71 protein-coding genes and 1 tRNA gene (1 of these 72 cut by a window edge) are annotated in these 92,570 nt (G+C 39.6%); 37 read left to right on the top strand and 35 right to left on the bottom strand.

Annotated elements, in window-relative coordinates:
• The first annotated feature begins 107 nt into the window (after window positions 1-107).
• The gene (locus H148_RS17925; RefSeq protein ID WP_156877258.1) at window positions 108-5,978 is read left to right on the top strand and encodes a LamG-like jellyroll fold domain-containing protein; all 5,871 of its coding nucleotides are present in this window, start codon (window positions 108-110) and stop codon (window positions 5,976-5,978) included.
• A gap of 278 nt (window positions 5,979-6,256) precedes the next feature.
• Window positions 6,257-14,014: a LamG-like jellyroll fold domain-containing protein gene (locus tag H148_RS0113190; RefSeq protein WP_029035220.1), complete on the top strand. Its 7,758-nt coding sequence runs from the start codon at window positions 6,257-6,259 to the stop codon at window positions 14,012-14,014.
• 54 nt (window positions 14,015-14,068) lie between these two features.
• On the opposite strand, the gene rsmG is transcribed toward H148_RS0113190, so the two are convergent.
• The gene (gene rsmG, locus H148_RS0113185; protein WP_029035219.1) at window positions 14,069-14,698 is read right to left on the bottom strand and encodes a 16S rRNA (guanine(527)-N(7))-methyltransferase RsmG; all 630 of its coding nucleotides are present in this window, start codon (window positions 14,696-14,698) and stop codon (window positions 14,069-14,071) included.
• A gap of 109 nt (window positions 14,699-14,807) precedes the next feature.
• On the opposite strand from rsmG, the gene H148_RS0113180 reads away from it, so the two are divergent.
• Together H148_RS0113180 and H148_RS0113175 are read left to right on the top strand one after the other, a co-directional pair.
• Window positions 14,808-15,908 (top strand): fatty acid desaturase family protein, encoded by a 1,101-nt coding sequence (locus tag H148_RS0113180; RefSeq protein ID WP_029035218.1) that lies wholly within the window; start codon window positions 14,808-14,810, stop codon window positions 15,906-15,908.
• Between the two features lie 20 nt (window positions 15,909-15,928).
• Window positions 15,929-17,119 carry a pyridoxal phosphate-dependent aminotransferase gene (locus tag H148_RS0113175; RefSeq protein WP_029035217.1) on the top strand — a complete coding sequence of 397 codons (1,191 nt, stop codon included), beginning with the start codon at window positions 15,929-15,931 and terminating at the stop codon, window positions 17,117-17,119.
• 174 nt (window positions 17,120-17,293) lie between these two features.
• On the opposite strand, the gene H148_RS0113170 is transcribed toward H148_RS0113175, so the two are convergent.
• Together H148_RS0113170 and trkA are read right to left on the bottom strand one after the other, a co-directional pair.
• Window positions 17,294-18,790 carry a TrkH family potassium uptake protein gene (locus H148_RS0113170; protein ID WP_029035216.1) on the bottom strand — a complete coding sequence of 499 codons (1,497 nt, stop codon included), beginning with the start codon at window positions 18,788-18,790 and terminating at the stop codon, window positions 17,294-17,296.
• A complete protein-coding gene (gene trkA, locus H148_RS0113165) occupies window positions 18,790-20,139 on the bottom strand; it encodes a Trk system potassium transporter TrkA (RefSeq protein ID WP_029035215.1) in 1,350 nt (449 codons plus the stop codon). Before trkA ends, H148_RS0113170 begins: the two co-directional genes overlap by 1 nt.
• A 132-nt stretch (window positions 20,140-20,271) precedes the next feature.
• On the opposite strand from trkA, the gene ubiE reads away from it, so the two are divergent.
• Together ubiE and porT are read left to right on the top strand one after the other, a co-directional pair.
• The gene (gene ubiE, locus H148_RS0113160; RefSeq protein WP_029035214.1) at window positions 20,272-21,000 is read left to right on the top strand and encodes a bifunctional demethylmenaquinone methyltransferase/2-methoxy-6-polyprenyl-1,4-benzoquinol methylase UbiE; all 729 of its coding nucleotides are present in this window, start codon (window positions 20,272-20,274) and stop codon (window positions 20,998-21,000) included.
• A 4-nt stretch (window positions 21,001-21,004) separates the two neighbouring features.
• Window positions 21,005-21,712, top strand: a complete 708-nt coding sequence (porT, locus tag H148_RS0113155; RefSeq protein ID WP_029035213.1) for a type IX secretion/gliding motility protein PorT/SprT — start codon at window positions 21,005-21,007, stop codon at window positions 21,710-21,712.
• Here porT and H148_RS0113150 read toward each other — a convergent pair.
• Window positions 21,699-22,442: a TrmH family RNA methyltransferase gene (locus H148_RS0113150; RefSeq protein ID WP_029035212.1), complete on the bottom strand. Its 744-nt coding sequence runs from the start codon at window positions 22,440-22,442 to the stop codon at window positions 21,699-21,701. The two genes, porT and H148_RS0113150, sit on opposite strands and share 14 nt — an antisense overlap.
• A gap of 37 nt (window positions 22,443-22,479) precedes the next feature.
• Between H148_RS0113150 and tamL the strand changes: the two genes are divergently transcribed.
• From tamL to H148_RS0113110, 8 genes are all read left to right on the top strand, one after another.
• Window positions 22,480-25,044 (top strand): translocation and assembly module lipoprotein TamL, encoded by a 2,565-nt coding sequence (gene tamL, locus H148_RS0113145; protein ID WP_029035211.1) that lies wholly within the window; start codon window positions 22,480-22,482, stop codon window positions 25,042-25,044.
• 42 nt (window positions 25,045-25,086) lie between these two features.
• The gene (gene fbaA / locus H148_RS0113140) at window positions 25,087-26,154 is read left to right on the top strand and encodes a class II fructose-bisphosphate aldolase (protein WP_029035210.1); all 1,068 of its coding nucleotides are present in this window, start codon (window positions 25,087-25,089) and stop codon (window positions 26,152-26,154) included.
• Between the two features lie 63 nt (window positions 26,155-26,217).
• Window positions 26,218-27,075, top strand: coding sequence for an acetyl-CoA carboxylase, carboxyltransferase subunit beta (accD, locus tag H148_RS0113135; RefSeq protein WP_029035209.1), 858 nt, complete (start codon window positions 26,218-26,220; stop codon window positions 27,073-27,075).
• 126 nt (window positions 27,076-27,201) lie between these two features.
• Window positions 27,202-27,471 carry a 30S ribosomal protein S15 gene (rpsO, locus tag H148_RS0113130; RefSeq protein WP_029035208.1) on the top strand — a complete coding sequence of 90 codons (270 nt, stop codon included), beginning with the start codon at window positions 27,202-27,204 and terminating at the stop codon, window positions 27,469-27,471.
• Between the two features lie 309 nt (window positions 27,472-27,780).
• A complete protein-coding gene (locus H148_RS0113125) occupies window positions 27,781-30,030 on the top strand; it encodes a polyribonucleotide nucleotidyltransferase (protein ID WP_029035207.1) in 2,250 nt (749 codons plus the stop codon).
• A 169-nt stretch (window positions 30,031-30,199) separates the two neighbouring features.
• A complete protein-coding gene (locus tag H148_RS0113120; protein WP_029035206.1) occupies window positions 30,200-32,542 on the top strand; it encodes a TonB-dependent receptor in 2,343 nt (780 codons plus the stop codon).
• A gap of 48 nt (window positions 32,543-32,590) precedes the next feature.
• Window positions 32,591-33,661, top strand: a complete 1,071-nt coding sequence (locus H148_RS0113115) for a PepSY-associated TM helix domain-containing protein (RefSeq protein ID WP_029035205.1) — start codon at window positions 32,591-32,593, stop codon at window positions 33,659-33,661.
• Between the two features lie 78 nt (window positions 33,662-33,739).
• Window positions 33,740-34,603 (top strand): sigma-70 family RNA polymerase sigma factor, encoded by an 864-nt coding sequence (locus H148_RS0113110; protein WP_029035204.1) that lies wholly within the window; start codon window positions 33,740-33,742, stop codon window positions 34,601-34,603.
• A gap of 137 nt (window positions 34,604-34,740) precedes the next feature.
• Here H148_RS0113110 and H148_RS18965 read toward each other — a convergent pair whose 3' ends face one another.
• On the bottom strand, window positions 34,741-34,872 hold the full coding sequence (locus H148_RS18965; RefSeq protein ID WP_281169123.1) for a hypothetical protein: 132 nt from the start codon (window positions 34,870-34,872) through the stop codon (window positions 34,741-34,743).
• A gap of 124 nt (window positions 34,873-34,996) precedes the next feature.
• Between H148_RS18965 and rpe the strand changes: the two genes are divergently transcribed.
• The 3 genes from rpe (at window position 34,997) to H148_RS0113090 (ending at window position 37,332) form a co-directional block, all read left to right on the top strand.
• On the top strand, window positions 34,997-35,659 hold the full coding sequence (gene rpe, locus H148_RS0113100) for a ribulose-phosphate 3-epimerase (RefSeq protein WP_029035203.1): 663 nt from the start codon (window positions 34,997-34,999) through the stop codon (window positions 35,657-35,659).
• Window positions 35,646-36,623 carry a YpdA family putative bacillithiol disulfide reductase gene (locus H148_RS0113095; RefSeq protein ID WP_029035202.1) on the top strand — a complete coding sequence of 326 codons (978 nt, stop codon included), beginning with the start codon at window positions 35,646-35,648 and terminating at the stop codon, window positions 36,621-36,623. The genes rpe and H148_RS0113095 overlap by 14 nt, the downstream gene beginning before the upstream one ends.
• 184 nt (window positions 36,624-36,807) lie before the next feature.
• Window positions 36,808-37,332, top strand: coding sequence for a DUF488 domain-containing protein (locus tag H148_RS0113090; protein ID WP_029035201.1), 525 nt, complete (start codon window positions 36,808-36,810; stop codon window positions 37,330-37,332).
• A 43-nt stretch (window positions 37,333-37,375) separates the two neighbouring features.
• On the opposite strand, the gene H148_RS0113085 is transcribed toward H148_RS0113090, so the two are convergent.
• Window positions 37,376-39,505 carry a Tex family protein gene (locus tag H148_RS0113085; RefSeq protein ID WP_029035200.1) on the bottom strand — a complete coding sequence of 710 codons (2,130 nt, stop codon included), beginning with the start codon at window positions 39,503-39,505 and terminating at the stop codon, window positions 37,376-37,378.
• Between the two features lie 107 nt (window positions 39,506-39,612).
• Window positions 39,613-39,975 (bottom strand): hypothetical protein, encoded by a 363-nt coding sequence (locus tag H148_RS17920; protein ID WP_051286460.1) that lies wholly within the window; start codon window positions 39,973-39,975, stop codon window positions 39,613-39,615.
• 224 nt (window positions 39,976-40,199) lie between these two features.
• On the opposite strand from H148_RS17920, the gene H148_RS0113075 reads away from it, so the two are divergent.
• From H148_RS0113075 to H148_RS0113050, 7 genes are all read left to right on the top strand, one after another.
• The gene (locus tag H148_RS0113075; protein WP_029035199.1) at window positions 40,200-41,756 is read left to right on the top strand and encodes a protein adenylyltransferase SelO; all 1,557 of its coding nucleotides are present in this window, start codon (window positions 40,200-40,202) and stop codon (window positions 41,754-41,756) included.
• A gap of 168 nt (window positions 41,757-41,924) precedes the next feature.
• Window positions 41,925-42,059: a hypothetical protein gene (locus H148_RS18960; RefSeq protein WP_281169122.1), complete on the top strand. Its 135-nt coding sequence runs from the start codon at window positions 41,925-41,927 to the stop codon at window positions 42,057-42,059.
• An 84-nt stretch (window positions 42,060-42,143) separates the two neighbouring features.
• Window positions 42,144-43,220, top strand: a complete 1,077-nt coding sequence (locus tag H148_RS0113065) for a sensor histidine kinase (RefSeq protein WP_083961686.1) — start codon at window positions 42,144-42,146, stop codon at window positions 43,218-43,220.
• Window positions 43,213-43,890 carry a response regulator gene (locus tag H148_RS0113060; protein WP_029035197.1) on the top strand — a complete coding sequence of 226 codons (678 nt, stop codon included), beginning with the start codon at window positions 43,213-43,215 and terminating at the stop codon, window positions 43,888-43,890. The genes H148_RS0113065 and H148_RS0113060 overlap by 8 nt, the downstream gene beginning before the upstream one ends.
• A gap of 229 nt (window positions 43,891-44,119) precedes the next feature.
• Window positions 44,120-45,238, top strand: a complete 1,119-nt coding sequence (locus H148_RS18900) for a potassium transporter TrkG (protein ID WP_245583427.1) — start codon at window positions 44,120-44,122, stop codon at window positions 45,236-45,238.
• A 123-nt stretch (window positions 45,239-45,361) separates the two neighbouring features.
• Window positions 45,362-45,889: a potassium transporter TrkG gene (locus H148_RS18895; RefSeq protein ID WP_245583435.1), complete on the top strand. Its 528-nt coding sequence runs from the start codon at window positions 45,362-45,364 to the stop codon at window positions 45,887-45,889.
• 4 nt (window positions 45,890-45,893) lie between these two features.
• Window positions 45,894-46,589 (top strand): potassium channel family protein, encoded by a 696-nt coding sequence (locus tag H148_RS0113050; protein ID WP_029035196.1) that lies wholly within the window; start codon window positions 45,894-45,896, stop codon window positions 46,587-46,589.
• A gap of 187 nt (window positions 46,590-46,776) precedes the next feature.
• Here the strand turns inward: H148_RS0113050 and H148_RS0113045 are convergent, their stop codons facing one another.
• From H148_RS0113045 to H148_RS0113015, 7 genes are all read right to left on the bottom strand, one after another.
• Complete coding sequence (locus H148_RS0113045; RefSeq protein ID WP_029035195.1) at window positions 46,777-48,279, bottom strand: carboxypeptidase regulatory-like domain-containing protein; 1,503 nt, start codon at window positions 48,277-48,279, stop codon at window positions 46,777-46,779.
• Between the two features lie 4 nt (window positions 48,280-48,283).
• The gene (locus H148_RS0113040; RefSeq protein ID WP_029035194.1) at window positions 48,284-49,675 is read right to left on the bottom strand and encodes a CsgG/HfaB family protein; all 1,392 of its coding nucleotides are present in this window, start codon (window positions 49,673-49,675) and stop codon (window positions 48,284-48,286) included.
• Window positions 49,676-49,689: 14 nt separating this feature from the next.
• Window positions 49,690-50,091: a curli production assembly/transport component CsgF gene (locus tag H148_RS0113035; RefSeq protein WP_029035193.1), complete on the bottom strand. Its 402-nt coding sequence runs from the start codon at window positions 50,089-50,091 to the stop codon at window positions 49,690-49,692.
• Between the two features lie 14 nt (window positions 50,092-50,105).
• On the bottom strand, window positions 50,106-50,876 hold the full coding sequence (csgH, locus tag H148_RS0113030; RefSeq protein ID WP_029035192.1) for a curli-like amyloid fiber formation chaperone CsgH: 771 nt from the start codon (window positions 50,874-50,876) through the stop codon (window positions 50,106-50,108).
• A complete protein-coding gene (locus H148_RS0113025) occupies window positions 50,873-51,379 on the bottom strand; it encodes a hypothetical protein (RefSeq protein ID WP_029035191.1) in 507 nt (168 codons plus the stop codon). The genes csgH and H148_RS0113025 overlap by 4 nt, the downstream gene beginning before the upstream one ends.
• A gap of 85 nt (window positions 51,380-51,464) precedes the next feature.
• Window positions 51,465-51,713: a hypothetical protein gene (locus tag H148_RS0113020; RefSeq protein WP_029035190.1), complete on the bottom strand. Its 249-nt coding sequence runs from the start codon at window positions 51,711-51,713 to the stop codon at window positions 51,465-51,467.
• A gap of 82 nt (window positions 51,714-51,795) precedes the next feature.
• On the bottom strand, window positions 51,796-52,638 hold the full coding sequence (locus H148_RS0113015; RefSeq protein ID WP_029035189.1) for a hypothetical protein: 843 nt from the start codon (window positions 52,636-52,638) through the stop codon (window positions 51,796-51,798).
• Between the two features lie 806 nt (window positions 52,639-53,444).
• On the opposite strand from H148_RS0113015, the gene H148_RS18385 reads away from it, so the two are divergent.
• A complete protein-coding gene (locus tag H148_RS18385) occupies window positions 53,445-54,710 on the top strand; it encodes a site-specific integrase (protein WP_051286458.1) in 1,266 nt (421 codons plus the stop codon).
• Between the two features lie 281 nt (window positions 54,711-54,991).
• On the opposite strand, the gene H148_RS17905 is transcribed toward H148_RS18385, so the two are convergent.
• The 8 genes from H148_RS17905 to H148_RS0112960 form a co-directional block, all read right to left on the bottom strand.
• A complete protein-coding gene (locus tag H148_RS17905) occupies window positions 54,992-56,551 on the bottom strand; it encodes an FMN-binding glutamate synthase family protein (protein ID WP_037325223.1) in 1,560 nt (519 codons plus the stop codon).
• A 26-nt stretch (window positions 56,552-56,577) separates the two neighbouring features.
• Window positions 56,578-57,261, bottom strand: coding sequence for a DUF2231 domain-containing protein (locus H148_RS17900; RefSeq protein ID WP_211222991.1), 684 nt, complete (start codon window positions 57,259-57,261; stop codon window positions 56,578-56,580).
• A 459-nt stretch (window positions 57,262-57,720) separates the two neighbouring features.
• Entirely contained in the window at window positions 57,721-58,215 is a 495-nt protein-coding gene (locus H148_RS0112990; protein ID WP_029035188.1) for a hypothetical protein, read from the bottom strand.
• A gap of 343 nt (window positions 58,216-58,558) precedes the next feature.
• Window positions 58,559-59,095 carry an EF-hand domain-containing protein gene (locus H148_RS0112980; RefSeq protein WP_029035186.1) on the bottom strand — a complete coding sequence of 179 codons (537 nt, stop codon included), beginning with the start codon at window positions 59,093-59,095 and terminating at the stop codon, window positions 58,559-58,561.
• Between the two features lie 285 nt (window positions 59,096-59,380).
• The gene (locus H148_RS0112975) at window positions 59,381-60,304 is read right to left on the bottom strand and encodes a DUF7282 domain-containing protein (protein WP_029035185.1); all 924 of its coding nucleotides are present in this window, start codon (window positions 60,302-60,304) and stop codon (window positions 59,381-59,383) included.
• A gap of 296 nt (window positions 60,305-60,600) precedes the next feature.
• Window positions 60,601-61,206, bottom strand: a complete 606-nt coding sequence (locus tag H148_RS17895; protein WP_037325222.1) for a hypothetical protein — start codon at window positions 61,204-61,206, stop codon at window positions 60,601-60,603.
• A 298-nt stretch (window positions 61,207-61,504) separates the two neighbouring features.
• Window positions 61,505-62,038, bottom strand: a complete 534-nt coding sequence (locus H148_RS17890; RefSeq protein WP_051286454.1) for an EF-hand domain-containing protein — start codon at window positions 62,036-62,038, stop codon at window positions 61,505-61,507.
• Between the two features lie 168 nt (window positions 62,039-62,206).
• Complete coding sequence (locus H148_RS0112960; protein WP_156877257.1) at window positions 62,207-62,551, bottom strand: hypothetical protein; 345 nt, start codon at window positions 62,549-62,551, stop codon at window positions 62,207-62,209.
• A 171-nt stretch (window positions 62,552-62,722) separates the two neighbouring features.
• Between H148_RS0112960 and H148_RS18955 the strand changes: the two genes are divergently transcribed.
• Window positions 62,723-62,851 (top strand): hypothetical protein, encoded by a 129-nt coding sequence (locus H148_RS18955; RefSeq protein WP_281169121.1) that lies wholly within the window; start codon window positions 62,723-62,725, stop codon window positions 62,849-62,851.
• A 273-nt stretch (window positions 62,852-63,124) separates the two neighbouring features.
• On the opposite strand, the gene H148_RS0112950 is transcribed toward H148_RS18955, so the two are convergent.
• On the bottom strand, window positions 63,125-64,063 hold the full coding sequence (locus tag H148_RS0112950; protein WP_029035183.1) for a sterol desaturase family protein: 939 nt from the start codon (window positions 64,061-64,063) through the stop codon (window positions 63,125-63,127).
• A gap of 180 nt (window positions 64,064-64,243) precedes the next feature.
• Window positions 64,244-64,582, bottom strand: a complete 339-nt coding sequence (locus tag H148_RS0112945) for a four-helix bundle copper-binding protein (protein ID WP_211222990.1) — start codon at window positions 64,580-64,582, stop codon at window positions 64,244-64,246.
• A 1,099-nt stretch (window positions 64,583-65,681) separates the two neighbouring features.
• On the opposite strand from H148_RS0112945, the gene H148_RS0112935 reads away from it, so the two are divergent.
• Window positions 65,682-66,164 carry a hypothetical protein gene (locus tag H148_RS0112935; protein WP_029035180.1) on the top strand — a complete coding sequence of 161 codons (483 nt, stop codon included), beginning with the start codon at window positions 65,682-65,684 and terminating at the stop codon, window positions 66,162-66,164.
• Window positions 66,165-67,598: 1,434 nt separating this feature from the next.
• Here H148_RS0112935 and H148_RS0112925 read toward each other — a convergent pair.
• Window positions 67,599-68,750 (bottom strand): sensor histidine kinase, encoded by a 1,152-nt coding sequence (locus H148_RS0112925; RefSeq protein ID WP_029035179.1) that lies wholly within the window; start codon window positions 68,748-68,750, stop codon window positions 67,599-67,601.
• Between the two features lie 1,156 nt (window positions 68,751-69,906).
• Here H148_RS0112925 and H148_RS0112915 point away from each other — a divergent pair.
• The 9 genes from H148_RS0112915 (at window position 69,907) to H148_RS0112875 (ending at window position 81,710) form a co-directional block, all read left to right on the top strand.
• Entirely contained in the window at window positions 69,907-71,487 is a 1,581-nt protein-coding gene (locus H148_RS0112915) for a type I restriction-modification system subunit M (RefSeq protein ID WP_029035178.1), read from the top strand.
• A gap of 28 nt (window positions 71,488-71,515) precedes the next feature.
• Window positions 71,516-72,694, top strand: coding sequence for a putative phage abortive infection protein (locus tag H148_RS0112910; protein WP_029035177.1), 1,179 nt, complete (start codon window positions 71,516-71,518; stop codon window positions 72,692-72,694).
• A gap of 154 nt (window positions 72,695-72,848) precedes the next feature.
• Complete coding sequence (locus H148_RS0112905) at window positions 72,849-74,150, top strand: toll/interleukin-1 receptor domain-containing protein (protein ID WP_029035176.1); 1,302 nt, start codon at window positions 72,849-72,851, stop codon at window positions 74,148-74,150.
• Window positions 74,151-74,302: 152 nt separating this feature from the next.
• Window positions 74,303-75,481, top strand: coding sequence for an ImmA/IrrE family metallo-endopeptidase (locus H148_RS0112900; RefSeq protein WP_029035175.1), 1,179 nt, complete (start codon window positions 74,303-74,305; stop codon window positions 75,479-75,481).
• Between the two features lie 9 nt (window positions 75,482-75,490).
• The gene (locus H148_RS17885) at window positions 75,491-75,973 is read left to right on the top strand and encodes a hypothetical protein (RefSeq protein WP_037325221.1); all 483 of its coding nucleotides are present in this window, start codon (window positions 75,491-75,493) and stop codon (window positions 75,971-75,973) included.
• Between the two features lie 80 nt (window positions 75,974-76,053).
• Entirely contained in the window at window positions 76,054-76,773 is a 720-nt protein-coding gene (locus H148_RS0112890; protein WP_029035174.1) for a toll/interleukin-1 receptor domain-containing protein, read from the top strand.
• Between the two features lie 17 nt (window positions 76,774-76,790).
• On the top strand, window positions 76,791-78,074 hold the full coding sequence (locus tag H148_RS18520; protein ID WP_083961667.1) for a restriction endonuclease subunit S: 1,284 nt from the start codon (window positions 76,791-76,793) through the stop codon (window positions 78,072-78,074).
• Window positions 78,071-81,073, top strand: a complete 3,003-nt coding sequence (locus H148_RS0112880) for a type I restriction endonuclease subunit R (RefSeq protein WP_029035173.1) — start codon at window positions 78,071-78,073, stop codon at window positions 81,071-81,073. Before H148_RS18520 ends, H148_RS0112880 begins: the two co-directional genes overlap by 4 nt.
• Window positions 81,074-81,401: 328 nt before the next feature.
• Entirely contained in the window at window positions 81,402-81,710 is a 309-nt protein-coding gene (locus H148_RS0112875) for a helix-turn-helix domain-containing protein (RefSeq protein WP_029035172.1), read from the top strand.
• Window positions 81,711-82,154: 444 nt separating this feature from the next.
• On the opposite strand, the gene H148_RS0112870 is transcribed toward H148_RS0112875, so the two are convergent.
• On the bottom strand, window positions 82,155-82,901 hold the full coding sequence (locus H148_RS0112870) for an NADPH-dependent F420 reductase (protein WP_029035171.1): 747 nt from the start codon (window positions 82,899-82,901) through the stop codon (window positions 82,155-82,157).
• 115 nt (window positions 82,902-83,016) lie between these two features.
• Here H148_RS0112870 and H148_RS0112865 point away from each other — a divergent pair, with 115 nt between their 5' ends.
• A complete protein-coding gene (locus H148_RS0112865) occupies window positions 83,017-83,367 on the top strand; it encodes a winged helix-turn-helix transcriptional regulator (protein ID WP_029035170.1) in 351 nt (116 codons plus the stop codon).
• A 244-nt stretch (window positions 83,368-83,611) separates the two neighbouring features.
• Here the strand turns inward: H148_RS0112865 and H148_RS0112860 are convergent.
• The 9 genes from H148_RS0112860 to murG form a co-directional block, all read right to left on the bottom strand.
• Window positions 83,612-83,685 (bottom strand) — tRNA-Arg (locus tag H148_RS0112860).
• Window positions 83,686-83,952: 267 nt separating this feature from the next.
• A complete protein-coding gene (locus tag H148_RS18380; protein ID WP_051286452.1) occupies window positions 83,953-84,381 on the bottom strand; it encodes a hypothetical protein in 429 nt (142 codons plus the stop codon).
• A gap of 172 nt (window positions 84,382-84,553) precedes the next feature.
• The gene (locus H148_RS0112850) at window positions 84,554-85,003 is read right to left on the bottom strand and encodes a GatB/YqeY domain-containing protein (protein ID WP_029035169.1); all 450 of its coding nucleotides are present in this window, start codon (window positions 85,001-85,003) and stop codon (window positions 84,554-84,556) included.
• A gap of 294 nt (window positions 85,004-85,297) precedes the next feature.
• A complete protein-coding gene (locus H148_RS17870) occupies window positions 85,298-86,770 on the bottom strand; it encodes a vanadium-dependent haloperoxidase (protein ID WP_245583426.1) in 1,473 nt (490 codons plus the stop codon).
• A gap of 242 nt (window positions 86,771-87,012) precedes the next feature.
• Complete coding sequence (gene ftsZ / locus H148_RS0112840) at window positions 87,013-88,995, bottom strand: cell division protein FtsZ (RefSeq protein WP_029035168.1); 1,983 nt, start codon at window positions 88,993-88,995, stop codon at window positions 87,013-87,015.
• A gap of 63 nt (window positions 88,996-89,058) precedes the next feature.
• On the bottom strand, window positions 89,059-90,405 hold the full coding sequence (gene ftsA, locus H148_RS0112835) for a cell division protein FtsA (RefSeq protein WP_029035167.1): 1,347 nt from the start codon (window positions 90,403-90,405) through the stop codon (window positions 89,059-89,061).
• Between the two features lie 3 nt (window positions 90,406-90,408).
• The gene (locus H148_RS0112830) at window positions 90,409-91,125 is read right to left on the bottom strand and encodes a cell division protein FtsQ/DivIB (RefSeq protein WP_029035166.1); all 717 of its coding nucleotides are present in this window, start codon (window positions 91,123-91,125) and stop codon (window positions 90,409-90,411) included.
• The gene (gene murC / locus H148_RS0112825) at window positions 91,115-92,470 is read right to left on the bottom strand and encodes a UDP-N-acetylmuramate--L-alanine ligase (protein ID WP_029035165.1); all 1,356 of its coding nucleotides are present in this window, start codon (window positions 92,468-92,470) and stop codon (window positions 91,115-91,117) included. The genes H148_RS0112830 and murC overlap by 11 nt, the downstream gene beginning before the upstream one ends.
• Window positions 92,471-92,570 carry the final stretch of an undecaprenyldiphospho-muramoylpentapeptide beta-N-acetylglucosaminyltransferase gene (gene murG, locus H148_RS0112820; protein WP_029035164.1) on the bottom strand. 1,004 nt of this gene lie beyond the right edge of the window, so only the last 100 of its 1,104 coding nucleotides appear in the window; its start codon lies off the right edge, out of view — the gene reads right to left on this strand; it ends in the stop codon at window positions 92,471-92,473. It lies immediately after the preceding gene.

Raw genomic sequence — 92,570 nt, 5'->3', positions numbered from 1 at the left:
AAATTACCCTCGGAAATGACATCTCTGAAACCACAGATGCAGGACAATGTACGGCCTCTATAGCTGTTCCAAATGCTGTTTTTAGCGACAATTGTACAGGGAAAATTTTGAGCTGGACCATGACGGGAGCTACGACCGGTGGTGCAAACGGACAGGTAGGCACAAAAATCTTTAATATCGGGACAACAACCATCAACTACAAAGTAATCGATGCAGCAAATAGAACTATTTCAGGAGCTATTGAGATAACTGTTACAGATGAAGAGGACCCAAAAATCACTTTAGGAAATGACATTTTTGACTCCACAGGTGCAGGACAATGTACAGCCTCTATCGCTGTTCCAAATGTCATTTTTAGTGACAATTGTTCAGGAGAAACTTTAAGCTGGACCATGACGGGAGCAACGTCGGGAAGTGCAAACGGACAAGTGGGCACCAAAACTTTCAATATCGGAACAACAACAATCAACTATACAGTTACCGATGCCGCAAATAGAACAATTACAGGAGCTGTTGAGGTAACTGTTACAGATGAAGAGGACCCAAAAATCACTTTAGGAAATGACATTTTTGACACCACAGATCCGGGGCAGTGTACTGCTTCTATTGTTGTACCAGATGTCAGCTTTAGCGACAACTGTTCTGGAGAAACCTTAAGCTGGAATTTTTCGGGTGTTACAACAGGGAACGGTAGCGGACAGGTAGGCCCCAAAACTTTTAATATCGGAACAACAACAATTAACTATAATGTTACCGATGCCGCGAATAGAACGATTACAGGAACTGTTGAGGTAACTGTTACAGATGAAGAGGACCCAAAAATCACTCTGGGAAATGATATTTTTGACACCACAGATCCCGGTCAGTGTACCGCTTCTATTGCCATACCAGATGCGGTTTTCAGCGACAACTGTTCAGGGGAAGTATTGAGTTGGAGTTTATCAGGTGTCACTACAGGAAGCGGAAGCGGACAAGTGGGAACAAAAACTTTCAACCGTGGAATTACAACGATCACCTACACAGTAACCGATGAGACAGGGAACTTTATGGAGGCTATACAGAAAGTTACTGTAAATGATAATGAAGCTCCAGTCATTACAGACCTGCCTGATATAACCGGCGAGTGTCCCATAACAGTTATTCCGCCAACAACTGTCGATAATTGTGATGGAACGATTACAGGAACGACAGGTATAAATGATCTAACCTTTTATTCGTCAGGATCAATTTTTTGGATATTTACTGATGCCTCAGGAAATCCCACAGGGCCAATTGAACAAAAAATTATAATTTCTGATACTACTGCACCCGTTCCAGATCATAATGGAAATCTACCCATTATAAGTATTACAGGGTGTCAGGTTTCAAGTATTTCAGAATTAACAATTCCAACAGCCACAGATGGGTGTGAAGGTGTAATTCAAGGATCTTTGGGTGAGGGTTTTCAATTCCCATATTCTTTTTATGGAAGCAATACAATTGAATGGGAATTCATTGACAGTCATGGCAACAAATCAGCACAAGTTCAAGAAATAGAACTTATTCAGGTAAACATCAACGGAGGAAATTTAAGTGGCATTTATGAGTCGGTAGTATTTGATGAGCAAATCGACATAACTTCATGTGGAGAAGAAATTTCTGTAGAACTGCAACTGGCGGGGAAAACAGGAAATATTGTTCATTGGGAGAAATTCGCCGTTAATGAAGGCGTCTGGGAAGTAATACCGGTCAATGATAATAAGCATACAGCAGTATTTCCGGTAGGTGCATTGGAATCAACATATTACAGAGTTTTAGTTCAGGCAGGAACATGTACAGAATATTCTAATAGCATTTATATAAGAGCACTACCTCCCGGAGCTGCTCCAACTGTGACTAACGAAGATCTTGATAATGAATATTGTCTCGGAGATACAGTAAACCTGAAGGCCACCAGTAATTATTTAGGCACGCAAGATGCAATTCCCGATTCTCCAGGGGATTTTAATGAAGGACAATTAAATACCAAAGACTATGATTCATGGCTTGTTGATGGCAAAATACGCAATTTTACAGCCGGCGGAAATGCTACCAAACCCAAGAACTGGTCGGGTACTAACAATCATGAGTTTGGAGGTATAGAATATGATAGTCAAGACGGAAAATTTACAATAGCCCAAGGCAACTTTTATGGAGTAGATAAAAATGGGAAATCGGTGTACGATGGAAATATACCTACGACCTTGGAAAGTCCCATTACAGATTTTTCAAATTCTGTATCAGCAAGTATAGATTTTGATCAGGCCTTTTACTTTGCAGATGATGATGTTGCCACTATTGAAATATCATTTGATGGGGGCCAAAATTATGAGACACTTCAGGTAATGCATGCCACGGGGAGCGGAGTTAAAAAATGGCTTACAGCAGGTACTGCTGAATCCATAGATGGTTCAGACGCTACCAACTACAATTTTAACACAGATAATACCTCTATTTCTCTTGCAGCTTATTTCGACGGAAGAGATATGAGTAATGTTAGAATCAGATGGTCATTTACCGGTACCAGCGATCAAAGTGTTTGGGCAATGGACAACATCTTTTTAAATAAAAAAATTCCTATTGAAACTGATGTAGAGTGGACAGAAGGTATTGGAGATCCCGATGAAGAGCCTATTGCAATTGGTAAAACTGAACAAAAATTGTCATTTCAACCTGATATTCCAGGTGTCCATTCTTATGGGGGAACGGCATTAATTAATGGTTGTAGAACCTATAGTGAGGAGGGTACAGGTTTAATTGAAATTCTTGTATCTTACCCATACGCTGGTAACGACATTATAATGTCTAGTGAAGAATGCGGAAAAAATACAGTGCAATTAAATGCATATGATAATACAATAACGGCTAATGAAAACAATGCTAAAGGAGCATTCTCTATACCCGATTCAGGTTGCAGAACATGTGACGCTCGGGGAACTCAGGTAAAAGGCAGCTGGTCTTCGGTCAGGGAGGGTGGAGAACCCTCTTGTTTAGCGGGATCTTTTTCAGATCCAAACGATCCTAATTCCACCTTTACAGCAGGAGCTGGAACCTACACCTTAACATGGACCCTCGAAAATGGTTGTTCAGATGAGACAACAGTGACAATTTTGGAGTGTGATCAGGTGAACTTCGATGGGGTGGATGATCATATAGATTTTAATAACAATTATAATTTCGACGGTGCTTTCAGCCTGGAAGTTTGGGTGAAGCCAGAATCTATAAATGGGACTCATACCATATTTTCCAAAAGAGATGCTAATCTATCTGGTAGTGCACTAGGCTATGACTTAAAAATTGTAGACGGAATAGTATCTTTTAATTGGAATAAATCTGGAACTGTAGCTTCACCTTTTGTCATCAACCAGAACCGATGGTATCATTTAGCCTTAATTCACACAGAAGCAGGAGAATACAAGCTATACATTGATGGTCTTCTTATTAAAGTGGTCGGAGGTGGTTCACCGGGCACCAATAATTTCAGGGCCATTCTGGGAGCCATGGATAGCAGTGGATCTGATGGGCCAAAATACAATTTTAATGGTTGGATCGATGAATTAAGAATTTGGAAAGCTGCACTCACAAAGGATCAGTTGCACAGGATGATGAATCAACGCATAAAAGAAGATGGAACTGAAGTAATAGGAGAAGTCATACCAATACATATACCAGATGTAAACTGGAGTGATTTGGTCGGCTATTATAGAATGGACAATATAATTATTGGATGTGGCGAGATCGATCCCGATGTCGGTTTTAATGGAAGGTTGGTTAACATTACTTCTGCTCAGGAAAACACGGCTCCTCTTCCTTATACCCTTTTTACAGATAACGGAAACTGGTATGACACAACTACATGGCAGCTTCCAGTCCCTTATAATGGTATCAATATTTCTCAAAGAAATGTTTGGAATGCACCCAATAGTTTAGGAATAAATGGAGATAGGATCAACTGGAACATTGTCGAATTAAATGGAAGAAAAGTAGTGAACCCGGCATCTTCAGGCAATATCATTTTATTGGGCTTACTTGATGATTCAGGAACCCTGGATCTTGAAGGAGCAAACAATTCATCGGGCACCAGTCTAACTGTTACCCATTACCTGGAACTTAATGGCATACTTGATCTTAACGGGGAATCACAACTGCTACAACCGGAAGGCAGCATTATAGAGGGTTCGGGATATCTTGAGCGTGACCAACAGGGTACAGCCAGCAGTTATAATTATAATTACTGGAGTTCACCGGTTAGCACTCAATATTTGGCTCCCAATTCAGGTTTCAAAATTGGAGAGAAAAAAGGTGACGAATACCTGGGAGTATTATTCGATGGCACAGATCCGGCAACACCAAAAGAAATCCAATTTAATTACCAATATCATTTTGCCGACGGGGCTCCCTCTAACCCTATAAAAATTAGTACTTATTGGCTCAATAAATTTTTCGGGAAAGCCGGGGAATACAGTAGCTGGAAACACGTAACTCCAGATAGTCAAATGGCTGCAGGGGAAGGTTTTACTATGAAAGGTTCCTCTGGACATAAGGAAATTTACCATTCACAAAATTACACCTTTAGAGGAATGCCCAATAATGGCCCAATTACATTGAATATAGGTTTGGATCAAAATTATTTAATAGGGAATCCTTATCCTTCGGCAATTGATGCGAACCAGTTCATCAGAGATAATCTTAAAGATGTTCCGGGAGGAACAAATTCTGAAAATGTGTTCAATGGTTCGTTATATTTCTGGTCCCATTTTGCCGAAAAAACGCATATTTTAAAGGAATATGTAGGAGGCTATGCAATTTACAACCTTGCAGGTGGTGTTCATGCAATTGCCAGTGATGCCAGAATAAACAACAGTAAACCAAACCGCAAAGGAGGAAAAAAACCGCGACAATACATTCCGGTGGGTCAGGGATTTTTCATAAACACTGTATTAAATCCTGCATTAACTAACAATCCCAATATTACAATTTCGGGAGGAACTGTAATGTTCAATAATGGCCAGCGCGTATTTCAAACCGAATCTGATTCCACAAAAGCGGTTTTTCATTCGGTGGAAAAGAAAGGTATAAATTCTGAACCTACTACAGGCACAGCTCTCCGGGAAGAGGAGAAAATGCGCCTTTGGATAAAATTTAAATCCCCAAAGGGTTATCATCGTCAGCTTTTGGTAACAATGGATCCAAAAACCACTTCAGATTTTGATCTTGGTTATGATGCCCTCTTGATTGAGAATAACAAAGAAGACATGTATTGGCTCATGGGGCAAGAGCAAACTGAACTCCTGATCCAGGGAGTTCCAGATTTTGCTCCGGAAAGAGTTCTTCTTTTGGGATTAAAAATAGCTACCGAAGGGGAATTTATAATCGCAATAGATGAGATGGAAAACATCCCCGCGGAACTACCAATTTTTCTAAAAAATATTGAAACAAACACATATTACAACCTGAGAGATTCAGATTTTAAGTCAAAAATAGAAATCGGCAAAATCCATGGTCGATATTCCATTGTTTTTGATGATGGAGATCCAGGAGATCCCGAAGATCCTGAAGATGGAAGCGGCGAGGATGATGGAAATGATGAAAGCGAAGATGAGGAAGATCCTGGAGATGGAAGCAGCGAGAGTAATGGAAATGATGAAGATAATGGAAATGAAGAAGGTGATGGAAAAGAGGATATAAGTGAAGAACCTGAAGATTCCGGACCCACTTCCCGTGGAATGGAATTGATATATTCCACGAAGAACAAAGAAATTGTAATTAACAATCCGGAATTGTCAATTGTTAAAAAAGTTGTTTTGTTCAACTCATTAGGACAGGAAATATATACTTATGAAAGCATTGATAGCAAAGTTGTCATCGAATTACCTGTAGAAGTTCCCAGCGAAGGCATGTATTTCATTCGGGTTTATACGGAAGAAGCCATTTTGGTGCTCAAGTTCCTGGTGGACTAATTAGGGAACCTGATTTTGAAAAGGAGGAGGCTCAAAAATACAATTTTTGGGCCTCCTCCTTTTTTGTTTCACCAAAGATGGAACGGGACAAATAGCAATTGGAAACAGAGTAAACTGATCAATAACCTAATTCAGGTCTTTCAATTTTTGTAGGAATTAACTTGCATTAAAGACCTTTAATCTGGTCAATATGACCTTTTATCCATAAAAAATTCCATTAGACGAGGCGTGTATGAAAATTTTTCCTACTTTTACCTACTGATTTCTAACGGTTTGACATGGAGAAACTTTACAATTCTCTTAAAATTTCGGGGCTTTTATTACTGCTGAGCATCTCAGCACTGGCATCCTATGGGAGTTATTCTGCATCAGAATCTTATGAGTATCCCCAAAATTTTCAGGAACATTCGGGAAACTGGATGGACTCCCCTTACGGAATTTTCGCAGTAGCATTTCAGGAATGTAATGTTTCGGCTAATATAACAACCACAGATGTTACCTGTAAAGGTGCAATGGATGGAGTAATAGGCTTGTCCAATCCTTCGGGAGGCAGTGGTAGTTATCAATACAGCATCAACAACGGGAGCTCATGGCAAGATTCCGGAGAATTTACAGGACTAGGCTCAGGCAACTATCAAGTCCTTATTGCAGACAAATCTGATACCACCTGTCAGGTCGTTTTGAATTCAAATTTAACTATAAGTGAACCCACTCAACTAACTCTCACCGGGTCCACAACATCTGCAGTATCCTGCAACGGAGGAACAGACGGATCTGCAACTGCCGGAACTGTCTCAGGAGGAAACTCAGCATATACTTACAGCATTAACAGTGGTGCTTTTTCAACTTCTAAAACCTTCAGTAATCTTTCAGCAGGGGATCATATCATTACTGTCAAAGACAGCAAAGGATGTGAAGTCTCAGAAACAGTTACTGTTACAGAACCTGCAGAATTAACTCTCACAGCATCTACAACCACTGCCGTTTCCTGCAATGGAGGAACAGACGGATCTGCAATGGTAGGAACCGTCTCAGGAGGAAACTCAGGATATACCTACAGCATTAACAATGGTTCTTTTTCTACTAATACTACCTTTAACAATCTTGCAGCGGGCGATCATGTAATCACGGTAAAAGACAGTAAAGGATGTGAAGTCTCAGAAACAGTTACTGTTACAGAACCTGCCGTATTAACTCTCACAGCATCTACAACCACTGCTGTTTCCTGCAACGGGGGAACAGACGGAACTGCAACGGCAGGAACCGTATCAGGAGGAAATTCAGGTTATACTTTCAGCATTAACAATGGTGCTTTTTCAACTTCTAAAACCTTCAGTAATCTTGCAGCAGGCGATCATGTTATCACTGTAAAAGACAGCAAAGGATGTGAAGCCACGGAAACAGTTACTGTTACAGAACCAGATATTTTAAACCTCACCGGGTCTACAACCACTGCAGAGTCCTGTAACGGAGGAACAGACGGATCTGCAACGGCAGGAACCGTCTCAGGAGGAAATTCAGGTTATACTTACAGCATTAACGCTGGTGCTTTTTCAACTTCCAAGACCTTCAGTAATCTTGCAGCAGGCGATCATGTTATCACTGTAAAAGACAGCAAAGGATGTGAAGCCACGGAAATAGTTACTGTTTCAGAACCAGATATTTTAAACCTCACCGGGTCTACAACCACTGTAGTATCCTGCAACGGGGGAACAGATGGAACTGCAACTGTCGGTACTGTGGCTGGAGGAAACTCAGATTATACCTACAGCATTAACGGAGGAACTTTTTCCACCACTACCACTTTCAGCAATCTTGCAGCGGGAGATCACCTCATCACTGTAAAGGACAGCAAAGGTTGTGAGATTACGGAAACGGTTACCGTCACAGAACCAGCTGTATTAACCCTCACAGGGTCCACAACCACTGTAGTTTCCTGTAACGGGGGAACAGATGGAACTGTAACGGCAGGAACCGTCTCAGGAGGAAACTCAGGATATACTTACAGCATTAACAGTGGTGCTTTTTCAACTTCTAAAACCTTCAGTAATCTTTCAGCAGGCGATCATATAATCACTGTAAAAGACAGCAAAGGCTGTGAAGCCAAGGAAACCGTGACTGTTACAGAACCCGATGTGTTAACCCTCACAGCGTCCACAACCACTGCAGTTTCCTGTAACGGGGGAACAGACGGAACTGCAACGGCAGGAACCGTCACAGGAGGAAATTCAGGTTATACTTACAGCATTAACGGTGGTGCTTTTTCAACTTCTAAGACCTTCAGCAATCTTTCGGCAGGCGATCATGTGATCACTGTAAAAGACAACAAAGGCTGTGAAGTCTCAGAAACAGTTACTGTTACAGAACCTGCAGAATTAACTCTCACAGCATCTACAACCACTGCCGTTTCCTGTAACGGGGGAACAGATGGAACTGTAAGTGTTGGCACTGTGGCTGGAGGAAACTCAGGATATACCTACAGCATTAACAATGGTTCTTTTTCTACTAATACTACCTTTAACAATCTTGCCGCGGGCGATCATGTGATCAAGGTAAAAGACAGTAAAGGATGTGAAGTCTCAGAAACAGTTACTGTTACAGAACCAGCAGTATTAACTCTCACAGCATCTACAACCACTGCTGTTTCCTGCAACGGAGGAACAGACGGAACTGCAACGGCAGGAACTGTCACAGGAGGAAATTCAGGATATACTTTCAGCATTAATAGTGGTGCTTTTTCAACTTCTAAAACCTTTGGTAATCTTTCGGCAGGCGATCATGTGATCACTGTCAAAGACAGCAAAGGATGTGAAGTCTCAGAAACAGTTACTGTTACAGAACCAGCAGTATTAACTCTCACAGGGTCCACAACCACTGCAGTGTCCTGTAACGGGGGAACAGATGGAACTGTAACCGCAGGAACCGTCACAGGAGGAAACTTAGGATATACTTACAGCATTAACAGTGGTGCTTTTTCAACTTCTAAAACCTTTGACAATCTTTCAGCAGGCGATCACCTTATCATTGTAAAAGACAGTAAGGGATGTGAAGCCACGGAAATAGTTACTGTTACAGAACCAGATGAGCTAACAATGACTACAGATTCATCCATTACAGATGTCACCTGTAATGGCGGAAATAATGGTGTTATAACTGCAGGTAATATTACCGGAGGCACGGCTCCATATAGTTATTCCTTAGATAATTCAAATTTCACCTCAAATACGACATTTGAAAATGTCAGCGCAGGGAACCACACCATCTTTGTGACAGATGCTAATGGATGTGCCCTTCAGGTTCCGGTCACTGTTTTAGAACCTGAAATTTTAAATGCCACCTTGACTAAAACCGATGTAAGCTGTCATGGAGGCTCAAGTGGAGAGATCTTATTAACCACTCCCTCGGGAGGGCATGGCACCTATGAGTTTAGCATTGATGGTACAACCTGGCAATCCAACGCAAACTTTAGCAATCTTCCGGCAGGAAGTTATTCAGTTTCTATGCGAGACGCGGCATTTCCTACTTGTGTAGTAGTACTAAATTCAGATTATATTCTGACTGAACCTGATGCTCCCGTAACTGCAGAGATCACCAGTACCAGAACCACTACCTATGGAACATCAACGGGATCGGCTACAGTAAACCCTTCCGGAGGAACGCCCGGATATACCTATGAGTGGAGAAAGCAGGGGCAGGCAGCAATTCTTCAAACCACCAAAACAGCTACCAATTTGGCAGCTGGATGGTATGAGGCTACAGTAACCGACAGTAAAGGATGTAAAATAGTTAAGGAACTTGAAATTATTGATGCCATACAGGCTTTTATTTTAACCAGAAGCACCTGTGAAATTGAAGGGGACATTGATGCCATTCGTACTTTCCATTATATAGTGGAAGATGAAACTGCTTACGGAGGAGTAGCTCCTTATACTTATTCCTGGAAATTTGGTGATGGCGCAGTAAATCCCGCTCGTACCGGCATAGGGGAATTCTGGGTAGACTACACCACTATCGGCAATAAAATTATTACCCTTACTGTTACAGATAGTACTGGTGAAACCTATATTACCACACAGGAACAATACATTGGGAAATGTTATAATCCCTGTGGAAAATCCAGCAATATTGACTTTGATCCCAGTAATATATATCTGGGATATTCAGATGGTACTCGAATGGATCTTTCAAGTGCGGACTACTGCGATTCGACAATACCAAAATATATATACCTTGGTGTGGATAAAAGTGCCAACATTTATAATCCATATATTGAACTGACTTATATCATTTCCAATACCATTTCAGATGTAAGTAACAATTACTATATAAGCGGTTGCAGGGAAAAAGATGATATTGATGAAGATCTCAGCGTAAATCAACCTAACAGGGTGGGGGAATTTATAAGACTGACACAGGAGCCAATAAATTTTAACTGTGGCGACAATTTGAACATAGATACTTTTTACATCACATGGACGAACGTATCGAAAAAAGAATGTGGGGCAAATAATAACAAATTCTGCTGGTCCACCAATGAACCTCTGACCGTACCCACCGAGCTTAGAGCGGAAGCAACTCCCACTCATATTTTGTGTAAAGGTGACAGTACAGGTACTATAACCGTAAAAGCTTCGGGAGGATTTGCGCCCTATTCTTATCGTTTGTCAGCAACAGGCACTTCCCAAACCAGCAATCACTTTGTAGGTCTTGCAGCAGGAACTTATACGATATATGTACAGGATTCTGCAGGTGTGGAAATTACCGTTACCACTACTATTACAGAACCTGCAACTTCCATTTCTGCAAAAGTAGAACCAAGCAATCCCTCGTGCTTTGGTGAAACAGGATCTGCAACTGTAACAGTGGATACAGTAAACATAGGCACCCCGTTTTACGATGTGCAGGGAACACCTTATTATAAATACCTCTGGAACGACCCCAATGAACAAACGACTGCTACTGCATCCGATCTTACTTCAGGAGATTTCACGGTGACTGTAATCGACGCCAACGGATGCCAAATCATCAAAACAGTTTCAATAACTCAGCCGGAACAACTAACAGTTGCTGAGACCGGACCTGATCAAAATTTTGGCTGCGGCTTTAATAACACTATTCTGGAAGCTAACACTCCGGTAACTGGAGTGGGGACGTGGACAGTAATTGATGCTCCAAATTCTGATTGGGTGCTGGCAGACAACAATAATCCGATCTCCGCTTTTAGTGCTCCCGCAGGTACTTATACCTTAAGATGGACCATTGCACATGCAGATGGCACCTGTGGAACTTCGAGCGACATGTTGATCAATTTCAAGGGAGAATGCAGCACTTTAGATTTCGACGGAATAGATGATTATGTATTTATTGGGGACAGAAATAATTTTCCTTCTTCTAATTTCACCCTGGAAGCCTGGATCAAGCCGGCATCTGTACAGGGAATACGCACCGTAGTTGCGAAACGCAATACTGTAGCATTAACTTCCGGAGGATATGATCTAGTAATAAATAACGGCGCTCCCACCTTTAGATGGAACGGCAAATCTGTTTCCACTTCTCATAAAGTGGGAACAGACCGCTGGTACCATCTTGCTGTTGTTTTTGAAGGTTCTGAAGTGGAGTTATATGTTGATGGAATTAAAGTAGGAAATTCAACAGGTTCAAAACCTTCAACCAATTCTTTTCCGTTCCTGGTAGGTGCCATGTATGATGCTAATAATCCTGAAATTCCACAAAATTATTTTGAGGGATGGATAGAAGAACTTCGCGTCTGGAATTCCGCTCTTTCTGTTGAGCAATTACGGTTTATGATGAACCAGCGTATTGATGCTAATGGTGCAGCGGTAAAAGGTGAGATACTCCCAATGGATGTTCCCGGGGATCTACAATGGTCATCCCTCGTTAGCTACTACAGGTTAATAGCTGAAGATGCAAAAGTAATCGAGGGTATAGCAGTAGACAGAGCTAATAACGGTGTAGATGGACATCTCCGAAATATTGAAAGTCTTCAGAAAAATACTGCTCCCCTACCTTATATTTCAGAAGCTAATGGTGAGTGGAAAACGCGCGGTGCCTGGGATATTAATATAGGAAGTAATGAGGAAAATTACTGGACCTGGCCAAATGACACAGGGATAAACGGCACGAGCATTGACTGGAACATCGCTTATGTTACTCATGAGCAAAATTCTGGAAACCAGAATATTACACTCCTGGGTTTTTTGCTTAACGGAGGGAAACTGGATATGCTGGGAACAGTGCAAACCAGAACTACAGCAGGGTTCGGGAATGGTCTAATCATTACTAAATATCTCGATTTGGGAGGTTTTATTGACCTTAACGGAGAATCCCAATTAGTACAAACAGAAGGTAGTATTCTTGTAGGAAGCGGTAAAATTCAAAGGGACCAGCAGGGTACAGCCAGCAGTTTTAATTATAATTACTGGACTTCTCCTGTGAGTATTGACGGTAATGCACAAAACAGCGGATACAAAATCTTCTCTGTTATGAAAGATGGTACTGATCCCACCAATCCTAAAGATATCATTTTCGATCCCCAGTATCATATTGCTGACGGGTTCCTTTCCAATCCTATAACATTGAGTTCTTATTGGCTTCATAAGTTCTTTGGAGATTCAAATAAATACAGCCAGTGGGAGAGGATTGACCCAAAAAACACCATTCTTAAATCGGGAGAAGGATTTTCTATGAAAGGCTCTTCGGGCAAAATGGCAATTTTGGATCTGCAGAATTATACTTTCATTGGAATGCCAAATAATGATACTATTTCGCTGAACATTACAACAGGAAAAAATTATCTTATTGGCAACCCCTATCCTTCGGCTATAGATGCCAATGAATTTATTCTCGACAATCTCGGCGAAAGAAGAGATGGTACAAATGTATTTAACGGCTCCCTCTATTTTTGGTCACACTTTTCGGGATATACGCATTATCTGCAACGATACGTCGGTGGCTATGCAGTCTATAACCTTTCCGGTGGAATAAAAGCCATTGCCAATGATGAAAGAATTAACGCCACCGGCGACGAAGGGGGAGAAAGGCCAAGACAACATATTCCAGTAGGACAGGCATTTTTTGTAAGTTCCGACCTGGATGAATCAATAACCACACAATCTGGCATTAACATTCACGGCGGGGATATCTTATTTAAAAACAGTCAACGCGCCTTTGTTACTGAAATAGACAAAACACAATCGGTTTTTCATTCCCAGGAGAAAAAGGTATTGAAGGCATCCTCTTCAAAAAAGAATGAATCCAGAAAAAGAATATGGATAAAATTCAGTTCTCCGGAAGGTTATCATCGTCAACTTCTGGTCACAGCCGATGAACTTACCACTTCTGAATTTGATCTTGGCTATGATGCTGCACTAATTGAGAACAATAAGGAAGACATGTATTGGTTGCTCAACGACATAGAATTCATAATTCAGGGAGTGCCCGATTTTAATGAGGATAGGACTTTGCCTCTGGGAATAAAAACTGCCGAAGGCGGAAAGTTTAAAATTGCCATTGATGAGCTTGAAAATATAGACGATGACCTTCCAATCTTTGTCAAGGACAGTCAAGCGGGAACTTATCATAATCTCCAGGAATCAGATTTTTCAGCAGAAGTGGAAAAGGGGAATATTAACGATCGTTATTCTATTGTATTCAGTGATAGTGAAGATTCGGATAATGAAACAGAAGGACCTGATGAAGGCGATGAAGACAACAACGGCAATGGTGATGGTGAAAATATAGGCGTTGAAAATCCTGAGCAGCCTTTACCTACTCCTGCGGGCATTGAACTGTTGTATTCAGCAGAAATGGAAAAAATAGTTATCAAAAATTACAACTTACTACCTATTAGTAATGTTGTACTGTTCAACTCCCTGGGACAGGAGATCCATTCCTATAAAAATATTGAACTTAAAAATACAATTGAATTACCTGTACAGGTTCCCGGTGCAGGCATGTATTTTGTCCGGGTTTTCCTGGAAGATTCGACTTCGGTGCTCAAGTTCCTGGTTAACTAAAAACCGAATAGTCCTCAAAACATTGCGGCTCCAAAATGCCATTTTTGAGCCGCATTATTTTTTATACTTCAGCGGGAGATGAACAACTTTTTTTGTCTCAAAAAAGTCTTCTTCAAAAAATTCGGGTAGGTTATAAGTCACTGCTTTAGGATAATCTGCCAGTTCTTCAGTAAGGTCTCCTCCTTTTAGATAAAGAATTCCGTTCTTTAGTTCATGCTTACTTTCTTTAGCGATTTTTCCGGTAGTCCAGTGAATAAAAGTGGGCATCGCTGCCACAGCCCGACTTACAATAAAATCGTAATGGCCCGGCACCTCTTCAACTCTTGCATTTGTGGTATGAACATTTTTTAAATTCAATTCATCTACAACTTCATTAACCACCTTGATCTTTTTACCTATACTATCTACAAGGTGAAAATTTGTTTGTGGATAAAGGATGGCCAGTGGAATCCCGGGAAATCCTCCACCTGTACCAACATCAAGAATTGAAGCTCCTGGTAAAAATTTTTGCACCTTAGCTATACCCATGGAATGAAGTACATGGCGTAAATAGAGTTCATCTATATCTTTTCGGGAAACAACATTTATTTTGAGATTCCAATCCTCATAAAGTCCCTGTAGCTCAGAAAATTTCTTCTTTTGATCTTTCGTGAGGTCGGGAAAATATTTTTCGATTAACTCCAAATTTTTTGACTTTTTGGCAAAAGTAATTAATTTTAAGCAGTTAATTATGAGTTGAAGACCTTTCAAAGAATATTAATCCTTTACCTTTGTAGCTTATTTTTAGTTTAAAATGAATACATCTACAGTACGTTTTTCCCGCACAGATTCAGCAAAGTTCTTTCGGACCCTCAACAGCAGGGTCAATAATTACTTTAAAGAAAATAATCTTTCAAAAACCGGAAACTGGAAACTGCATTTTAAAGCGGTTGTCATGTTTTCACTTTTCTTAACTCCATATTTTCTTATTCTTACTCTTGATATATCTCAATGGTGGATGTTGTTACTTACCTTTGTAATGGGTATAGGAATGGCAGGAGTAGGAATGAATATCATGCACGACGGGAACCATGGTTCTTATTCCTCTAAAAAGTGGGTGAACAAACTCATGGGAGGAACTATATATGTTCTTGCCGGTAATGTATATAACTGGCAGGTTCAGCACAACGTATTACATCACACCTACACCAATATCCACGGCCATGACGAGGATTTGGATGCTGGTAGGATTATTCGCTTCAGCAAACATGCAAAATGGCATAACTTTCACAGGTTTCAACAGTACTACTCAATTTTTTTATACGGATTGCTCACCTTCAACTGGGCCCTGACTACAGATTTTAAGCAGACCAAAAGATACCTCGCCAAAAAACTCTCCTACGGAAAAATGCCGAACCCTGTAAAGCAATGGAGTATAATAGCCATTACTAAGCTCATTTACGTTTCCATATGGATAGTCATCCCGATGCTGATTTTATCCATCGCATGGTGGAAGATCCTAATTGGCTTTTTTATCATGCATTATACTGCAGGATTAATTTTGAGTGTTGTATTTCAGCTGGCCCACGTAGTCGAAAAAACCGATATGCCTCTCCCCGATGACACAGGATCAATGAAAAATACCTGGGCGATTCATCAACTGTTTACTACTGTCAATTTTGCGACCAAAAATAAACTGGTAAATTGGTTCACCGGCGGACTTAATCACCAGGTGGAACATCATATTTTCCCGAATATTAGCCATATTCATTACAACGACCTTTCAAAAATTGTCAAGCAAACAGCAAAGGAATGTCAGTTGCCTTACCACGAATATAAAACAACCCGGGCTGCCATTGCAGCACATTTTCGCCATCTGCGTGAAATGGGCATGAAGCCAGCCATTCAAGCATAACTCTATCAACCATTTTTCACATGTACCACTTATCTGACCGTATTAACAACATGTCTACCTCTCAAACCCTGGCCATGGCGGCCAAGACAAGAGAATTAAAGGCAGAAGGAAAAGACATTATAGGCCTTAGCCTGGGAGAACCAGATTTTAATACTCCCGATTTTATTAAAGATGCGGCCATCCAGGCCATAAACGATGACTATAATTCCTATACTCCTGTTGATGGTTATGTGGAATTAAAAGATGCCATTATTCAAAAATTTAAAAGAGATAATGGCTTAACGTATGATCGTTCACAAATCGTCGTTTCAACCGGCGCAAAACAATCTTTGGCCAATATTGCCATGGTAATGTTGAATCCGGGGGATGAGGTAATTTTACCTTGCCCTTACTGGGTAAGTTATGCCGAAATTGTCAAGCTTGCCCAAGGAGTTCCCGTTGAAGTTCCTACCTCTGTAGAATCTGACTTTAAGATGACACCTCAGCAGCTGGAAGCCGCCATCACTCCTAAGACAAGAATGTTGTGGTACAGCTCCCCTTCCAATCCCAGCGGAATGGTTTACAGCAAGGAAGAGCTTCGTGCCCTGGCCGATGTCCTGGTAAAACATCCCGACATCATAGTTGTAAGTGACGAAATCTACGAACACATTAATTTTATTGGAGGACATGCTTCAATGGCTCAATTTGAAGACATGTATGATCGCGTGGTCACAGTGAACGGAGTTTCAAAAGCATTTGCCATGACTGGTTGGAGGATTGGTTACATAGGCGCTCCTACTGAAATTGCCCGTGCCTGCAATAAAATGCAGGGCCAGATTACCAGCGGTGCGAATTGTATAGCCCAGCGTGCTGTAATTACAGCACTGGAAGCTCCTGTAAGTAAGATCCAGTATATGATCGACAGGTTCAAAAGTAGAAAATCATTAATTATTGGTTTAATGTCCCAGATCAAAGGATTTGCAATTACCGAACCCGAAGGTGCTTTTTATGTTTTTCCAGACGTCTCTTATTTCTTCGGAAAAACCATCAACGGCTATGAGATCAAAGACGCTACAGATTTTTCCATGTTCCTCTTGGAAAGAGCATTAGTAGCCACAGTGACGGGAGATGCGTTTGGCAGCCCAAATTGTATTCGCTTTTCTTATGCCGCCAGTGAATCTGAAATAGAAGAAGCAATGAAGCGCATCAAAAATGCCATTTCTGAAGGTTAATTGCTAAAAAATAATTTTATACTAAATCCCTGTTCATAAGAACGGGGATTTTTTTATATCCCTTCTGAAACCAAAGAACTGAAGATCACCCCTCAAAAATGGCATTGAAGAGAAGTATTTTTTCTGAATACTGAAGCCTTCTGGAAGCTGAACTCTGAGCATTGACATCTTTACCTACCTGTTTCTCCAGAAGAAAGGTGTAAGGAGGATAAGGACTGTGAATAATTCAAGTCTTCCTATTAGCATTAGGAAAGAACACCACCACTTACCTTGAGGAGGAAGAGAATCAAAGTTGTTCACCGGCCCCAGGTCTCCAAAAGCAGGACCAATATTGCCAAGAGCAGAAGCAGCACCTCCTATGGCGGTTTCAAAATCCAGCCCCATGGAGGCCAGCACTATTGCACCAATGATAAATGAAAGCATGTACAGGATAAAAAATCCAAGAATATTGAAGACAATCTTTTTACTAATGCTTTTTCCGTTGTAATGCACCGGGAGTACAGCATTAGGATGTAGCGTTCTTTTAAACTCTATTAGACCATTTCTTATCATGATCACATGTCGCATTACTTTTACACCACCTGCCGTTGATCCCGCCGAACCACCCAGAAAGAATAATCCAAAGAAAAAGACGGTCAAAAAGGTTGTCCACATGGTATAATCTGCCGTGACAAAACCGGTAGTGGTGACAATCGCAAGCACCTGAAACAACCCATGTCTTACCGCACTTTCAAATTCTCCCAAAACCATTGGGTGCTCTATCGAGGAGATTGAGGGATCGGCTTTAAAGAAAATGATAAGTGCAGCAATAGTAGTGAAGCCTAGAATAAAATATGAATACCATTTAAATTCTTCATCTTTAAACACTTTGCTGAAATTCCCTTTAAACCCAAAATAACTTATCACAAAGTTAGTTCCGGCAAGGAACATGAAAAGAATAACAATATACTGCACCAGTGGATTGTCATTCCAATATGCAAGACTGGCATTTTTAGTAGAAAATCCACCAGTGGAAAGGGTACTTAGTGAATGATTTACAGCATCAAAAAGTCCCATCCCGGCAATGTATAAGAGGATAGTTTCAGCAAAGGTAAGCCCTACGTAAATGAACCATAATCTTTTTGCCGTATCGGTAATTCGTGGCTTCAGTTTATCGGCACTTGGACCCGGAGCTTCAGCAGCAAATAACTGCATTCCTCCAATTCCTAACAGCGGGAGAATCGCAATAGCTAGAACAATAATTCCCATTCCTCCAATCCAATGCGTAAGGCTTCGCCAGAAGAGAAGGCCTTTTGGAACGGATTCGATATCGTTCAAAATGGAGGCTCCGGTGGTGGTGTAGCCGGACATAGTTTCAAAAAAGGCATTTGTAAAAGACGGAATACCCCCACTTAAAACATAGGGAAGTGTTCCACTAAGCGCCATGAAGATCCAGCCCAAAGTTACAATGAGATACCCATCTCTTTTCTTAACCTCCTTTTTATGACCTCTGGTAAGGAGCATCCCCGCCCCCCCTATTACCATTGTAATTAAAGCTGCGGCAAGAATGTCCTGAGTTACGCCATCATCATAATAAAAACTAACCCCTGCAGCCGTGAGCATAAAGCCTCCGTTGCAAACCAGGAGTACTCCCATAATATGACTAATGATGGGCTTGTTAAGTCTGGGCATTACAGGAATAATTTTTCAACCTTGTGTATAGCATGCGGCAAGCAACAAATTACAATTCTGTCACCTGGAATTATCTTGAAGTTCCCCAGCGCAATCACTCCTATTCCATCTCTTATTGCCCCTCCAATAATAGCTGATCTTGGAAATTCCAGGTCAATTATTTTTTTGTTGGCCACCTTTGAAGTTGGTTTTACGATAAATTCAAGTAACTCAGCATCCATGTTGCTCAAACGAGTCATGGCAACGACCTCCCCTTTTCTTATATATCTAAAAATATTACTGGCCGCAAGTAGCTTCTTATTTATAAGGGTGTCAATTCCAATGGAATGGCTTAATTGAAAATAATCCATATTTTCAACCAGGGCAATTGTTCGCTTTACATTTTTAGATTTGGCAACAAGACAGGTCATGATATTAGTCTCAGAATTTCCTGTTACCGCAATGAATGCATCCATATCCTGAATACTTTCTTCATCAAGTAATTCCACATTACGACCGTCTCCATGGATGATTAAGGCTTTTGGAAGCTCATCGGCAAGATCAAAGGCAGTATCTTTATCGCTCTCTATAAGCTTAACGTTCATTTTCTTTTTACAAAGGTCCATTGAGGCTTTGCGACCAATCTTGCTTCCACCAAGGATCATAACATTTTTCATGTTCTGGCGCTTCTTTCCGGTAAGCTTATAGAGATCATTTACTCCTCCCTTCGTAGTTACAAAATAAACCTGGTCTCCTTCTTTGAAGGTGGTATTTCCACGGGGGATGTGAGTTTCAACTGTATCTTTCCTTCGCATCGCGATTGGCATAAAATGAATGCCCGGGAAAATCTTTGCAGTTTCTTTAACTGACTTTCCAAGAAAGGCCGCTGATTCTGAAAGAGTAAGTCCCACCATGGTTAGAGCTCCTTCTTCAAATTCATAGCTATCGTTAAATGCAGATTGATTCAATAGTAATTCAATCTCACGCGCGGCCAAAGCTTCGGGTGAAATTAATTCATCAATTCCAAACTGGGTAAAACCTATCTCTTCCTTATTTTCCAGAAACTCTGTATTGGCAATCCTGGCAATAGTCCGTTTTGCTCCCAATTGTTTGGCCAAAACACACACCGTTATATTTGTGGTTTCACTACTGGTAACCCCTATAAGTAAGTCAACATCCTTTACCTGCGCGTCTTTTAAAACTGCAATAGATGTTGCGTCTCCCCTTAAAGTACGTATGTCCAGGTGGGCATCGGCATAAATAAGGTTCTCCCTGTTATTATCAATCAGGGTAATATCCTGTGATTCATATGATAATAATTTAGCTAAATGGAATCCTACCTCACCGGCACCGGCAATGATTATTTTCATAAGGAACGAGTAAGTTCAAGAGGAACAAAGTTAAGGCATTTACCTCTATCAAAACAAAATACCATTTAAGTATTTGGTTTACAGCCCCGGCATTTGGTAGATAAACTTGTATCTTTGGCGAAAATTTTTCGCATGAGCAAGAAGGTCACACCCTACAAAGATTCCACACTTAACAAGAAGAAGCAGGTAGAACAAATGTTTGATACCATTTCCACCAACTATGATGGTCTCAACAGGGTGATCTCTTTTGGAATTGATGTTAAGTGGCGTAAGAAAGTGGTGAAAATGGTATCGGCAACCAGTCCCGACGCCGTTCTGGATATTGCAACCGGGACAGGAGACCTGGCAATTAGCCTTGCAAAAACAGGAGCTAAAGAGATTGTTGGTCTGGACCTTTCAGAAGGTATGCTTGCAGTAGGAAGAAAAAAAATTGAGGAAGAGAACCTAACCGGGAGAATAGAAATGATCCAGGGAGATTCTGAAGCTTTACCTTTTGAAGATAATAAGTTTGACGCAATTACTGTTGCTTTTGGAGTGCGCAATTTTGAGAATCTGGGAAAAGGGCTATCAGAAATTCTGAGGGTTTTAAAACCGGGTGGTATTTTTGTCATTTTAGAGACTTCTGTTCCTGCTAAATTTCCGTTTAAACAGGGATATCATTTCTACACGAAAAACCTTCTTCCCGTGATTGGAAAGTTGTTTTCGAAAGACAAAGTAGCTTACAGCTACCTAAGTGAAAGTGCGGCAGCTTTCCCCTATGGAGAAGAATTAAACAATATTTTGAGAAAAATCGGGTTTATAGATGTACAACATAAACCTCAAACTATGGGAGTGGCGACAATTTATTCGGCATCAAAATAAACTTATGAAGAAGTACCTAATCCTGACTCTTATTGTCCTTGGCACCATCCCGGCACATGCACAAATTTTTTCGGGTGAAGATGTCATTAATAATGCTAATGTTGATATGCAGCGCTTTTCCTGGGGGTATTTTCTTGGGTTCAATACCTACGATTTTGATTTCGACTATAAGAGCTATGTACCCAGTCCGGCTAAAGGCAAGGATTTTGCAGTAGACAGAACCATTGGGTTTAATGTAGGTTTAATTGGGAATATGCGGTTAAGTGACCATCTGGATCTGCGTTTGGAACCGGGAGTCGCTTTTAACAGAATCAATTTTCAATTTACTAAGGCAGATGCGGGGACATTTAGAGAGATTAACTCAACATTTGTACATATTCCACTTTTATTGAAGTTCTCTACCACCCGGGTGAAGAATTTCAAACCATTTGTTGTAGGAGGTGTATCCACCTCTATTAATCTTTCCAGTAACGAGAATAATCCTGAGCAAATTGAAGAAGGAACTTTCAGGATGACCACCAATAACTATTACTATGAAATTGGATTTGGAATCGATCTCTACCTGTATTACTTCAAATTCACACCTTCAGTAAGAGGGGTTTTTGCTATAAATGATGAATTGATTAGAGACGAAGACCCAAACAGCTTCTATACAGGTAACGTGGAAAAAATGTCTTCCCGCGGGGTATTTGTAAATTTTACCTTTCAGTAAAATTTCTTCTGCTGAATTCACTTAGAAAAATTGCAGCCGCAGAGGCTACATTTAGACTTTCAGTTTGATGTATTTTTCCGAATTGAGGAATAACCAGCTTTTTAGAAATAAGTTTTTCCATTTGTGGTGAAATTCCGTTGGCTTCGTTACCTAAAACAATAATGCCTTCCGCAGAAAGGGATTCTGAATATACATTCTTACCATCCAAAAATGTGCCGTAGACCGGAAGTTTTTCTTTGCCAGCAGCGAGATACTCAGATACTTCAAGATAATGGATCTTCACCCTTGATATTGATCCCATTGTAGCCTGTACTACTTTTGGATTGTAGCAATCTACAGTTTCCCGGGAACAAATCAAATCCTCTACCCCAAACCAGTCACAAAGCCGAATAATTGTACCTAGATTCCCCGGATCCTGCACTTCGTCCAGCACCACCTGCAAACCCTTTATTTCCGGCTGGACAACTTCAGGTATATGAAAAAGAGCCAAAGCAGTTTGTGGAGTGTGTAGATTACTTATCTTTTTAAGATCGGCTTCAGAAATGAGATTAGTTTTTTCTTCCGAAGTCTTGAAAATATCTTCAATTGTGTAAACAGAATGTAGATCAAGTGAAGAATTAAGCAGCTCAGAAATACCTTTTCTCCCCTCTATTATAAACAACCCGTGTTTGTTCCTGAACTTTTTTTGAGACAGGCTTTTTATAAGTTTAATTTGGCTTTTGCTAAACATACCAAAGTTGTATTTTTGAGCACATTAAACAGACTACTTGAAACATTTGCAGGCAAAAATATCATTAATTCTTTTAATTGCTTTTTTTCTTTATTCCTGCAATGCTGTAAAAAGAGTTGAAGATGATCAAAGACTACTAACAGAGAATACTATTTATGTAGATGGTGAGGAAATTTCTTCGAGCACCATCTACAATCAGCTCTACCAGGAACCAAACAATTCTTTTTTGGGCCTTCCTCTACAGCTGTACCTATATAACCTTGCGAATCCAAATCCCGACACAACATACTTAAACTGGCTTCAGGAAAAACCAGCACGAGCAGAAAGACTAGCGGATATTTTTTCAGACAAACAGGTAGTACGGCTGGGAAATATCTATGTCAATCTCAATGAATGGCTAAAGGAAACAGGGGAACCACCTGCAATAATAAATGAAGCCCAGGCCGAAAGATCGGCAGAAAGACTAAAAACATGGTACTGGAACAATGGCTGGTTTAATGCCCAGACGGATTATGAAATTATTCCTACTAAAAGAAAAAGAGCCAAAGTTAATTATTTTGTCACTCCCAATGAACCTTATATTGTAGATTCTATAACTACGCGAATAGCATCTATTGTAGCAGATTCCATATACGAAGCTCACCAGGAAAATTCACTTATAATTCCGGGAACGCAATATAAAACACAGGATTATGGTGCCGAAAGAGAGCGATTAACTCAGCTCTACCGCAATAATGGTCTGTTCCATTTCGAGCAGGAGTATATTAGCTTTGAGACCGACACAGTAAACACAGATCATAAAGTAAATACGGCCTTAATTATCCAAAATCGCGAAGCAACAGTTGACGGGGTGCAAACGAGAATTCCTTATAAGGTGCATAAAATAAGCAAGGTCAATATTTTTCCCGATTACAGGTATGAGTACAGGAATGAACCTGTAACAGATACTGCCACTAATGAAGGTTATAATCTATACGGTTTTGATGAATTGCAGTTTAAACCAGGTGCTCTCACCAATGCGATCTTCATTACCCCGGGCACAACATATTCAGATGCTGCCAGAACTCTCACCTACAACCGACTTAACCAACTAAGGACCTTTAGGTATCCTAATATCCAGTATATGGAAGATCCTTCAGACACCACTGGCACTGATCTTATCGCGAACATTTTTCTAACTCCCCGCCAAAAATACTCTCTAGGGTTTGAATTTGACATTTCTCAGAGTAACATTCAGAAAATCGGAATTGGCTTTGGAGGCTCTCTCTTAATCCGAAATGTTTTTGGAGGTGCCGAAATTCTGGAGATTGGAGGTCGTGGAAGTATAGGCTCTTCCAAGGATGTCGCAAATGATGCCGATCGCTTCTTTGATATTACAGAAATTGGAGTAGACGTAGATCTTACCCTGCCGCGCATTTTATTTCCGTTTTCAACAGAAAGGTTTATTCCCAAGTACATGTATCCTTTTACCACCCTTAGTGTAGGTGCCAGTACGCAGACCAACATTGGACTTGACAAACAAAGTTTTACCGCGGTAATGAATTATCGTTGGCTACCAAATGAAAATCTTACACTGCTCATGGATCCCGTAAATATCCAATATGTGAGGAATTTAAATGTAGACAACTACTTCAATGTGTACCGCAACTCTTATCTTGAAATTAACGAAGTTGCGACTTCGGAAAATATTAATGCTCCTGCACAATTTTTTACCACCAATGAACAGGGAGAGCGGTTTCTTCAAATTCCCGAAGGTGCCGACGGATTTTTAAGAGCTTCCCGACTGGGAGAGGTTGGTGGATTAACCGGAAGTCAGACCGAAATATTAAACGATCTAAGAGAAAGAAAAAACCGGCTAACCGAAGACAATCTTATATACGCAACAAACTTCTCTTATATCCTCAACAAGAAGGAAAATATTTATGATGAGGATTTCTCACGAATCAGGGTAAAATTAGAAGCAGCCGGCCATTTTCTTTCAGCTGTTTCAAAACTATCCGGCATAGACAAAGATGAAACCGGAAGGTACAGCATCTTTGGAGTCAACTTCTCGCAGTATTTAAAAACTGAAATTGATTACATAAAGCACTGGGATTTGGGCGGAGACAAGGTTATCGCTATTCGCACTTTTGGAGGGATTGCCGTTCCCTATGGAAACTCCAACAGTATTCCCTTTATTAGATCTTTCTTTGCAGGTGGACCCAATGACAACCGGGCCTGGCAACCTTATTCTCTTGGTCCCGGGAGTAGTGGTGGGCGTAATGAATTTAATGAGGCTAATATGAAAATCGCTCTTAGTGCCGAATACCGGTTTAAACTTCTGGGAGATCTTAATGGAGCTGTCTTTGCAGATGCAGGAAATATTTGGAATGTATTTGATATCGTAGAAGAAGAAGCATCTACCTTTACAAGCCTCTCCGATCTTGAAGAACTTGCTCTGGGAACAGGTATTGGATTTCGTTACGATTTTAATTTTTTCGTTCTAAGGTTTGATATTGGATTTAAGACCTATAATCCTGCTCTTGAATCTGGAAACAGATGGTTTAGAGGTTACAATCTTTCCGAAGCAGTATTCAATGTAGGGATCAATTATCCTTTCTAACCCGACAATTTTTCTTATTTTTGTTAACCAAAAATCATATTTATGAGTCATAATATTAAACCCGGAGTTGCCACTGGAAAAGAGGTTCAGGAAATTTTCAAATATGCAAAGAAAAAAAGTTTCGCTCTTCCTGCTGTCAACGTTATAGGTTCAAGTACTATTAATGCCGTACTTGAAACAGCAGCCGAATTAAATTCCCCTGTTATTATACAATTCTCTAATGGAGGAGCACAATTTAATGCCGGTAAAGGCCTTAAAAATAAAGATGAAAAAGCAGCCATAGCAGGAGCTATTGCCGGTGCGAAACATGTTCACGAACTGGCAGAAGCTTACGGTGCAACCGTTATCCTTCACACAGATCATTGTGCAAAGAAACTTACAGGATGGGTGGACGGAATGCTTGATGCTAGTGAAAAGCATTTCGAACAATTTGGAAAGCCACTTTTTAGCTCCCACATGCTGGACCTTTCTGAAGAGTCGCTTGAAGAGAATATCCAGACTTGTAAACAATACCTGGAGAGAATGAGCAAAATGGGCATGACTCTGGAAATTGAATTGGGAGTGACAGGTGGAGAAGAAGACGGTGTGGATAACACAGATATCGATTCTTCAAAACTCTATACTCAGCCCGATGAAGTTGCCTATGCTTATGAAGAGCTAAGCAAAGTGAGTGATCAATTTACTATTGCTGCCGCCTTCGGAAATGTGCACGGAGTGTATAAGCCCGGAAATGTAAAACTTACTCCTGTAATTCTTAAAAATTCCCAGGACTTTATTTCTGAAAAATACGGCGTTGGCAAGAACACAATTGACTTTGTCTTTCACGGAGGTAGTGGATCTACAGTAGAAGAAATTAGAGAAGCAATTGAATATGGGGTGATCAAAATGAATATCGACACCGATCTTCAATATGCCTATCTTGAAGGAATCCGAGATTATATGAATGAAAAAGGAGATTACCTGAAAGCTCAGATTGGTAACCCCGAAAGTGCCGATTCTCCAAATAAAAAACATTACGATCCAAGAAAATGGGTACGTGAAGGAGAACTGACTTTTAAGAAGCGTCTGAAAAAAGCGTTTGAAGACCTTAATAATATTAATACGCTGTAATAAAATTAATTAAAGAGATGGCCTGGAAAAATCCCGGGCCATCACTTTTTAATCTCATTCACCATGGCTTGGTTTAGAAGAACACAAAAGGGAATACAAACTGCAACCGAAGATAAGAAAGATGTTCCAAAAGGATTATGGTATAAGTCTCCTACCGGAAAGATCATTGATGCTGAGCAGCTTGAAAAAAATTTCTATGTGAGTCCCGAAGACGGTTACCACGTAAGAATTGGAAGTAATGAATACTTCAAGATCCTTTTTGACGAAAATAACTACACAGAACTGGATAAAAATCTCAGTTCACGTGATCCTCTCGAATTTGAGGACACAAAGAAATATACCGACAGGTTAGCAGATGCCCAGGCAAAAACAGGTCTTAAGGATGCAGTACGCACGGCCGTTGGAAAATCAAAAGGAAACGATCTTGTGGTAGCTTGTATGGACTTCACTTTTATTGGTGGCTCTATGGGTTCTGTGGTAGGGGAAAAAATTTCCAGAGCAGCAGATTATGCCCTGGAACATAAGATCCCACTTATGGTAATCTCAAAATCTGGAGGAGCAAGAATGATGGAAGCAGCTCTTTCATTAATGCAGTTGGCAAAAACTTCGGCAAAACTTGCGCAACTGGCTGACGCCAAAATTCCTTATATCTCCCTGTGTACAGATCCCACAACTGGTGGTACCACTGCATCTTTTGCTATGCTGGGTGATATCAATATTGCCGAACCGGGAGCCTTGATCGGGTTTGCAGGTCCAAGGGTTGTAAAGGATACAACCGGAAAAGATCTTCCGGACGATTTTCAGACATCTGAATTTCTTCTGGAGCATGGATTTCTTGACTTTATCACAAAAAGATCAGAGCTTAAAAACAGGGTTAACAAGTACATTGATCTTATCCAAAACAAACCAATAAGAGCTTAAAAATGTCATTTCTGACTGACCTTCAGAAAATTAAAAATTTACACAGCTAATATTTTATAATATCTTATATTTGCGCCCTGGCAGAAAAGCTGTCAATACATAAAAATCATTAAAATTAATATTGGAATGTATTTAACTAAAGACGCAAAAGAAGAACTTTTTGCAAAACACGGTAAAGGAAAGAACGACACAGGTTCTGCCGAAGGGCAAATCGCCTTGTTCACTCACCGTATTGAACATTTGACTCAGCACTTAAAGAACAATCGTCAGGATTTTAATACAGAGCGGTCACTGGTAAAATTAGTAGGTAAGAGAAGAAGCCTGCTGGATTATTTAATGAAGAAAGATATCTTGAGATATCGTGCGATCGTTAAAGAATTAGGATTAAGAAAATAATTAAAAAGGGGCTCTTGCGGCCCCTTTTTTTATGTCATTTCTTCTTAAACAGAGTTTTTATAAAAAATTAATACAGGTTTTTATTTTCCTTTAAAAAATCTGCGTAATTTTTAAGCTGAAAAAAATTAGTAATAAAAGCTCATTTTTGACACCTGTAGTTTTTCTGACTTAGCAGGTGAGAAAACAAAAGGTAGTTTTTCATTGGTCTTCACAACCCACAACAACAACACAACCTGTCCCGTTCAGACTTAACGGGAGACCATTGTTTAACAATCCTGCAAATGAGCAGGAGTAGAATTAAAAAAATTTATGATTCCAAAGACATTTAAAGAGGTCATCGATTTAGGAGACGGCAGGACCATCTCCCTCGAGACCGGGAAATTAGCAAAACAGGCTCATGGGTCTGTTGTAGTACAAATGGGAGATGCCATGTTACTTTGTACTGTAGTCTCGAACTACAACAAAAGTACGGCAGACTTTTTCCCTCTAACAGTAGATTACAGAGAAAAGTTTGCAGCTGCCGGTAGATATCCCGGAGGATTTTTCAAGAGAGAAGCACGTCCAAGCGACGGGGAAGTTCTTGTAATGAGAATTGTTGACCGCGTTTTGCGTCCTCTTTTCCCTTCAGATTATCGCTATGAGACCCAGGTGATGATCCAGTTGATGTCTCACGACGAGGAAGTTATGCCCGATGCACTTGCAGGTTTGGCAGCTTCAGCAGCAATTCAACTTTCAGATATTCCTTTTGAAACAACAATTTCAGAAGCACGTGTGGGAAGGATCAACGGCGAATTCGTGATCAATCCAAGCCGCAGCCAGTTGGCAGAATCTGATATCGATATGATCATTGGCGCCTCTGCCGATTCTGTAATGATGGTGGAAGGTGAGATGAAAGAGATTAGCGAAGAAGAAATGGCAGAAGCTATTAAATTCGCTCATGAAGCTATCAAAAAACAGATCGAAGCACAGAATAAGCTGGCCGATGCCTTCGGAAGAAAAGAAGTGAGAGAGTACGCTGTTGCAGAATCTGATGAAGATCTTTATGCTAAAGTTCGTGAAGCTGCATACCAGAAAGTATACGACATTGCTAAAGGCGCGCACAGTAAACACGAACGCAGCGATGCATTTTCAGCAGTAAAAGATGAGGTTTATGAAATGTTCTCTGAAGAGGAATTAGAGGAGAAAAAAGACCTGATCAAAAAATACTACAACAAAGTAGAAAAGGAAGCAGTACGAGAATTGACTCTTGCTGAAGGTTTACGTCTTGACGGAAGAAAGACAGATGAAATTCGCCCAATCTGGTGTGAGATCGATTACCTTCCATCAGTTCATGGTTCGGCATTGTTTACCAGAGGAGAAACTCAGGCACTTGCTACTGTGACCTTGGGAACGTCAAGAGAAGCCAATATGATAGACATGCCTACTCATCAGGGTGAGGAGACTTTCTATCTACACTATAATTTCCCTCCTTTTAGTACAGGGGAAGCCTATCCAATTCGTGGAACCTCGCGTAGGGAAATAGGACACGGAAACCTTGCTCAAAGAGCATTAAAAGGTATGATCCCTGAAGATTGCCCATATACGGTAAGAGTAGTTTCTGAAGTATTGGAATCCAACGGATCTTCTTCTATGGCAACGGTTTGCGCCGGAACCATGGCAATGATGGATGCAGGTATTCAGATGAAGAAACCGGTCTCAGGAATTGCAATGGGATTAATTTCTGACGGAGAACGTTTTGCAGTGCTTTCAGATATTCTAGGAGATGAAGATCACCTGGGTGACATGGATTTTAAAGTAACCGGAACGGCCGATGGTATTACCGCCTGCCAGATGGACATTAAAGTAAAAGGACTTGCTTACGAAATTCTTGTAAAGGCTTTAAAACAGGCTCGTGAGGGAAGGCTTCATATTCTGGATAAGCTGAACGAAACAATTTCAGAACCCAAATCATCTGTAAAAGCTCACGCTCCAAAGATGGAGAAAGTGGAAATTCCAGGGGAATTTATTGGTGCCGTTATTGGGCCTGGTGGAAAAGTGATCCAGGAAATGCAGAAGGAAACCGGCACTACCATTGTCATTGAAGAAGTTGAAGAAATGGGAGTGATCGAGATTCTTGGTGTAAACCAGGAGATGATTGATGAAGTGAAAAAGCGTATTAAAGCTATTACTTTTAAACCTGAGGTTGGAAAAGTTTATCCTGTAAAGGTGGTCAAGATGCTTGACTTTGGAGCAGTGGTAGAATACGCCGAAGCCAAAGGAAATGAAGTATTGCTTCACGTTTCTGAACTTGCCTGGGAACGTACAGAGAATGTATCTGATGTTGTAAACATGGGTGATGAATTTGAGGTGAAGTATCTTGGAATCGATCCAAAGACCAGAAAACCGAAAGTTTCAAGGAAAGTACTTCTTGAAAAACCGGAAGGTTATTCTCCAAGACCTCCAAGAGACAATAACCGTGACAGTGGTAGACGTGATAATCGCGATAACCGTGGTCGTGATGACAGATCAAGAGGAAACAGAGACAGAAACGATAGAAATGACAGAAACGACAGGAATTAATCCTGATTCTTAACAATTATAAATGCCTTGCTAAATAGCAGGGCATTTTTTTTACCTCACCTTCAGCAATATAGCCTTCTCCCAAATTATTTACATATTCTTTCTTTGTTTTTATTTAGATTGATTCTACATTTGCCCTCAATTTATAATCAATCCAAATAAAAATATAATGAGATTTCTACCCCTTCTCAGTTTAATGCTCTTCGGTTTTATAGCCAATGCTCAAAACGCAAGCCTGTCTGGTAAAATTACCGGACCTCAAAATGAACCAGTACAATATGCTAGCGTCAGTTTTCAGAATTCAAATATTACTACCACCGCAGATGCGGAAGGAAATTACCACTTTGATTCTCTGGAATCGGGTGAATATTTTCTAATAGTAAATTCCCCCGGATTTAATACTGCCACAAGAAGAGTACAACTAGAACAAAACGAAAACAAAACTCTCAATATCATTCTTGAAGAAGAACTCAAGGATCTGGCCGAGGTAGTAATTACCACAAACAGAAGAACAGAAACTTTAGATGAAGTGCCATCTTCTGTTTCAATTTTAACTTCAAGAGAGATCGAAAGGCTAAATTTAACTAGTAATTCCATAGCCGATATAATGAATGAAGTTCCCGGTCTTGCAATAAGCACCAGCCAAACCAGTAGCACCGGGCAAACTTTGCGAGGTAGAAAAATGCTTGTCCTTATTGATGGAATTCCACAGTCTACTCCATTAAGAAACGGAAGTAGGGATGTGAACACTATTGATCCAAACGTCATTGAAAGGATCGAGATCATAAAAGGTGCAACGGCTATTTATGGTAACGGCGCAGATGGCGGAATCATTAATTATATCACCAAGACTCCTAAAGCTTATAAAAAGCTTGAAAGTACTACTGAGCTTAGTAGCGGTATTTCTTTGGTGAATTCTAAACATACTCTTAGCTCAAAATTATCACAAACTTTTGCCGGGCAAACAGGGGGTCTTGGGTATGTTGCGAACGCAAGTTTCGGGCAAACCGGGATATTTAGAGACGCGAACGGGGAAGTCATATCTCCGTCTTATGGTTTAGGCGAAACAAATCAGTACAATTTCTTCGGAAAATTGAATTATGCAATTGATTACAACAATACTGTTGAATTTATGTACAACTATTTCAGCAGCAATCAGGATACGGAATATATTAATCAACCCGGAGTTTATGGAGAACGTCCCGCAATAGGGGTCATTGGAGAAGTGCTGGGGGTTGACCAGGGGAACAGGTATAACCATAATGGCCAGTTCACTTACAATTCTTACAATCTTTTTGGTGATACAGATTTCAACGCCAATCTATACTTCCAGGATTTCCAAACGGTATATGGGTTCTCTCCTTTCTTCTTTAACAGTGAAACAGGTTTTGAAGGTGGACAATCCATGATCGAATCAGATAAGAAAGGAATCCGTGCAAATTTCAGGACACCGTATGCTCTTGGCTCAGAATTTTCCGGAGACATTCTATACGGGATAGACATTTTGAACGACGTAACTTCTCAATATCTGGTCGATGGCAGGCTTTGGGTTCCCGAAGTAGATATGAAAAATTTCGCCCCTTATGCCCAGCTTAAGACTCTCTACGGCGATTTCGTGTTAAAAGCGGGAATCAGGTTTGAGAATATAAATGTAGACATTCCAGATTACACCACAATTTTCATTATGCCAAACGAGGGTACTCCCCAAGGGAATGTATCTGTTGAAGGCGGGGAACTCAAATATGACGCCACTACTTTTAATGCCGGCTTACGCTATAATCGTTGGGAACAATTTAAACCGTTTGTTAGTTTTTCTCAAAGTTTCTCCATTGCAGATCTTGGCCGTACTTTGAGAAGTGCCACAGAAAACACTGTAGACCAGATCTCTTCAGAAGCTGTAATCGCCAATAATTATGAAGCAGGTTTCAACAGCAACTTCGGAAACACCAGTATCAGCGGAGCATATTTTGTAAGTACATCTGAACTTGGTGCTACTTACCGTGAAGTTGACGGAGTTTTTCAAATTGCACGTCAGCCGGAAATAGTATATGGTTTTGAACTTGCTCTTGATTCCAAGTTGTCTGAAAAAATTGATTTTGGAACATCGGTCTCTTACCTTGAAGGAAAGTTGGATGCCGAAGATGATGGAGAATATGAAAATTACATGAATGGTGATCGCATACCACCGTTAAAGATTGCCAGCTACGTGAGCTATGAAGTTTTTCAAAAGCTTAATATGCGTCTATCCCATATTTACAGTGGAAACAGAGATAAATTTGACCCGCGTCCTAATGGTTCTTATGTTTATGGGCAAGGACCCGTAGAAGCTTTTAATCTGGTTAGCCTTTCAGCCAACTATCACATGACAGGAAACACACTTCTCAGCCTTGGAGTCCAAAACCTCCTTAACCAAGATTATTATCTTCCTATTTCCCAATGGGACGCCAGACCAAGCAATTATATTAAAGGAAACGGAGCAAGATTAAATTTATCTTTAAAAGTTAATTTATAATTTCAACCCAAATGGCAGCTATAAAATTTATAGCTGCCTCTTTTTTTCATGAACAACAGGAAGATTCTAAAATATCACTCTATTGCCGGCTTAATTGCAGGAATTTTTCTTGTTCTCATGGGAATTTCGGGTTCTATTCTGGTCTTTCAGCAAGACATAGAGGATCATCAGTGGAAAGAATATCTTGAGATAGAAAATTATTCTGGTCTTAACATCGATCGGGGAATTCAGGAAATTCAAAGAGATTATCCAGGCTGGGATACCCGTCTAATGCACTTTGAAGAGAACGAAGCATTAATCTTTAACCTTAGAAAGCCAACTGAACGGCTTTTTGTTTTTGTTCACCCTTCAACAGGTGAAATCATTAAGGAGATCAATGAACTCACTACTTTCACCCGATGGTTGTTAAAGTTCCACTACTCTTTCCAGGCCGGACCTGCGGGCAGAGTTCTGGTTTTCATTATAGGAGTTTTATTTTTATTCTCTCTCTTGACCGGAATTTACCTTTACAGAAAAAGTGTCCTCAAGACCCTAACCTGCAGCACTCGTCTAAACCTGAAAACCAGACGTACATTTTATTCCTCTTTGCACCGCATTGTTGGAACCTGGGCTTTGCTGTTCAACCTGGTACTTGTTGTAACCGGAGTCTTTCTCGCGTGGACAGTTGCCGCTGCCGGACTTAATCCCCCGGCCATTGCAGAAACGCCTGTTGTAAAAGCACCGGTAAATGATCTACTTATGGAGATAGCCGAGAACTATTCCAATTTTAATCCCACCTACATTCGGCTTCCTTTTAATGAACAGGGAACATTGACAGTATATGGCCTTTTCAATGACGATGCTTTTTATTACTCTGAATTTTACAATAAGATTAATGCAGATTACCAATCGGGTGAGATCACAGGAGTTACCCGAATTCAGGAAGCAGATCTTAAAACAAAACTTTCGAGCACACTTATCCCTCTACATTTTGGACAATATGGCGGGATCTGGACTAAATTATTGTACTGTATAACAGGGCTCTCGGGACCATTTTTGTCCATTACTGGCTTCCTGATTTGGAGGCAGGGAAAACAGGTTAAAAAACTGAAAAGGAAAAAATATTTTCATTATCTTTAATTCTTGTAACATTCCCAACCCTTCTTACGTATAACTACTACAAGAGTTATTCATAATTAAAATCCAAGGAGACGTTAGATGAGACAACTTAAAATTACGAAGCAGGTAACAAACCGTGAAACTGCTTCGCTGGATAAGTATTTGCAAGAAATTGGTAAAGTTGACCTGATCACCGCAGATGAAGAGGTGGAATTGGCACAACGAATTAAAGCGGGTGATGACCGTGCTTTAGAGAAACTAACTAAGGCGAATCTTCGTTTTGTAGTATCTGTAGCAAAACAATATCAAAATCAGGGCTTGACCCTTCCCGACCTTATAAACGAAGGAAATTTAGGACTAATAAAAGCTGCCAAAAGATTTGATGAAACCCGTGGTTTCAAATTCATATCCTATGCCGTTTGGTGGATTCGCCAGTCTATACTTCAGGCTTTGGCAGAACAGTCCCGTATTGTGCGTTTACCGCTCAATAAGATTGGTTCCATAAACAAGATCAACAAAACTTTTGCTTTCCTTGAGCAATCGCATGAGCGTCCGCCAAGTGCAGAGGAGATTGCAAAAGAACTTGATATGACCATTAATGACGTTAAGGAATCTATGAAGAATTCTGGGCGTCACGTATCCATGGATGCTCCGCTTGTTGAAGGTGAAGATTCCAACCTGTATGACGTATTACGCTCGGGTGAATCCCCGAACCCCGACAGAGAGCTTTTACATGAATCTTTACGTACAGAAATAGAGCGGGCTCTTGAGACGCTTACTCCGCGTGAAGCCGATGTAATTCGTCTTTATTTTGGTCTGGGAGACCAACACCCAATGACTCTGGAAGAAATTGGCGAGACTTTTGATCTAACAAGGGAAAGAGTAAGACAAATAAAAGAAAAAGCTATCAGAAGGTTGAAACACACCTCGAGAAGCAAAATCTTAAAAACATACCTGGGATAAGTCCCTGGAACGAAGCAACAGTTGATTACTGTTCGTTTTTTGATTGATTGATGAAGAACCCGGGGCTGATTACCCCGGGTTCACCTTTTTAAATCAATTTTGAAAACAATTATTTTAGCTCTACAGTCCAACATTAATTAGTCAGTAGAACCGGGGAAACTAATTAAGCCGGAATAAATGGCAATTATGACGATTACGAGAACCAGAATTGCAATAAAGCATCCCATTTTCCCATAATTTTTCTTTTCACTCTTTTCTTCAACTTCCATAAATGTTTTTTTTGGTTCTGTTTATTCTAAAGATACAAAAATCTTCCTACAGCAATTGCTTTAATACCAGTTAAGCCTTTTACCATAATTCTTGTTACTTTTACGAAGTCTTATTTTCGACCACATGAAAAATAATTTAATTGCTCCTTCCTTACTTGCTGCAGACTTCGGAAATCTTCAACGTGACATCGAAATGATCAACAACAGTGAAGCCGACTGGTTTCATATTGACATTATGGATGGCGTCTTTGTTCCGAATATCTCTTACGGAATGCCTGTTTTGGCAGCGATTCAAAAGCACGCGAAAAAAACAATTGATATTCACCTCATGATTGTTGATCCCGACAGATATATCAAGGAATTTGCTGCTCTTGGAGCCAATAATCTTTCGGTACATTATGAAGCCTGCACCCACCTTCACAGGACACTCCAGGCAATAAAGGCCGAAGGTATGAAGGCAGGTGTTGCTATCAATCCACACACTCCTGTAGAGCTCCTGGAAGATGTGATTGCTGATATTGACCTTGTCTGTATGATGAGCGTAAATCCCGGTTTTGGCGGACAAAGCTTTATTGAAAACACCTACAAGAAGATTGAAAAACTGAAGCAAATTATTGAAAGGAACAATGCTCCTACTTTAATAGAAATTGATGGCGGAGTGACCGATAAAAATGCGGCACAATTAATAGATGCCGGTGCAGATGTACTGGTAGCCGGCAGTTTTGTTTTTAAAGCTGAAGATCCAACCCAAACCATTAAAAACCTGAAGTCGCTTGTCAACTCCTGAAGATAAAATATACGACGCAGTTATCGTTGGCGGCGGACCTATAGGCATCGCCTGTGCCATGGAGGCAAAAAAGAAAGGCCTCAATTATGTCATTTTAGAGAAGGGAACGCTGGTTAATTCGCTGTACAATTATCCGTCAAACATGACCTTCTTTTCCACTTCAGAAAAACTGGAGCTCGATGATATTCCTTTCATAAGTACTAATCCGAAGCCACATAAACAAGAAGCTTTGGAATACTACAGGAGAATAGTCACGTCAAACCACCTCAATATTCAACTTTTTGAAAAAGTGGAAAAAATTGAATCTGAAGATAATCTCCATAAAGTCACGACTTCCAAAGGTTTCTACAGCTCCAAAAATGTCATTATTGCGACAGGTTTTTATGACATTCCCAATTACCTGAATATTCCGGGAGAAGATTTGCCAAAAGTCGCTCATTACTACGGCGATCCGCACTTTTACGCCACCCAAAAGACAATTGTTGTTGGAGCCAGTAATTCGGCTGTAGATGCTGCGCTTGAGATATACCGTAAAGGCGGCGACGTCACTATGGTGGTGCGTGGTCCTGCCATTGGCGAACGTGTGAAATACTGGGTAAAACCCGATATTGACAACCGTATAGATGAAGGGAGCATAAAAGCAGTCTTTAATGCTGAATTAAAGGAAATAAGGGAAACCGAAGTGATAATTACCTCTAAAGAGGGAGACCAGGTCCTGGAAAATGACTGGGTATTATTGCTCACCGGCTACCGTCCGAATTTCGAATTTTTAAAAGACATGGGAATCCAACTTTCGGAAGACGGGAAAAAGATTCCGCAGTACGATCCTGAAACCATGGAATCCAACGTCAAAGGGATTTATCTTGCAGGTGTAATTTGCGGCGGAATGGAAACCCACAAATGGTTTATTGAGAATTCCCGGGTACATGCGAAAATGATATTAGAGGATGTTGTTAAGAGTTAGGAGTTCAGAGTTATGGAACTTAGCCGTAAATTTTGTCATCTCAACAGGACGAAGTTTTAGGAAAAGCGAGTGACGAGAGATTTCTTTCATTCCGAGAATTACCCTTAACCCATTGCGAGATCAGCGGGAAATATTTAGTTTTTTACAATTCCTACTTCTACCTTCGTAGATCTAACTTCCAACAATGTCTCAACAGCCCCGCATATGGACAATTGGTCATTCCACTCATCCGCTGGAGGAATTTTTGGAATGGTTGCAATCCCATAATATTGAAGCCCTTGTTGATATTCGCCGGTATCCCGGGTCCAGGAAATATCCACACTTCAATTTGGAAGCTTTAGCCGAATCCTTTCCCAAAAATGGCATTTTTTATCATCATTTTGAAAATCTTGGAGGTCGGCGGAAGGCAAAACCAGATTCTGTTAATCAGGTGTGGCGGCATCCGTCCTTTCGTGGCTATGCCGATTATATGGAAACTTCTGAATTTAAATCCACTGTTGAAGAACTTAAAGCTATTGCTACTGAAAATAGAACCGCTATTATGTGTTCTGAAGCTGTTTGGTGGAGCTGCCACCGGGCTATGGTTTCAGATTATCTTAAAGCTGAAGGCTGGAAAATCCTCCACATAATGGCACCCGAAAAAACTACCGAACACCCCTACACCAAACCTGCCAAGATTGAAGGTGGAAAGCTTGTTTATAAGGAGTGAAACTCCACAGCGAAATTTGAATTTGGTGCTTGTAACTTGAAATTTATTCCTCTATCATCGACAACTGAATCCGCTTTCTCGCCTCATCCACCTCCAGCACGGTTACCTGTACATGCTGGTGTAATTTCACCACGGAATTTACATCGCTCACGAAGTCATTTTTCAGTTTGGAAATGTGAACCAGTCCGCTTTCTTTGATCCCAATATCCACAAAACACCCGAAGTTGGTGATGTTGTTCACTATACCCGGCAGTTTCATTCCGATTTCCACATCTTTGATGCTCTTCACCTTTGGATCGAATTCAAAAACTTTAGCCGATTTTCTTGGATCTACTCCGGGTTTCTCCAGCTCGCTTAGGATGTCATTAATAGTGGGTAAACCTACGGCTCCAGATATGTGATTTTCGAGAGTAATTTTAGAAATGAGCTCTTTGTTGCCAATAAGATCCTTCAGTCCAACCTTGAGGTCGGCAGCCATTTTCTCTACTATAGAATAACTTTCTGGATGTACAGCGGAGTTGTCCAACGGATTTTCAGAAGTAGTTACTCTCAGGAATCCGGCGGCCTGTTCAAAGGCTTTGGCTCCCAACCGCGGAACTTTCAGCAGCTCTTTTCGGGAAGAAAATTCCCCTTTTTCACTTCGATAGTTGACAATATTCTCAGCTAAAGACGGTCCAATACCCGAAACATAACTGAGTAATGGGGCACTGGCAGTGTTCATGTTTACACCTATAGAATTCACACAGCTCTCCACTACCCTGTCCAGTTCATTCTTCAGTTTTGCCTGATCCACATCGTGCTGGTACTGCCCAACTCCAATAGCTTTGGGATCGATCTTCACCAGCTCGGCCAAAGGATCTGCCAGCCGACGGCCAATAGAGACTGCTCCCCGCACAGTCACATCAAAACTGGGAAATTCTGCCCTGGCAATCTTTGAAGCTGAATACACCGAAGCTCCGGCCTCATTCACCACAAAAACCTGCACATCTCTGTCAAAAGGAATCTTTTTGATGAAAAATTCCGTTTCACGGGAAGCAGTACCATTCCCAATGGCTATAGCTTCAATATTATAGGCATTCACCAAAGATTTTACCTTTTTTGAAGCCATGGCCATTTCCTTTTGCGGCGGATGCGGAAAAATGGTTTCATTGTGCTGCAAATCTCCCTTTTCGTCCAGACACACTAGCTTACATCCCGATTTAAAACCGGGGTCGAGGGCCAGGATTCTTTTTGCACCTAAAGGCTGTGCCAACAATAACTGCCTAAGGTTATCTGCAAAGACTTTTATGGCTTCCGTATCTGCCTTTTCTTTGGCTGCAGATAAAATTTCGTTGGAAAGCGCAGGTAAAAGCAATCTTTTATAAGAGTCTTCAATTGCTTCCTCAATGAAATACTTGCCCGAATTTTGCTGTGGTTTTAGAATAATGCCTGCAATTGTTCTAACAGCACCCTCCTGCTCCACCTCTATCTTCACCCTTACAAAACCCTCTTTTTCGGCTCTAAGGATGGCAAGTAACCGGTGAGATTGAATGGATTTCAATTTTTCCTCCCACTCAAAATAATTCCGGAATTTTTGCGCCTCCTCCTCTTCAGCTTTCTTTTTTACCACTTTTGCAGAGATCACTGCCTTTTGCTGAAAAAGTTTTCTAAGTCGGCTTCTCACCCCCTCGTTCTCATTGATCCATTCCGCAACAATATCTTTTGCTCCCGAGTTGGCATCGGCAACTGTGGCTACTTCTTTACTCAAGAATCTTTTTGCCGCTGTCTCGAAATTAGGAGAATTTTGTGCCATAATTATTTTGGCCAGAGGCTCCAATCCCTGCTCCCGGGCAGCATCAGCTTTGGTTTTCCGCTTTCTCTTATAAGGAAGATAGAGATCTTCCAGCTGCAGAATATCTTCGGTATTATTGATCCTTGATTCAAGTTCCGGCGTAAGGGCATCCTGTTCAAAAATGGCTTTTAGAATGCTCTTTTTCCTCTTTTCCAGTTCTTCAAATGCCTCTTTCCATTTCACAATTTGCTCAATCTGCACCTCATCCAGGTTGCCCGTCATTTCTTTCCGGTAGCGGGAAATGAACGGAATAGTGGCGTCTTCCCCGAGTAACCGAAGCGTATTATCAACACTCTTCTGTGGAAGATTTGTACGAGTAAGAATAAAGTTTGTAGAATTCATCTGTAAAAACTAGAATGGATGGCAAAGATAAAAGCCTGAAGCTTCTTTCCATAAAAAAGCCTCCCGAAAATAACTCCGGGAGGCTTTTAAAGTAATTCTTCAGACTGCTATACCAGGACTACTTCTTCGATTTTTGAAGAGGAGCCATAGCCGGCCAGAATTTTTCCGTAGAACTTAAGGTCTGCATCACTGCTCCTAAAAGTTTTTCTAATGTAGGCAACAGCCTTAGCAAGCGGAATTCTATGCACCTTGATTTCAGGATAAGGTGAATTTTCTTCTTCATTCTCCACACCTACTTCAATACTATTAGACTGTTTGTCATAGCACACGAAAGTAGCCTGATAATTATGTTTAATAAGTTCTTCAAGAGAGGCGGGTAACTGGTCGCACTCCCTGCACTCTTCAATTTGGTGCGGCAACAGGTTCAACACCTGGTTTTGAATATCGGTTTTACTCTGATATGAAATCATTCCTTTTCAATTTTTTTCTAAAAATAAACCAGTTGATCGTGTCCCAAATGTTTTTTAATTTAGGTTTAACTTAATTTCTTGTCATTGTTTAAGCTGTTGTTAATTTTCTAAAGAAAATTCTTACTTCTTAAATTGCAGCCGTAAATTTTATTTACCAAATTCTTTAATGATGAAAAACATCTTCGGGTCCTCTGGAAAGTTTTGTATTTTAGAAAAAAAGACCCATGATCTCCATTGCAGAAAAAGAATTTGAAAATGTCTTTACACAAACCTTTGAAGGTGATGACAGTGGTGACCGGACTCCTCGTCAAACCCCCGGAAAACTTTATAGCAAGGCAGTACCAACTCCTGTTGCCGCACCTAGACTAGTAGGTTGGTCGACAGATCTGGCTGAAAAGTTGGAGATAAATTATCCTTCTCCAGCAGAAGTGGAAATTTTAGCCGGTAATAAAATCACTTCCTCAATGAATCCATACGCCGCTTGTTATGCCGGGCACCAGTTTGGGAACTGGGCAGGACAGCTTGGTGATGGGCGGGCTATAACCCTAGGGGAATGGGGTTCCAAAAATGGTATTTTTGAACTGCAATTAAAAGGTGCAGGACCTACTGCCTATTCCAGACATGCAGATGGTCGTGCGGTGCTACGTTCTTCGGTTCGGGAATACTTAATGAGCGAAGCAATGCACCACCTGGGAGTTCCCACTACCCGTGCGCTGGCCTTGGTTTCCACCGGGGATAAAGTTCTAAGGGATATGTTCTATAATGGGAATCCCGAATATGAACCCGGGGCTATTGTGACACGAGTTGCTCCCTCTTTTTTGCGTTTCGGGAATTTCGAGTTACTGGCCGCTCAGCGTGAAACAGAAAAACTTAGAAAACTCGTCGATTGGACCATTGATCGGTTTTTTCCGCAATTCATGGAGGAAGAAGATCGGATTCTTAAATGGTTTCAGGAAGTGGTGGAAAAAACGGCATTTTTGATGAGCGAATGGCAACGGGTAGGCTTTGTTCACGGAGTCATGAATACAGATAATATGTCCATTTTAGGACTAACAATTGATTATGGTCCCTTCTCCTTTCTTGATAATTACGATCACAACTTTACACCTAACACCACAGATCTTCCCGGCCGCCGTTATGCCTTTGGGAACCAGCCTTCCATTGGATATTGGAATCTGGGCAGGCTGGCTAATGCCCTTTCCCTGCTTTTTGAGGAGACGGAAGGACTGGAAAATGTTCTGGAATCTTATGAAAAAATTTTCTGGGATCATTACTATGGGATGATGAGCAGAAAATTAGGTTTTGAAAAAGTTGGAAAGCAGGAAAAGGAACTTAATTCTCGATTTGAAAAGGTACTTTCGGTAATCCAGCCAGATATGACGATTTTTTATCGCTTACTCGCCGATGTTCCACCTGAAGTTAATCCACAAGCCATAAAAGATCACTTCCGGAACTCATTTTACCAAGATTTATCTCCTAACCAAGAGGATCTGTTCACCACACTGATAACAGACTATTCAAAAATGCGAAAAAATAACAACCTTTCTGAGGAAGCAACAAGAGACCTGATGAACCGAACCAATCCCCGAATAATTCTTAGAAATTACCTTTTACATCAAGCGATCGAAGAACTTGAGAAAGGAGAAGACGAGCTTTTCCTTAGGTTACAGGAGGCTATGGCCCAATCTTACGCACCCTCAGGTTTCGATGACTTTATTAAAAAACGACCTTCCTGGGCAGAGACCAAAGCAGGTTGTTCTATGCTCTCGTGCAGTTCATAATATGAATTAATTAACATTTGGTCGAGAGTTGGAAGTTGTCCTGTAATCTTTTCCTGACTCAAATTCAGAGTTTTAACAGGAAATGATTTGCTGAATATCTAAAATTTTATAAATTAGAGTAAATTCTTTTAAGAGGATTTTAGAAGTTTAACCAATAAATGATTGATCATGAGAGCTCCAAAAAGTAATTCCGACGAAAAAGAGAAAATATCTGGTTTTGAGGCATGGTTTGATGTATGGTCTGACCACTGCATGGTCGCTGCCTTTTTCATTTTTCTGGTGCTTCTAGGTTTCATTGTCTAAGATGAAATACTTCTTATGAATATAACTCCGAATTTATTTCCTTAAACTTCACAGGCATGTTTATCTTTGGATAAAAACCCGCCGGTGGATCTAATAAAAAAAATTGAGAATAACCAGATCCTGCAATACTTAATTGGACTTGGATCGATCTCAGTAATTTCATTTCTCTGCTTCCTTTTTATAGATATAATAGGTTATCACGTTGTTGCACTCATTCTACTACTGGTAGTTTCTATTCTCGCGATGTTCCTGGAAACTTTCCCCATAGTTATTGCAGCTATAGCAAGTGCTTTAATCTGGAATTTTTTGTTTATTCAACCTCGTGCCACCTTCAATATTACCACACCACAGGATGCATTACTCTTTCTCATGTATTTCGTTATTGCCGTAATGAATGCGGTTTTTACTTCAAGATTACGAAAAGTGGAGGCTATTGCCCGGCAACGGGAGGCCAAAGAAAGGACGCTACAGCTATACAACACCATGATAAATTCTCTTTCTCACGAATTAAAAACTCCAATATCCACTATTATTGGTGCTGTGGATACCTTAAAGATGAATTCCGGAAAAATCTCTGAAACCAATAAAATTGAATTGTACAGCGAAATAGACCTTGCCGGAAACAGGCTCCACAGGCAGGTTAATAATCTTTTAAGTATGAGTCGCCTGGAATCAAATTTTTTCAAGCTTCAGCTGGACTGGTATGACATTAAAGAGATCGTTCATACTGTTATACAGAATAATCGAAAAGATTCCCATCACGTATCTTTTTCACCTTCAGAAGACCTCCCTTTATTTAGAATTGACGGTCCTTTAATTGAGCAGGTGTTACATAATATTATTCATAATGCGCTTGAATACACTCCGGCAGGTACAACCATACAAATTCTGGTGAATTCCGGGAACCGGAAATTGCAAATTCAAATACTGGATAATGGACCCGGTTTTCCGGATGATACGCTGGAACGAGTTTTTGAAAAGTTTTACCGGCTACCAAAAACGGCAACGGGGGGAACTGGTTTGGGTCTTTCTATTGCAAAAGGATTCACTAAAGCTCATAATGGTACCATAAAACTCCAGAATATACCTTCAGGGGGTGCAAAGTTTTCCATTGATATACCTGCCGAAACTGCCCCCTTAACAACTATAGATGATGAATAAAGGGGAGATCTTAATTATTGATGATGAACCGCAGATAAGAAAACTGCTAAAAATAGTTTTGGAAAGCAATGACTATAAAGTGGTGCAGGCTGTTAATGGAACCGAGGGATTAAATCTTGCAGCCAATCATCCTCCGGAACTTGTCCTACTGGACCTGGGCCTTCCCGATAAGAGTGGTCATGAGGTTCTATTGGAATTGAGAAACTGGTTCGAAAAATCCATCATTATCCTCTCCGTACTGGATTCTGAAGAAGACATTGTCAAGGCCCTAGACAATGGAGCAACAGATTATCTTACAAAACCATTTAGAACCGGTGAATTGCTTGCAAGGATACGCTCTTCAATACGTCTTAATCAAAATGTGGAATTGCAACATATAATTTTTGCAGACGATTTGGAAATCGATCTTACATCCCGGTCTGTATTTCGGAATAAGGAAGTTGTAAAACTTACTTCCACCGAATACAATCTACTTATTCTTCTGGCCAAAAACCAGGGTAAGGTTTTGACTCACCAGTACCTTTTGAAAAATATTTGGGGGCTCGGAGCTCAAACAGAAACTCAATACTTGAGGGTTTTCATCGCGCAGCTGCGCAAAAAGTTGGAAAAAGATCCTAACCATCCAGAACATTTCATTACGGAAAGCGGAGTGGGTTATAGATTTCTATGATCTTTATAAAATCTTTATACACTCTCCTGAATCTTTACACTCTCCTTATATAATCCAGAGTACCTTTGTTCTGTTTACATGGACAATAGGAAAACAGACGATAAAGACAAAGGATCATCCTCATACAGCCACCTCAAATGGCCGAGCATTATCATTGCCTTCCTTATTATCCTACTAATCATCTTTATGGATTACTGTTCCAGAACCGGACAAATTTAATTCTGAACATTTGAACTTTCCAAATCTTCAAAAACGGAAGAAGATCGAAAAAAGACTCAAAGCCATAAAGAAGTTTTCTTTTTGGCTAAGTCTCCTCACCGTTTGTCTTATAATATTTGATCTGGGCTTCACCCACAGATCGGTAACTGAGCTCTATCTTACAGATTTTTATCTCATAGCTTTAATAACTGGCAGTATTACTATTCTTGTAAGATATTACGTATCCAGCGAAAAATTTCCTGTAAAAGTTCGGCTTTTTGATGGAGCAATTTTTTTTCTGAATGTTCTACTGGTATTTATAAAACTGGATTTCCTACTGGAAACATTTCCATTCCTGGCTTTTTTTAATCATATGGGGTGGCTTTATCTTGCACTGTTGATTTACTTTGTCCGGGAATTTTCTGCCGTACGTGTCGATTTCAACAGAGAGCTGCTTAATCCTGCGCAAATCTTCATCGCCAGCTTTTTGGGATTGATCCTTATCGGCACTTTCCTGTTGATGTTGCCAAAGGCAACCTATGAAGGGATTTCGGCCCTTGATGCTCTGTTTACCGCCACTAGTGCCGTTTGTGTGACCGGTCTTATTGTTGTTGATACACGAACCTATTTTACTGATCTTGGACAAACCATTATTCTCATTCTTATCCAGCTGGGCGGACTTGGAATTATGACTTTTGCCAGTTATTTTTCTTATTTCTTCCGCGGAAAAAGTTCCTACGAAAATCAAATCATGCTGAAAGATATGACTAACTCCGAAAAGATTGGAGAAGTCTTTAGTGTATTAAAAAAGATCGTTTTACTTACCCTTGCTATTGAATTGGTAGGTGCCATATTTATTTTCTTCAGCTTACAGGAAGGTACCGTAGAGGGTTTTGGAGAGCAGGTCTTTTTCTCCATTTTTCATAGTATCTCGGGGTTTTGCAACGCAGGATTTTCAACTCTTGAAAATAGTCTTTATGAACCCGAATTCAATTTTAATTACCCTCTTCAGTTAATTGTTGTTACTCTTTTTATTTTAGGAGGAATAGGATTTCCTATTCTCTTCAACCTTTATAAATATTTTACTTATTACTTCAAGAACCAATATGCAAAATTAAAGCATCCGACAAATTCGGTTTACACCCCCTAGGTTATTAATCTTAATGCGAGGATTGTGCTTGTCACTACTTCAGTTTTATTAACAGTGGGAACAATTTTGTTCTATTTCTTCGAATATAACAACACCCTGGAGGAGCACCCGTGATATGGAAAACTGGTAGTATCATTTTTTGGAGCCGCAACTCCAAGAACCGCCGGTTTTAATTCCGTCGATACCAGTGCCCTCAATTTTCCAACCATTATGATTGTCTTTATTCTCATGTGGATAGGCGCTTCACCCGGTTCTACAGGGGGTGGTATAAAAACAAGCACCTTTGCCCTAGCCACCCTTAATTTTTTTAGTCTTGCCCGCGGGAAGGACAGGGTAGAAGTTTTCAGAAGACAAATTTCTGATCTTTCCATAAGAAGAGCCTTTGGAATAATCGCCCTTTCCCTATTCCTCATCGCTTCATTTGATGAAGAAAAAACCTTGCTTAGTATCGCATTTGAATCATTTTCAGCTTATAGTACTGTAGGTCTAAGTCTGGGCATAACTCCAAACTTAAGTCCGGCTTCAAAAATAGTAATTATAGCAACTATGTTTATTGGGAGAGTAAGTATGCTTACCATTCTTATTGCTCTTCTAAGGCGGGTGAAACATTTGAATTATAGATATCCAAAGGAAGAAATTCTAATGAATTAATGATATGAAATATATAATAATTGGACTAGGAAATTTTGGAGCCTCCCTTGCGGAAAAACTCACCAAAATGGGTAATGAAGTTATCGGGGTAGATATGAACATGAGTAAAGTAGAAGCCATTAAAGACAAAATTACTCATGCGGTCAATCTTGATTCAACAGATATTACAGCAGTCTCTAATCTCCCATTAAAGGATACAGATATTGTGATTATTGGTATTGGAGAAGATAAGGGAGCTAATATTATGTCGACAGCCCTTATGAAGCAATTGCACGTTAAAAGATTAATAAGCCGGGCAGTTTCTCCTTTACAGGAAATGGTACTTGAAGCTATGGGAGTAGATGAAATCATACATCCTGAAGAGGAAACAGCCGAAAGGTGGGCTAAGAAGTTAAACCTGCATGGAGTAGTAGATTCCTTTGAAGTTAATCGGGACTACAGCATCATTGAAACTGAAATTCCGGCAGAATTTGACGGAAGAACTCTGGAAGATATTGGCTTAAAAAGGAAATATGACATTATAGTTCTCACTAAAATTAAAATTACCAAAGAGAAGAACGAAATTGGAACAAACAGGGATGTCTCGACAGTACAGGGAGTAGCTTCGGCAAAGACGGTCTTACATAAACATGATATAATGGTGCTGTATGGACACAATAGAAATCTTAAAAAACTCCTTAAAGATCAGGAAAGATCCTGAACCAATAAACAGAGTAACAACTTTTAGTTAAAGCACTGTTCAAATAATCTCATCCTGCTACTTGACTCTTCCTGAACACCATCATTTAACATCTCAAAACTGTGGTGATCCAGAAAAAGTCAAGAAGTCCTCATAAAAGACATGATTTACAGAGTCCAATCTACACGACGTAAGATTCGAGCTACCTCTATTCCCAATCGGGCATGAAAGCATTTTCTATTAAAAGTACCCGGTTTTCTGTATCCTCACCAACGCCCTCAAGAACTAATGTGTAAATATCCCGTGAAGAAATTCCATCATTGGAAGTATTTACAAAAATAACTTCAGCTTCATTGGGAGAAAACCGGGGATCAAGATCATTCGTTCCTTCAGGTTTTTCGTGCGAATAATTCTCAAACTGTCTAGAGGAGAAATTATAAATAAATAAATCTGAATCGAGCCGGCGGTAAGAATCATTTCTAAATCCCGAACTGTCGTAAGTGTACAGTAATTTGTCTCCCTGAACTGAAAGATCCAGACCGCCCAAAGCCCCTTCCACATTGTTAAGGATTCTCTGCTTTATCTCTCCATCAAAATTGATAGTAAACAGATCCGCATCATAGCCATTACTATTATTGGTAATTAAAGCAATAGTCTGATTGTCTTCACTTACATCAACTTCAGTAATAAAGTCCCCGTTTTGAGTCTGAAAAATTTCGGTAGTTCCTCCACCTGTTACGTCAACCATATATAGTGTACCGAAGCTTGGATATAATAAGCTTGTACCGTCATCGGCCCAGGCAAAATCCACCTGATCCATATTAAAAGCTTTCACAGGGTAATTTGAAGTCACCTGCTTTTTTTCGGACCCATCGGGATCCATAGTGAATAATTGGGTTTGAGTGCCAACAATTCTCAAAAATGCAATCTTATCTGAAGAATTATTTTTTCGTGGCCGAAAACTGTTATTTGCTGAAGAAGTAAGCTGAAACTCCTCGCCTTCGGGACCCTTCGCAAATATTACGGAATTTCCATTAATCATACGGGTAAAAAGAATTCGGCTATCTACAGGAATGGCCATTGTTCTAAAAGAATACAAGGGACTTAAAATTTCGCTATTAATATCATCTGAAGCGCTTACCTGCCAAAAGTATTTTTGATCATACTCAAGACCTTCCACTGTATATGTGGTATCTTCAATATCCTCAATTAAAAAGATCTCTTCATCGCTGTCATTTCTTATTTCCAGCTGGTAGGTGAGATCATCCTCTTCGGGGTCTGTGGCATTCCATTTAAAAGTCACAGAAGGTGGAACATCAATAGCATTATCTTCAGGATAAACTGCACTGGGAGTACCAGGTGGTTTATTTCCGGCTGTTTCTCCTTCTAATTCAAAAATTACATTTACAGTGGTATTTGTCAAAACTGAAGCTCCTTCAAATTGTGACAAAAACCCTTCCTTTCTGGCTTCTACAGAATAATCATCGGCCGGAATATCGCTTAAAAGAAATTCTCCGTTTTCATCAGTAAATACTGTACTGCTTGCTGGATTCGTTGAGATGCGGGCGTTTTCAATCGGCTCATTAGTTCCTGCTTCCACTACAGTACCTGTAATGGCTCCAACTCCGCTATCATCCAAGGTGTCTTCACTGCATCCGACAATTAAAAAAATTATTGCCAATAGAGTAAGTATGTAGGTTTTGATTTTCATTGGTTTAATTTTTAGTCTGATTGTTTCGATTGTTTCCGAAATATATGTTCACCCCGGCTCCTATTAAAAAATAATGATCATCTCTCTTGCCATTTACTCTGAAGTCAAGTTCATCTGAAAAAACAAAATTATGTTCTCCAAAGATCTTTAGACCAATCCCCGGGCTTACCAAATATTCCAGTCCGCCGCCATAATGTGCCTTAAAAAATCCTGTCGAAATGTCCGCCGGAGCATCAGAAGCCATTGAAAATATATAACCCGGTCCTGCATACAGATAAGGATTTAATTTATCAAAAGGAAGTACGTTATACTTTAGGTCCACCCCGGCACCAATGAAATTTTCGTTAAAAGAATTATTATTTCTAAGTGAGAAAAATTCTGCCGAAGATCTTATGGAAAAAAAGGAGGACAATGGAAAATCAAACTCTAATCCTGCCATATATCCCGGAGGTTTTTCGGAGTAGTCCCCGCTTAGAATAGAGACTCCGCTATTGATCCCCAAATAACCGCTTGCATTTCTTTCAACATAATTTCTATTGTATAAACGAGAAAGATCTGCTGAGGCCTCCTCCACCATATAGTTATCCAGTAAACCTTCAGCAAGAGTTTCATCTTCAGGTTCCCAAAGTTCCTCTTCAATTCCTTCGATAATAAGATTTTCAACTGCTTTTTCTATCGCCTCCTTTACGGCAAGCTGCACAGGTTCATTTCGGGTAAATCCTACTTCGGCCTCGAGTAGTCGTTGAAAATTCACATACCGATAAAGATTTGCATCTACTGCCTGAGAAAGAATAGTTTTGCTCACGTATACATTTTTGAGGATCTTCCCGCTTGAAGTAGAAACAGCTCTTAAATAGATGGTAATTCGGTCTTGGCGGTATTGTGTACTACCTCCTACTCCAAAATACCTGGCACCCATTCCTCCGGTAATTATGTTATAATCATATGAAATAATTCCCCCTTCCAGTAAGACCCCCGCATATAAAAGTGGAGGTACCTGCGGCTGATTTTCGTTACCGGCCTGGTATTCCTGTCTCGTGGATCTAATGATATTCCTTTCATTTAGCAGGTTACCTATATTCTCCCGCTCAATAGCTGTAAACCATTTGGAATCTTCCAGGGCTTCAATGAGAATAGCAGTCGCACCTTGGGTTACGGCAGTACTAAAGGTGCTTCCAACCTCAGATGCTTTATACTGGCCTGTGAGATCGCGGAAATTATAAACTCCTACAACTATAGGTTCCTTTGGGGGTGGTAAAGCCCGGAGTCGTTCTGTTACAGGAGAGATTTCTCCGTGGCGGGCTTCAGTAAAATCTATGGGTTGATTAAAATATGTGCCGCAAGAGATGGACAATAATATGCACCCTCCTGCAGCAATTCTACTTAAATATTTCATGAAATCTAGGTAAATTAATTTGGGATGATTATTTGGGTTTGTTCACCAGTGACTGTATCCAGAATGTTTATTACAAGTCCTTCATTTGATGGATATATATCTACCGCAAGACTTCCAAAAGTATAGGTGCCTGGTTCAAGGTCTCCGCTACCAAATTGCTCTGTAAACAACCTCCTGCTCACCTGGCCCAAAAGTTGAGAATTGAGGCTTTGGGTAAAGCGATCCAGCTCCGACAATTGTTCACGGGAAGAGGCATTAGGGTCTTTAAAAGAATTCTGTGCCTGTGCAGATGCCAATAACCATTGTGAGTTATATGGATTTCCACCAAAGGCGGGATTTTTAGGGGTATAGACCAAATCCTGAGCAAAGGAACTAAGGCCTACAAAAACAAATGCCAAAAAAAATAAAATTTTCATTATAGTAGATTGGGTTAGTACTTAGTATTGTATTCATTTCGGTTTTCAAGATATTCCAGGTATCGGTTTACTTGCCGAAGTGCTTCATTTGCCTGCTCTTTTAAAAAGTCTAGACGTGGTCGTGCGAAGAATTGGTAAACTACCCGGTCTTCTACCTTTACAATTATTCTTGTGGTACGTCCAAAACTTATAGTTTCATCTACATGAATCATCTTATTGCTTTTAGATGCGCTAAGGCTATATTGTTGATAAAAAAAATCATAGAAATCTCTTCCTGGTTTGGTTTTAGTATTTTCAGTAACAAATCCTGTAAGTTCGATCCCTTCGTTTTCCTTTTGGTAAGAAGCGGTGTTTTCTGAACTCTGTTGTTCCTCATTTTTTTCATTGTAAACTTGTCTCGCAGTTCCGATTACTTTTTCATCAAGATCATAAAGTAGTAGAAGAATTATTGTCTGTTGGGTAGGATTTACAGAAACAGATGTTGTGGAAAGTTCCTTGGTTTCGTTAGATCCCAGGGTGAACCTTCCTTCCTGAGAATTCCTTGAGGAATTCTTGTTTTCGTCTGAAGTTATTACTGCCAGCTCATATCTTAAACTGAAATTACCTTCTGTTTTATTGGTGGCCACACCAGTCACTTCGAGAAGGTCATCCTTAGTATCATCAATTTTTAGAACCGCCTCCACTTCTGCATTAAAATTCTGTCCTATAACTATACTATAAAACAGAAAAACCGGTAGGAATAACCAGTGCTTTAAATTAGTAATATTTGAAGAGTTTAAATTCATTTAAAATTCCTGACAATAATGGTCTGAGACTCCCCAGTCATCTCAAATTTAAGATTGTTACCAATAGAATTAGACCCATATCTTTCGAAATGATGGCCGTTGCCATTCTGGGTAAGGTCAAGGTTTATTTCCTGAGTTGGATCATTTGCAAAATCTAAAGAATAATTCTGGTGTCCGGTTTGAGTAATATTTCCGGTGGTAGATTTCGACATTACCTCCATCAAAATTGTATTTTGATTGCCGTGTTGATTTATATTAAGATTATTTTTTTCTGAAACAACTTTAGCCTCCACCACATTGTAGCTTCCAATTTGTTCAATAAATACCTGATGACCGGTTGAAGGTTGAGCCAAAGCAGCTTTTCCCAAGTCAAAATTCTCCTGCACCATAGCAAGTAAAAAATTCTCTTTTTCAACATTTCTAGGTTCTGACATGCCCGATGTGCCCTGCGAATAAGACGCACTGGTTAAAAGTATAATAAATAAAAAAATAAACTTTTTCATACTATTTCTTTTCGGTCAAAAAAAATTTTTGAAAGATATAAAGGCATCCGGGTGGATGCCCTTATCCTTATAATTGGTTAGTTACTTATTGAGCGGATATATTTGCATTTATATCATTTCCCACCCCTATTTGCTCCACAAAAACCTGGTTATTCGATTGCAAACTTTCCTTCACCTCGACAAGACCTATGGTCGGAGCTGGAATGGCAACAAAATTGTCAAATTCTTTTTTGTCATTTTGAAAAAGATCATCTCCTGTATTAATAAGACTTTGAGAAAATCCATCAATACCAACAAGTAGAAATATGAAATAAAGGTTTTTCAATATTTTCATTATTCTAATATTTAATAGTAAAAGTAGGCGCTGATTTTTTTCAGCGCCCACTTTTTTAAAAGATTTCTTATATAAAACAGGATTATTGGCTTACAGTTGAAGTATTTCCGTTTCCAATCTGATCTACCGTGCTCACATGACTGTTCCCTGTTTGATTAACAGTACTCATGTTATTATCGCCATACTGATTTACAAAACTATCATTAAAGTCTCCTGTCTGATACACTGTTGAATTATTACCTGAACCTACTAAATGAGCTCCGGTCGGACCTCCTTGGAACACTTCAGACATATTAGAATTACCGGACTGATCAACTAACGAAATATTAGCACCACTTTGGTCTACTGTACTTATGTTCGAATCTCCTATTTGAAAAACTGTTGAATTGCTAGCGCCAATTTGATTGACCGTGCTCTCATTTAAATCCCCTGTTTGTTCTACATAAGAATATCCGTCAGATCCTATTCCCTGGTCAACAGAACTCGTGTTATCATCTCCAGTTTGATATACCTCGGACCAATCATTATTACCTCTCTGTTCTACATAGGAATCATTACGGTCTCCAATCTGCTCTACATGACTATCGTGAAGCCAAACTGGACGTTGCAGAACAGTAGAAATATTATCTGAACCTTCTTGTAATATATAGCTATTACTATTCTTACCAGTCTGAGTAACATAAGCTTCGTTACTGTTTCCAAGTCTTTGATATACCTCGGAAGTATTACTTGGTGAACCAGATTGCGTCACCTCTGCAATATGATCATCCCCTGATTGTTCAACATCACTATCATGGTTCGTACCTGATTGTACCACAGCTGCTGAGTTACCACTACCGTTTTGGTCTACATCACTGTCATTGTTTTGTGCAAATCCAATTGCCCCAATTATTAGCGCTGCTGCGCTTAAAAAAACTTTCTTCATAATAAAATAATTTCTGGTTAATTAATAAAGGTTTATTTTAAATTGTTAATAAAATCCGAACATATTTGTCCACGGTAAAGACATTGCATTACCACTTATAGGTTACTTAAATTGTGGGGGATATTTTAAACTCTGAAAAAAGAATTTATTGCTTCAGACGTAGGGCTGGCTAAAAGGACCTTCTCTATCTAACAATGAAGCTAATGTACTAAAAAAGAAATCTGTCGCAACAGCCTGAAAATTAAATCGATAAACTACAATACCCACTTTTAGGTACTGTTATTTCGGATTGACCATTTTCACAAGAAATCCATAAAAAGTTAAAATTACGTTAACTACCAATGAAAGAATCTTTATTAAGAAAATTCTTACCTTAAAAGTGTCTAAATTCATAAAATTTAGCATAAAAAGGGGAATATTTCCACACTTTTCAATTGAGAACAATGATATTTTATGGATGCCAAAAAAATTCGTGGCCGAAAGGAGAATGCATGGATTGCTTCTTTTTAGAACCTCAATAGCCGAAAATCAGTCCAGTTCTTAAAAAGTTCTGAACAAGCTCATTTTTCCGGAAAGACAAAAAAACCGCAGCTTTCGCTGCGGATTTTCTGCTATAAGTGACCCCGGAGGGGCTACTTATTAGTTTACTACAATTTATCGTACTTTAGGTTTTTCACGTGCTAATACCCGTATACATGGGCATCATAAGCATATATAGTAAATATAATTTGAAAAAATATTAAGCATAACTAAGTTAAATTCAAAAAAGGGCGGTACATTGGGCGGTACAAATTAACAGCATAGAAATGGGATCTGTCAAATTAAAACTTCGCCAAGGAACAGGAACTTCACAAAACATTTACATTCATTTTAATTACGGCAGAAAAAAGCAGTATCGGTACGCAACCGGGTTCAGTATAAAAAAGGCTGCACACTGGGACAAACAGAACAATGCAGTTAAAAATGTTCTAGCGGAACCCGATAGCAGTAATATTAATGCTGATCTAGCCGAACTTCTAACCTTTTCCCGACAAATGTTGAGAGATTTAGAGAAGGGAGATATTCCCTTCGATAATAGGATCATCAAGGAGCGGCTCATCAAATGGAATAGCAAGAATGGAGGGAAGCAAGAAGTAAAGTATTTGACAGATCACTACAAGTGGTTCGTAGAGTACTACAAAAGCAAGCCTCGGCCGAGTACCGGCAGACCTCTTGCTGAGAGCACGTTAAAGCCATATAAGAACACTCTCCGCATCCTTAAAGACTATGAGAAACATTTAGGTGGGAGGTTAGCCTTCCAGCATATAAACCTTCCTTTTCATTCTGAATTTATTCAATGGCTACAGGATAAAGAATACACGGATAATTATATAGGGACCCAAATTAAAAATATAAAAACGGTCATGCACGATGCTGTTGAAAGAGGGCTCCACAAAAATCTGGACTATCAGAAATCAGCTTTTACCAAACCAAAAGAAGAGGTAAACCATATCTACCTTACAATGTCTGAAATTAAACGTATTAAGGAAATTAATTATTCCAAACAATTACATTTAGATGTTGCCAGGGATCTTTTTGTCATTGCGGCGGTTACAGGTTTAAGAGTCTCCGACTATAAAAGCTTATCTACCTCGAACATCAAATCCTATAAAGGAATTAGATTTTTGGAAGTTAAAACGCAGAAGACTGGTAAGATTGTCCACATTCCCCTTCATCCCTACATTCAAGAAATACTGGAAAAGCGAAATGGTCAATTTCCGATGATGATCCCTGAGCAAAAAATTAATGAAGCTTTAAAGAGTATAGGAAGGAAGGCTAAGCTGAATGACGAAGTTGTTATTGAACGCACTGAAGGAGGCTCTCGAACTAGGACAACTTTTAAAAAGCACCAACTTTTGACCAATCACACCGCCAGACGGAGCTTCTGTACAAATGCTTATAAGGCGGACATGCCTGTAATTGATATTATGGCTATCAGTGGCCATACTTCAGAGAAAGTATTCTACAGCTATATAAAAGCTTCCCCGATGGAGCGATTAGAGAAGATCTCCAAACATGTTTTTTTTAGTTGATTACGGACCAAATAGTGAAAGAATCCTTATTACTTAGATGTCTTTTCTGGTTGATATGTTCTTATTTAAAAGTATTCAATTGACATTTTAAAAGCTCCCGAACCATGTTCAGGTTAAAACTCTGAGAAATAAATCTCACCAAAGGCTAAACCTCGGACTTAGAAAGGTATCATCACGTTCCAGATAATTCAGCCATCAATATTTTATTCTAAAAATGTGTGACTATGTCTCTAGCTTTTTAAGGCTTACACAATTAAAAACATGAAAAGCTTAGAGAATTTTCAATTCTTATCTTCAAATGATCGATAGCTCTCTGGCCAAGGTTTGTTTAAAAGCACTCCTTCAACGACGTAGGGATAGATATCCTGCAAAGTCTTAAATGACAAATCATTCTGCCGCCGACAAATCAAAGATCGGTTAATTGCAGTGAGATCTTTGTATCCGGCAGCTGCTATCAGCTCTTTTACTCCTTCTATGGTGTGTTTGTGAAAGTTGGCCACCTTCACCTTTTTGTCTTCTACTACCAGGCCTTTATTTAATGAGGGGTTGAGCGTAGTGACTCCGGTCGGGCATTTATTAGTGTTGCATTTCAGTGCCTGCACGCATCCGAGAGACAGCATCATGGCACGTGCGGAGTAACAACCGTCGGCTCCCAGTGCCAGCATTCGAACCACATCGAAGGAGGAGAGAACTTTGCCACTGGCCAATAGCCTTATATCCTTTTTAAAACCGAAACCGGTTAGGGTGTCATAAGCAAAGGGTAGACTGTCGAAAACATGCATACCAGCCCAGTGGATAAAATCATAGTTTGCGGCACCGGTCCCACCCTCCGAACTGTCTATAGTAATGAAATCGGGCATTATTCTGGTTTCCAGAATTGCTTCACAGATATCAATAAATTCTTTGGGTTTTCCAAGACAGAGTTTAAAACCTACCGGCTTTCCACCACTTAGCTCGCGCAGTTTTTGAATAAATTTGAGCATCTCATTATCCCCCGAAAACTCGGGATGTGCGGGCGGGGAAAAAACATCCTTATGCGGTTCAATGTTCCGGAAGCGGGCGATCTCTTCCGTATTTTTTCCTGCCGGAAGTAGTCCACCCATTCCCGGTTTGGCGCCCTGGGAAATTTTCAGCTCGATCATCTTTACCTGCTCTTCCCTAGCTTTGTCCCTGAAAGCTTCCGGATCAAAACTCCCGTCGTCATTCCGGCAGCCGAAGTAAGCCGTGCCGATTTGCCAGATAAGATCCCCTTCAAATGACCTGTGGTAATCTGTCAATCCGCCTTCACCTGTATTGTGGGCAAATCCGCCCAAATGTGCTCCAGCGTTTAGAGCACGAACGGCATTTGGTCCCAGGGAGCCATAACTCATTGCAGAAATATTCAAAATGCTGGAAGAGTAAGGATGGCTACATTGCGGACCGCCCACAACGAAACGCAGATCTCCTTCGATCTGGTCGACAGGGTTATTGGAATGCATCAGCCATTCATGGCCCCGTTTGCGATGGTCAAATTCACTGCCATAAGGCTGACTCATCAATTCTTCACTAGCCCGACTGTAAGCAATACGCCTCTGTATCCAGTTAAATGGGCGTCCCTCCCGGCTGTTTTCAATCGCTGCCTGCTGTATCACATGACGCTCTTCAGTTATGAATTCTTTAAAATGTCCGAAAAGCGGGAAATTGCGCATTACATTGTTCTTGCTTTGCAGCATATCGTACAGGCCAATCAGGATAGGCAGCCCAATTAATAAAAGTAACCACCAGAAGACCGGATAGTATAACCCAAGTACGACAAAAACTAATACAAGACAGAGGGATACCGTTTTAAATCCTTTTCGCATAATTTGCAGTTTATTGGGACATGACTTTAGTGTTGATGCCCACCACTGTGTTCTTGCTTGAGATACTTCCCCTGCGGACCCACTCCCTCGATATAAACCAACTGTGAGCCCAAATGCCCCGCCTTGGAAATGACAAAGACGGTTGCAATCAGGGTGATAAGAATAAGCCATTCCATCCATCGCTTGCCCCGAAAAAAGAAAAAGGCGACTCCCTTTAAAGCCAAGGCGACGGAACTTAGCCCTACAGTCCAGTAGGCATAAAATTCATGGGCTTCAAAAATTTTTTGAGTCTGTTCCGGCAAATCGGCAACGTGGGGATGGAAAACATAGGCGGCGAGTAGAGCACCAAGCCAACCCAGCCCAAGCACAATAAGAGTGGCAACATCCATTCCCTCTTTATATAAGAAAAAAGTGAGTATTTGGAATAGGAAGGCAACTATTAACAACACCACCGGGAAATGAACGAATAGCATGTGAAGGTTCGGAAAAGCATCAAAGGGAGCTGCTATGTCCTCCTGAGCGTCTGTTTCATTTAGAAGCGCCAGCTCAAGAGCCAGGCTGGCCGTAGATACTGAATTTATTGTAATCCAATGTACGCTGTCAGTCCTATTTTTTTGAAATCCATCAGAAGCGTGAATGGGAAGAATTCCAGGGCTGAAGAATAGCAATAGAGTAAATAGTGCCGTTTTTGTAGACAAAAATGTTCTCATACTCATAATTGATCAATTTTATTTGTTGAAAATCACTTATCCTGTTCTTACTAAAACCTATGCAGTGGTTATTCCTGTTACTCCTCCAGTAATAGCCACTTCACCTTCTATGTATTCTCCTAATGGCGCAAATTGACGGTGAGAAGATTTAACTTTTCAAAATAGAGATTGTTATTAAATTTCACCTTGTGTCAAGTTACCAAAGGATTGTAGGGACTGATAAATTGAGCTGTTATTCTTTTCTTAAAAAAGCAAAGGTTCTGATTTGTTTTCTTACCAGATAGCTAATAGTAAACAGCAAGAGGTGATGATGATGATAATGATTTGGAATGAGCCTGTTCTAGTGAGTTCTTGACTTTATAGAGCCCGTCAAGATGCGGGCTTTTGCGAATCAAAGAACCAAAAGCAGGAGTACAAAATCTTGCTCGACTGTTCCTGTCCCGTTCTGGGGATTTGGACTTAATAAAAGACCCCACCTATAATGGCAACTACCATGAGTAAAAGCAAAAACCAGAACAGCAGACCAAATGCTGCAGCTGTTCCTGCCGCGCCTGAAGTCATTCTGGTTTTAGTATCCGGCTCATAATCCACGGTTTTATCTGTTCTTTCTGAATCGCCGGAAGGACTGGCGAGGGCTATAAGCAGTCCAAAGACAAAAACCCAAAAGAATACAGATAACCATCCATAGCCCCAAAATTCTGGCCCCGCCGGAGTAAGCCAGAGTCTTCCTGCCCAGGAAGCTAAAACAAGAAATAGAAGAAAAACCCAGAACGCATTCCAGGGGCCACGTTTTTTAAATCCGTAAAATAAAACTATACCAATAAAAAGAGCAATAAAAAATCCAATTACAAATTCAAGTAATACCATAACATTTGCTTTAACGGTTAAAAATGGTGTTAGTCTTTTAAAGGTAACATTATTATCCAAAACAAGATCGGTGCTTTCTACTACCATGATTTTTAAACATTAGAAATTTCCACATTATTGGCAACCGCATTAACAATGTCACTGATTTTGCAACCATAGTCTTCACCTTGCTGGTTGAGCAGGAAGTTTCAAAAATTCAAGCCCCTAAGATCAGGAAAGAATTACCAGCGCTTTGAATGATGCCGTTATAAAACATGTCATTGATTTCAGAGAGGAATCAGATTTTTTCTCCAATTTAATTATTAAGTAAACTTTTCTTCTATTATAATTTATTATTGTAACGGGAAATATGTTAAAGAAAAATTTAGCAGCAAAAAAAAGGATAACCATTATGAATGGCTATCCCTTGGAATTTATTATTTCAAAGCTTTTAAACGTCGAGGTAATAAAGTTTAAAACTATTCCACTCATATCGGCTTAAAACTCCGTTGTCGTTAGTATCCCAGTTATTAAACACATATTCAGCGAGCTCATGCTCACTAATGTAGTTGTCGTTATCTAAATCAATATCGGTAAAGTACTCAGTATCATAAATCACGTCGTAATACTCTTCATACTGAATTAAACCATCATCATTTATATCTATAAAACCGACTTCTTCATTTACTAAATAGTCATCATAGAAATAATTGTACCCTATGAGCCATTCCTCATCAGATAGAAAACCATCCTTATCTGTATCGAGACCCGCAAAAGATTCTCTGAAGAAACCTTCTTCTATTACCCCCTGGGGATCGGCTCCTTCAGCCCAAGCAGAAAAATACTCATCTGTGAACTTATCAACAAATTCTTCTTTTTCAATAAGAAAATCATCATCCTGATCCCAGTTGTCAAAATCCTGTTGTGCGAATACACCTGTTGAAAAGACAACAAGAAAGCTGCTTAAAATTAATTTTAAGTTGTTCATAATATTAGATTTTTTTATTAATTATACTTCCTTTAATTTAAGAAATTAACCTATAAAAATAGCCTGTTCTTACTCGTTTAACGCTCTTTTAACCCGGCTTGTTAAGTGATATTAGAAATTTACCACAAGGTATAATCGATTAGCTCCGAAAACGAATTAAGTGTCCATGCCTCTGTGGACCCGGACGAACTATGAATTAAAATTTTCTGGGTAAATATCGCATAGGAAAAGCCGCCTCATTTTAAAAAACGAGACGGCTTTTTTCTATTCATCATTTTGATGCTTTTACCAAAAAGTCACATAATCTATGTAGTTGATAAACTCATCTTCGTCGATGAAATCGTCGTCATCGAGATCCCAATCATTGAAAAGTCCTTCATCCCATTCAGTGTAGGCTACTAGACTATCATCATCAACATCATAGATCTCGAACCATTGAGAATCGGCGAATGTATCGAACCATTCAGTTTCTTCAATAAATCCGTCACCATCTACGTCGTAGGCTGCAAAGTCGTCGTCGATATATGCAGAGTACATGCTGTCATAACCTATAAGCCATTCGTCTTCATCTATGAAATCGTCGTCATCGGCATCGGTAATATAAAAAGTGGTAGTATAAAATTCATCAGCGGTTAAAAAACCATCATCGTCAACGTCCCAAACATCAAAGTTATTTTGATAGGTATTTGGAACCTCATTCTCGTCCAGCATCCCGTCATTATCTTCATCAAAGCTACTAAAACTACCTTCCATAATAACGGTTATAGTCTGAGTAACGAGAAGATCGTCATCGTCGGTAATAGGTTCGTCATCAATATCCCATTCTCCGAAAATGCCATCGTCATCTTCAGCATAAAGTTTTAGCACGATCTCATCTCCATTTGGTTCGAGATTGGCATCGTCGTGGAGCAAAAGACTAAGGTCAGTATGTACACCTTCATCAATGAATAAAGGACCAGCAATAAAATTATCACTGCTTATTTCATCGCTGTGTACCGCGGCCAACCAGCTATCCTGGGTTACAGTTACATTCTGTACCATTATGATGTCACCGGAAACGATTTGATCCATGGCAGTAATAGTTCCTGTAAAGTTATCATCTTCCAGTAATCCATCGTCATCATCGCTACAGCTGTTTAAGCTAAATGCAAGAAGTAACAACCCAAGATACAATTGGTGTTTTGTAATTTTCTTTAGTAAATCTGTCATAGTGTGGGTTTTAATTTATAATTATTGTAAAGTGGTAATATTTAGTGGTTTAGTGCAAGTTTTTATCGCTAATTTAACGGCAATGTTAAGCCCTTGTAAAGGAATGAATGAATTAACCACCATATCTTAAAGTTTGGGAAAGGGAGAAGAGTGCTTGTAACCAAAGAAAAAAAGCTGTCCGAAAATGATATTTTCAGGCAGCTCTTTCTTAATTTAAAAATTTTAATCTTTTGTTGGAAATGTAAGCCTGACTTGAAAAATCCAAACTCTACTGCCCAACATCTTTCCGGGATTACTTACCAGGTGTCATAATAGACAGTATAGGCATTATATTCGTCCTCATCCCAATATCCGTCGTCATCTTCATCCCAAAGTCCAAAGAGGCCATCATCCCATTCATCATTGTCAACAAGACCGTCATCGTCTAAATCATAGTCGTTGAACCAGTCGGAGTCACTCCATCCTTCGTACCATTCATCTTCATCAAGAAATCCATCGTCGTCAAGATCATAATCTCCAAAATCTCCGACGGCAGCATAATCTCCATAAAGATTGGTATAACCCTCATTCCACTCATCTTCATCAATAAGATCATCGTCATCCGTATCTACCCAGCCATAGTAGGTAGTATAGAATTCATTGTCGTCCAGATAAGTGTCATCATCGACATCCCAGACGGTCCAATCTTCGTCGTAGGCCTCACCAAATTCATCCGAGTCCCATAATCCATCATCGTCAAGATCATAGTCTTCGAAGCCGTTTATCACGACTTCATCATCAATCGGTTCTATCTCGGTGTCATATTCAGGGATCGGCTCAGCTTCTTCGACGTTATCGCGACAAGCAATGAAGGAAGAACTAAGGGTAAATAGAAAAGTAAATAATAAAATTAATTTTTTCATAATTAAAATATTTATTGGTTTGGTTTCCACCAAATTAATTGAATCTTCTGCCTTCTTGAAATTTCGACTGCTAAAAATTTCACAAATAGAGGTCTCTCATACCCAGGGTGAATACCGTTGCACGGCAGTAAGTCTTCTGGTGGCGTTTTGAAACTTGTGGTTTAGTCTCACCTTTATTAGCCGTCGCCCTTGTTGGAAGTTGCCACAGAAGTATTTTTACAGCAAAAAGAACAAGAAAAAAAGAAGAAGCCGCTTAAAAAATTTAAACGGCCTCTTCTAATATTGTTTCTATCGACAATTACCAGGTATCATAGTAGGTATTATAGGCAGTGTACTCATTTTCATCCCAAAACGCATCATCGTCTTCATCCCAAATATCGAAGATACCATCATCCCACTCATCGTTATCAACAAGACCATCATCGTCTAAATCATAGTCGTTGAACCAGTCTGAGTCATTCCATCCTTCGAACCACTCATCGTCATCAATAAATCCGTCATTGTCAATATCATAGACTCCGAAATCTCCCACAGCACCATAGTCACCGTAAAGGTTGTTGTAGCCTTCGTTCCACTCATCCTCATCAATCAGATCATCGTCGTCCGCATCTACCCATCCATAGTAGGTATCATAAAATTCGTCATCATCCAAATAACCGTCTGCATCGGCATCCCAGGTGGTCCAGTTTTCATCGTAGGCTTCTCCGAATTCATCCGAGTCCCATAATCCATCGTCATCAAGATCATAGTCTGCATAGTCTGTCGCCTTGCAGGATAAAAATGAAGAACTCACTGTGAATAGAAAAGCAAGTAGTAAAATTAACTTTTTCATAATAAAATATTTAATGGTTTGGTTTGCACCAATTTAACTTAATCCTGAGCCTCCTTAAAATTTAGATTGCCAAACATTTCACAACAGAGGTAATCTCATACTCGAGTTTATAAACCTGAATAGACCTAAACTCCAATAAATATCCGGTGGTATCCTGAAATTGGCAGTTTAATCTCCCCTATAGGTCACCATAGTTCTTGTCGAAAAAGTTTTCATGTAATTCTGATAGGTTTCCAGACTCTGCTGGTCTTCTTTTATACATGAACTTAGGAAAACTGAAAGATCCAGACAGTCAAAATTGATAGGCACATAGTCCATGCCTACCAATATTTCGGCTACTATTCTTCTCTTGTCATAAAATATCTCCACATTTCTGGCTTCAAAGTAATGGGTAATAAGGCTCTTATGAAAATCTTTATATTTTACACTGCCGTCTGTACACCCTTCGCAAGTTGAACGAATAAAATGCTTCAATTCTTCAACTTTTTCATTTTTAAAAATCCTGTTCTTCATCTCCCGCATCATTTACTCAAAGATATTTTTTTTTAATTTTTTACATGGTATTAAACAATTGATTAATAAATGTTTAACCTATAAAGTGATTTTTTCATAAAATAAAATCTTCTTGCTCATTTTATGCTTTTGGACCCCATATAACTCTCTTTTAAACCGGAAAAAACTAGAGTGATTATTAACGATGCCAATAAAAACATGGATGGTATAATAGTGATAAGTGAAGACCTCAATATCGATATTTTTGATATTGTTGCAGATGGTCTGGATTTAGCTACTGACTTGGAAATTGAAAACTAAGAACTTAGATGTGCTGTACTTCAGGTGGAAGAACTCAAAACTTGTATTTCAATTGAAATGAGATAAGTATAGTAAAAGACCACCTAAAACAGGTGGTCTTTTCTTTGTAGCGTCCGATAACAGTAGAATCGAATTTGTAAGGTAATCTCAAGTAGGAACTTCAAATTCAAGGTCTTTTTTGAGGATGAGCCAAGTGTGAATAGAAAAAGCTACGATACTTCAAGAATATCCTATTTTATTCTGTTTTCCTCCCATTGAAAAATTAGTAAGCGGTCATCGGAGGTTTTGGCGGTTGTCCTGTAGTGTTGTGGTATATACATTAGAATTGTTTCCCTTGGATTTCGTAATTGGGAAAAGAGCTTGTTTCCAGAAATTCCGAGGCATTTCCTCATCTCCTGTATATCCCAGTTCAATAGCTTCTCCTTTTGCGGGCACATGGGCAGTTTTAAATAAATAATCCCATACACTAAGAGATATCCCAAAGTTTACCCCATTCTTTCTGGAGTTAGGCAATTCTTTGGCGTGATGCCAGGTGTGCATCTGCGGGTTGTTGAATACATATTTTAAAGGACCTAAAGGAACCTGAATGTTGGAATGGTTGAAATGGCCAATACCCAAGGCTATTACATAAACCAGAAAAAATTCTTGAATCCCAAACCCTATCATGGCAAGAGGAATATACTCAAGAGTTCGGTATACCACTGTCTCCAGTGGGTGAAAACGTAGATGAGTAGCAAAGTTCATTTCCTTTGCTGAATGGTGAACCTTATGAAATTCCCAAAGAAAAGGGATCCTATGTAATAGTCGATGGATGTTCCAGTGCAGAAAATCACGCAATACAAAAAGTGTTAGCAACTGCGCCCAAATAGGCCAAGAATCAATTTGTATGGCCGCAAGATTTGAAACCCCAAGTGAGCCAAGGGTGCTATTAAAAGCCTCTACAAAAATGTTTGACAGTGCGTAATATCCAATAAGCGAAAACAGAAATACGTTGAAAAACATATAAAAGATGTCTAACCAAAAATCCTGTTTAAATAAACGTTGCTGTTTTTTCCATGGACGTAAGGCTTCTAATAGGATAAAAAACAGAGAGATTCCCATCAGCCAGTATAAGAAGTTATTCCATGCGGGTTTGGTCAGTTCCTGGTAAACATAAAATCCATAGTCCCAGTATGAATTCAGGACTATTTCTATAATTTCATTTTTTTCCATTCTCCGTAACTGGTTCAGGTTCAAATATGGAAAGAGAACTAATATGTAAAATATCAGCTCTCATTGCACCTCTCTCTCAAATATTTCTTTATCAAATTACAAGCCATAACACCTGCGAATTAAAAATTATTAAAAAAACCACGCTCTTGCGTGGCTCATCACTACTTCAAATTAAAATTATTAAGCAGCGAATTTTTTGCAAGCTTCTTCACATTCTTTGCATATTTTCATGCAGGCCATGCATTCTTGTTCCTCATCCGTGTGATGACCACATGCATTAGCACATTCACCACATATTTCCGCACATTCCTTTGCAAGATGTTTCGCATGCTTTGAATTTGAAGCAACAAAACTCATTGTCGTATAGCAGATTTTAGCGCAATCCCTGCACAATCTTATTACTCGTGCAAGGTCCTCCATGTTTTTGTTTTCCAGTGATGCGTCAAAGCAAGTTTCACATTCGGTTGCACATTCTGCCAATGTTTGTAGCAGCTCCTTGTTTCTTTGTCCCATTTCCATAATTATTCAGTTTAATTTTGTATAAATCAGTCAATTGACCTGAAGTTAAGAAACAGTTTAGCACAATGCAAACCAGCAACTATAACTTTCTCACAAAATTATTGATGGACCCAAAAGTTACATCAAGCTAAATAATAATGGACAATTCTATCTTGGGGGAAAGGTTTGAGTCTTTTCTTTTTTCTAAAGATTGATGAAAGTTATCTTCAGCAAAAGAAAAACCCTTAAGAAAAGTGTAGAGGGAATTACTTTACCTAAGGGTTGGGTATCAAAAACCTTCACAAGAATATTTAAAAATCTAAAGCATACAGTTAATCATATAGTCTTTTCGTTCAAGGTTCTAATAAATAAGATGAATGGTAATAAGAAGGCCACTCAATAGAGTGGTTTTTTTATCCTCAAACAGAAAGAAGTTGCACTCCAAAAAGAGTTAGTGCAAACCGAACGTTAATTTTTTCCAGCCTACAATCGTCCTACATTTTTTTTCTTTGTTGCTTTTCATTCTCTTTGTAGGTCAAAAAACATCTGTTGTTTACTCATTTAAGATTTTATTTAATATATTTAAGAATACTTTGCAGGTTTTGTAAGTAACTTAATTACTACAACTACAAAATAATCTATATGTATTGGTTATGTCAGGTGCCCCCGTCTGTCCTTCTCAGTCTAACCTACAAACTTATGGACAAGATGTTTATTCCTGACAGGGACAGAAAAGTTTCTTTTTATAAGACCTGTAATTCGGTTTTTAGAATTATATTGATATTGGGTGTAATTGCTTTTATTTTATACGGTATCTTGTTTTACTAAACACCATCAGAAAAATCCCTCCCTATTGGTATTCCCAAGTTCATAAAGGTGCTTGTGTTCCTTTAGGAGAGGGTCCAACAATTCATTGAGCCCTCTTGAGGGGCTCTTTGTTGTTTTGGGACCCAGGCTTGTAGTTTCCCTGAGTCACCTCAAAATCCTTCATAAGCCTCATCACGAGCATCTGGCCAGTGTCGAGGTCCATGAGGTATTGCTTTACATAGTCTTGTATTTTTATTATCGTAAAATTTTCTTATTTTAAGTAAAAATCCGAGTAAACTTAATATAAATAAAAATGAAATATCTGAGACTAAGAATCACAAGTATAGTTTATGTACTATTGTTTGCCTTTCTTTTATCCGCCTGTGAAAACGATGCACAGGAAATAGACCTTAAACAAAATGAAGTACAGAGGTCTGCTGTTTATGACCAGATTCTGGATGATGAGGAATTATTTACTGAATTCATAAATAGAATGCATCAAAATGACCAGGCAGTGAACCTTATGGTCTCACACCGTGATATGATGCAGCAAATGTACAATCAAGAACATATGGAAATGATGATGCAGGAACATCCGAATATGATGGGCGCCATGATGCAGCACATGATGTCTGCTATGCAGCAGGATAACACCATGATGCGTCAGAATCCGCAAATACGTCAGCAAATGATGCAGAACATGATGAACATGATGGACCAGGATTCGGTTATGTACAATGAAATGGAACAAAGAATGCAACACCACCACATGGGAGGTCCTGACAGGATGAATTAAAATAGTTTTAATGACTTCTTAAACCCCTCGATGAACTGGACTGTTCGTTATCTTGTTATATTAAACACCACCAGCAAAATCCCTCCCTATAGGTTTTTCCAAGTCCGTAAGGTACTTGTATCCTTTAGGAGAGGGTCAAACAATCATTGAGCCCCCTTTGGGCTCTTTGTTGTTTTCGGGATACCTTATTTGAGACAGTGAACATTCCCCATTTTGTAGGGCTTTGAGGTTTCACAATGGCTCATCTTTAATCTGTAAGTGAATCATTTTTTTAACAGATGATAGGCTAGTGACAAAGTGTTAAAACCTTTGCTGTCCAAATTTTTTAACAGATGCTTTTTAATGAATTATGGTGATCACTAATTTATTTTACTTCATTTAATCTCGGTTTGTGCACCTTTAATCTAAAAAAAACAAGGAAACCGTGCAAATTAACAGAAAAATGGGAGGCTTAGAATTTTTGAGAAGCTACTTTAGTAGAAACATTTCCCTAAAGTGAACACAATGCTTTTTATAGGATTAGGTTTTGCCATTATTGCTTTTTGTGCATTTCTTCTTATAGGTTTTTATCCATTTTTCCTTGTTCGGAAAGGAAAACAAAAAGTGCAAAAAGGAAAGGAATAGAAATTTCTTTTTGTAATGCTGCTGAGTGGAACTTACTGAAGATCCATTATCAAATAGAGAAAATCTGATGAGTCATTTGCAGCCAGACAATAAAAGCAGTGAGAGCTGCAAATAAAATAATCCTGAAGACCAGGACAATGCCTTAAAGAAAAAGGAACTTCTTACCTCCTGATTTTGATCGCTTTTCTGTGACATAATAAACATTTAAATAAGGAAGTGTAGCTGCTAAATATCAATTCCTTATAGTTAAAAAAATCTTCAATCTACAGTAGAAACCGGCTTTTCCAGAGGTGACGTACTAAAACTTTATCAAATTTTTTAATGTGGTGTATAAGGCGTTCTATTTCCCCAGTTAAACGGGTCCTCAAATCTTCGAATTTGCTTAAAACATACTAAAAACAACCTGTAAAAAACCTTGTGCAACGGCATCAACGGGTTGCCAAACGGTTAAACATGTTAAATATAATCTAAGTGACTATATGTCATCATGATAGGCATTGATATTGATAACTTCTATAAAAAAGAAGTTCTTGGGAACACTGTTATACATAGGTTTGGCATATGGAGTTGTAGCTTTAAGCACAATACTGCTCCTACATTTCTATGCAGACAAGAAGTCTTACTCAGCCATTAAATTAAAAATCTTGAATATGCTGCGGAAAAAGAAAAAAAGATAACCCGCAAATTATAGCCTATACTTTATCGGGAACCAGTTCTACATAATTTTTCCCTTCATGATGCTGCCCGGCAGCAAAAAGAATGAAACTAGGCTATCAAACAATCAGAAAATATAACTCAAGTTTGGTAAAGCTAAAGATTGTCATTGTAAGAGAAATTTAAAGCAACTCGTTTTTTCCCGGGACTATTTTTAGCTTTATTTAAAGTTATTGAAAAGGTAGTTCCTTCTTTTTTGTTACTCTTAATTTCAAGACTTCCACTGTGCGCATCTGAGACTGCTTTAACTAAAGCTAGTCCCATTCCATAACTTCTCAGCTCCATAGCCTTATCACCATTGGTCGTGTTCAAGAAGTAAAATATCTCTTTTTGCCTTTCTTCAGAAATTGGTTCCCCTTGGTTGTGAACACGAATAGAAACGGACTCCTGGAAATTTTCTACCAATATAGAAACCGGCTTGTTCCATTCCCCATATTTTACTGCATTGCTTATAAAGTTTTCGAGGACTCTTGTAACCATCATTTTATCAAACACACCTACAACCTCCTCCTCACCACACTCTAATCTGATCTCATTCGAGTAGATCTGGGAAGCCTCCTGGTAGATCGTTGAAACACTCTCTACCAGATTAAATTCAGAAAAATCCATAAATATTCCCTCTCCTGCTTGAAGTGTTATAGAATCTAGCAGTCCCTCAATCAGGTCAAGAGATCTGTTCAAACTACTTTTAGCCATTTTCTTGATAACTTCGAGTCGCTCCTTTCCCTGATCATGCTCTATGGAGCTTATTGCCATATATGCGGCTGAAATAGGATTTCGCATATCATGAGCAAGAATACCAATCAATTTTTGCCGCATCTCTTGTAGAGAATTGCTGAAAGCGCTAACCGAAAAGAGCATGGCATTTTCGAGAGCATATTTTAGCACAATTCCTACTTCTGTGCTGTAAGCATCTTCTTCCATTAAAACTTCAGTCAATATGCGATGAAAAATTATGTATTCTCTTAAGATTTGATCTACTGTATAGCCAGAGGAGGAAGATCTTTGCCGTCCATGCTGGATACAATGCTCATAAACTTCTTCATAATGCTCCTTATCCTTAATAACATCAAAATTTTCTAAGCGATGTATTATTCTATTAATATCATCCATTAAATGAGGTAAATGATCTCTTAGAGCTATTCTGCTAGTAAAATTTGAAGCTTTTATTTCTTTCTTCACTGACTCCTCCCACATATTCAAAACCTTCTCCTTCTGGAGTTTCAATATTTCGGCTGCTTTTCTCATAAATAAATTAGATGGTAGCTAGGTTCTCCAATATAAGAATTTTATCAAAATGTTAAATGGTGATATTTTGCGAAGGAATCTTAAAAAATGGATTAAAAGAGAAAAAGAAGATAATTTTTCTTCTTATAATTTCAGGAGCTAGGGACTAAGCTAATGAAGATAAGCCGCAGCCATCGGGGTTCCTATTATTGTTTTTTATCTTACTGTAGTTAGAAGATCTTCTTAAACAGGTGGTCATTAGAAGTGACAAAAAATATTCATTACAACTTATTTCAAAGGCAAAAAAAAAAGAAATATTGACCATATCTGCATTTCTGACTGGTTAAGCGAAAAAAAGAAAGTTGAAGTAGGGACCTGGAATCAGTTCTCAGAGGATGGTTTTACATATTCAGATCACAATGGAACCTATGTTGACTTTTACTAAAAGGGATCCTATTAAAGCCCTTTTTGAAGCTCACGGTTGCAACCGTACATTGTTTTCTTTAAACAGTTGAATTTAAACGAATTACATATTAAAATGCGATCTATTTTAAATTAAATCAACGGCTCAGCAACGGCTCCAGCAACCGTCCAGCAACCGTTCAGCAACCGCTTAGGCAACGGCAATCCATTTACGGTTGCAACCGTTGGGCAACGGCTTCTACTTCTTAATTTTGGATAAATCTCTGCCAGGAGATAATATTTCTTCGAACATTAAACTAAATTCATGAAAAGAGTCAATAACATAACCTCTTTCCATTATCCGGAATCAAAATATGACTCTGAAAAAGCACATATTTTACGGTGAATCTTTCCTATAAAATCCTTTTGCTATTCAGAAGCTAACTTACTTTTACTTAATTAATTCATACTTGCCTTATTCCCTCCCTACAGGAACAATTTAGAGGTTATTAACCTGCAAAATCCTTGATATTTTCAACCGTTACCGTTGCACGACTACTTTAAACCTTAAAGTGTTGAAAATAAAGTAACTTAATTTTACAGCAATGAGAAATCAACGGCAATGCAACGGCCATAGCAACGGCAACGCAACGGCGATGCAACGGTGCCGTTGATGACAAATTAAAAGGAAATTCTATTTCTTAAAAAAATCTTAACTTTATTGCAGTTAATCTGTCTTAACAACAATCACCAAAAAGAATAACCTACCATATAAATGGCAAAAGCAGATATTGATTTTGAAAAAGAACTCTGGGATGCGGCGAACGAATTGCGCGGCGCGGTATCTGAGAATAACTATAAAAACTACATCCTTCCCCTTGTTTTCGTAAAGCACCTTAGCGAGCGCTATGAGGTGGTGCGGGAGGAATTGAAGGAACAGCTAAATGATCCGGAATCTGATTATTACACTACAGATAAGGAGGAGATGAATTATGTTCTAGAAGACCGGGATGAATACCGTTCCCGAAATACTTTTAAAATTCCCAAAACCGCTTCCTGGCAATATTTAAAGGACAATGCAGAGCAGGATGATATCAAGGTGAAGGTTGATGATGCCTTTGATGTGATCCAGGAACTTTTAACGGGGTATAACCCCCAGCTGGTGAATATTTTGCCGCGGATCTTTGTGCGGAGTGAACTATCTCCCAAACAAACCGGCGGAATCATCAACCTCCTCTCCCACCCCAAATTTTCTGAAAAGGAAAATCCCGAAAGCGATATTCTGGGCCGTATCTATGAATATTATATTGGCCGATTTGCAATGGCCGAAGGCTCGGGTGCGGGGCAGTTCTTTACGCCCGGAAGTATTGTAAGGCTGCTGGTGGAACTATTGGAGCCTTACAAAGGCCGTATCTTCGATCCGGCTTGTGGGAGTGGTGGGATGTTTGTGCAGAGTTTGAAGTTCATCAAAGAACACGGCGGAAACAAAAAAGACATCGCGATCTACGGACAGGAAATGACCGCTCAAACCTTGCGATTATGCCTGATGAACCTGATGCTGCGCGACCTTTCTTTTGATATTAAACTGGGGAATTCTTTGCTCGATGACAAGTTCCCAAACCTCAAAGCCGACTATATCATTGCCAATCCGCCATTTAATCTGAGCAATTGGCATCCGGAGGATCTGCCCGATGGCGATCCCCGGTTATTTGGTCCCAAAGAAGAATTCACTACAGATGGCAGCGCCAATTATATGTGGATGCAAACCTTCTGGCACCACCTGAGCGACACCGGAACTGCCGGAATTGTAATGGCAAATGGCGCGATGACCTCCAACAACAAGGGAGAAAAAAACGTGCGGCAGCATATGGTAGACAATTCTATGATAGATGCCATCGTGCGCCTGCCCGATAAGCTGTTCCTCACCACCGGGATCCCCGCCTGCCTTTTCATCCTGAGCAAGAATCGCGACGGAAAAGACGGCACCCACCGCGAGCGCAACAACGAGATCCTGTTCCTGGACGCTTCTAAAATGGGCACAATGGTCAGCAGAAAACTGCGGGTTTTTAGTGATGATGATATTAATAAAATTGCTGAAACCTACCACAAGTGGAGAAACCGAGACGGAAATTACGAAAATGTTGAAGGGTTCTGTAAAGCGACCGCTTTGGAGGAAGTACAAAAGCAGGATTACAAACTCACCCCTGGAATCTATGTTGGGACAGAAGCCGAAGAAGACGACGGGATTCCTTTTGAAGAAAAAATGGAAGGGCTCAAAGCGCAGTTACTGGAACAGTTTGAAAAAGGGGAAAAATTGAAGGAAAAGATTAAAGCGAATTTTGACAAAACATTTTAAAAAACAAAAAAGTGGCCTTAAAAACACAATGACAAAAACGATTGAAAGACTGGCTTGGGTGTTCCTCATCTTAGGAATTACAACTTTAATATTCTTCCTAAGAAAAAGCTCAATCGATGGATTTGAAGTATTTACAAAAAACGATACCGATTATACAACAACCGGTCAATTCGGTGATTTTGTAGGAGGTGTAATTGGTACCTTTTTCGCATTAGCAGGTACATTACTAATCTATTTATCTTTTAGTGCTCAAACAAAAGAGAATAAAAGAAACGCCTTCGAATCATCATTTTTTGAAATGATGAGAATTTATAGGGAAAACATAAATGAACTTAGATATCGAAAGTACAAACTTGATGACTACATTGTTTATGAAAATAGACAGGTAATTCGTGAAATTTTCAATGAGTTTATTGAATGTTACCGAGAAGTCAGGAAATTTTCTAACTCAACTAAGACTGAAGATTACCTAAATCCAAAATATGCCGAGAAGTTAAAAAAAGTTGTTAAGGACATTAATCCCAAAATCAGTTTAATTGAATTAGCTAGGATCGATATTGCTTATTCTATCGTATTCTATGGACTTGGCGTTGAGGGAGAATCTGTTATCAGGAAGAACATTAGAAAAAAATATAACTCCGTCTATTATTATAAGCTGTTGTATTGGATGAAAATGAAACCCAAAAAATCCAATAAGGATCGATATAATAATTGGAAAAAGTCAAGAGATTTCCCACTTAAAGATTTACATAAACTTGTTGATGAATTATATGCGAACAGAAACCATTTAGGAAAAACTGATGGATTCTCAGAATTAGCTAAAGACTTTAAAATGGATCTTGATTATGAAAAATATTATGGAGGTCATCAGTTCCGACTGGGGCATTTCTTTCGACATTTATTTCAAAGTTATAAGTACTTAAATAATCATATGGATTTGACTGAAAATGAAAAATATGCTTATGGAAAAATGTATCGTGCCCAGCTTTCTACTTATGAGCAAGCATTACTTTTTATAAATAGTATTTCTTCCATAGGTATGAAATGGGAATTTACACCAGAAAAACAAACTGACGCTAACATTAAAACCAATCTAATTACTACATACAATCTAATAAAGAATTTACCTGGTGAACATCTATTTGGAATTAGATATAAAACATACTACAAAAACGTTGAATACGAATCTCTTGAACAATTGAAATAACTTTTGCTAACCTTATATAAAAACAATGTTCAAAACTATCTCAAATCGAAATTTCGTGCTCGCTTGCAACGCCTGATCGTCCTACGGACAATCACGCTCGCCAGCTCGCCCTGTTTTTACACGGGACTTTACCTGCAATTAGCAGAATCAAGAAATGAAAAAATTTAAAGGATTCATACCAGGAGAATTAATAAATTCCATTAAGGACAAAAAGTGCATTTTGTTCGTAGGTGCAGGATTATCATCTTCTGTGAAAAGAAGCAATGGTATTAATTTACCAAATTGGAAGTGGTTTTTAGATGAATTATTGGAATTCGCCATTGACAAAAGAGTCATTTTCTCTGTTAATCCTGATGATATTAAAGAAATGATTCAAAATGATAACTTGATAATGGCTGCTCAAGAAATTCAGGAGACAATAAGTAATCACGATTTTGGAGATTTTTTACAGCAAGTATTTCGAGATAAATATGTAAAGCCGTCTGCTACTCATAAGCTTTTACCGCAGATTCCTTTCAGAAGTATAATGACTTCAAATTATGATAATTTAATTGAAGGTGCTTATACCCTGCATCACTCTGGAACAATCCCTAATAAATTTACGCAAGAAGATCTACTTAATATTTCTTCCCCATTAAGAAAAGATGATTTCTATATTTTTAAAGTTCACGGAGACCTTGATAGACCAAATACAATAGTTTTAGGAAGTAGAGGTTATCAAAAATTATTTTTTAGATCACCAGAGTATAGGCAGTTTCTTGAAACATTATTTTCTGTTTATACAGTTTTATTTATTGGATACGGGGCTTCTGATCCAGACTTAGAAAATGTGCTTGACAGACTTAGCTCAATTTTTAATAGAACCATTGACAAGCACTATATTTTGCTCCCAGATCACAAGTTTAATTTCGCAGAGAAAAAGAGACTTCTACTTGATAAGAGGTTAGAAGTTATTGAATATAAAATTGATGAAACACATACTCAAGTTGATGCATTCTTGTCTGATTTAACAGAGATTTTCAAAGAACAGCAAATGCCTGAAAAAGAAAATAAGAAATATGATGCCTTTATAAGCTATTCCCATAATAATATTAAAGAAATTGAAAGATTAAGGTCTTTCTTGATGGATGTTCGACTTTCAGTTTGGTATGATATGGAACTCAAACCGAGTCAAGACATTCAAAACACACTAACCGAAGCAATTAATAATAGTCGATTTATGATTATTGTAATCACTAAAGATTATTACGATTCTGAATGGTTAAAGAAAGAATTAGAAATAGGTTTACTGAAACAAGTAGAGGGAAAGATTAATGTTATTCCTATTTCAATAGGTCCAATAGATTTTCAAAGATTGCCCAAGGAATTACAAAACATTCATTTTTTACAGCTCAATGAAAATTTTTCAATTGACGATTTAAAGCCATTAATTAAAATGATGAAAAGGGATCAATAAAAAAAGTAGTTATCGATGTATATGAAATCTTAGCACACTTTGGGATAATAAGCTTCATATAACCGTTATGTGTGATTTTAAAAAAGTAAATTTACCTTTATTTTTAACTCTATGTGAAATAAAAATGTATATTTGAGGTAAATTTACCTTGAATGATAAATGAGATTTTAAAAAAGAGTTTTAATCTTAAAGAAGAACTGTCCTTCGAAAAGCTTCTAAAGGAAAAGTTGGAAAAAACAGGTCTGACCAAAACTCAATTCGAACGACTTTCAGGCCTACAACGGCGTAGCTTAGATGGCATTGTAGATAAGACTTCGAAACAGACAGACATAATTAATTTACTAAAACTTGGTGAATTTTTAGGTTTAAGCTTGGAAGAAACGGTTATGCTCCATTTTAAGGATCGTCCTTCTTTTGAAATAAAAGATTTACAGAATTCTATGGATATAACTTTTATTAACAAATACTTTGACTTAAAGACCTTAGCCTCCTTAGGTTTTATAGATAAGAAGGATACCGTAGAAGGATTAAGTGATAGGATTTGTGAATTTTTTGGTTTAGACAGCATTTACGATTATGAGCAAGAATTAGGCGAGGCTTTATACAGTAGAACTAAAAGATCTTTCAATGATAAAATGAAAGATTTTTGGATTAAATCATCTTATAAATATTTTGAATTAATTGATAATCCAAATGAATACTCGCGGGAGGAATTATTGGAGTTAATTCCAAAGATAAAACCTTACACCCAAAATGTTCCAGAAGGTTTATTAACTGTTTTTCGTGCTCTCTATAACGTTGGTGTCACAGTTGTTTTTCAACCTATGTTACCTAAAACACAAATCAGAGGTGCGACATTTGTAATAAAAGGTAAACCTTCTATTGTTATTACAGATTTAAATAAGAACTACGCTACCATTTGGTTTGCACTAATTCACGAACTCCATCACGTTTTATTCGATCTTGAATTATTGCAAAAGGTTAAATATCATTTAACTGGTGAACCCGATTTGTTTTTAATCCAAGAAGATAAAGCAAACCAATTTGCAAGTGACTATTTAATTTCTGAAGAAAAGATGAGATATATAGAACCTCTCATAAATAATCATTTAATGGTTAGTCGGTTTGCGAAAGAATGTCAAATTCATCCATCAATAATCTATTCGCAATTTCAATTTCGACAATCAGAAAAAGGAAATAATTATTGGGCAGCTTTTAGGGATTACTTTCCTGATGTAGAATTGGCCAAAAAAAATCTTTACATATCTAATTGGGACGCTAATTCACTGGAAGAAGCTTCAAAAAGTATAAAGAAACTACTAACAACTTAATTTTTAAAAATGGCCGATAATCAAAAGAAAAAAGAGAGGAAATTATCCAAAGAAGATATAGAAAGATTAGAACTTCTTCAAAAGTCAGATGAAATAAAAGGGGAGCAATTATCAATAGATGTTGACTCCAACATAATATTAGAAAATCAGGCAGAAAAGCTAATTGGACAACAAATCGACGACCCAGTCCAGAAGTTCCAATTGTACTATAAAGGTTTAAATAAATTGCTTAAGGATAACCTCCCAAAGGGAAAAGAAAACGAAGAGGTTAGAAGAATCATTTACGATGAAAAGAATATTTTAATAAATCGAGGAGCGAAAAAAGACGATAAAGGTATCAGAGGAAGTGATGGTAGAATGGCCTATTTAGAAGACTTAGAAATTGCTATTCAAATAGTTGCGGATTGGACAAGGAAAAAAGGCAGCTCTACGGATTTATATATGGCTTTCTGGGATAAAAATGAAGAATTGGGATATGGTCATCAAAATTAAAGCTCCAACACTGCTTAAAGGTTGCCTATACAGAAAAGGTTAAACTAGGCTCAAATTTAACTTACTTAAAAAATAAAACTATGTCAGGATGTACAGCACCAGTTTATGGTCATAGAACAGCTAGCGCAGCGGCTAATTGCCCAGTTTGTAGATACAAATCACGTGGTCGTAGAACTTATTCTTACTTTGAACCAACACCTATACCCAGTTTTTCTGGAGGTTCATCTGGAAGAAGTGGAAATTATAATAGCAGTAAGGGAAGAACAAAAAAACCAAGTTGGTCAAATTCAAATTCTTCAATTTATTATACTCCAGCAGAAATCAAGACACTAACTCCTGCAAGAAAAATTGTAGAAGAAAGGACAAAAAAACCTGATTTAAGGGATGTTTTTCTTTGTCACGCTTGGGATGATAGAAAACATAGTGCAAAAGATTTATATGACCTACTTGTATCTAAAAACATTTCAGTTTGGTTCAGCGAAAAAGATGTACCGTTAGGAACCTCTCTTCTACGTGAAATTGACAAAGGCCTTGCAAAATCTAAAATTGGCATCGTATTAGTAACTCCAAAATTTTTAGAAAGAATTGAGAATTCTGGAATTGCTGATAAAGAACTTTCCGCTCTACTTGCTACCGACCAACTTGTTCCAATTGTTCACGATACTACTTATGAAGAATTAAGGGATGTTAGTCCTCTATTGGCTTCTAGAAGTGGTTTAGATACCTCAGAAGAAACTATGGAAGTTATTTCCAACAAATTTGCCGAACTAGTTGCTGTAGAATTAGTAACTCAATTCTAAAATTATTGAACTAACAGATGCCGGAAAACTGGAAAACTTATAATCTTGAAGACCTCGTAACCAAATTAGGTGATGGTATCCACGGCACACCAAAGTATTCTGAAGATGGAGAATATCACTTCATAAATGGAAACAATCTTGTAGATGGCAAAATTGTAATTAAATCGGATACAAAAAGGGTTACAACAGCTGAATATTTAAAACATAAGCGTGAATTAAACGATAGAACCCTACTGGTCTCCATAAACGGGACCATAGGAAAAACAGCATATTACCACGGCGAAAAGGTGATGCTGGGAAAAAGTGCTTGCTATTTCAACGTGAAGGAAGGTGTAAATAAAAAATTTATCAAACACGTAATCTCAAGTAAATATTTCCTTGATTATCTGGAATCTAACTATACCGGTTCTGTAATTAAAAATGTCTCTCTTAAGTCAATGAGAGAATTACCTATAAACCTTCCTCCCCTCCAAGAACAAAAATCCATCGCTTCCATCCTTTCCGCTTTGGATGACAAGATCGAGCTCAATCTCCAGATAAACAAAACCCTGGAAGAAATGGCAATGGCTTTGTACAAGCACTGGTTTGTGGATTTTGGACCTTTTCAGGATGGGGAATTTGTAGAATCGGAATTGGGTGAAATTCCGAAGGGATGGGAGGTGAAACCGTTAGGAGAATTTATTCAACATCAAAAAGGGTTTGCTTTCAAATCAAAGTGGTATCAAGAGGCAGGTAAAATGGTTGTTAGAGTAAGTGACACCACTGACAATTCAATAAATATCGATTCTTGTAATAAAATTTCTGAAGAAATGGCTTCAGATTATTTAAGGTATTCTCTAAAAACTAATGATATTATAGTTGCAACTGTAGGCTCTTGGCCTCCAAACTTTTCCTCTGTAGTCGGCAAGATTGTACGCGTACCTCCAACAGCAGAAAATGCTTTATTAAATCAAAATGCTGTTAAATTAAATATGGCTTTTAATGGAAAAGAACAGCAAGGTTTACTCTACACTACTTTAAAATTGGATCGCTTTCTAAATTACATTGTAAATTGTGCACAGGGAAGTGCTAATCAAGCAAGTATCAAACTGACTGATATATTCAATTTTCCCATACCATATAGTGCAAATGCTAAATTAGATAGCTATAAAATACAAGTTGACAATTATATAACTCTACAGAATAGTAATATTCTTGAAAACCAAACTCTAACTCAACTCCGCGACACCTTACTTCCTAAACTCATCAGCGGGGAAGTCCGCGTGAAAGATGTGGAGAAAACCTTATCTGAAGTCTTATGACACAAATGATCGAGATCACGGTGCAAAAGGCTGCCATAGAGTGCCTCAAGGAGTTGGGGTACACTTATAAAGAAGGCAATTCCCTGCAGCGGGATCTCAAAAAGGTGGTTCTGGAGGAGGATCTTCGGAAATTTTTAGTGAGCTCCTATCCCGGCGTTCCGGCAACCGCCATTAATGAAGCCCTTTCAGCTTTTACGCAGCACCAGGGAATGGATCTCGATCACCGCAACCGCGATTTTCATCTTAAAATGACCCAGGGGGTTTCCATTACCTGGAAAGATGCTTCGGGCAAAGAACAGGCCCGGCACCTCTACCCTATCAACTACAAGGAACCGGAGAAAAATACCTTTGTGTGTGCAGATGAAGTAAAGATCATTGGCAAGAACAGCCGCCGCACAGATCTGCTCGTCTTCATCAACGGACTTCCGCTCATTGTTTTTGAGTTCAAGAATATGTTTGATCCCGAGGTGGGTGTGGAAAACGCGCACCGGCAAATTGGGCATTACTTTCAGGATATTCCGCAGCTGTTTGATTACAATGCCATCACGGTAGTTTCAGATGGACTGGAAACCCTGCACGGGATGTACAACTCTTCGCTTAAGTGGTTTGCTCCGTGGAAAAGTCGGCACGGGGATGACCTTCAGCAGAAACAGGAACTTCAGCTGGAGACTTTGCTGAAGGGATTATTTCCGAAGAAAACCTTATTATACTACCTGCAAAACTTCATCTTCCACGAAGACCACAACGGGAAAATAATCAAGAAAGGCGCAAAATATCACCAGTACTGGGGCATCAAAAAAGCGGTGGACAGCGCGGTAGAAAATATAAAACCCACAGGTGACGGCCGGCTGGGAGTGATATGGCACACGCAGGGATCGGGTAAAAGCATTTCGATGGCCATCCTTACCGGGATCCTGCGGCAAATGCCCGAAATGAAAAATCCCACCATCCTCATCCAGGTAGACCGCAATGACCTGGACCAGCAACTCTATGAGAATTTTGTGCTGTGCAAAGACCTGGTGGGCCACGTACAACACGCCGATACCACAGATGAGCTGCGGGCCCTGCTGAGCACCGATGGCGGCGGGGTGATCTTTACCACCATTGAGAAATTTCGGTTAAAAGAACTGGCTTCGGGAAAAGAGCTCTCCCACCCTGTACTTTCTGAACGTACCAACCTTATCGTGATGGCAGATGAAGCCCACCGCACCCAGTACGGGTTCCATAGCGGCGGCTTTGCGCAGAACATAAGACGCGCCTTGCCCAATGCCTCCTTTATAGGCTTCACCGGAACTCCCGTGGATGGCAAAGATGCCGATACCCAGCAGGTATTTGGCCCCACCATTCACACCTACGATATCAAACAGGCCGTGGAAGACGGTGCCACGGTACCTATTTATTACGAACCTAAAATGGTTCCGCTCAACATCAAAGCCAAATATGATAAGGAGCTGGATGAAATGGAAGAAGATGAGGACGAGGAGAACAATGCCGTTTGGGCTGCGATAGAAGATGCCGCCGGGGCAAATGACCGGGTGGAAAGGGTTGCCAAAGACATCCTCACCCATTTCAGGGCCAGGACCGAAAGCCTGGAAGGCAAAGCAATGATCGTTTGTATGAGCCGCAAGAACTGCGTGAAAATGTACAACGCCCTCACTGCGCTGGAAGGTTGCCCTGAAATAGCAGTGATAATGACCGGAAACATCAGCAAAGATCCTACGGAATGGAATCCTCACATACGAACCAAAGAAGCGATGGAAGCCATAAAAAAGCGTTTCCGCACGCCTGAAGATCCGCTGCAGATCGTGATCGTGCGCGATATGTGGCTAACGGGATTTGATGCCCCCTGCGCCCATACAATGTATGTAGATAAGATAATGAAAGGCCATAACCTGATGCAGGCGATTGCAAGGGTGAACCGGGTTTTTCAGGACAAACCCAACGGACTCGTAGTTGATTTCATAGGCATCTCCGGCTTTCTGGCCGAAGCTACCAAAAAATACACCGCCGGAGGCGGGGAAGGAAAACCCACTCTGGATCTTGAAGCCGCAGTGGAAATTTGTCTGGAGCAGTTGGAGAAAGTAAAGGATTTAATTGGTGAGTTTTCTGCGGAAACAGTCAATTCAATGCCCGAAATGGACAGATTGAAATGGTGCAACAGTAAAGTGAACAGCCTTTTAAAGTCTGATGCCGTTACCGATGCTTTTTTGCTTGAAGAGCGTAAGCTGGCAGAACTGGTGGCAATGACCAGTTCAGATCCCCGAATCTGGGAGATCCAGGAAGAGTTGGCGATCATTCAGAAGATCAGGCAGCTGATCAGAAAGATCAAATTCCCTCCCGGTCCGCGTAGGGAAAAGAATGAAAAGATAAAAGACCTGATAAGCAAATCCCTGGAATCTCAGGAAATTGTGGACCTGGCAAAAATGTACAACCTGGATAAGATCGATATTTCCATAGTAGACGATCGGTTTCAGGCCATTGTAAAAGAAAAAGGCGACGAGAACATCAAAGTCGAATTGCTGCGCAGGATCATCAATGACGAGATACGGGTGCGAATGCCCAAGAACATCCGCCGGATGCGAAAGCTGAAAGACGAGCTGGAAAAAGTGCTGAGCAACTATCACCGGAATTCCCTGGATTCCATAGCCGCGATTAAGCATCTGCTGGACATCGCAAATGAATTTCAGCAGGATGACATCAGGACCAGGCAACTCGGTTTAACCGAAGATGAACTCGCATTCTATGACCTGTTATCGGCCAATGAAAAGTTACTCAACCAATCCGGTCCCATCCAGGACCTGGTGCATACGGTAGTAGCTTCCGTTAAGAAAAACCTCCAGCTCGACTGGACCAAAAAAGAAGATGCCCGTGCCGCTATTCGTTTGGCGGTGAAGAAGGAATTGCGCGGCAAAGTGCCGTTTTCGGAACTGGACAATTTGCTGAAAGAAGTGATTGAGCAGGCTGAGGGGCAGTATAGGGATTGGCCGTTGGAGGCTTGATTTTTTGGCTAACTTATTTTAGCCTTCACTTTAGAAAATTTAATTTCCCACCCCTCCTTTTGATCCTTCTCAGGATTTATAATCCATAACTTTTTTACCAGTCCAAATTTTAAGAAGATCTCAATTGGTCATTTTCTTTACTGTCCTAAGTATTTGTTTTACAGTGAGTAACATATAGAATCGAACGGAAATTCAGTAAAATTCACGAAAATTAGGAAAAATGAAGAAAAATTGACTTAAATGCAGAAAAACTGTCCAAAACCAGCCGAATCGGTTTAGCGCATTTTTTTAAACTCATATGTTTGAAAAATAATTAAAACAAACAAAAATGAGTAAAATTATTACCCAGGTACATGGAATCTCTCCAGAAGAGCTGCGAGAAGATTTGCGAAGAGAAATTAAGCAGGATCTTAGAGAGGAGCTGCAGGCATTTTCAAAACTTTTCGCCCCTAAAGAACCCACTGAATGGATTACGCGGCAGGAAGCCGCTGCCTTAATTGGAGTATCACTGGTTAGTATTCATAACTGGACCAAGGTTGGGGTTATCCAAGCACATAAAATCGGAACCAGAATCCGATTCAAGAGGTCTGAGATCGAAAACATTCTACTTAATTCAAACAAAAGAGCTTCAAAATAACATGGCAGTTATACATGAAGCTCAATTTTTTAACTCCCGGATTCGTAGTCCGGAAATAATTACATATTATGGCGGATATACCTAAAAAGGACGAAGAAAAATTCTTCCAGGAAAGCCAAGACTACTCCAAAAATTGATTTAGTGTAATTTGTTCGTACTTTTCCCTTCTTCTATTTTATTGATAAAAAAAAGGCTCAGAACGATTTGCTCTAAGCCTTTTAGATTCCACACTTTCTCTCCACTAAAGATAAGGGCGGGCTATTTCATCTGCTTGTGCGTGATTTTCCGTACGTTTACTGATGTCTGCTTTTTGTAACACGGCTTTTCCTCCTCATAATTACCGGCGACCGATAAAGCTATTCAATTCGAGCTTCCCGCGGAGAAGTTTTACGTTCATAAACCAGATGGCAAAGTCCATGCTTTAGCAGGATAAAAACTACTTTTTCACAAATACAATGCTCGACTTAAACGAACACCATAATCCGCACCAGGATTTGTCTTACCATCACCAACACGTTCTGCAATTGCTGCCACTGCTATATCCCTCCGTATAGGCAAGCGCTCTTTTTCGGCGGTATCAATAAAAGCTTCTATTTCTTTCAAAGTAAGGTCTGTACAATAAATGGGTGCTCCCGGTTGCTGTCTCCATGAATCTTTCAGTGAACCAGAATAGAATGCATCAAACCCGGTGTCATTAACTAATTTCATAGTCACCTCCCGGTCAATTTTACGGTCTGCCGCTATGGGAATCGCAATACGATTTGGACTTGCTGCCGATTTTCCTTTTTTCGCCAAAGAAGCAGAACCAATGGCATTCCATGCTTTGGCTATTGAACGTCCTAATTGTTCTTCTACCCATAAACTTTCTACCTGACCGGCTTCTATCCTTTCAATTTTATTATCTCTTTGCGGATAATAGTTTGATGTATCTATCACAATGGTCTCTTCCGGAACATCTGCAAAAAGTGGTGCAGTCTCAGGAATACTGTTTAAGGGAATGGATAAAATAACTACATCCTTATCCTTTACTGCTTGTTGTGCAGTAACTGCTTCAGCTCCCGTCGCGAGCACCTCGGCGGCAATAGTTTCCGGACCTCTGGAATTTGCGACACTTACTTCATGACCTGCTTTTGCTAATGCCAAAGCCAATGTTTTACCAATATGACCTACACCTAAAATACCTACTTTCATTTTCTATCTTTTTTGAGATTTACTATTTCTTTAATATTTATGTGCAAAGTTATCAAAAAACACTTTCCTTTGTATAGTCCTTTCCCAAAGGAAAGTGAATTAAAGAAAGCTTAGTATGCCTAAAAAACAAACTTATTTATCCTGTTTGGATACGCTAAAACCCGTACGGGACGCCTTAGATGTTATTAACGGAAAGTGGAAATTACCGATTATTATTTCGGTTATGGCGGGCAATGAACGTTTTACGGATATTCAAAACAGTATCCCAGGAATCACACCAAAAGTTTTAGCAAAGGAGTTAAAGGATTTAGAGCAGCATCAACTGATAAAGCGAACTGTAATCGATGACATTCCGGTAAAAATTCTATATCAACCGGACATCCATGTCAACACCTTAATACCTATAATTGATGCTTTAAAGGATTGGGGGCTGAAACATCGGGAGCAGTTATTTTTTGGAAAGTAAGAGTAATAAAAATATTTCTTCGTATGACGCACAACTCTTTATATTCAAAAACGTATATAGCTATTTATCACTTGGTGCCGCGGGATAACAGCAGGTTTACAGTTGAATAGTAAATAAGCAAGATTTGCAGGAAGTAGTTGTGGTCTATGGCAAAGAACCTAATATCGGGCCACACATTGGGCGGTACAAAAACATAAAAAAATCCGCAAACACTTAATTATAAGCATGTTGCGGATTAACTACGTGACCCCGGAGGGATTCAAACCCCCAACCCTCAGAGCCGAAATCTGATGCGCTATTCAGTTGCGCCACGGGGCCTTCAAGAGGGCGCAATTTACGCAAAAAGTTTTAACTCATAAAAGACTTTCTCCTTGTTATTTCGACGCGTCAAGAAAGTTTTTTATCAGTCATTTTCAATGTTCAACTAGAAATTACAGAAATACATATAGATCGCTGACGACGGTCCTCACCCTAACTTCAGATATTAAGAACGCACAGCTGTCATCCTGAATATTTATTGTGATAAGCATTAAAAACAAATCCCCGGCAATACCGGGGATCGATTAACTATAAAAGAAAATCCAACTATTGATTTTCCATTATTCTAACCATTTTTGGTTTTAATGATTCACCGCTCCTTTCAACTTCTACCTCTACCGTCTGTCCTTCTTGCAGGGCATCAAATTGCACCTGCTCTCCGTCCCTCATTATCTGGGTTTCATTAGAAAAATAAAGCTCAATAGTAGTCGTGTCGTTTAATCTAACATAAATTTCTTTTTGTTCGGAATCTACTATAATTGCTTGCCCCGTGTAAGTTCCCGAAGGCACAGTTTGAGTATTCTCAAGTTCTTTAGTTTCCAGACCTGAAACTTCCTGACTGGAAATATTTTCTGAAGTTTGTTCAATATCCCCTGCCGGAACATCATTAACATCCCTTTCCCCCTCACTTTTGCATGAAACAACAGCAGCAAAAGCAAGCGCTCCAACAGCTAAGTTTAGAAAGTATTTTTTCATTTTAGTATATATTAAGTTTACAAATAGAAGTGCTTCTTTAATGTTAAACGGCACCACCCTCACGAGCAAAATTAAATCTTATGGCTTAGCATCTTATAGGTTTAATCAAACTTTAAACCTTACGCCCGTCTTTTTAACCCTTCATTAAGATAGGAAGCACAATTCTATTATGTTAAGCAAGTTTCCGCTTTACAACCATTGAAATAGTTTTTCCGTCTGCCCTACCTGCCAATTCTTTTGAAGCTGCTCCCATAACTTTTCCCATATCCTGCATTCCGGTAGCGCCGGTTTGGGAAATGATCTTATCAATTTCGTTCTCTATTTCCTGCTCACTCATTTGCTCGGGCAGGAAACTTTCTATTACGGCTGCCTGGTCGAGTTCGGGTTGGGCAAGATCGTCCCTCCCCTGCTCCTTATAAATAACTGCACTTTCTTTACGCTGTTTTACAAGGCGCTGTAAAAGTTTAAGTTCTTCATCCTCACTCAATCCTTCTTTTCCCGAAGCATCGGTCTTTGCTAACAATATTGCACTCTTAACTGCTCTTAAAGCTTCCAACCTATTGCTGTCTTTGGCCCGCATGGCCTCCTTCATCTCGGCCATAACTTTATCCTGTAAACTCATTTTAAAAGAATTTTATTAGTCCTGCGAAGATAACGAAATACGACGGAGCAAGTTCTGTCCCAGCACAAAAAACCTGAGCCCGAAAATTAAAAACGGGATATTTGGTAAAATCGGATGACCCCAATTTCAAGATTGATAAGATAAAAAATAATTGTTAAAAATCAACAATTTACTTAACAGGCTACCCTTCCGTACCCGAAGATCCCATTCCACAGTAATGTATACAGGGTTTACACTTAAGGAAATAATATACTATATGACTAAATCCTTATACCCTATTTCAAATACAAGAAATTATTGGGTCTTTGAAGATGATTGTAGTTCCACGCTTTCCCCGAGATGCTTTTTGTAGAATTTCCAGGTTTCATGAGCAACATTTCTTCCCAACTCTAATCCGGCAATGTTATCTGCCTGAATATGATATCCTCCTAGCACCCTTGAATAACCGGCCATTTCGGCTGCGTCCGAAAACGTATCAAATCTGAGGGTCACTTCTTCTCCTAAATTGTTTGGATCTGTCAGAGCCCCTGCTGTTAGTGTTACTGCAGAACCAAAATGATCACTACCCGTGAACAGCTTTAAAGCCTCGGCGCAGGCACCGCTTATTGTACTATGCCCTGAGACATAGCTGGGAAAGGGAGGGCATAAGAATTCTGAAGGCGAATAAGGTCTCCAGTCTTTTCCTTCCATTTCAACCATTCCTTTTCCCGGTCCTCCCCAGCCTTTTATTTTTTTATCTGAATAATATTCATGGACAAGGGCGTATGGACGGGCAAAATCATAATACATTTTAGAGTCCCAGGATGCAATAAAGGCATCCATGGCAGTTATTTGATTATAAAAATACATTTTCACATCCTCATCCAGCGTATGTTGATCCCTCACCGAAACCTCCTGGGCAAATTTTAACCAGTGACCTGCCTGTTGAACAGACTGTGGTCCATCCCTCATGAATTCCACCAGCGCCTTTTGTTCATCGGTTAATTTGGCCTGCAACTCTACCACTTCCTCCACCTCTTTGCGTAGTTGTTCTGAACCTATTAATGGCGGTGGTCCTGGTCTGAATTGATCTGCTGATTTTAAACCAACAGGTTCTACCAGTCCCCAATGTGGTGTGAGACAGGCAGGTGCAAATCTACCTTTTTCAACATCTGAAAAGTACTTTGCCTGCCAACGATTTGGATCAAAATTTTCATCGGGGGAATTTACCGGTTCATATCCGGTATAATCGAAGTATTCCCTGCCATTCGAGCCTTCCTCTTCCCCGTACTGATTGGAACCATCCTTCCGTCTAGATTCGATAACGGCCTTTGCTGCCAAATTTCCGATTCCTTCAGGCGTATTAGGATCTAAAGAGTTATTGTCCGGATCCAGACCTAATTCCACCATAAAATTCCGAAATAACTGTGCATCAGAATAGAAATACTCACTCATGGTTCTATAGGCTGCATAACTAATTGCCACTTCCTTATTTTGAAGTTCCCTTTCATTTACCGGTCTCCTGTCAACATTTTGAAGATAAACCGGAATCGCTTTCTCATCATATCTACTCCAGGCATCAAAAACCGCAGTAAAAATAAGACCAAGATATCTCGAGGTTATGGTAGGCCTTGGATTAAATTTTTCGGTATCATTAGCAGTAGCTTCCAATGCAACTTCTCCCCACTTATAAGCCAAGTTGTCCCGACCTGTAGGTTCTTTAGTAACTGTCATCTTGCACGAAGACTCAACTACAGGAACTGAATTTCCACCTGGGATGCTACCCAAAAAGGGAATTTTGAAAACTAACAATAAAATTAAACTCTTCATAGATTTAAAAACAACTGTTAAAGAATGTGAATAAAAGTAAAAAAATTTATTTTAAATCTACTAATTGTTTCTCTCAAAGCACTTTGTGAGAAAAGTCGATAAAAAGCAGAAGTACATGAGGAACAGGGACAACTTTTTATTACCCATAAAAAAACCCGAAACCGGAGACAGGTTTCGGGTTAATGTAACCGGGGGACTATTTAATCCACATTATCGTGCAAAAAGGAATTGTTTGTTCTGAATCGTATCTCTTCATCATCACTGGTACCTAAAGTTGTCCGGGAAAGCTTTCCCTCTCCGGGTTTAGTATTGTCGAGATCAATCCCCTGCCTTTTATAAGCGGGCTGTCTTTCATACTCATCAACCTTGCTCAGATTATTACGGAACTTATAATTGAACTCCTTCATTTTGGCCCTTCTTTCTGCCGATCTTTTGACAAGGCTTTCACTTATAGGAATATTAAAGGGATCTGCCTCATCAACATTTGCGGGTTTATTCTCTTCAGTCTTTGGATTTACCTTTGAGACATGAGGTTGAACCGGTGAAGGTGCCTTTTTAATTTCAGGCTCCGGTTCAGGTTTAGATTTTTGAACGGGCTTGGAACTCTTCAGCATTTCTTCTACTTCCATATAATCATTAAGAGAGTAACGAGTGACTCCATTATTAGTATTTTTGGTCTTTGTGGACAGCTCTTTTTTCTCTTGACTTTTCGTCTCCATATCTTCGGAAAGAGTGTGCACAATCTTTTTTGCCGGCTCTTTTTGCTCCTTCCCGGATAATTCCGGTTGTGCTGCCTTTTGTTCTTCTTTTTCTTCTGAAGTATAGTTTTTAGGCATGTCGAAAGTAAACATAAATTGTTGCTCCTGTTGCTCTGGAGTCACAACTTCAGGTTCGAAAACCTCTACATCCTTAACACTATCCGTGATTACAAATTCCGTTTCTTCCGTAGGTTTAACTTCTTCATAATCTACCTTCATTTCCCTCACAGCTGCTGAAGGATATTTACTCTCCGGCTCCTCATCAATTTCTTCATCTTCCAAAGAAAGAGTATGAACAATTTTGTTCTCTTCTTTTGATGCGGGAGCAGGTCCTTCATACGATGAAGAGGTCTTTTTAGGAGAAAGATTGTGTTCGGCTCTTTGCTCATCTTCAAGGGTGTGAATAATCTTCTTGGCCTCGGTATTCACAATCTCATTTTGTTGCTCAATGTCAAAACCGGTAGCAATGATGGTCACAGAGATAGAATCGTCAAGCTTTTCATCTTCTCCAACCCCCATAATAATATTCGCACTGTGGCCGGCCTCTGCCTGGATGTGGTCACTTATTTCTCCTATCTCGTCAATGGTAATCTCCTCGGAACCTGAAATGATAAGCAGCAACACATTTTTGGCTCCGGTAATTTTATTGTCATTAAGCAGCGGGGAATCTAATGCCTTCGAAATAGCATCCTGGGCCCGATTTCCGCCAGATGCCTGTGCAGACCCCATAATTGCAGTTCCACTATTGCTTAGAACGGTCTTAGCGTCCCGCAAGTCAATGTTCTGCGTATAGTGATGTGTAATCACTTCGGCGATTCCACGAGAAGCAGTAGCAAGTACTTCATCGGCTTTAGAGAATCCGGCTTTAAAACCAAGATTTCCATAAACCTCCCGAAGTTTATTATTGTTGATCACAATAAGGGAATCGACATGCTTTCTTAGATTCTCTACTCCCAGTTGTGCCTGTTCATTTCTTGTCTTGCCTTCAAACAAGAAAGGACTTGTCACGATCCCCACCGTGAGTATCCCCATATCTTTGGCCTGTTTCGCAATAATAGGCGCAGCTCCGGTTCCCGTACCACCACCCATCCCGGCAGTGATAAAGACCATCTTGGTATTGGTGTCCAAAAGAGCTCTTATCTCATCAAAACTTTCTTCAGCTGCTTTGCGACCGACTTCAGGATCGGCACCCGCTCCAAGACCTTCGGTCTCTCTCACTCCCAACTGTATCTTGTTGGGTACAGGACTATTTTCCAGGGCTTGTGCATCTGTATTGCAAATAACGAAATCTACTCCCTTGATCCCTTGCTGGAACATGTGGTTGATTGCGTTACTACCGCCTCCACCTACACCAATAACTTTAATAACGTTCGATTGATTCTTGGGGAGATCGAATGTAATGTTTCCGAATTCTGTGCTGCTCATAAATTCTGTTTTACTGGTTTTGTACTTATTTTATTCTTTTTCATAGCTTTTTCTTCGCCGAACTTACTCGGCGTTGTCTAAAAAATCCTTGAACTTTTCAAACCATTTTTCAAATATTGTTCTACGGGGCTGGCTAACTGTTGTAGGCTCTTCCCGCTCCTCCCGGTCATCTTGTGAAACTGCTGCAGAAGTTGATCCTTCGGCCACTTCATCCTGCCCGGTTTCTTCCTGTGCCGCAGGATGTTTGCTGTTAATCTCCAGGCTGTTCAATACAAGACCAACTGCTGTTGCGAAAACAGGACTTGTAGTCTCAGTGTCGCTATCGCCAGCTAAATGCTCGTTGGGATATCCAATCCTGGTGTCCATCCCGGTGATGTATTCCACCAGCTGCTTAATATGCTTAAGCTGGGCACCACCTCCGGTCAAAACAATCCCGGCAATTAATTTTTTCTTTTGCTCTTCGTGGCCATAGTTCTTTATTTCAAGGTAAACCTGCTCAATGATCTCCACCACTCGTGCGTGGATGATCTTGGAGAGGTTCTTTAAAGTGATTTCTTTTGGCTCCCGTCCACGTAATCCCGGAATCGAAACAATCTCGTTATCCTTGTTCTCTCCCGGCCAGGCCGATCCAAATTTCACCTTGAGCAACTCTGCCTGCTTTTCAATGATTGAACAACCTTCCTTAATATCTTCTGTGATCACACCGCCACCAAAAGGAATTACTGCAGTATGTCGAATTATCCCATCCTTAAAAATGGCAAGATCTGTCGTACCTCCTCCAATATCCACAAGGGCCACACCCGCTTCTTTTTCTTCCTGGCTCAGCACCGCATTTGCAGAGGCCAAAGGCTCCAGAGTAACTGCCGAAAGTTCAAGTCCGGCACTTTTCACACATCTTCCCACATTCCTGATGGAAGAAACCTGCCCTACTACAACATGGAAGTTGGCTTCCAATCGACCTCCATACATTCCAATGGGCTCCTTTATTTCTGCCTGTCCGTCAACTTTAAATTCCTGCGGAAGCACATGGATAATTTCTTCTCCCGGAAGCATCACCAGCTTGTGTACCTGGTTGCATAGAATCTCAATATCCGATGAATCTATTACCTCATCGGGATTTGGACGAGTTATATAATCACTGTGTTGTAAACTGCGAATATGCTGGCCGGCAATACCTACCACCACATCCTTTATTTTCATTCCACTATCTGCCTCTGCTTCCTGTATCGCCTGCTGGATAGACTGGATAGTTTGAGTTATATTATTCACCACTCCGCGATGAACACCCAGACTTTTGGCCTTTCCAATCCCTATGATCTCCATTTTGCCGTAGTCATTCTTCCGGCCAATCATGGCTACGATCTTAGTAGTACCAATGTCTAATCCTACTGCGATGTCGTTCTGTTCCATATTTTACTTTTTAGTGCATACAACCTGATCGCCAAATTGTAGATCCACTTTTTGATATGCGTCAAGCTTCTTATCCTTCAATGCCTTCTGATAAAAAGCTTTAAAATTTTTAAATTTTTTTTCGATGTCCTTTACTTCGCCAAAAACCACCACAAAATCAAGTTGCCGCAAGTAAATCTCGAACTTGCCATTTGGCAAACGATTAAGTTGAGTTACATGCCTTGTGAGAAATTCATCATTATTGATATAATTCATAAGTGGATGTATTTCAACAAGATTTTTCTCATTCACTCCGGTCACTAACGGCACACGGGCAGAATGATATTTTGACAAAGGCATTTTATATCCCTGTCTGTCAATATAAAAAGGCGCACTGGCCATCACCCGTCCTAATGGTTTTCTTTGCGTGATCTCTGCTCCCATTTTCCCGTCAATTGTGAGAAAAACCTCTGCACTTTCAACCATTTCATGAGATTCCAGCAGGGTCTCCACCCTACTCAAATCTAAAGTTTCTTTGCCTATGCTCTTAACCTTCACCTCATTTACTATTAACAATTTATTAACCGCTTCTTCAGTGAGATACAAGTTTTCGCTATTGGTAAAATTCAGATTAACTTCGGAAAGAACCCGTGCGCTATTGCGCTTTTCGGCGAATGCAAATAAAAAGAACACAACGCCAATGAGCAAGAATGTTTTTATGTAATTCCAGTTAATTTTCACCTGCCAGTTCTTTACGTATTTTCTCTACTTCTTCCCCTATATCACCTGCACCCATAAGCACCACAACTTCAGCATTTTTACCCTTAATCGCTTCGGAAATTTCCTCTTTAGAAACCAGTCCTTTTTTGTCATTTCTGACCATCTTCAGAAGCCATTCTGAAGTAATTCCTTCAATAGGTTTCTCCCTTGCCGGATAAATATCCAGCAGCAGCAACTCATCAAAGAGGCTGAGGCTTTCTGCAAAGGCTTCAGCAAAATCTCTTGTACGACTGAAGAGATGTGGCTGAAAAACCGCTAAAACCTTCTTCCCCGGATGCATTTCCCTAACGGCCTGGTGTATCGCCGAGATCTCTGCAGGATGATGTGCGTAGTCATCTATGAGCACCATATCTTCCCGTCTAATACGATAGGAAAATCTTCGCTGAACACCTTTAAATGAAGCCAAAGCATTGGCAAGGAACTCGGGGGGGGCACCGAATTCAATTGCCATTGCCAAAGCTGTGACTGCGTTCTGTAAATTATGTTTCCCAGGAAGACTGAGTTCAAAGCCTGTATAAATCTTCTCTTTTGTTCTTAAATCAAAGTAATAACTGCCATTTTTGACAACTATGTTGACCGCTGCAACATCGGCATCATCGTCAACTCCAACAGATGTACCCTCTAATGGTAAACCATTGGCATAAAAAAGCTTTCCACCTTCGGGTACTAAGTGTGCAAAGGCTTTAAATGATTCCTTGATCTGGGCATCTTCTCCGTAGATATCGAGATGGTCTGCATCCATGGAAGTAATGGCTGCGATATTGGGTACCAACTGCAGGAACGAACGATCAAACTCATCGGCCTCCACCACCATTGCCTGGTTCCCGTCAAGAATTAAATTAGAATGATAATTTTCTGCTATACCTCCCAAAAATGCTGTAATTTGAAATCCTGTTTCCTTCAGCAAATGTGCCAGCATGGTACTGGTCGTAGTCTTACCATGTGTACCGGCAACCGCAAGTGTAAAATGTTCTTTTGTAAGATTTCCCAGCACTGCAGCCCGCTTTTCCATCGTATAGCTATCGGCTGTAAAATGGAGATATTGCGAATGTTCCTTCGGAATAGCCGGAGTATAAACTATGAGTGATTCTCTGTCCTGCTGAATATAATCGGGCAGGTCTTCCACTTTTTCTGAAGTTATAACTTCTATGCCTTCCTGCTCCAGTTGCCGCGTAAGTTCTGTACGGCCGCGGTCATAACCCGCCACTTTTTTGCCTGAAGCATTGAAATAACGCGCCAGGGCGCTCATCCCGATTCCGCCAATGCCTATAAAATAAATATTTTTTATGTTATCGTAATGCCTCATTTACCTCCAGGTGGTCAATAATTTCTCAACTTCATTAACAATATTTGCCGTTGCAAACGGCTTTTCCAGTTTCTTGATGTTTCTTGCCAAACTTGACATC

This window comes from Salinimicrobium terrae DSM 17865, from assembly GCF_000424665.1.
GTDB classification, from domain to species: domain Bacteria; phylum Bacteroidota; class Bacteroidia; order Flavobacteriales; family Flavobacteriaceae; genus Salinimicrobium; species Salinimicrobium terrae.
The sequence above is the reverse complement of the archived record's forward strand: the minus strand, read 5'-3'. Positions and strand labels throughout refer to the sequence as shown.

What these genes read in the sequence shown, in the direction of transcription:
- H148_RS0113190 (WP_029035220.1), top strand. Translation starts at nt 6,257, where the DNA reads ATGGAGAAACTTTACAATTCTCTTAAAATTTCGGGGCTTTTATTACTG.
- H148_RS0113180 (WP_029035218.1), top strand. Translation starts at nt 14,808, where the DNA reads ATGAATACATCTACAGTACGTTTTTCCCGCACAGATTCAGCAAAGTTC.
- H148_RS0113175 (WP_029035217.1), top strand. Translation starts at nt 15,929, where the DNA reads ATGTACCACTTATCTGACCGTATTAACAACATGTCTACCTCTCAAACC.
- H148_RS0113170 (WP_029035216.1), bottom strand. Translation starts at nt 18,790, where the DNA reads ATGCCCAGACTTAACAAGCCCATCATTAGTCATATTATGGGAGTACTC.
- trkA (WP_029035215.1), bottom strand. Translation starts at nt 20,139, where the DNA reads ATGAAAATAATCATTGCCGGTGCCGGTGAGGTAGGATTCCATTTAGCT.
- ubiE (WP_029035214.1), top strand. Translation starts at nt 20,272, where the DNA reads ATGAGCAAGAAGGTCACACCCTACAAAGATTCCACACTTAACAAGAAG.
- porT (WP_029035213.1), top strand. Translation starts at nt 21,005, where the DNA reads ATGAAGAAGTACCTAATCCTGACTCTTATTGTCCTTGGCACCATCCCG.
- H148_RS0113150 (WP_029035212.1), bottom strand. Translation starts at nt 22,442, where the DNA reads ATGTTTAGCAAAAGCCAAATTAAACTTATAAAAAGCCTGTCTCAAAAA.
- fbaA (WP_029035210.1), top strand. Translation starts at nt 25,087, where the DNA reads ATGAGTCATAATATTAAACCCGGAGTTGCCACTGGAAAAGAGGTTCAG.
- accD (WP_029035209.1), top strand. Translation starts at nt 26,218, where the DNA reads ATGGCTTGGTTTAGAAGAACACAAAAGGGAATACAAACTGCAACCGAA.
- rpsO (WP_029035208.1), top strand. Translation starts at nt 27,202, where the DNA reads ATGTATTTAACTAAAGACGCAAAAGAAGAACTTTTTGCAAAACACGGT.
- H148_RS0113125 (WP_029035207.1), top strand. Translation starts at nt 27,781, where the DNA reads ATGATTCCAAAGACATTTAAAGAGGTCATCGATTTAGGAGACGGCAGG.
- H148_RS0113120 (WP_029035206.1), top strand. Translation starts at nt 30,200, where the DNA reads ATGAGATTTCTACCCCTTCTCAGTTTAATGCTCTTCGGTTTTATAGCC.
- H148_RS0113115 (WP_029035205.1), top strand. Translation starts at nt 32,591, where the DNA reads ATGAACAACAGGAAGATTCTAAAATATCACTCTATTGCCGGCTTAATT.
- H148_RS0113110 (WP_029035204.1), top strand. Translation starts at nt 33,740, where the DNA reads ATGAGACAACTTAAAATTACGAAGCAGGTAACAAACCGTGAAACTGCT.
- H148_RS18965 (WP_281169123.1), bottom strand. Translation starts at nt 34,872, where the DNA reads ATGGAAGTTGAAGAAAAGAGTGAAAAGAAAAATTATGGGAAAATGGGA.
- rpe (WP_029035203.1), top strand. Translation starts at nt 34,997, where the DNA reads ATGAAAAATAATTTAATTGCTCCTTCCTTACTTGCTGCAGACTTCGGA.
- H148_RS0113090 (WP_029035201.1), top strand. Translation starts at nt 36,808, where the DNA reads ATGTCTCAACAGCCCCGCATATGGACAATTGGTCATTCCACTCATCCG.
- H148_RS0113085 (WP_029035200.1), bottom strand. Translation starts at nt 39,505, where the DNA reads ATGAATTCTACAAACTTTATTCTTACTCGTACAAATCTTCCACAGAAG.
- H148_RS17920 (WP_051286460.1), bottom strand. Translation starts at nt 39,975, where the DNA reads ATGATTTCATATCAGAGTAAAACCGATATTCAAAACCAGGTGTTGAAC.
- H148_RS0113075 (WP_029035199.1), top strand. Translation starts at nt 40,200, where the DNA reads ATGATCTCCATTGCAGAAAAAGAATTTGAAAATGTCTTTACACAAACC.
- H148_RS18960 (WP_281169122.1), top strand. Translation starts at nt 41,925, where the DNA reads ATGAGAGCTCCAAAAAGTAATTCCGACGAAAAAGAGAAAATATCTGGT.
- H148_RS0113060 (WP_029035197.1), top strand. Translation starts at nt 43,213, where the DNA reads ATGAATAAAGGGGAGATCTTAATTATTGATGATGAACCGCAGATAAGA.
- H148_RS0113050 (WP_029035196.1), top strand. Translation starts at nt 45,894, where the DNA reads ATGAAATATATAATAATTGGACTAGGAAATTTTGGAGCCTCCCTTGCG.
- H148_RS0113045 (WP_029035195.1), bottom strand. Translation starts at nt 48,279, where the DNA reads ATGAAAATCAAAACCTACATACTTACTCTATTGGCAATAATTTTTTTA.
- H148_RS0113040 (WP_029035194.1), bottom strand. Translation starts at nt 49,675, where the DNA reads ATGAAATATTTAAGTAGAATTGCTGCAGGAGGGTGCATATTATTGTCC.
- H148_RS0113035 (WP_029035193.1), bottom strand. Translation starts at nt 50,091, where the DNA reads ATGAAAATTTTATTTTTTTTGGCATTTGTTTTTGTAGGCCTTAGTTCC.
- csgH (WP_029035192.1), bottom strand. Translation starts at nt 50,876, where the DNA reads ATGAATTTAAACTCTTCAAATATTACTAATTTAAAGCACTGGTTATTC.
- H148_RS0113025 (WP_029035191.1), bottom strand. Translation starts at nt 51,379, where the DNA reads ATGAAAAAGTTTATTTTTTTATTTATTATACTTTTAACCAGTGCGTCT.
- H148_RS0113020 (WP_029035190.1), bottom strand. Translation starts at nt 51,713, where the DNA reads ATGAAAATATTGAAAAACCTTTATTTCATATTTCTACTTGTTGGTATT.
- H148_RS0113015 (WP_029035189.1), bottom strand. Translation starts at nt 52,638, where the DNA reads ATGAAGAAAGTTTTTTTAAGCGCAGCAGCGCTAATAATTGGGGCAATT.
- H148_RS18385 (WP_051286458.1), top strand. Translation starts at nt 53,445, where the DNA reads ATGGGATCTGTCAAATTAAAACTTCGCCAAGGAACAGGAACTTCACAA.
- H148_RS17905 (WP_037325223.1), bottom strand. Translation starts at nt 56,551, where the DNA reads ATGCGAAAAGGATTTAAAACGGTATCCCTCTGTCTTGTATTAGTTTTT.
- H148_RS17900 (WP_211222991.1), bottom strand. Translation starts at nt 57,261, where the DNA reads ATGAGAACATTTTTGTCTACAAAAACGGCACTATTTACTCTATTGCTA.
- H148_RS0112990 (WP_029035188.1), bottom strand. Translation starts at nt 58,215, where the DNA reads ATGGTAGTAGAAAGCACCGATCTTGTTTTGGATAATAATGTTACCTTT.
- H148_RS0112980 (WP_029035186.1), bottom strand. Translation starts at nt 59,095, where the DNA reads ATGAACAACTTAAAATTAATTTTAAGCAGCTTTCTTGTTGTCTTTTCA.
- H148_RS0112975 (WP_029035185.1), bottom strand. Translation starts at nt 60,304, where the DNA reads ATGACAGATTTACTAAAGAAAATTACAAAACACCAATTGTATCTTGGG.
- H148_RS17895 (WP_037325222.1), bottom strand. Translation starts at nt 61,206, where the DNA reads ATGAAAAAATTAATTTTATTATTTACTTTTCTATTTACCCTTAGTTCT.
- H148_RS17890 (WP_051286454.1), bottom strand. Translation starts at nt 62,038, where the DNA reads ATGAAAAAGTTAATTTTACTACTTGCTTTTCTATTCACAGTGAGTTCT.
- H148_RS0112960 (WP_156877257.1), bottom strand. Translation starts at nt 62,551, where the DNA reads ATGAAGAACAGGATTTTTAAAAATGAAAAAGTTGAAGAATTGAAGCAT.
- H148_RS0112950 (WP_029035183.1), bottom strand. Translation starts at nt 64,063, where the DNA reads ATGGAAAAAAATGAAATTATAGAAATAGTCCTGAATTCATACTGGGAC.
- H148_RS0112945 (WP_211222990.1), bottom strand. Translation starts at nt 64,582, where the DNA reads ATGGAAATGGGACAAAGAAACAAGGAGCTGCTACAAACATTGGCAGAA.
- H148_RS0112935 (WP_029035180.1), top strand. Translation starts at nt 65,682, where the DNA reads ATGAAATATCTGAGACTAAGAATCACAAGTATAGTTTATGTACTATTG.
- H148_RS0112925 (WP_029035179.1), bottom strand. Translation starts at nt 68,750, where the DNA reads ATGAGAAAAGCAGCCGAAATATTGAAACTCCAGAAGGAGAAGGTTTTG.
- H148_RS0112915 (WP_029035178.1), top strand. Translation starts at nt 69,907, where the DNA reads ATGGCAAAAGCAGATATTGATTTTGAAAAAGAACTCTGGGATGCGGCG.
- H148_RS0112910 (WP_029035177.1), top strand. Translation starts at nt 71,516, where the DNA reads ATGACAAAAACGATTGAAAGACTGGCTTGGGTGTTCCTCATCTTAGGA.
- H148_RS0112905 (WP_029035176.1), top strand. Translation starts at nt 72,849, where the DNA reads ATGAAAAAATTTAAAGGATTCATACCAGGAGAATTAATAAATTCCATT.
- H148_RS0112900 (WP_029035175.1), top strand. Translation starts at nt 74,303, where the DNA reads ATGATAAATGAGATTTTAAAAAAGAGTTTTAATCTTAAAGAAGAACTG.
- H148_RS17885 (WP_037325221.1), top strand. Translation starts at nt 75,491, where the DNA reads ATGGCCGATAATCAAAAGAAAAAAGAGAGGAAATTATCCAAAGAAGAT.
- H148_RS0112890 (WP_029035174.1), top strand. Translation starts at nt 76,054, where the DNA reads ATGTCAGGATGTACAGCACCAGTTTATGGTCATAGAACAGCTAGCGCA.
- H148_RS18520 (WP_083961667.1), top strand. Translation starts at nt 76,791, where the DNA reads ATGCCGGAAAACTGGAAAACTTATAATCTTGAAGACCTCGTAACCAAA.
- H148_RS0112880 (WP_029035173.1), top strand. Translation starts at nt 78,071, where the DNA reads ATGACACAAATGATCGAGATCACGGTGCAAAAGGCTGCCATAGAGTGC.
- H148_RS0112875 (WP_029035172.1), top strand. Translation starts at nt 81,402, where the DNA reads ATGAGTAAAATTATTACCCAGGTACATGGAATCTCTCCAGAAGAGCTG.
- H148_RS0112870 (WP_029035171.1), bottom strand. Translation starts at nt 82,901, where the DNA reads ATGAAAGTAGGTATTTTAGGTGTAGGTCATATTGGTAAAACATTGGCT.
- H148_RS0112865 (WP_029035170.1), top strand. Translation starts at nt 83,017, where the DNA reads ATGCCTAAAAAACAAACTTATTTATCCTGTTTGGATACGCTAAAACCC.
- H148_RS18380 (WP_051286452.1), bottom strand. Translation starts at nt 84,381, where the DNA reads ATGAAAAAATACTTTCTAAACTTAGCTGTTGGAGCGCTTGCTTTTGCT.
- H148_RS0112850 (WP_029035169.1), bottom strand. Translation starts at nt 85,003, where the DNA reads ATGAGTTTACAGGATAAAGTTATGGCCGAGATGAAGGAGGCCATGCGG.
- ftsZ (WP_029035168.1), bottom strand. Translation starts at nt 88,995, where the DNA reads ATGAGCAGCACAGAATTCGGAAACATTACATTCGATCTCCCCAAGAAT.
- ftsA (WP_029035167.1), bottom strand. Translation starts at nt 90,405, where the DNA reads ATGGAACAGAACGACATCGCAGTAGGATTAGACATTGGTACTACTAAG.
- murC (WP_029035165.1), bottom strand. Translation starts at nt 92,470, where the DNA reads ATGAGGCATTACGATAACATAAAAAATATTTATTTTATAGGCATTGGC.